This window comes from Sphingobium sp. CR2-8 (assembly GCF_035818615.1).
GTDB lineage: Bacteria > Pseudomonadota > Alphaproteobacteria > Sphingomonadales > Sphingomonadaceae > Sphingobium.
In genome coordinates this window covers 1,081,100-1,193,980 of the sequence record NZ_JAYKZY010000002.1, presented here as the reverse complement: position 1 = coordinate 1,193,980, position 112,881 = coordinate 1,081,100, and the positions used below count along the sequence as shown (strand labels likewise).

Sequence of the window (112,881 nt, the reverse complement as noted above, 5' to 3'; positions counted from 1 at the left end):
TAGGATAATGAGCCAAACGATCGCCTTCATCGGCCTTGGTAATATGGGTGGGGGCATGGCCGCCAACCTGCTGAAGAACGGCTATGCCGTCCGCGCCTTCGACTTGGCCGAAGAGGCGCTGGCGAAGGCGCAGGGCCATGGCGCCATCCGCGCCACCAGCGCCGCCGACGCCGCCTCTGGCGCCGATGCCGTCGTAACGATGCTGCCTGCGGGCAAGCATGTCGAAAGCGTCTATAGCGACCAGATATTCGGCGCGGCCACGCCCGGCGCGCTGTTTCTCGACTGCTCCACCATCGATGTCGCCACTGCCCGCCGCGTGAGCGATGCCGCGACGGCGCAAGGATTTGAGATGGTCGACGCGCCCGTTTCCGGCGGCATCGCGGCGGCCAATGGCGGCACCCTCACCTTCATGGTCGGCGGCGCGGACGCGGCTTTCGCGAAGGCCAGGCCGATCCTGTCCGCCATGGGCAAGGCGGTGATCCATGCCGGGGGCGCGGGCAATGGGCAGGCGGCCAAGATCTGCAACAATATGCTGCTGGGCGCTACGATGGTCGCGACCTGCGAAAGCTTCGCCATGGCCCGCAAACTCGGCCTCGATCCCCAGACCTTCTACGATATCAGCAGCGTATCGTCGGGCCAGAGCTGGTCGACGACCAGCTATTGCCCCGTGCCCGGCGTCGGCCCGCAATCGCCGTCCGACAATGGCTATCAGGGTGGTTTCGCCGTCGGCCTGATGCTCAAGGATTTGAAGCTGGCGACCGAAGCCGCCGCGCTGGTCGGCGCATCGGTGCCCATGGGCAATACCGCCGAAGCGCTCTACCAGATGCTCGCCAACCAGGGAGAAGCCGGGCGCGACTTCTCCCTGATGATCGAGATGCTGGAGGGGAAGTAGCGCCTGTACCATGTGGTTCCCCGGCTCAGGCCGGGGTCCAGTTCAGGCCCTGAAACTGGCCCCCGGCCTGCGCCGGGGAACAGCCCCTCTCACTTCCCCTTCGCCGCCTCATTGGCCGCCAGCACGCGCAGCAGGTTGCCGGACCAGATTTTCTGGATATCGGTTTCGCTATAGCCTGCCTTCAACAGCGCGGCGGTGATCTTGGGCAGGTCGACCACATCCTCCAGGCCGACCACCCCACCGCCACCGTCCCAGTCCGCGCCGATACCGACATGGTCCGGTCCCACGACCTTCAACGCATGCAGCATATGCGCCAGGAAATCGTCGAAGGTCGGCCGGTCGGTGTCGGGATAGAGCTTGTCGATCTCCTGCCGCTTGGCCAGCAGTTCGGCGCGCTTCTCTGCCGACATCTTGGCGTCCTCGCGCATCTGCCCGTACAGCGCCATCAATGCCTTCTGCCGCTCCGGATTGGGCTTGGACGCACGCAGATAGGTGCCATAGGCGTTCATCTGGATCACCCCACCCTTGGCCGCCAAGGCCTTGAGATGATCGTCGTCGATATTGCGCGGATGATCGTAGACCGCCTTGCAGCCCGAATGGGTCAGCAGGATCGGCGTGGTCGACAGCGCCAGCAGATCGTCCAGCACCTGATCGCTGCTGTGCGACGCATCCGGCACGATGCCCAGCCGGTTCATCTCCTTGAGCAGTTCCTTGCCCAGCGGGCTGAGGCCCCCATAGCGCGGCTTCTTCGACGGATCGGTGGAACTGTCGGCAAACTGGTTATGCGCGAAATGGGCAAAGCCCGACACCCGCACGCCCATGTCGTAGAAGGTCTTGATGAGCGACACGTCCTCGCCCAGCGGATAGGCGTTTTCGATCGACATATAGACGACCCGCTTGCCCGCCGCCGCGATCGGTGCGGCGTCCTTGGCTTCCAGCGCCAGCGCGAAATTGGCCGGGTCCGCCGCCACCATCGACCGGATCGACATGCCGCGCAGCAGGGCGAAGTCGCGCGCCTTGCGGAACCCCTCGATCGTAAGCGGCCCCTGACCCGTATAGATGGCCCAGAACCCGCCATCCAGGCCGCCCTTCTTCATGCGGGGCAGGTCGACCTGGGTATAGTCGCTATGGACGCCATGTTCCTCATCGATCGACCAGCCGGGCAGGTCGAGCGACGCGGGCGTATCGAGATGGCTGTCCAGCGTCAGCAGACGCTGGTGCAGTTGATAATCCTTCTTGGACACCACCGGCGCTTCCGCCTGCGCCGCCAGCGGCAGCAGTGCGGCCAGCGCCGCACCCATCATCCATGCCGCCCGCATCAGATTTCACCCGAGATGGTGAACTGGAAGGTGCGTGGGCTGAGCGGACGGAAATTGCCGTCACCCGTTACCGTCGGCGAGATGAAAGACAGCGTGTCCTTGTCGAAGATATTATCGACGTTGAACCGCGCCTTCACGCCCTTGACCGGGCCCAGGGTGATGCCGTCGCCGATATCGACATAGGCGCTGAACACGGTGAAGCCCGGCACGCTGGAACCAGCAGCGTTGGTGAAGGTTGACCAGCGCTTACTAGTATATCTTCCGGAGATATTGGCGACCAGCCATGTCGCCGGTTCGACGGTCACGCCGCCGCTGACGATCCACTTCGCGCTGTCGGGAATAAACTTGTCGGCGATCAGGATCGGCGTCGACGCAGCTATGTTATCCTTGAACTTGGCGTTGTTGTAAGTGACATTCAAATTACCATAGCCCAGCCCGTTCAGGAACGACGGTTTGTATGTGCCGGCAAATTCCACGCCATAGGATCGCACCCGACCCACATTCTGGAAGAAGGTTTCGGTCGATGCGCCGCCGCCTGGGACGAAGCTGGTGATTGACTGGATACGATTCTGGAATTTGGTGTAGAATGCCGCCAGCGAAGCATAGACCTGTCCCTGATTGGTGCGGATGCCCAGTTCCATATTCTTCGATCGTTCGGGCGCAGGCTGCGGCACCAGCCTGCCGCCCGGGCGGATGACAGAGAAGATGTCATCCATCCCCTTGGGCAACGCCATATTTTCGGCGTAGGATGCGAACATCTGGGTCCTGCCATCAAACTTGTAGAGCAGCCCCGCCATCGGCAGGAACATATCCCGGTAATGGGCGGTGTTTGACTGCGGACCATAGCCTGCAATCCCTGTCGTGGCGGTCCCGGTGCCGGTCGTGCGATAATAGTCGTCGAAATCGCGATAGCCACGATAGGCGTAATCCATCAGGAGCCCCTTGAACCCAAGGTCGAGCACCAGCCGATCTTCAGCCAGCTTGAGCGTGTCTTTCAGGAATACCTGAAGCGTATCACGCTTCGACCGATAGTCGCGGCGCAGATAGACCAGTTCGTCCAGATTTGGTGCGCCATCGGGCGCGCCATCCAGCGTGTTATAGCGAGCCTGGGTACGATGATATTTATCTACTTCGGCCCACACGCCGGTTTCGACCGTGTTAAAGCCCATTTCCCAATGCAGTTTGGTGGTGATGCCATAGCGATCGCCGCCCACCTCTGACAGGCCATATTGCACGCCCTTCGGCGCGAAAACCGGAAGGCCTGCGTCAGCCTGATAGCGGTAGCGTAAAAAGCTGTTGAGCAGCGGCCCGGTAGTCCCGCGCGTCGTGCTGCCATAAGCGTCGGGCGATACGCCGTAGCCATCCTTGTCTTCCCAATATAAGGTCGACTCTGCCCACACGCCATCGGCAATCCCGGCATGGAAAGTGGCGCCGTACAGCTTGTCCTTACGCACGTTGATGGCCAGATTATACACGGCGGTATATGCGCTGTTCGAATAATAGATGCCCGGCGCGGTCGGCCCAAATCCGGCGGTCGTATTAGGCACATTTTCGATATAGGCAAAATCACGACCGCACTGGCCCAGCGCGTTTCTGACCGTACAATTATATTGGCCCCGTGAGATAGTAGGCGAATCATAGTCGAAAAAGTCGTTAGACACGAATTTCAACCGTGCCCAACTGTCGCTGCCAAGGTCGACATGGACCTGACCTTCCCAATGTTCGCGATCTACCGTTCCGGGCCCGCGCCAAAGGTCAGAATTTAACTTGGTGCGGCTGACATAGGCGCGGAACGGGCCGACCTGGCCGGTGCTGGCGCGGATGAAGGTGCGCTTCATGTCGAAATCGCCGAAGCTCTGCGACACGAACAGGCCCATCTCTTCCTGCGGCTTGATGCTGTTATACTGCACCACCGGACCCAGCGTCGAATAGCTGGGCAGGCCGACATCGCCCGCGCCCACGGCCGCTTCGACCACGCCCAGATTTTCATTGTCGACGTAACGGAACACCGGGCTGCCGCCGAAAGCGTCGCTGCGCCCGGTCGGGATGCCGTCGACCACGAAGCCGATCTGGTCCAGGTTGAAGGCGCGGGTCTGGACGCTGTTGCCGAATTCATAGAGGCCCAGCGCGCCATCGGTCTGCACGTTGAAGCCGGGCAACTGCTCCAGCATCTTGAGGCCCGAAATGCCCGACGGCGCGGACAGCAGCGCTTCGCGCGTCACCGCGACGACATTGCTGACCTTATCCTCACCGATCGCCTCGGCCGACTGCGAAATACGACGGCCGGTGACGGTGATGCTACTGCTGTCATCACTCTCCGCCGCATCCTGCGCATGCGCCGCACTCAGCGCCCCGGCGGCGCACGCGATCAGCAGCGCCGCGCGAGAGGAAAGACGGATCGAGGTAACGGACATGCGGAACTCCCTGTTTCACGACGCGACGGCAAAGAGGTCGCGCAAAGCTGCGCGCCTCTCCGCCGTCGTTTCTGCGTTTTCTTGTGAAACGAAAGTGCCGGGGAACTCCGCCACGAACCAATGAGAATTTATCAGCCCGCCGCGAGATTATCAAACCGTCGTGACAGGCTTAACGCCCCTTCCACACACCGGGCCGCTTTTCCACGAAGGCGGTCATGCCTTCCTTTTTGTCTTCCGTCGCGGTCAGGATCTGGAACAGCCGACGTTCGGTCAAAAGGCCCTGCGCCAGCCCGGTTTCGAAGGCGATGTTGACCATTTCCTTGTTCACCATCGCGGCCATCGGCGGCTGCGCCGCAATCGTCGCGGCGGTCTTGAGCGCGTCGTCCAGCAGGTCGGCGGCAGGCACGACGCGGCTTACCAGACCCGACCGCTCGGCTTCGGCCGCGTCCATCATCCGGCCGGTCAGGCACAATTCCATCGCCTTCGCCTTCCCCACCGCGCGGGTCAAGCGCTGCGACCCGCCCATGCCCGGCGCGACGCCCAGCTTGATTTCGGGCTGCCCGAATTTCGCCGTATCGCCCGCAATGATGAAGTCCGCCATCATCGCCAATTCGCATCCGCCGCCCAGCGCGAAGCCCTGCACCGCCGCGATCCACGGTTTGCGGGTCGCGACGACCCCGGTCTGCCAGCCGGAAAAGAAATCCTGCAAGAAGAAATCGGCGGCGTCCTTCTCCACCATCTCCTTGATGTCGGCGCCCGCTGCGAACGCCTTTTCACCGCTGCCGGTCAGCACCGCGCAGCGCTGTGTCGGGTCTGCGTCATAGGCACCGAAGGCGGCGCTCAGATCCTTCAGGACATGGCTGTTAAGCGCGTTCAAGGCCTGCGGCCGATTGAGCGTGATCAGCGTCACCGCATCGCGCTGTTCGACAAGGATCGTTTCATAGGTCATCGCCATCTCCTTATGTATTTGGGACCGCTTTATGGGCATGGGCGGCCCTGCGCCAGCCCCCAGGCGCCCGCATTTGCGCCGATCCTATCGGCACAGATGCATGAAATCCCGGTCATAGCTTTTGAGGTGCGCGCCGCCATCGACATAGAGCGTCTGCCCGGTCACCGCGCTCGCCTCCACCAGATAGAGGACCGCCTGCGCGATCTGCTCCGCCTGCGGCAGGCGGGCGAGCGGCATCAGCTCGGCCAGCCGCTCCATCTGCGCTTCGTCATAATCCGGCGTCGCGATGGTCAGCCCCGGCGCGACGGCATTGACCCGCACCTTGGGCGCCAGGCTGGCGGCGCTGGTGCGCGTCAGTCCGGCCAGCGCCAGCTTCGACAGGGTATAGGCCAGCTGGTCGCCATGGGGATGATCGATGCGCTGATCCAGGATGTTGACGATGCACCGATCCCCCACGCCTGCAGGTATGGTGGCGAACGCTTTCGTCAACAGGGTCGGCGCGGCGCAATTGACGGCATAGTGGCGCATGAGGTCTTCGGCCGTGACCGTGTCGAGCCGATCCTGGCCGAACATCGCCGCGCTGTTGATCAATATGTCGGGCGGGCGGCCGAAGCGCTCCGCCACCCGCGCCACCAGTTCCTCCGCCCCTTCGGGATCGGCGAAATCGACGACGAAGCCGTCCCATTCCGTGCCCTCCTCCTCGAAGGTCAGCGCCAGATGGGAATCGAGCCGCGTGTCGTGGCTGCCATGGATGGCGAGCGAATGGCCCGCCTTTGCCAGCGCGGAGGCGATGATGCCGCCCAGCCGCCGATGCCCGCCCGTAACGAGCGCCAGCCGCTTGGCCGCCATCGGCGCGCCGACCGGTTCGGCCTCTCCGCGCGCCTTGCCCAGCGGGCGATAGGCAGGTTCCGTCTCTTCACTCATGAAGCGATGAGCTTCAACACTTCCTCCCGCGACTTTTCACTGTCGCGGAATACGCCCAGCATGCGGCTGGTCTTCATGATGACATTGGGGGTCCGCACACCGCGCCCGGTCATGCAGCCATGGGTCGCTTCGATCACGACGGCCACGCCCTGGGGTTTCAGATGCTCCCAGATGCAGTTGGCGACTTCGGACGTCAGCCGCTCCTGCACCTGCAACCGGTTGGCATAGGCGTGCAGCACGCGGGCAAGCTTCGATATGCCCACGACATAGTCGCCGGGCAGATAGGCGATATGCGCCTTCCCCACGATGGGCGCCATATGATGTTCGCAATGCGACTGGAACGGAATATCCTTCAACAGGACGACATCGTCATAGCCGCCCACTTCATGGAAGATGCGCGAAAGATGATAGGCCGGATCGTCGGCATAGCCGCGGCAATATTCGCGCCAGGCGCGCGCCACCCGTTCGGGCGTTTCCATGAGGCCTTCGCGTTCGGGCTGATCGCCCGACCAGCGGATCAGGGTGCGGATCGCATCGCTGACTTCGGCCGGAACCGGCGCCTTGCCTTCGCCGACAGTCTCCGCTTCGAGTTCACAGGCCATGAACGGGCATCTCCTTATGCTGTTGGGCCTGCATATGGCGGCTAGGGTGCGCGATAGCCAGTCCCTTTCGGATCGCTGGACACAAGATCGCCATGGTGGCAAATCGGGGCATAATCGGGATCGCCACGACATCATGCCTTTGTTCTTGAACTTCCATGCGTACTGAAAGAATTGCCGCCGTCCTGCTGGCGGCCGGAACCTCCTCCCGCTTCGGCGAGGCCGACAAGCTGATGGCCAATCTGCGCGGAAAGCCGGTGGCGGCGCATGTGCTGGAGACGGTGGCGTCGATGGCCTTTGCCGAGTTGATCGCGGTCGTGCGCCCGATCGCCTATGCGCCGGTCATCCATCGCAAGCTCGACCGGCGCGGCTATACGATCATCGTCAACGACCGGCCCGAAGACGGGATGGCGGGCAGCATCGTGCGCGCGGTCGAGCATGTCATGCCCAACAACCGCATCCGCGGCATATTGATCTGCCTGGCCGACATGCCGGACGTGCCGCAGACCCATTATAACCGCATCTGCCTGGCCGCAGAGGATATACGATCGGTCGTCGCGTCGACCGACGGCTTCTCCTCCTCTCCCCCGCCTTCATCGGGCGCAAGCATTTCCCCGAATTGCTGGAGTTGAAAGGCGATCAGGGCGCCCGCGCGCTGCTGAGCCATGGTATCCAGATCGAGACGATGGGGAATATCCTGCACGACATCGACACGCCCGAAGACCTGCCCGACCTGCGTCCGGTCGCGCCGCGATAATCAGCTCGACCGGGTGGGATCGGTCATCGGATCGCTGATCTCGCGCGCGTCGGGCGCACGGCTGATCGGCAGCGATCCGGTCTGCCGTTCCAGCATGCGGTGGACCACCGGGAGGTCAGGCCCGGCATGCAGCGCGCGGATCGCTTCGCTATTGTCGACATCGGCCACGGTGCGCCGCTGATTGTGGCGGACATAGTCGAGCCAGGTCGAGACATGATAGCGCTCCACCCAGAGTTCCGGATCGCCCAGGTCGCGCATCAGCGACCAGCCATGCGCCCCGTCGCGCCGCCGGATGCGCCGCCGCTCGCTCATCGCGGTCAGGAACGGGACGACCGATCCTGCAGGAATGCGATATTCGATGGTGACGACCACGGGACCGCTGCGCGGCTCCACCGGCACGGCGGTGTCGGGTTCGCGCCAGCTATTCTGCAGGTCCAGATTATCCTCGCCGATCTGGGGCAAGGGGCGCAGCAGGCCCAGCAGCGCAGCGACGACCTGGACAGCGGCCGAGGCGTACAGCGCCTCGACCACGCCATGATGTTCGGCCAGCCAGCCGAACAGCCAGGCCCCGATCGCCATGCCGCCGAACGCCATCATCTGATAGAGCGACACCGCCCGCGCCACGACCCAGCGCGGCGCGGACATCTGAACCGACACGTTGAAGGTGGACAGCGCCGTCACCCAGCCCATGCCCGCCAGCAGATAGCCCAGCAACGCCAGCGCCAGCCAGTGGGCGACCCCGGTGATCGCCGTACCCAGCGCCAGGATCAGCGCCGCCGATCGCACCATCGTTTCGACCGAGAAGCGCGCGCGCAGGCGGCGGGTCGACAGGGCGGCCAGCACCGCGCCGATGCCGAACGCGCCGCTCGTCATGCCGAAGGTCAGCGCGCCGCCGCCCAGCAGGTCGCGGGCGACCAAGGGCATCAGCGCGGACACCGCACTGGCGCCCACACCAAAGACCGCGGCGCGCAGCAGCACCAGCCGGATATTGGGCGACATGGCGACATAGTTCAGCCCGGCCTGCATCGCGACGCCCAGCCGCTCACGCGGCAACAGCTTGGGCGGCAGATTGGGCCGCCAGCGGAACAGCACCGTCAGCAGCGCGATATAGCTGAGCGCGTTGGTCAGGAACGCCGCCGCCGCGCCCGCGACCGCGACGATCACGCCGCCCAGCGCCGGGCCGACGCTGCGCGCCAGGTTGAAGCCCATGCTGTTCATCGCGACCGCGCTGGGCAGGATGGCGCGCGGCACCATGTCGCCGACCGACGCCTGCCAGGCGGGGCCATTGATCGCGGTCGCGCATCCGATCAGGAAAGTGAAGCCCAGCAACAGCCAGGGCGTCAAAAGCCCGGCCCAAGCGCTGGCCGCCAGCAGGGTCGACACCAGCAGCATCGACGCCTGGCAGGCGATCATCACCTTGCGCCGCTCCAGATTGTCGGCGACCGCGCCCGCCCAGAGCGACAGGAGCATGATCGGCAGCGTGGTTGCCGCCGGGACCAGCGCGATCAGGAGGGGGACGCCGACAGCGACGTCATCATCCAGGCCGCGCCGACCGACTGGATCAGCCCGCCGAAGTTGGACGCGAGGCTGGCGGTCCAGATCGCGCGGAAGATGGGGATGGAGAGCGGCGACGGGAGCGGTTGAGTTGGGTCTGGCGGCGCACTGTCCATGCGAGGGGATATAGGCAACTATGTCAGGTGCGCAACGCTGGATGCGGTGGCATGACCGCAGCACGGTCGCCCGGCAGTCGGCCGACACGCGCAAAGGCGACGGGAGGTGGCCGTGACCCAGGATACACAGCGGACGACCATGTCGATGCGACACGGCATCCGGGACGGACGACAATTCCGTGCTTCGCCGCAGCCTATGCCGATGCGCATCACCATGAAATGGCTTGGGGATTCGCGCGATACGCACGGAAAATGCGACAGCGAGTTGGACAGTTGAATCGAAAATTTCAAACTGCCCCTACGGCATGCTGGCGGCACCGCGAACAGGATAATAGACACTTGCACTTTACGTAAACGTAAATACATTCGGGGCCAGATCCGAAGCGCCGGAACGGCCCCCACGGAGAGGGAATGAACATGGAAGCCTATATCTACGATGCCGTCAGGACGCCCCGTGGCCGGGGCAAGGCCGACGGGTCGCTGCACGACATCCCCCCATACAGCTGGCGACGCAGGTGCTGGAAGCCGTGCGCGACCGCAACCGGATCGACACGGCGGACGTGGACGACGTCATCCTGGGCTGCGTCAGCCCGGTCGGCGAACAGGGCGCGGACATCGCCCGCGTCGCGGTGCTGAACGCCGATTATGCGCAGACCGTGCCGGGCGTGCAGATCAACCGTTTCTGCGCTTCTGGCCTCGAAGCCGTCAACATGGCGGCGGCCAAGGTCTATTCGGGCGAGGCGATGTTCGCGATCGGCGGTGGCGTCGAATCGATGAGCCGCGTGCCGATGGCGTCGGACGGCGGCGCATGGGCGATGGACCCGGCGGTCGCCTACAAGACCTATTTTGCGCCGCAGGGCATCGGCGCGGACGTCATCGCCACCAAGTTCGGCATCAGCCGCGACGATGCGGACGCCTATGCCGTGGAAAGCCAGAAGCGCGCCAAGCAGGCCTGGGACGAGGGGCGCTTCGCCAAGTCGATCGTGCCGGTGAAGGACGTGATCGGCCAGGTGGTGCTGGACCATGACGAACATATGCGCCCCGATGCCACGATGCAGTCGCTGGGCGCGTTGAAGCCCAGCTTCACGGCGCTGGGCGAAGACATGCCGGGCTTCGACACGGTGGCGCTGCTGCGCTATCCCGAACTGGAGAAGGTCAACCATGTCCACCATGCCGGCAACAGCAGCGGCATCGTCGATGGCGCGGCGGCCGTGCTGGTCGGCAACAAGAATATGGGCGACAAATATGGGCTGAAGCCCCGCGCCCGCATCCGCGCCATGGCCTCGATCGGGTCGGAGCCTCTGATTATGCTGACCGGGCCGGAGTTCGTCGCGGGCAAGCTGCTGTCGCGGGCCGGTATGACCACCGCTGACATCGACCTGTGGGAACTCAACGAAGCCTTCGCGTCGGTCGTGCTGCGCTACATGCAGGCGATGGACCTCGACCATAGCAAGATCAACGTCAATGGCGGCGCGATCGCCATGGGCCACCCGCTGGGCGCGACCGGGGCGATGGTGCTGGGCACCGCGCTGGACGAACTGGAACGATCGGGCAAGGGCACGGCGCTCATCAACCTGTGCGTGGGCGCGGGCATGGGCACCGGCATCATCATCGAGCGTATCTGATCCCCCCATTTCCCGTTCGGGCTGAGCCTGTCGAAGCCCCTTCCTTCTGCAAAGAAAGAGAAGCCCTTCGACAGGCTCAGGGCGAACGGAGAGTAAAGGCAAAGCCATGAAAACCATCAACTTCGATATCGACGCCGACGGCATCGCCACCCTGACGATCGACGTGCCGGACCAGTCGATGAACGTCATCGGCCCGGATTTCCTGGCGAACCTGGACGCCGCGATCACGCGCATCGCGTCGGAGGACGCCATCAAAGGCGCGGTCATCGCGTCGGGCAAGGCCAGCGGCTTCATGGCGGGCATGGACCTCAAATATTTCGGGTCTATGCTGGCAACGGGCGACGGAGAGCGCCCCGCCCCCGCCGCGATCTTCGACAAGCTGTTCGTGCTGAACGCGCTGTTCCGTCGCCTGGAAACCAGCGGCAAGCCGGTCGCCTGTGCGATCGAGGGCACTTGCGTGGGGGGCGGGTTCGAACTGGCGCTGGCCTGCCATCGCCGCTTCGTGGGCGACAGCCCCAAGACGCAGCTGGGCCTGCCGGAAATTCTGGTCGGCCTGTTCCCCGGCGGTGGCGGGTCGCAGCGCCTGCCGCGCATCATGGGCGTGCAGGCGTCGCTGATGTATATGCTCCAGGGCAAGCTGTTCCGCCCGGCGGAAGCCGCGATGCTGAAGGTTGTGGATGCAGTCGTGCCGCAGGGTACGGCGGTCGAAGCCGCGCGCGAATGGGTGAAGGCCAACCCGAACGCCAATACCCAACCCTGGGACGTGAAGGGCTTCAAGGTGCCCGGCGGCGCTGGCGGCTTCAACCCCGGCTTCGTCCAGACCATGGCGGGCGCGCTGCCGATGACGCTGAAACAGACGCAGCGGAACATGAATGCGCCGATCGCCTTGCTGTCGGCCGTCTATGAAGGCATCACCCTGCCGATGGACCGGGCAATCCGGATCGAGAGCAAATATTTCGCCAAGGTCGCCGCCGACCCGCAGGCGTCCAACATGATCCGCACCCTGTTCGTCAACAAGCAAGCCGCCGAACGCGGCGCGCGCCGACCCAAGGACCAGCCCAAGGCACCGACCAAGAAGCTCGCCATGCTCGGCGCGGGCATGATGGGTGCGGGCATCGCCACCGTCGCAGCGCAGGCGGGGATCGAGGTCATGCTGTTCGACCGCGACCTGGCCTATGCGCAAAAGGGCAAGGCGCATGTCGAGGCGGTGCTGACCAAGCGATTGGGCAAGGGCATGACGCCCGAGAAGCTGGCCGAAACGCTGGCTCGCGTGACGCCCACGACCGACTATGCCGACCTGGCCGGGGCCGACTTCGTGATCGAGGCGGTGTTCGAGGATGTGAGCATCAAGGCGGAAGTCACGAAAAAGGTTGAGGAAGTGCTGGGCGCGGACACCATATTCGGGTCCAATACCTCCACCCTGCCGATCACCACGCTGGCGCAGGCCTGGACGAAGCCCGAAAATTTCATCGGCGTCCATTTCTTCTCACCCGTCGAAAAAATGCCGCTGGTGGAAATCATCCTGGGCGAAAAGACCGGACCGGCCGCCATCGCCAAGGCGCTGGATTTCGTCGCGCAGATCAAGAAGACGCCGATCGTCGTGCATGACAGCCGCGGCTTCTACACTTCGCGCAGCTTCGGCACCTATGTGCAGGAGGGCGCCGAACTGGTTGGCGAGGGCGTCAATCCCGCGCTGATCGAAAATGCCGGCAAGCAGTTGGGCATGCCGACCGGCCCGCTCGCCGTCAGCGACGAGGTGTCGATCGAACTGGGCGTCAAGATCATGACGGCGGCCAAGAAGGAACTGGGCGACGCCTATGTCCCGCAGGGTTCGGACGACATCATGGTGAAGATGGTCGAAGCGGGCCGCCTGGGCCGCAAGAACGGCAAGGGCTGGTACGACTATCCCGAGGGCGGGAAGAAGTATCTTGCGCCTGTCCTGGGCGACCTCTTCCCCGCGCCGAACGCCAGCCCGATGTGGATGCGGTGAAGGAGCGGCTGCTCTATCGCCAGTTGATCGAATGCGCGCGCTGTTTCGAGGAAGGCGTGCTGGAAACGCCCGAAGATGGCGATATCGGCGCGATCTTCGGCTGGGGCTTTGCGCCCTATACCGGTGGGCCGTTCAGCCATATGGACACGGTCGGCATCGCCCATGTCGTCGCCACGCTCGACCGTTTGGCGGCGGCGCACGGCCCACGCTTTACCCCGACGCAGCAATTGCGGGACATGGCGGCCAGCGGCGCGACCTTCTATCGGCCGGTCGCCGATCGCATAGCGGCATGAGCTGTGCCCCGGCGAAGGCCGGGGAACAGCCTCTATAAATCGCAACGACACTCGGCTAGGTCTTCCCGAACATTTCGGGGAGACCTTTTTCTTATGAGCAAGCCAACGGTATTGGTCACGGGCGGTGCGGGCTATATCGGCAGCCATGCCGTGCTGGCGCTGAAGGACGCCGGTTATGGCGTGGTGGTGATCGACAATCTGGTCACAGGCTTCGACTGGGCCGTGCCGCAGGACGTGCCGCTGGTGCGCGGCGACATCGCCGACCAGCCACTGGTGGAAGCGACCCTGCGCGACCATGGCGTGAAGGCTATCATGCATTTCGCAGGCTCGGTCGTCGTCCCCGAGTCAGTCGATAACCCCTTGAAATATTATCACAACAATAGCGCCAAGACCCGCGACCTGATCGAAAGCGCGGTGCGCGTCGGCGTGCCGCATTTCATCTTTTCCTCGACCGCCGCGACCTATGGCATACCCGATGAAAGCCCGGTCCGGGAAACGACGGCGCAGCGGCCGATCAATCCCTATGGCATGTCGAAGCTGATGACCGAATATATGCTGCGCGACGTGGCGGCGGCGCATCCGATGAATTTCTGCGCGCTGCGCTACTTCAACGTCGCGGGCGCGGACCCGCAGGGCCGCACCGGCCAGTCGACGGCAGGCGCGACCCACCTGATCAAGGTCGCGGTGGAAGCGGCGCTGGGCAAGCGGGAGAGCGTCGGCGTGTTCGGCACCGATTTCGATACGCCCGACGGCACCGGCGTACGCGATTATATCCATGTCAGCGATCTGGCCGCCGCGCATGTCCTGGCGCTGGAAGGGCTGATGGCGAAGCCGGAGCAGAATTATCTGCTCAATTGCGGCTATGGCCGGGGCTTTTCCGTGCTGGAGGTGCTGGACGCCGTCGATCGGGTGACGAACAGGACGATCGATCGCCGCCTGCAAGGCCGCCGCGCGGGCGACCCGGATTCGCTGATTTCCGACAATCGCGCGATCATGGCCGAATTTCCGTGGCAGCCGCGCTATGCCGATCTGGAGCAGATCGTCACCCATGCGCTGGCCTGGGAACGCAAGCTGAGCGAGATACAGGGCGAAATCCCCGCCGCATGAGCGAGGCCAGCGTCCGCGCTTTCCTGGCCGAACATGCGCCCGATCTGGCGATCATCGACCAAGGCGTCAGCACCGCGACGGTGATCGAGGCCGCCGTCGCACTGGGCGTGGAACCGGCGCGGATCGCCAAGACATTGTCGTTGCGCATCGGCGACACGGTCGTGCTGGTCTGCGCACGCGGCGACGCGCGCCTCAACAATGGCAAGGCGAAGGCCGCGCTGGGCGGCAAACCGCGCATGCTGGCTAGCCATGAGGTGGAGGCGATCACCGGCCATCCGGTGGGTGGCGTCTGCCCATTTGGCTTGGCCGCGCCCCTACCCGTCTATTGCGACATGTCGTTGCGCGCATTCACGACCGTCTTTCCGGCGGCGGGATCGCGCACGACATCGGTCGAACTGACGCCCGATCGGCTGGCGGACTTGACCGGCGCGCAATGGATCGACATCTGCACGTTAGCTGATAGCGGGGGCTGATAGCGGGGATTGATCCATGCCGACCGAACATCTTTTCGCCACCGGGGCGCAGGCCGCCGCCGACATCGCCGCGCGCATCGCCGCCATCCTGTCGGACGCGATTCGCGCGCGCGGGGTTGCGACCATCGCGCTATCGGGCGGACGGTCGCCCCGGCCGGTGCTGGAGACGCTGGCTGAGGTCGATCTCGACTGGAGCAAGGTCGTCGTCACGCTGGTGGACGAACGCTGGGTCGATCCCGCAAGCGCCGACAGCAACGAACGGCTGGTGCGCGAGAGTTTGTTGCAGGGCGCGGCGGCGCAGGCGCGCTTCGTGCCGATGAAGAATGATGCAGCCGATGCCTATGCGGGCCAGGCGGCGGCCGAGGCGATCTTCGCCGACCTGCCCTGGCCGCTGGACATCATATTGCTGGGCATGGGCGACGATGGGCATACGGCCTCGCTGTTCCCGGAAGGCGCGGAACTGGCTGAGGGGCTGGCGACCAAAGCACTGACCATCGCGGCGACCCCGCCCGTCGCGCCGCATCAGCGCCTGTCGCTGACCGCGCATGCGATCCTGCAGAGCCGCCACATCTTTTTGCAGATCGGCGGCGCCGCCAAGAAGGCGGTCTATGACCGGGCATTGGCAGGCGGCGCGGTGGAGGACCTGCCGATCCGATTGGCGCTGTTGCAGCAGGACGTGCCGGTCGAGATATGGATCGCGGAGGCGTGAGCCTTTGCACCACGCGTCAGTCCTTCACCTCATGCTTGGAGATCAGGTAGCGCCACACGCCGACCGCATTAATCAGCAGCAGCGCGATATTCTGCCAGCCAATCCCCTCGCTATCCTTTTCCAAAAAGCCCCAGCCGATCAGCGCGATAGATGAGGTCACGAACAGGACGAATGCCCATCCGGTTATGCGACGGCCCAGGTTGAGGGATACGACCAGGGCGGCGATCGTCGCTGCGCCCGCACCATAATATTGCAAAGCGGTAAGCAGCGTCATGTCCATGTGAAGCGAACGCCGGGGCCATCGACATGGTTGCCCCCGCATCGAATCATACCAGAATGGGATGATGCTGATCCATGAGGGAGTTCCCGGCGCAGGCCGGCGTCCAGTTCTGAGCGCGGGACTGGACCCCGGGCCTACGCCGGGGAACAACGGGCTATAGGTTCCTATCAATGCAACTTGATATCAGTTGCTCAAACTGCACCGGATAGTCCGCCCCCTGTTTTGGACTTTCACGACGCCCGAGGCATCCGATGATTTCATCTGACAGGAAATCGCTCTAGGCACGGCGCATGATCGCCGACATATCCCCCTTCCACGCCATCGCCATCAGCCGCGAAGCCCATGCCCTCGAAGCGCAGGGGCGATCGATCCTGCATATGGAGTTCGGCCAGCCATCCACGGGCGCGCCCGCAAACGCCATCGCGGTGGCGCATCAGGTGCTGGACACCGAAGCGATGGGCTATTGGGAAAGCACGCCGCTGAAAGAGCGGATCGCGCGCCATTATCACGCACGGCATGGGGTGGATGTCGATCCCGAGCAGATCCTGCTGACATGCGGCGCGTCGCCCGGCCTGGTGCTGGCGCTGACCAGCCTGTTCGCGCCGGGCGCGCGGGTGGCGACGGCGCGGCCGGGCTATGTCGCCTATCGCAACACCCTCAAGGCGCTCTATCTGGAACCGGTCGAGGTCGCCTGCGGCCCGGCCGAACGCTACCAGATCAGCGCAGACGCGCTGGCCGCGATCGATCCCGCGCCCGACGGCCTGATCCTCGCCAGCCCGGCCAATCCCACGGGCACGATCATCCCGGGGCAAGAACTGGCCCGTATCGCGCAGATATGCGCCGACCGGGGCATCCGCATCATCTCCGACGAAATCTACCATGGGCTGAGTTTTGGCGAACCGGCCCGATCGATGCTGGAATATGCGCCCGACGCGGTGATCGTGAACAGCTTTTCCAAATATTATTCCATGGCCGGATGGCGACTGGGCTGGATCGTGGTGCCGCCCGCGCTGATCGACGCGGCGCGGGCGCGGATGGGCAATCTGTTCCTGACCCCGCCGGTCCTGGCGCAGCGCGCAGGGCTGACCGCCTTCGACTGCACCGACGAACTGGAGGGGCATGTCGATAGCTATCGGCGCAACCGGCAGTTGCTGCTCGATGCCCTGCCCGCGCTGGGCCTCGCCAGCATCGCGCCGCCCGATGGCGCCTTCTATATCTATGCCGACATCAGCCACCTGACCAACGACAGTCTGCGCTTTTGCCAGAAGCTGCTGCGCGAAACCGGCGTCGCCACGGCGCCGGGCATCGATTTCGATCCGGTCGACGGCCATCGCTTCATCCGGTTCAGCTTCGCGGTATCGACCGACCGGGTCGAAGACGCGATCGCGCGGATGGTGCCGTGGTTCCAGGCGCAAGGCGGGCGGTGACGGATACGGTGATGGCCTGAACGGGAACGACAGGTACAGAGTGCAACTCTGGCCGGGCGCGATGATGGCGATATCGGTGAATCGCTCTCTTCAGGCCGTAAAACCGAAAGCCAAACCATGGTGCGGGCGGTCGGAATCGAACCGACACTCCTTGCGGAACCGGATTTTGAGTCCGGCGCGTCTACCAGTTTCACCACGCCCGCACGGCTGGTCGGGCCAGATGACAAAATCCGGCGCGGGCGTCCAGCCGAAAATTCATGGATGCGTCGAAAGTGCGTGCGCGATCCTTGACAGTCCGCCCACTCAAGCCCAAATCGCGACCAGTATGTTATGTTATAACATTGAACGGAATAGATCATGACTTCGTGTGAGGGCGCTCGGCAGGCGCAGCAAATGGTAGACAGCCGCAGCAAATGGCTGGACGGCTTCGCGCTGTGCGCATCGTCGCTGTGCATGTTGCATTGCCTGGGTTTGCCTCTGTTGTTCGCGCTGCTGCCCGCCATCGCCGGTCGCGTCGATCCGGGCGAGTCTTTTCATCTGATCATGCTGGCGCTGGCCGTGCCGACCAGCCTGTTCGCGCTTGTGCAAGGCTGGCGGCACCATCATGCCGCCAGCCTGCTTGTCATGGGCGTAGCAGGACTCGCCCTGATGACGATCGGCGCGCTGGCTACCAACAGCGCGGCCTGGGAAACGCTATGGACGCTCGCGGGCAGCCTGATGCTGGCGGGCGCGCATATTGCCAACTGGAAGCGGCGCATTCGCCTGCCCGCCTGATCGCGGACAGGCGCGCCGCCAAAGCTTAACCGCCCAAAAAGTCGATCAGGTCGGCGTTCAGCCGCTTCGGCGCGGTGGCGAACAGGCCATGGGGTTCGCCATCATATTCGATGAAGGTCGCGTGCGGGATGCCCGCTGCTGCGGCCCGTCCGGTCGGATCGATCGGCACGGTCTTGTCCGAGGTGCCATGGATGATAAGCGTAGGCACAGTGAAGGCGGCGAGGTCACCCCGAAAATCGGTTTGCCCAAACGCATCGACGCAATCGATCGTCGCCTTGGGACTGGCCATCACGCCCAGGATGAAGCTCCAGTCAAGCACGCCTTGGCTGACCGGTCTGCTGACCCAGCCGACCCCGTAGAATGTCTTGGCGAAGGTCTGGAGGAAGTCGAACCGGTCCTTGCGCACCTGGTCCTTCATGTCCTGCAACACGCCGATGTCGACGCCGTCGGGGTTAGTGTCGTCCTTCAGCACATAGGGCACGACCGAGGAGATCAGCGCCACGCGCGCGATCCGGGCCGCACCATGGCGGGAAAGGTAACGGGCGATTTCGCCGCCGCCCATGGAGAAGCCGACCAGCGACGCCTGTTGCAGGTCAAGCTCGTTCAGCACGTCGGCCAGGTCGTCGGCGAAAACGTCATAATCATAGCCGGTAGCGGGATGGCTGCTATGGCCGAAGCCGCGGCGGTCATAGGTGATGACGCGATAGCCCGCCTCCAACAGGGCCAGCGTCTGATATTCCCACATATCGCCGGTCAGCGGCCATCCATGGATGAGCACGACCGGCGGGCCGCTGCCCATATCCTTGACGTGCAGCGACGCGCCATCGCGGGTTGCGACGTGAGCCATCAGACATTCTCCTGATTTTTATGACTAGAAAATTCGTGCAGGGATGCGTCTCGCCGGGCGATCGCCCGTACGATGTATCCAAGGGTCCAACCGCATGACGCAGCGGGAAGTTCCCGCCGTTTTTCGCCGCTTGCACCTCATCCTGTTGCGACATGCGGGCTTTGGCGATAGCCTTCTTGCGTAACGATCCTCGCCCGCTATAAGGCGGCCTCGTGCAGACATAGACAATCTTCCAACGGAGAAGGACCATCCTTTGACCGAGCCGTCTGCTACGTTCCTGTTATTCGGCGCCACCGGTGATCTGGCGCGCAGGATGATCTTTCCTTCGCTCTACAACCTTCTGTCGGACGGGCTGCTGCCCGACGATTTCCTGATCGTCGCGTCCGGCCGATCGGAACTGGACGACGACGCGTTCCGCAAGGATGTGGACGCCGCGCTGCGCCAGTTTCTGGCCGCCGATCGTTATGATGCGGACGTCGCGGCGCGTTTCGTGGCGATGATCGGCTATCAGCCGGTCGATGCGGGCAATGCCGATCAGTTCGCGAAGCTAGCCGAGCGTATCGACGGGCGATTGGAACGGGGCCTGTCGGTCTATCTGTCCACCCCGCCGTCGCTGTTCGCGCCGACCGCGCAAGGGCTGGCCGATGCCGGGTTGATCGCGCCCAACACGCGGATCGCGATGGAAAAGCCGATCGGCAAGGATCTGGCGTCCTCCAAAACCGTCAATGACGGCATCGGCGCGCTGTTCGCCGAAGAACAGATTTTCCGCGTCGACCATTATCTAGGCAAGGAAACGGTCCAGAATCTGCTGGCGCTGCGCTTCGGCAACGTCATGTTCGAGCCGTTGTGGAACGCCACGGCGATCGACCATGTCCAGATCACTGTCGGCGAAACCGTAGGGCTGGAAGGCCGCGTATCCTATTATGACGGAGTCGGCGCGCTGCGCGACATGGTGCAGAACCATATGCTCCAGATCCTGTCGATCATCGCCATGGAGCCGCCTGCGCGCATGGACCCGACCGCCGTGCGCGACGAGAAGGTCAAGGCGTTGCGATCCTTGCGGCCGATGACCGCCGAAACCGTCAAGACCCACAGCGTGCGCGGCCAATATACGCCGGGCGCAGTCGGCGGCCATATCGTGACCGGCTATGCCGACGAACTGGGCCAGTCGTCCGACACCGAAACCTTTGTCGCATTGAAGGCGCATGTCGACAATTGGCGCTGGCAGGGCGTGCCCTTCTACCTGCGCACCGGCAAGCGGATGCCGACCCGCCAGTCGGAAATCAAGATCCGCTTCAAGCCGGTCCGCCATTCGATCTTCGGCCGCGACGGGCAGGCGTCGGGCGGAGGTTCGGGGCTGGAAGCCAATACGCTGGTCATCCGCCTGCAACCCGAAGAATATATCCGGCTGACGATCATGAGCAAAAGGCCGGGGCTGGAGCGGCAGGTGAAGCTGGACGAGGTGACGCTGGACGTGTCGCTGACCGCCGCCTTCGCCGGTCAGCGCCGCCGGATCGCCTATGAACGGCTGATCCTGGACCTGCTGGCGGGCGACCAGACCCTGTTCGTGCGCCGCGACGAGGTGGAAGCGCAATGGAGCTGGATCAATTCGATCATCGACGGATGGAAGGAGGCGAACATGAAGGTGTCGCCCTATTCATCCGGGAACTGGGGGCCGTCTTCGGCCATTGCCCTTATCGAACGAGACGGAGCCAGCTGGCATGACTGACCTGAATCCGGTGATCGCCAAGGTCACCGCCCGCATCGTGGAGCGCAGCGCGCTCACGCGCCTGAAATATCTCGACCTGATAGAACGGGGCCGCGATGCGGGCACCAACCGCGATCAGCTGTCTTGCGGCAACCTCGCCCATGGCTTTGCCGCGAGCGGCGAAGACAAGCCTGTCATCCGCACCGGGCGAGCGATGAATATCGGCATCATCACGTCTTATAACGACATGTTGTCGGCGCATCAGCCCTATGGTCGCTATCCCGAACAGATCAAGATCGCCGCGCGGGAAATCGGCGTGACGGCGCAGGTAGCGGGCGGTGTGCCCGCCATGTGCGACGGCGTGACGCAGGGGCAGTCGGGCATGGACCTGTCGCTCTTTTCCCGCGACACCATTGCGCTCTCGACCGCCGTGTCGCTCAGCCATGCGATGTTCGAGGGCGCGCTGCTGCTGGGCATTTGCGACAAGATCGTGCCCGGCCTGCTGATCGGCGCGCTGCGCTTCGGGCATCTGCCGACCATCCTGATCCCGGCCGGGCCGATGCCGTCGGGCCTGGCGAACAAGGAAAAGGTGCGCATCCGCCAGCTCTATGCGGAAGGGAAAGTGGGCCGCGACGAGCTGCTGGAATCCGAAAGCGCCAGCTATCATGGCGCGGGCACCTGCACCTTCTATGGCACCGCCAACTCCAACCAGATGATGATGGAGATGATGGGCCTGCACATGCCGGGTGCCGCCTTCGTCAATCCAGGCACGAAGCTGCGCAGCGAACTGACGCGCGCTGCGACGCATCGCATCGCCGACATCGGATGGGACGGCGACGACTATCGGCCTTTGGGCCATTGCGTCGATGAAAAGGCGATCGTCAACGCGATCATCGGGCTGATGGCGACCGGCGGGTCCACCAACCACGCCATCCACCTGCCCGCCATCGCGCGGGCGGCGGGCATCCATATCGACTGGACCGACTTTGCTGAGATTTCCGACGTGGTGCCATTGCTGGCGCGGGTTTATCCCAACGGGTCGGGCGACGTGAACCATTTCCACGCGGCGGGCGGCATGGCGGTCATCATCCGCGAACTGCTGGACGCAGGCCTGCTCCATCGCGACATCCTGACCGTCGCGCGAAAGGATCTGACCGATTATGGCACGGAGCCGATGCTGGAGAATGAGGCGCTGACATGGAAGGCCGTGCCCGCATCGCGCGACGAAACGATGCTGCGGCCCGCGTCCAACCCGTTCAGCGCCGATGGCGGCATGAAGCTGCTCCAGGGCAATCTGGGCCGGTGCGTCATGAAGGTGAGCGCGGTGGACCCCGAACGCTGGACGATCGAGGCCCCCGCCGCTGTCTTCCATACCCAGGACGATGTGCTGCGCGCGTTCAAGGCGGGCGAACTGGAGCGCGACGTCGTGGTCGTGGTCCGCTTCCAGGGGCCAAAGGCCAACGGCATGCCCGAACTGCACAAGCTGACTCCGGCGCTGGGCGTATTGCAGGATCGCGGCTTCAAGGTGGCGCTGCTGACCGACGGGCGCATGTCCGGCGCGAGCGGCAAGGTGCCCGCCGCCATCCACCTGTCGCCCGAAGCGCTGGGCGGCGGCCCGATCGGCAAACTGCGCGACGGCGATCTGGTGCGCGTCTGTGCGGAAACCGGCACGGTCGAAGCGCTGGTCGATGCCGCGACATGGGACGCGCGGGACATTCCCGCCGCCCCGCCCCCGCCCTACGACACCGGCCGCGAGCTGTTCGCGCTGTTCCGCCATCATAGCGACCTGGCCGAACAGGGCGCGTCGCCGATCCTGGCGGCGATGGAAAGCGAGCTTTAACAGCGGATATATTTCCGTTCGGGCTGAGCCTGTCGAAGCCCTTCTCTTGTTTGAAGAGAAGGACGGCCCTTCGACAGGCTCAGGGCGAACGGACGGAGAGTGACATGACCGACATCATCGCCGCCGACATCGGCGGAACCAACGCCCGTTTCGCCCGCGCATCGCTCGACGATCGGGGCGTGCCGACGCTCGGCACCGTGCGCAAATATAAGGTCGCCGACTATCCCAGCCTCCAGGCCTGCTGGTCCGCCTTCGCCGAAGACGAAAAGAAGCAGGGCGACGGCCCCTTGCCCGACGCCGCCTCCATCGCCTTCGCCACCGCGATCGGGCGCGAGGTCATCAAGCTGACCAACAGCAATTGGGTGATCCGCGCCGACACGCTGGCGCAGGATCTGGGCATGCGCACGGTCCGCCTCGTCAATGATTTCGAAGCGGTCGGCCATGCCGTATCGCGCTTGCCGGCCGAAAACCTGCCCCTCTTGTTCGGTGAGGACCGGCCGTTTCCGACCGATGGCGGCGTCACCATCCTGGGGCCGGGCACGGGCCTGGGCGTGGCGATGATCGCCTATGACCAGGGTCATCCCCATGTGATCGCGACCGAGGGCGGCCATCTGGACTTCGCCCCGCTCGATCCGACCGAGGAAAAAATCCTGTCCTACCTGCGCGACAAGTTCCTGCGCGTATCGACCGAGCGAATTGTGTCGGGGCCGGGCCTCAACTATATCTACAAGGCGCTGGCGACGATCGGCCATGACCGCGTCATGCTGATGGAAGACCCCGAATTGTGGCAGGCCGCGCTCGACGGCACCGACGCTTTCGCGCGCCGCGCGCTCGACCGCTTCTGCCTGTGCTACGGATCGGTCGCGGGCGACCTGGCGCTGGCCCATGGCCCGCATAGCGTCGTGCTGGCGGGTGGCCTGACTCAGCGGATGCGCGAATTTCTGGTGCAGAGCGGTTTCCATACCCGTTTCAAGGCCAAGGGCCGGTTCGAAAGCCTGATGGCCAGCGTCCCGATCCGCTGCGCCATCCACGACGAAATCGGCCTGTTCGGGGCCGCCGCCGCATTCAGGGAGAGGTGATCCGCCGGATCATCCGTCCGTAGGTTTTGGGTTTGCGCGTTTTCCAGTCTTGGCAGATGCACATATCGGCTTTGGAAGACGCTTCGAGAGAGGAAGAAGAATGAGCAAATTGACCGTCGAACAGGTGATGGACCTGGCCCCCGTCATCCCGGTGCTGGTCGTCGATCGGGTCGAAGATGCCTTGACCATTGCCCGGGCGCTGGTGGCAGGCGGCCTGCCTGCGCTGGAAGTGACGCTGCGCACCCCCGCCGCGCTGGACGTGATCCGCGAAATGGCGACGGTCGAAGGCGCGGTCGTCGGCGCGGGCACCGTGCTGAACCCCGCCCAGCTCGACGCCGCGATGGAGGCGGGCGCGCGCTTCATCGTCAGCCCCGGCCTCACCAAGCCGCTGGGCAAGGCCGCGATCGCGGCGAAGATTCCCTTCCTGCCCGGCACCGCCACGGCGGGTGACATCATGCGCGGCATGGACATGGGCCTGACCCATTTCAAATTCTTCCCCGCCGAAACGTCCGGCGGCTTGCCCGCCCTGAAGGCACTGGCCGCGCCGCTGCACACCGCCCGCTTCTGCCCCACCGGCGGCATCACCCCGCAAAGCGCGCCCGAATGGCTGGCCCAGCCCTTCATCAAATGCGTCGGTGGCAGCTGGGTCGTGCCCAAGAGACCGGTCGACGCCGCGCAGATCGAGGCGCTGGCGCGCGAAGCGGCGGCGCTGCCGCGTTGAGGGTTGCGCGTTGAGGCGGTTGCGCCCCGCGCCCCCGCCCCCTAGATGCAGGACATGACTCCGCGCCGCCTCCTCACCGCCCTGGCCCTGATCCTGTCCGGCTGTGCGGGGCCGCCGCAAAACTATCCCTCGCTCGCCAAGCGGCCGGTCGAAAGCGCGCCGGTGGAAAAGCTCAGCCCGCCACCGGCACCGATCCCGGCCGATGCCGCGCTCAGCGCTGAAATCGCGCGCTATATGGGCCAGGCGGACAAGGGCGCGGCTGCCTTCGACGCCGCCTATGCGCGCGCCGACAAGGCCGCACGCGGCGCTGCGGGCGCGGCGGTGTCCAGCGACGCCTGGGTATCGGCCCAGGTGGCTATCAGCGCGCTGGAATCCGCGCGCAACGACAGCGTGTCGGCGCTCGCCAGCCTCGACACCCTCTATGTCCAGCGCAGCAACGCCGTGGCGGACGGCAAGGCCAGCGGCGGTGTGGAAGATATCGACGCCGCCCGCAGCGCCGCGCTGGCTCTGGTGGATCAGCAGAACGACCGGATCGACGCCATGAAGGCGCGCCTGCCGCAGCCTTAAGGGGGTACAGGAACTGCCGTCAGTGATAACGTCATCCCGGGCTTGACCCGCGATCCCGCTTTTCTTTCGATCCCGGCTTTGAGAAGGCAGCAAGACCCCGGGTCAAGCCCGGGGTGACGAGATTGCAACGTCAGCCTTTCCCCTATTCCCCCATCGCCCTGATCGCGCCCTTATGCGCCTTGGCATTATGGACATACTGATCCACGCCCTCGCGCATATCCAGGATCGCCTCGTCACTCAGGTCGCGCATATATTTGGCCGGGCGACCGGCCCATAGCTGACGATGCACTACGCGCTTGCCCGGTGAGAGCAACGCGCCCGCCGCCAGCATCGCGTCGCTTTCCACCACGCAGCCGCTCATGACGATCGCGCCCAGACCCACGAAGGCGCGATCCTCCAGCACACAGCCATGAATCATCGCCATATGGCCGATCAGCACGTCGTCGCCGATGATCGCGGGCCATCCCTCCACCGGACGGCCATCGGCGCGATCGCCGGGACTGTCGCAATGGATGATCGTGCCGTCCTGCACATTGGTCCGCGCGCCGATCCGCACCTTGTTCACGTCGCCGCGCAGGACGCAATTATACCAGATGCTGGCGTCTTCCCCGATCTCCACATCGCCGATGATTCGGCACCCCGGCGCGATGAAGGCGCTGGGGTGGATGACCGGCGTCTTGCCGTCGAACGGGATGATGCTGACATCGGGATGCGCGGCGCTGGACAAGAAACCTCTCCTCTTATGGTCTGATCTTCAGCACCGGTAGGATGCTGGCATGGTCGTCGGTCCAGACCCGGAAGTCGTCCCGCCCATGCAGCAGCTGCCAGTCGCCGGGCTTGCTGAACGCCGCCAGCCGATCGAGCCGCGCCGGATCATGCGACAGGGCGATCCAAAGCGATGCGGTGTAGAAGCGCGCGGCATCGCGCTTGAGCGGCTTGTAATGACGCAGCCGCGCCTGCCATCCGCTGTCCCGCGCCTGCGCCGCGATCGCCGGGCGCAGGTCCAGATAGCGGTTGGAGATATGGATCAGCAGCAGCCCGCCGGGCGCCAGTCTGCGCGCGTAGATGGCGAACGCCTCACGCGTCAGCAGATGGAGGGGGATGGAATCGGACGAGAATGCGTCGATCACCACGATGTCCGCGCCATGGGCCGGTTGCCGCGCCAGCATCATGCGCGCGTCGCCGATGACGATGTCCGCCCTGGGCTGGCAGCGCGACAGGAAGGTGAAGTCGGCGGGATTGCGCGCGATGGCGGCCATGGCCGGATCGATCTCGTAGAAACGCCATGTCTGGCCGGGCCGGGTGTAGCAGGCCAGCGTCCCCGCCCCCAGCCCCACCACATCGATCCGCGCGCGCGGCCCGAACAGGTCGGGCGCATGGCGCAGCGCCAGACCGACGCCGGATTGGGGCGCATAATAGCTGGTCGGGTCGGTTTCCAGGCCGGGCGTGCGGTTCTGAACGCCGTGCAGCGTCGTGCCGTGGAACAGGATGCGTTGCGTGTCACCCTTGTTCGCCACGCCATAGACGCCGAAATAGCTGCGCGTCAGCATGCCGCTCGCCGACTGGGACAGCTTCTCCCATCCGCTCAGGCATAGCATCAGATAGATGAGCATGCCCGCCGTCAGCCAGCGATGGCCCAGCGCCAGGATCGACAGCGCGATGATCGTGACGAAGCTGATCGTCTTGACCAGCGGCGGCGTGTCGCCCGCCGTCAGCAACCCGCCACCGGCCATCGACAGGATGAGGCCGAGGATGAGGAAGACGCAGGCAAGCCAGACCCGGCGATGGGGGTCTTCCCACAACAGGCGCGGCAAACGCAGCGTCGCTTCCCGCGCGGGCAGCAGCAAGGCCGCCGCCGCCAGCAGGATCGGATATTCATAGGTCCAGTCGAAGATCAGCGGCGCGATCAGGGCGCAGAACAGCCCGCCCAGCATCCCGCCGACTGACATCAGCAGGTAGAAGCGCGTCAGATGCACGGGCGCGGGTCGCAGGTCGTAGAGCCGGGCATGCAGCGCGGTCGCGACGACGAACAGGACCGTCAGGATGCCGATGGCGATGAACACGGGAAAATGGACGCCGCCGGTAAAGGCGATGCACGCGCCGATCAGCAGGATCAGCGGCGCGATCGTCAGGCACAGGTCCGCCGCGCCGCGCCGCACCGCGAAGGCGACCGAGAAGCTGAGCAGATAGAGGCCGAGCGGCAGCACCCAGAGCAGCGGCATGGCGACGATATCGGTGGTGAGATACAGGCTGGTCGCCAGCATCAGGCCCGATGGCACGGCGGCCAATATCAGCCAATGCGTCATCATGCCGCGACCCGGCGGTGGTTCGGGTGCGGCGTCCGTCACCGGTTCGCCCGGACTGTCGGGCGGCAATTGGCGGGCGCTGGCATAGACGAGGAAGAAGAGCGCGCCGTAGCAGAGCGACCAGAGGATGCTTTGCGCCTTCAGCGTCAGCAGCGGCTCGACCAGCAAGGGATAGGCGAGCAACCCGGCGAAGCTGCCCAGGTTGGACGCGGCATAGAGGGGATAGGGATCGCGCCCGTCCGCCAGCGCGAACCAGCGTTGCAACAGGGGCGCCTGCGCCGCGACCACGAAGAACAGCGGACCGATCGACGCGGCCAACAGCCACAGCACCCACAGCGCCGGCTCCATGTCCGCTGGTGGCTGCCAACCGGCCAGGCCGATCGGCAGGAATATGGCGGCGGCCAGAAAGAGCCCCAGATGGATCAGCGCCTGCCGCCGCGCGGGAAACCGCCCCAGCATATGGGCATAGGCATAGCCGCCCAGCAGCAGCGCCTGGTAAACCAGCATGGCCGAATTCCACACCGACGGCGCACCGCCCAGACGCGGCAGCGCCATCCGGGCGATCATCGGCTGGACCAGAAAGAGCAGAAACGAACCCGCGCAGATCGTCAGGACGAAGCGGGCGCGGGTGCCGATCTGCATCAGGCCGCCAGCAACCTGACTGCGTGGAGCGCATGATAGGTCAGCACGCCGCTGCACCCCGCCCGCTTGAACGCCATCAACGTCTCCAGGATCAGCGCGTCGCGGTCGCCGGCGCCAGCAGCGGCGGCATGTTCGATCATCGCATATTCGCCCGACACCTGATAGGCGAACACCGGCACAGCGAAGCGATCCCGCACCCGCGCGACGATGTCGAGATAGGGCAGGCCCGGCTTCACCATCACGCTGTCAGCGCCCTCTGCCAGGTCCAGCGCGACTTCGCGCAGCGCTTCCTCGCCATTAGCGGGGTCCATCTGGTAGTTTTTCTTGTCGCCCTTCAGCAAGCCGCGCGATCCCACGGCATCACGGAACGGGCCGTAGAAGGCGCTGGCATATTTGGCGGCATAGGCCATGATCTGGACATTGGCGTGGCCGCCCTGCTCCAGCGCGCCGCGGATCGCGCCGACCCGGCCATCCATCATGTCGCTGGGCGCGATGATGTCCGCGCCCGCCGCCGCCTGGTTGAGCGACTGGCCGATCAGCACGTCGATCGTCGCGTCGTTGAGGACATAGCCGCTATCGTCCAGCAACCCGTCCTGCCCATGGGCGGTATAGGGGTCGAGCGCCACATCGGTCAGGACGCCGATGTCGGGCACCGCATCCTTGATCGCGCGGATCGCCCGGCACATGAGGTTGTCGGGATTGAGCGCCTCGGCCCCGTCGTCGCTGCGGCGCCCGACCTGGGTATTGGGGAAGAGCGCGAGGCAGGGAATGCCCGCGTCGCGCGCATCCTTCGCCCGCGCCACGATCCGGTCCACCGACCAGCGCGACACGCCGGGCAGTGCGGCGATCGGTTCCTCGACCCCGTCGCCTTCGGTCACGAACAGCGGCCAGATGAAATCGCTGGGCGACAGGCGGTTTTCGGCGTGCATCGCCCGGCTCCAGGCCGAAGCACGGGTGCGGCGCAGGCGCAGCGCCGGATAGGGGGCATAAGTCATGGCGCGGGTGTAGGCGGCGCGCGCCGAGGGATCAAGCCGGGCGGGTTGCCTCACTCGCGTGGCGGGAAGCGACACATCAAACACCGTCATCCCGGGTCAAGCCGGGGATGACGAAGTTGGGAATGACGGAAATCCTTCGAAATCCCCATTCCCACCATCGCCCGAACCGCCTAAACCCGCCCGATGCGCGCCATCCACCACATCGCCCTCATCTGCTCCGACTATGCGCGCTCCCGCGCCTTCTATCGCGACATCCTGCAACTGCCTGTCATCCGCGAAGTGTGGCGCGCCGAACGGCTGTCGTGGAAATGCGATCTCGACGCGGGCAATGCGCAGATCGAGCTGTTTTCCTTCCCCGATCCCCCTGCCCGCCCCAGCCGCCCGGAGGCCTGCGGGCTGCGCCACCTCGCCTTCTTGGTCGACGATATCGACGCGGAGGTGGCGCGGCTGGGCGAAGCGGGGGTGGACTGCGAACCGATCCGCATCGACGAACATACCGGCCAGCGCTTCACCTTCTTCGCCGATCCAGACGGCCTGCCGCTGGAACTGTATGAAAGCCAGCCAGCCGCTTAGGCCCCTTATTTGACGAAGCGCTGGAAGAAGCTGTCCTTGTTCCACGCCGGACGCGCAGGCGCATTGGCGACGCGCAACGTCACCGCAGTCACATAGGCATTCAACTTCGCGCTTTCGGCGGGCATGACCGGCTGTTTCAGATCGTCGAAGGGCGAATGATAGATGTTCGCCCGCCACGCCTTTTCGGTTTCGGCTTCGGGCGTCCCCGCCTTGAACCCATATTTGAAGAACAGCGCCGGGATGCCTTCGCGGATGAAGGCATATTGATCGGACCGGATGAACACGTTGCGATCGGGGAAGGGATCGGGCGTGATCGGCAGGTCCATCTGCGCGCTCACCACCTCTGCATCCTTGCCGAGCGAACTCTGGTCATAGCCGATCGGCGTCACGCTGGTCAGCGGGAAGATCGGCAGCGCCATGTCGAAATTCAGGTCCGCGACGATGCTCTTCTGCGGCACGGTCGGCCGCCGCGCGAAATAGCGCGCACCCAGCAACCCCTTCTCCTCCGCCGTGACGATGGTGAAGAGGATGGACCGCTTGGGCTTCACCCCGCTGGCTTTCAGCGCCTTGGCGATCTCCAGCACGCTGGCGACGCCCGACGCATTGTCGAACGCGCCATTGTAGATCGCGTCGCCCTTGATCGGCGTACCCACGCCATAGCCGTCCAGATGCGCCGACAGAACCACATGCTCGGCCCGCAGCTTGGGGTCGCTGCCCGGCATCACCGCCACCAGATTGGGCGAGGACAGGTCGCGGCGCTTGGCGGCCACTTGCGCCTTGAACCGCAGCGCGAGCGGGAAGCTGGCGACCGGCGCGGACACATCGGCCGCTGCGGCGATCGTGGCGAAATCCTTGCCCGTCCCCGCAAAAAATTGCGCCGACTTGGCGGGATCGAGCTGCGCGTTCAGGAACGGGGCCTGCGTCTCGCGCATCGCGGAATCGGCGAAGTAGAGCGCCGGCGCACTGGCCAGCGCCACGCGGCGGACCCAGGGAATCTCGACCTGCTTGGGCGTCACCAGGGTGATGAGGCCCAGCGCGCCGCGCGCCGCCAGCCATTGCGCCCGTTCGGACCGGGCATGCGACTTGAGCGCGCCCGCAATATCCGCCGGGCCGCCCGACAGGACGACGACGATCTTGCCCTTCAGGTCCAGCCCGGCAAAATCATCATGTCCAGCTTCGGGCAGATGCAGGCCATAGCCCGCAAATACCATCGGCGCGTCGATCTTTTCAGGAACCGGCCCGCCGCCGCCCGAAAAGATGAGGTCGCCCGGCACGGCCAGCGCCGTTTCCCCCTGCGGTCCGACCAGCGCCGCATTGCTGCGATCCGACTGGATCGTCTGTTCGACAAAGGCCACCGGCTGCTTGTAGCCGTCCACGCCTGCAGGCTTCAAACCCAGCGCCTTGAACTGCGCGATCACATAATCGGCCGCGCGATCGTAGCCGGGCGTCCCGGTGCCGCGCCCTTCCATCCCGTCATCGGCCAGCGCCTGCACATGCGCCCACCAGCGCGCGCCTGCGTCCCCGCCATCCTGCGCATGGACCGGAACGGCCATCATGGAAAGCAAAGGCAGGGTAAGAAGGGACAAACGCATCGACGAAGACTCCATATTTTCAAGTGGCTATCATTGCCTGATCGAGTCTGACGAACAAGGGGGGGTGGAACCGCCACCCACCATGTGTATTATGATAGCAATACACAAACAGGAGTGTGCGATGTCCCGTCCCCTTCCCTTCGCCGCCTTGCTGTCGGGCGCGGCGCTGGCCGTCATGGCCCTGTCCACCGCCGCCTGCTCGCGCAACGACGAGTCGCCAGCCGCCGATGACGTCACCCGCAGCGCGCAGGACTGGTCGGCGCTCAAGGATTTCGACGCCATCGACGCGACCGGGCCGGACAATGTCGTCGTGACGGTCGGCAATGGCTTTGCGGTCAAGGCCGACGGCGACGCCAAGGCAGTCGCCGCCCTCGACATCCGCGTGCGGAACGGCAAGCTGGTGATCGGGCGCAAGTCCGCCTTAAGCTGGAACTGGGGCAGCGGCGACGGCGACAAGAGCGCCACCGTCCGCGTCACCATGCCGGCGATCAAGGCCGCAGACCTGACCGGCGCGGGCGATTTCGACCTGGACCGGGCGGACGGCGACAGCCTCACCCTGTCGCTGACCGGTGCGGGTGATTTCCGCATCGGCGCGGTAAAGCTCGCGTCCCTGACCAGCGACATCACCGGCGCGGGGTCGATGAAGATCGCGGGCACGGCGGACCGCGCCAAACTGTCGATCACCGGCGCAGGCGACATCGACGCCGAGGGGCTGAAGGTCGGCAGCGCCGAGGTATCAATCCTGGGCGCAGGCGACATCGACTTTGCCTCCGACGGGAAGGTCGCTATCAGCATCATGGGTCCGGGCGACGTGACGGTGAAGGGCAAGGCACAATGCACGACGAGCGGAACAGGACCGGGCGAGGCGCGCTGCGCACCCTGAGCGCCATGGCTTTGGCGGGCGCGGCCCTGCTGACGGCCATGCCCGCGATGGCGGCAACGCGCGGATTTACCATCACCAGCTTCGACGCGATCCGCGTGGACGCGCCCGTCACCGTTGTCCTGACGACGGGCGCGGGCGCATCGGCGCGGGCGGAGGGCGACCAGGCGGCGCTCGACCGGCTCAAGGTCGATGTCTCGGGTCGCCTGCTCATCGTCTCCATGGATCGGCCGCGCGCTGGGGAGAAAAGCGGCGGCGCGGCGACGCTGCGCCTGTCGACCGGCATGGTCGATCGGATCGTGCTGACCGGCGGCGGATCGGTGTCGATCGACCGGATGAAGGGATTGCAGGGGCAGATCGTGTCGGGCGGCAATGGCGACGTCACGGTCTCGAAAGTCGAACTGGACCGCATCGATGTCGCGCTGGCAGGTGGCGGCCGGGTGTCGCTGGCGGGCCGCACCGGCATCGCCAATGTCCGCGTCAACGGCCCCGGCACGCTCGCCGCCGAACCGCTGTTCGCGCGACAGGCCAGTGTCGGCAATGAAGGACCGGGCAGCATTGCCCTGACCGCCGACGTCACCGCCCGCATCACGGCTTCGGGGTCGGGCGACGTCACCATAACCGGCAAGGCCGCCTGCACCGTCGACAATCGCGGCACCGGCCGCGTGGCATGCGGCGGGGAACGGTTCTAGCGGAAGAGCGCGCCTTCGCAGCGATAGGTCCAAACCCTCTCCCGCCTTCGCGGGAGAGGGAGGGGCCCGCGCCGAAGGCGTGGGAGGGTGAGGGTCTTGCCCTTGCGTTAGCAAGGGCGCGGGCCTCCGGCCCGCTTACCCTCATCCAACTCCGCCTAGCCGCTTAGCGGCAAGGCTGCGTATCCTTCTCCCGCCTGCGGGAGAAGGACCACCCCTCACTTTCCTATTCGCGCTGTCTCTGATCTATCCTTCCGGATGAAACAGCATCCCACCCCCGCACCCGATGCGGTGCAAACCCCCGACCGCGCGCACTGGACGCCAGCCCGGCAGCGCCTCTTCCTCGCCGCGTTGCTCGACAGCGGCAACGTCTCCCGCGCCGCCCGCGCGGCTGGCATGTCGCGGTCCAGCGCCCATCGCCTGCGGCAACGGCTGGCGGGCACGGCGTTCGACCGGACATGGGATCAGGCGCTGGCGCTCCACGCCGCGCGCATGGCCGATCCTTTCGCGGACAGCCGCGTCCCCCGCCCCGCCCCGAAAAGGAACGGATAGCCGTCACCTGCCTGTCGCTTGCCTGTCGCGCCGCTGTGACCCCAGTGACGCGTCGGCGTGACCCATGTGTAGCGTGGGCGGCGCATGTCAGTCGCATCCCTGTCGCAATGGGGGCAATTTCGCTTGTCTATGCCTGACAACGGTGTGAACTTCGCCATGACGCGTCGCTGTGACCTTGCATATCCTTGTGCGCTACTTATCGAAAACTTTACCAGCATGGGGTTAGACCGCCCCCACTTCTGACAGCGGGATTCCCGACGATGCGCCTTTCTTCCGTCCTGCCTCTCCTCGCCGCGATCGCACTGCCACAACCTGCCTGGGCGCAGGTTGCCGTCGCGGACAGCGGCGATACCGGCTGGATGATCCTCTGCGCGCTGCTGGTGCTGCTGGCGGCCCTGCCCGGACTGATGCTGCGCCATGCGGGGCAGGTCAACGTACGCAACGCCCTGTCGGCGTCGGCGCAGGGCGCGGCGGTGGCCGCCATCGCCATGCTGACCTGGGCGATTGCCGGTTACAGCCTGGCCTATGCGCCGGGCAGCGCCTGGCTGGGCGGCGGGTCCAACCTGTTGCTCGCCAATCTCAGTGCATTGCGCGACGGGCTGACCGTGCCCGAATCCGCCTTCGTCTTGTTCCAGCTCAGCCTCGCCTTGCTTGCCGCCTGCCTGCTGGTCGGCGCAGTCACGGAACGGACGCGGATCGGCTGGTGGATCGCCTTTACCCCCTTGTGGATGCTGCTGGTCTATACCCCCATTGCCCATGCGGTCTGGGGCGGCGGCTGGCTGGCGGACCTGGGCGTCATGGATTTCGCCGGCGGGCTGGTCCTGCATGGCACGGCGGGCTTTTCCGCCCTCGCCCTCGCCCTCATCGTGGGCGCACGGCGCGAACCGACCAGTGCGGGGCACAGCCCGCTGCTGAGCATGGCGGGCGGCGCGCTGCTTTGGGTCGGCCTGTCGGGCGTGGTCGGCGGATGGGCGCTGGGCGCGACCGACGACGCCGCGACCGCGATCCTGAACCATCTCTTCGCCGCCTGCGCGGCGGCGCTGACCTGGGCGTTGCTCGATCGGTTGCTGAGCGCACAGAGCAGCGCGACTGGCATCCTGTCGGGCGGGCTGGCGGGGGTCGCCGCCATATCGGCGTCCGCCGCGCTGGTCGGCACCGGCGGCGCGATGCTGATCGGCGTCATCGCCGCCTTCGTCTCCCGCATCGGCGCAGGCGTCGTCGCACGCCGGGTGGATGATGGCGCGGGCGTCTTCGCTATCCATGGTCTGGGCGGCCTGACCGGCATCCTCCTGCTGCCGGTCTTCGTCCTGCCGCTGATGGGCGGGGTCGGTTTCGACGCGAACATCACCCTGACGGGCGCCCTGACGGCGCAGGCGATCGGTCTGGTCGTCGTCGCGCTCTGGGCCATGGTCGGCAGCGCGATCGCGGCGCTGATCGTGTCGGTCGTGATCCCGATGCGGGTCAGCGCACAGGCAGAATTGGATGGCCTGGACCCCAGCCAGCATGGCCAGCAGAGCTGGGATTTCCGTTAAGCGCCATGACGGTCGCCCCTTCTTCCGTCGCCGTCGCCATCTTCGCCCATCAGGAGGAACGGCGGATCGGCGCCTGCCTGGCGTCCCTGCCGCTCGACCGGCCGGGCACGATTTTCCATGTGCTGGTCAACGGCACCACCGACGCCACGGTAACACGCGCGCAGGCGGCAGCTGACGGACGGCCGAACGTCATCGTCCATGACATAGCGGCAGGGGGCAAATCGCGGACCTGGAACCATATGGTCCATGACCTGCTGACGGGGGAGGAAGACGCGGTCGTGTTCCTGGACGGCGACGCCCAGATCGTCACCGGATCGATCGATGCACTGGTCGCCAGCCTCGCAGCCCACCCCCATGCCCATGCCGCGTCGGGCATGCCGATGAACGGCCGCATGGCGTCCATCTATCGCGGCACGCTGCATAGCGAAGGCGGGCTGTTCGGCGACCTCTATGCGCTGTCCGGGCCTTTTCTGGCGGAGATCAGGACGCGCGGTCTACGCCTGCCCGACGACCTGGTCGGTGACGACGGACTGGTCGCCTCCTGGGCGCATACCGGGCTGCAAAAGGACAGCGCGTGGCAGCAAAAGCGCGTAGTGCCGTGCGACGGCGCGGGCTTCCTGTGCGAACAGGTCAGCCTGGCGCGGCCGCAGACCTGGCGCATGCATTATAAGCGGCTGATCAACTATTCGGTGCGTTTCTACCAGAACCGGATCGTGTCGGACATCATGACGCGCGAGGGGCCGGATGGCCTCCCCGCGCGTCTGTCGATCCTCTATGCCGACTGGCTGCCCCGCTTCCGTCCGCGCCCCGGCCTCACCGCCTGGTTCGACCGGAAAGCATTGAAGCGGATGCGAACTGCGTCTTAACGGTCGCGGCCAGCCAGTTCCTTGTTCACGAACAGGGCGATGCCGGTCACGATCGCACCCGACAGCAGATAGATGCCCGATGCCGCCAGGCCGAACTCGGCCGAAATGAACAGCGCCACCAGCGGCGCGAAACCCGCGCCCACCAGCCAGGCCAGATCCGACGTCAACGCCGATCCGGTATAGCGCGTCGCGGTGCGGAAGTTGGAAGCGACGATGCCCGAAGACTGACCGAAGCTCAGCCCCAGCAGGATGAAGCCCAACACCATGAACGCGACTTCGCCCAGATCACCGCCATTCAGCAACAGCGGCGCGGCAACCGCGAAAATCCCGATGCCCAAGGCCGACCAGCCCAGCAGCGTCCGGCGGCCCACCATGTCGGCGACGAAGCCCGACACGATGATCGCCAGTACGCCCACGAATGCGCCGATGACTTCAATCATCAGGAAGCGTTCGAGCGGCTGATCCGTGTAGAGCGCGATCCACGACAGCGGGAATACCGTGACCATGTGGAACAGCGCGAAACTGGCCAGGGGTGCAAAAGCGCCGATGATGATGTTGCGACCTTCGCTCCGCACGGTTTCCACGACCGGCGAGGGCTGCAATTCGCGGCTTTCGAACAGACGTTCGAACTCATGCGTCACGACGATCCGCAGGCGGGCGAACAGCGCCACCACGTTGATCGCGAAGGCGACGAAGAAGGGATAGCGCCAGCCCCAGTCGAGGAAGTCCGCATCCGAAAGGGTGGTGAGGAAGAAGGCGAACAGCCCGGCCGTCACCATCAGCGCCAGCGGCGCGCCCAACTGCGGCATCATGGCATACCAGCCGCGCTTATGTTCCGGCGCATTCAACGAAAGGAGCGAGGCCAGGCCGTCCCAGGTGCCGCCCAGCGCCACGCCCTGCCCGGCGCGGAACAGCGCCAGCAGGATAGCGGCCCAATGGCCGATCGTGGCGTATCCCGGCAGGAAGGCGATGGCCGCCGTCGATCCGCCGAGCAGGAACAAGGCGATAGTGAGCTTCACCCCACGACCATAAGCGCGGTCGACCGCCATGAAGATGAAGGAGCCGATCGGCCGCGTGACGAACGCGAGCGCGAAGATCGCAAAGGACCAGAGCGTGCCCGCCAGCGGCGACAGATAGGGGAAGATATGCGCCGGGAACACGATGCAGGACGCGATCGCATAGACGAAGAAGTCGAAAAACTCCGACGTGCGGCCGATGATGACGCCGATCGCGATTTCGCCGGGCGCGATCTTCTTATGACCATGCGCATGAAGCTGGCGCACGTCGCGCTCCGCCTGGGTGGAGTTGGGCGTGGTCGTCGCGGAAGTCATGGGGTAAAACGGACCTTCATGCTGCGGGAACGATCCGTGCCACACTTCGTTGCACGACGAATCATCCCGGGGGTTATTTAACCCATGCCCTATTTTGCACCTGCGCAGGGATAGGACAAAAGGTCCAATGTCACGCGATGGCCATCCTGATTATGCGGGCCGCATGATAGCCCGCCATTCCGCCACGAAGCGCGCGTTTCTGCGCCGAATTGCACCACTGCTGCTGCTGCCCCTGGGGGGATGCGACTGGGTGGTCATGTCGCCTGCCGGTGACGTTGCAATGCAGCAACGCAACCTCATCCTCATTTCGACCGCCCTGATGCTGCTCATCATCATCCCGGTGATGGCGATGACGATCTGGTTCGCGTGGAAATATCGCGAAAAGGCGAAGGCGGAGGATTATGATCCCGACTGGGATCATTCGACCAGCCTGGAACTGCTGATCTGGTCGGCGCCGCTGCTGATCATCATCGCGCTGGGCGCGGTGACGTGGAGCAGCACCCATCTGCTCGATCCCTATCGCCCGATCGAGCGCGTCGATCATGCGCGCAAGGTCGATCCGGCCGCCAAGCGGCTGCAGGTCGAAGTGGTGGCGATGGATTGGAAATGGGTGTTCATCTATCCCGAGCTGGGCATCGCGACGGTGAACGAACTGGCGGCCCCGGTCGACCAGCCGATCGAGTTCAAGATCACCTCCTCGACCATCATGAACAGTTTCTTCGTGCCCGCGCTGGCCGGCCAGATCTACGCCATGCCGGGCATGCAGACGGTGTTGCACGCGGTCGCCAACAAGCCGGGCAATTATGAGGGCTTTTCCGCCAACTATTCGGGCGCAGGCTTCTCCAACATGCGCTTCCGCTTCCACGCGATGGACCAGGCCGGCTTCGATCAGTGGGTCGCAAAGGTAAAGGCCAGCGGCGCGACGCTGGATCGCTCGGCCTACGTCAAGCTGGAGCAGCCGAGCGAGAAGGTGCCGCCGATGTATTTCAGCGGCGTCGAACCCAAGCTGTTCCACGACGCCCTCAACATGTGCGTCCAGCCCGGCAAGAAGTGCATGGACGCGGTCATGATGACCGACAGCATGGGCGGCGCGGGCAAGGAATTGGCGCATGACATGGAAGGGCTGCGCCATGACGGCACGATCGATGTCGGCGGCTATCATCCGGTCGAACCGGGCAAGAAGGGCGAGATCGCCCAGCCCGCGGGCATGACCCCGGCGGCGGATCGCACCCCGGCCGCGCAGGGCAAGCAAGCCCCCGGCCAGCAGGACGGTGATGGGCATGGCAACGGCCATGCCGGTCATGAGGGCATGTGATGCCCATGATCTCCTCCCGTTCTTTCTTTTCTCTCTCGCCTGAAGGCTAGACGCCATGTCCCCCTCCCCCGCCTCTGAAAATAGCGGCATCTGGAAGCTGATATTCGGTCGGCTCGACTGGAGTTCGCTGCCCCTGCACGAGCCGATCGTCGTCGGCACCTTCATCATGGTCATGCTCGGCGGCCTCGTCGTCGTCGCGGGCATCACCAAGTATAAATTGTGGGGCATGTTGTGGAACGACTGGTTCACCACCGTCGACCATAAGCGCATCGGCATCATGTATATGATCTTAGGGCTCATCATGTTCGTACGCGGCTTTGCCGACGCGGTCATGATGCGTCTGCAGCAGGCGATGGCGTTCAACGGGTCGGAGGGCTATCTGAACGCCCATCACTACGACCAGATTTTCACGGCGCATGGCGTCATCATGATCTTCTTCGTCGCGATGCCGATGATCACCGGGATCATGAACTATATCGTCCCGCTCCAGATCGGCGCGCGCGACGTGTCCTTCCCCTTCCTCAACAATTTCAGCTTCTGGATGACCACGGCGGGCGCCGTGATCGTCATGATGTCGCTGTTCGTGGGTGAGTTCGCGCGTACCGGCTGGCTGGCCTATCCACCGCTGTCGGGCATCGCCTATTCGCCGGGCGTGGGGGTCGATTATTATATCTGGGGTCTGCAGATCGCGGGCATCGGCACGCTGCTGTCGGGCGTCAACCTGATCGCGACCATCGTCAAGATGCGCGCGCCGGGCATGAACATGATGAAGCTGCCGGTCTTCACCTGGACCTCGCTGTGCGCCAACGTCCTGATCGTCGCGGCCTTCCCGGTGCTGACCACCGTGCTGGCGCTGCTCAGCCTCGACCGCTATGTCGGCACCGCCTTCTTCACCAACGACATGGGCGGCAACCCCATGATGTATGTGAACCTGATCTGGATTTGGGGTCACCCCGAAGTCTACATTCTTATCCTGCCGCTGTTCGGCGTGTTCAGCGAAGTCACGTCGACCTTCTCGAACAAGCGCCTCTTCGGCTACTCCTCGATGGTCTATGCGACGGTCGTCATCGCGATCCTGTCCTACCTCGTGTGGCTGCACCATTTCTTCACCATGGGGTCGGGCGCCAGCGTCAACAGCTTCTTCGGCATCACGACGATGGTCATTTCCATCCCGACGGGCGCTAAGCTCTTCAACTGGCTGTTCACCATGTATCGCGGGCGCATCCGGTTCGACCTGCCGATGATGTGGACGGTCGCCTTCATGCTGACCTTCACCGTCGGCGGCATGACCGGCGTGCTGCTCGCCGTGCCGCCTGCGGACTTCGTGCTGCACAATTCGCTGTTCCTGATCGCGCACTTCCACAACGTCATCATCGGCGGCGTGCTGTTCGGCCTGTTCGCGGCGATCAACTATTGGTGGCCCAAGGCGTTCGGCTTCACGCTGGACACCAAATGGGGCAAGCGCAGCTTCTGGCTGTGGGTCGTGGGCTTCTGGTTCGCCTTCATGCCGCTCTACATCCTGGGACTGATGGGCGTGACCCGCCGGATGCGCGTGTTCGACGATCCCAGCCTGCAAATCTGGTTCCAGATCGCCGCCTTCGGCGCGCTGATGATCGCGGCCGGCATCGCCTGCATGTTCGTGCAGTTCGCCGTCAGCATCATCAACCGCGATAAGCTGCGCGACACGACCGGTGATCCGTGGAACGGCCGCACGCTGGAATGGGCGACCAGTTCGCCCCCGCCAGACTATAACTTCGCCTTCACCCCCGTCATCCACGACAATGATGCCTGGGCCGACATGAAGAAGCGGGGTTATCAGCGGCCGCTGTCGGGCTACGAGCCGATCCACATGCCCAGCAACACGGGCACCGGCATCATCATCGCCGGGCTGTCCGTCGCCTTCTCGGTCGGCATGATCTGGTACATCTGGTGGCTCGCGGGCCTGAGCTTCGTCGGCATCCTTGCCGTCGCGATCGGCCACACCTTCAACTACAAGCGCGACTTCTACATCCCCAAGGATGTGGTGGAGCGCACCGAGGGCGAGCGCACCGCGCTGCTCGCAGCCAAGGGTTAAACCATCATGGCAAGCGCACCTACCATAGACCCCGCCTTCCTGGACAAGGACGGCAAACCGCTGTTCCACCTGGCCCATGAGCCGCATCATCCCGAAGGGTCCAGCACCATGCTGGGCTTCTGGATGTACCTGATGAGCGATTGCCTCATCTTCGCCTGCCTGTTCGCCACCTATGCGGTGCTGGGCGGCAATTATGCGGCGGGACCGGGGCCGAAAGACCTGTTCGACCTGCCGCTGGTGGCGGTGAACACGGCCATGCTGCTCTTCTCGTCCATTACCTATGGCTTCGCCATGCTGGCGATGGAGAAGAACAAGGTCGCCGCGACCCAGGGCTGGCTGGCGATCACCGGCCTGTTCGGCCTGGCGTTCCTCAGCATCGAAATGTACGAATTCGCGCATCTGATCCATGAGGGCGCGACGCCGATGCGGTCGGGCTTCCTGTCGGCCTTCTTCACGCTGGTCGGCACCCACGGGCTGCACGTCACCTTCGGCTGCATCTGGCTGGTGACGCTGATGGTGCAGGTCGCCAGGAAAGGCCTGATCCCCGCCAACCAGCGTCGCCTGATGTGCCTGTCCATGTTCTGGCACTTTCTCGACGTCATCTGGATCGGCGTCTTCACCTTTGTCTATCTGATGGGAATGCTGCGATGAGCGCGCACGATCACGCCCAAAACGATCATGGGCACGCCAATCATGGCCACGGCCATGACCATCATCATGATGCCGGCACGCACGGCACCCCAAGTCACGGAACGGGGGGCAGCTACATGATAGGGTTCGGCCTGTCGGTGATCCTGACCGCCATCCCCTTCTGGCTGGTCATGACCGGTTTCTTCGCCAATCCGCAGACCACCGCGATCATCATCATGGCTTTTGCGGTGGTGCAGATAGTGGTCCACATGATCTACTTCCTGCACATGAACACCCGTTCGGAAGGCGGCTGGTCGATGATGGCGCTGATCTTCACGCTGGTGCTGGTCGTCATCACCCTGTCGGGGTCGATGTGGGTCATGTATCACCTGAACCACAATATGATGCCGACCATGTCGCATGACATGAGCCAGATGCCGTGACACAGACCGCCCCCCGCCCTGCCCCCAGTGGTGCGCGGGCGGGGTTTCCGGTCGGCCTGACGCTGGCCGCGCTGGTCCTGTTCCTCGGCCTGTGTGCGCTCGGCATGTGGCAGGTGGAGCGGCTGGCATGGAAACGTGACCTGATAGCCCGCGTCGATGCCCGCATCCATGCCGCGCCGGTAGCGGCACCGGCCAGCGCGACGAAGGCAGACGAATATCGCCGCGTCATCGCGACCGGCACGTTCCTGCATGACAAGGCGGCGCTGGTACAGGCCGCAACTGTGCGCGGCGCGGGCTATTGGGTGATGACCCCGCTGCGCCAGGCGGATGGCGCAATCCTCCTCATCAATCGCGGCTTCGTGCCACCACAGGCGAAGACTCGCTACGACCGGCCGCACGGCGTGATCCGTGTCACTGGCCTGCTGCGCCTGACCGAACCGGGCGGCGGATTCCTGCGCAGCAACGATCCCACAGCCGACCGCTGGTATTCCCGCGACATCGCAGCGATCGCGGCTGCACGTCAATTACCACGGACAGCCAATTATTTCATCGATGCGCAGGCAGGCCCCTCCCCCGACATCCTGCCGGTCGGCGGCCTGACGGTGGTCAGCTTCCCCAACAGCCATCTCCAATATGCGATCACCTGGTTCGTGCTGGCGGCGATGGTCGCAGGGGCCTATATCGTCACGATGCGCCAGTCGGGAAAAGATCGCCGGGGATGACCGCAACGCCCGTGAGACGCGTGCGCTGGTTGCCTGGCCGCTGGCCCGCAGACGCCGCCGGGCGGCGCAACATGGCGCTGCTGGTGCAGTTGCGCTGGATCGCCATTGCAGGACAGGTCGCAACGATCCTGTTCGTGCATTTCGGCATGGACATCCGCCTGCCATTGGCATCGATGCTGGTGGTGCCCTGTATCGCGACGGCGATGAATGTGGGCAGCCTGATGGTGTTGCGGCGGCGCACCGACATCACCCATGCCGAACTGTTCCTCTCTCTGCTGTTCGACGTATTCGCGCTGACCACCCAACTCTATCTGAGCGGCGGCGCGACCAATCCGTTCATCTCGCTCTATCTGGTACAGGTTGCGTTGAGCGCGATGCTGCTGCACCGCTGGAGCGTATGGGGCATCGTCGCTGTATCGATGCTGTGCGCCGCGATGCTGGCCGTCATCTACCGTCCGCTCGATTTGAGCGAGACGCTGCAAGGCCATTTGTTCGACCTCCATATCGTCGGCACGTGGATCTGCATCTCCATGACCGCCGTGCTGCTGGTGCTGTTCATCACCCGCGTGACCCGCAACCTGCAACAGCGCGAATCCTATCTGGCGCAATTGCGGCAGCAGGCGGTGGAGGAAGAGCATATCGTGCGCATGGGCCTGCTCGCGTCGGGCGCCGCGCACGAGCTTGGCACCCCGCTTGCCCAGTTGGCGGTCGTCCTGGGCGACTGGCGGCATATGACAGAGATCAAGGCGCATCCCGCCCTGGTCGAGGAAGTGGGAGAGATGGAAGCGGCAGTCAAACGCTGCAAGACCATATTGACCGGCATCCTGATGTCCGCAGGTGAAGCGCGCGGCGAAGCGCCCGAAATCACCAACGTCCGCGATTTCATCGACATCATCGCGCGCGATTGGCGGATCGCCAATCCGGGGATGCCGCTGCGCTGCGACTTCGGGCCACATGATTATCCCCGCATCATCGCCGACCCCGTGATTCGGCAGGCCGTCACCAACCTGCTGGACAATGCCCGCGAAGCCGGGGCGACCTACATCAACATGATGGTCAGCCGCGACAGCCAATGGCTGCATGTCGCGGTCCGCGACAATGGCCCCGGCTTCGATCCGGCTATGTTGGCCGATGTCGGCAAACCCTATCGATCGAGCAAGGGCAAGCAGGGCGGCGGCCTGGGCCTGTTTCTGGTCGTCAATGTGGTCCGCAAGCTGGGCGGACGGGTCGACGCCAGCAATGGCGCGGACGGTGGGGCTATGATCCTGCTGCGCCTGCCGCTTGCCACCATGGCCTTGGAAGAGGAGACGGCCGATGACGCATGAACGGCAATTGCTGATCGTCGAAGATGACGAAAGCTTCGCCCGCACGCTCAAGCGATCGTTCGAACGGCGCGGCTATACGGTGCTGCTGGCCGACAGTCTGGAAACCGTCACGGCGCTGCTGGCGGACAACCGGCCGGGTTTTGCCGTCGTCGATCTGAAACTTGGGCCGCAATCGGGCCTGGCCAGTGTCAAGGCGCTCCATGCCCATGATCCCGCCATGTTGATCGTCGTGCTGACCGGATTCGCCAGCATCGCCACGGCGGTCGAAGCGATCAAGCTGGGGGCCACCAATTACCTGGCGAAACCGTCCAACACCGACGATATCGAGGCGGCTTTCGCCCGGTCCGGCGGCGATCCCACCGCGCCGCTCGCGCCGCGTCCGACATCCATCAAGACGTTGGAATGGGAGCATATTCACGAAGTGCTGAAAGACAGCGACTTCAACATCTCGGAAACCGCCCGGCGGCTGGGCATGCATCGACGCACCTTGGCTCGCAAACTGGCCAAGCGGCAGGTCGGATAGACCATCGGATTGTCGGGAATGGAGCGGGTGAAGGGAATCGAACCCTCGTCACTTGCTTGGGAAGCAAAAGCTCTACCATTGAGCTACACCCGCTTGCTGCCTGCCCCATGGCGCAAGCCATGGGGCGCTGTCAACGGGGATCAGTAGGGCGCTTGCGCATCCCGCGCCGGGATCGCGCCACGACGGCCGATATTCCATCCGGCCAGACGATGTCCCGCCAGCGCGGCGTCACGCGGGCTGACCCCAGCCAAGCGGGCGTGGATATAGCCGCCGTTGAAGGCGTCCCCCGCCCCGCTCGAATTGATCACGTCCAGCGTCTGCGGGATCGCCACGATCTCGCCCGCCACCAGACATCCGTCGCCGCCCAGCTTGACGACGACATCCCTGCCCTCGTCCGCGCCCCAGCGCGCTGCCGCGTCCTGCGCGTCGTCGGCCTCGCCCATCTCCACCTCGTCGGCGAGCGTGGGGAGGCCCATGTCGCTGACCGCGATCGCGCGGTCGCGCCAGTGACGCGCCGTCGCCGCATCGTCCCACAGGCGGGCGCGATAATTGCCGTCGAAGGCGATCCGGCCGCCATTGGCCCGTACCTGCGCGCACAAGTCCAGCAGCGCCTCTCGCCCGGCATCGGGCAGGATCGCCAGCGTGATGAGCGAGAAGTAGAGCAAGTCCGATTGCGCCGCCTGCGCCACCATCGCCGCACTTTCAGGCAAGTCGAACATGCGCCGCGCGGCCGCTTCGCTGCGCCAATAGTGAAAGCTGCGCTCGCCCGTGTCGTCGGTTTCGATCGCGTAGAGGCCGGGCAAACGGTCCTTCGCGGCGATCACCAGCGATGTGCCCACGCCTTCGGCTTCCCATTGGGCCAGAAGCTGCGCGCTCATCGGATCGGCGCCCAGCGCGCTGGCCAGACGAACCTGATCCCCGGCACGCGCCAAATGAATGGCGGTGTTGATGACGTCGCCGCCATAACGCAGGTTCCAGCTGTCGCCCTCGCCCCGGCTCAGTTCCAGCATCGCTTCCCCAATGACCGTGATCGTCGCCTTCGTCGCCATGCCTGTCCCGCTCCCGATTTGAAGGGGCGTGGTGCGCAGAGCAGCGTTTCAAGTCAAGAGGCCGAAGCGTTGCACGGCGGCATGATCCTATCGCTACCCGATTTTTAACCTTCCCCCTTCCCATCCCATTTCACGGCAATCCGATCGAAATAGTGGAAAAGCCGCACTTTTTCGTCGCTCTTGGCTTGCAACATCGGCGCGGTTCGCCAATGGGGTCTGTATCTGTACCCAGCCCGCAGGACCGCATGGACATCGCCTCAGCGCCGACCCCGACTTCGCATTTCTATACGTCCTTGCGGACCCGGCTTCATTATCTCGACTGGGGCAATCCTTCCGCGCCTACGTTGATCCTGGTGCATGGCGGCTTCGACCATGCGCGCAGCTGGGACTGGACGGCGCGCGCGCTGTCGCGGGATTATCATGTCATCGCGCCCGACCTACGCGGCCATGGCGACAGCGCCTGGTCGCCGGACGGGTCCTATATGATGGCCAATTACGCCTACGACCTGGCGCAGCTGGTCGAGCTGCTGGACCGCCCGCCCGTCACTATCGTCGGCCATTCGCTGGGCGGGGCGATCAGCCTGCGCTATGCGGGCCTGTTCCCCGACCGGCTCACGAGGCTGGTCGCGATCGAGGGCCTCGGCCTGTCTCCCGCGCGCCTGCAGCAAAAGGCCGAGCAGCCCGCGCCGGACGCCTGGCGCGAATGGATCGACAGTCGCCGCGCTCGCGCCCGGCGCATCCCCAGCCGCTATCCCACGATCGAGGCGGCGATCGGCCGGATGCGGGAACGCAACGAGCAACTGACCCTGGAACAGGCGCTGCATCTGACCAGCCATGGCGTCAACCGGAACGAGGATGGCAGCTATAGCTGGAAGTTCGATCCCTATTTGAAAGGTATGGCGCCCCAAGCAGGCACCGACGAGGAACTGCCCGCCTTCTGGCAGCGGATCACCTGCCCCACCCTGCTGTGCCTGGGCCAGGACAGCTGGGCGTCCAACCCGCAGAAGGACGGACGCATGGCGCATTTCAGCGACGCGCGGCTGGTCGAGTTCGCCCAAGCCGGTCATTGGCTGCACCACGACCAGTTCGACCGCTTCATCACCGAACTGCGCGGCTTCCTACAGGGTGAAGCCGGTGACGGCCGCACGGTAGTCCGCGGCTAACCCCGCGACGAAATCGGCGGTCGGCTGCACCTTGTCGACCGCTCCGATACCCTGCCCGCATCCCCAAACGTCGCGCCACGCCTTTTTGTCGCCGCCGGTCATCGCTGCGAAGTCCATGTCCTTCGCCTTGGGCAGGCTGTCCGGGTCCAGCCCAGACGCCACGATGCTGGGCCGCAGATAATTGCCGTGCACGCCGGTGAAGACGTCGGAATAGACGATGTCGTCGGCATGGCTGTCCACGATCATCTGCTTGTAGGCGGGGTCGGCATTGGCCTCCGTCGTGGCGATGAAGGGCGACCCCATATAGGCAAGGTCCGCGCCCATCATCCGTGCGGCGGCAATGGCGCGGCCGGTGGCGATGGAGCCGGACAGGGCGAGCGGCCCGTCGAACCAGGCCCGTATTTCCTGGATCAGGGCGAAGGGCGACAGCGTACCGGCATGGCCGCCCGCACCCGCCGCCACCGCGATCAGCCCGTCCGAGCCCTTGTCTATCGCCTTGTGGGCGAAGACATTGTTGATGACGTCGTGCAGGACAATGCCGCCATAGCTGTGGATCGCGCTATTCACATCCTCCCGCGCGCCGAGCGAGGTGATGACGATCGGCACCTTATATTTTACGCAGAGCGCCAGATCCTCCTCCAGCCGCATATTGGATCGGTGGACGATCAGGTTGACGGCGAAGGGCGCATCGGCGTCGGTCAATTCCGCCTGCAATTGCTGCAACCACGCCTCGAACAGGCCGGAGGGGCGCGCGTTGAGCGAGGGGAAAGACCCCACGATCCCGGCCCGGCATTGCGCCATGACCAAAGCGGGTTGCGAGATGATGAACATCGGCGACCCGATCAGCGGCAGCGACAGGCGGCCTTCAAGCAATGTCGGCAGGGTCATGAACGGATGCTCCTCTCTTATCTATGTCGCCTGCGCTAACACCGGTCGGGCCGATCAAAAAGGCGAAAAGCGGCGGTCGGGGCAGGACGCCATCGTCATGGCGGGATCCGCGTTCCGGGACTTTGTGCAGCGTGATGCGGGCCGTTCGGGCATGCCGTAGCGGCGGCATCGGCTACGATCGCCTTGTCGATGGATCGGGCAAGGAGCGGATTTTCCCTCGCCAGGGTCACATGCACGCGCCTTCCGGGTCATGACTGCGAAGTTCACACCGTCGTGGCTGCGATACTTCGGGTCGATTCGCGCCTATTGCGCCCGTGACGCGCCTGCAAGGCCACAGCCACGCGCCTGCGACGCACCACTTGGGTCATTGCGACGCTACACGTGCGCGTCATGGACGCGCCGCCTGGGTCATGATGGCGCGCCTGTTGGAGGATGGAAGACAGGTGGGTATGCGAGCGAAAGCGGGACCGGTTCATGTAACGCAATAAATCAGGTGCCGACCGTGTAGGAAAGATAGCGGGATGCCGGGTCAAGCCCGGCATGACGATGATGGGAAAGCTTGCGCTTCAATCCTCGACGATGCGCAGCAATTTGCGTTCGACCGGGGCCAATACGCCTTGTAGATCAAAGCCGCGCTTCAATATCTGGCCGCCTTCGCCGACCAGCGCCCACATGCCCTGGCGGTGCCGCAGCGCGGGGCGTTTTTCGATGCGATATTCGGGCCGCTCTGCGGCGCGGCGGAAGGCGCTGAAGATCGCGGCCTCCTGCCCCATGTCCATCGCATAGTCGCGCCAGTGGCCCGCCGACACCATGCGCCCGTAGAGATCCATGATCCGTTGCAATTCGAGCCGGTCGAACCCGACCTGCACGCCCTTTGGCAGATGTCCGGCATTGGGGCCGATTTGGGGAAACGGCGTCACATTGTTCATCAGGCCCGGCCATGCTCCTTGAACAGCCGTATGTCGCTCGTCCCGCCATCGCGCTCGGCCAGCAATTCGGCCAGACGCTTGTGCAATTGTTCGACTTCGCACTGGAGCATTTCAAGCTTCTGCTTTTCCGGGTCGAAACAATCCGAACAGGGTGTGCCATAGGGCATGAAGTCGCGTTGGTAGGCGGTCACGTCGATCATCATCGGGCGCGCCGGAATGCCGACCATGGTCGCCCCTTCCGCCACGTCCTTCGTGACCACCGCGTTGGCGCCGACCCGCGCCCGCGCGCCGACGGTGACCGGGCCGAGCACCTGTGCGCCCGATCCCACGATGACGCCGTCATGGAGCGTGGGATGCCGCTTGCCCGCTATGCCATTGGCCGGGTCGGTCCCGCCCAGCGTGACATTCTGATACAGGGTGACGTCGTCGCCGATCTGTGCCGTCTCCCCGATCACGGTGAAGCCATGATCGATGAAGAAGCGCTTTCCGATCCGGGCGCCGGGATGAATGTCGTTGCCCGTCAGGAAGCGGGAGAAATGATTGACGGCCCGGGCCAGGAAGAACAGCCGGGCGCGGTAGAGACGATGGGCGATCCGGTGGAAGGCCAGCGACCAGACGCCGGGATAGAGCAGGATTTCCGCACGGGACCGGGGCGCGGGGTCGCGGCTCTTGACCGAATCCAGATAGGCAATGAGGCTGCGGACCATGCGGACGTCCCTGATCGTTGCAATCGTTGTTATGAGCAACGCATATAAGGGAAAGGCCAGCCCATTTCCAGATGGCGAGCACATCCGCCCTTTGGCGCAACAAATAGAAACTTGCTTGGCCGTTCAGGATATTCCAATCATGGGAGTAGACAAAGCGCATGAAGGGTAGCGGATGATCGATATGTTGGTCGCCAATTTCGGCGACATCTGGCCTTTCATCCTGGTGGGGTTCGGCGCGCAAGTGATCGATGGCGCGCTGGGCATGGCCTATGGCGTGATTTCCAGCACCCTGTTGCTGACGATGGGCGTGCCGCCCAGTCGCGCGTCGGCCAGCGTGCATGTCGCCGAAACCTTTACCACCGGCGTGTCGGCGATCAGCCATATCCTGCACCGCAACGTCGACTGGAAGCTGTTTTCCCGGCTCATCATTCCCGGCGTCATCGGCGGCGTGACCGGCGCCTATCTGCTGTCCAACATCGACAGCGCCGTCATCAAGCCCTTCATCCAGGTCTATCTCGCCTCCATCGGCTTCTACCTGATCTGGCGCGGCATGCATCTGCCCCCTAAGCCGCGCGATCCCAAATGGGTTGCGCCGCTGGGCCTGGTCGGCGGGTTCATGGACGCGACCGGCGGCGGCGGATGGGGACCGGTGGTGACATCCAACCTGCTGATCCAGGGGTCCAGCCCGCGCCACACCATCGGCACGGTCAACACGGTCGAGTTCATCCTGACCCTGTCGATCAGCCTGACCTTCCTCATCCATCTGGGTTGGGAAGCCTTTACCACCTATACGCTGGGCCTGTTGATCGGCGGCGTGGTGGCCGCGCCGTTCGGCGCGATGCTGGCGCGCCATGTCGCGCCGCGCATCCTGTTTTCCGCGGTCGGCGTGATCCTGACGCTGACATCGCTGTTCGGCGTGGTCAAATGGCTTGGATATATCGGCTGAGCCTCTTATATTCGGCTGTCTGATCGATGGAGCCGATGAATGTCCAGCTATCTGCCGACGTTGAAACAGCTGCAATATCTGGTTGCGCTGAAGGAGCAGGGGCATTTCGGCAAGGCGGCCGACAGTTGTTTCGTGACCCAGTCGACCCTGTCGGCGGGGCTGCGTGAGCTGGAATCGCTGATCGGCGTCACGCTGGTGGAGCGGACGCGGCGCGTGGTGCGATTCACGGCGCTTGGCGACCGCATCGTGGAAAAGGCGCATCGGGTGCTGCGCGAGGCGGAGGAATTGTCCGCGATCGCGCAGGCGTCCGGCAAGCCGCTGAGCGGCGAATTGCGGATGAGCGTGATCCCCACCATCGCGCCTTTCCTGCTGCCGCGCCTGCTGCCCCGGCTGCGCGCCGAGCGCCCGGAACTCAAACTCTATCTGCGCGAGGAGACCAGCCAGGCGGCGATCGAATCGCTGCGCCATGGCAATGTCGATTGCGTGCTGCTCGCCCTGCCCTTCGCCATGGGCGACATGGACAGCGAAATCCTGTTCCAGGACCGGCTCTATGTCGCCTTCCCGCAGGACGAGCCGACCAATCCGCCCGACTGGATCGAGCCGGGCATGATCGACGAGAGCAAGCTGCTGCTGCTGGAGGACGGCCATTGCCTGAAGGACCATGCGCTGGCCGCGTGCAACCGCCCCGACCTGCGCGCCAGCACGACGATGATGGGCACGTCGCTGCATACGCTGATCCAGATGGTGGATAATGGGCTGGGCGTGACGATGATCCCGGAAATGGCGATCGCCAGCGGCATATTGGAGCATACGAAGATCACCGCCCGGCCGATCGAATCGGACCGGTCCTCGCGCGACATCGCGCTGGTGTGGCGGCGCAACAGCCCGCGCGAGAAGGAATTCCACCTGCTGTCGGGGATATTGCGCGATGCGGCGGCCTTGAATTGTCGGCTGCCCGAAGCGGCCTAGCGACCCCACCCCTTCGCCTTCGCCTCATCCTCCGCGCGGGCGGCGACCCACTGGGTCGCGCCGTCGCCGAAATGCGCCTTCTTCCAGAAGGGGGCGTCGGACTTCATCCAGTCGATCAGGAAGGCGCAGCTTTCCAGCGCCGCGGCGCGATGGCGCGACGCCGTGCCCACAAAGACGATCCGTGCGCCCGGTTCCAGCCGGCCGAAGCGATGGATGACGCTGACGCCCAGCAGCGGCCAGCGGGCGACCGCTTCGTCCACGATCCGGTCGACCTGCGCCTGCGTCATGGCGGGATAATGTTCCAGTTCCAGCGCGATCAGGCCGTCCTCGCCGCGCACCACGCCGGTGAAGCTGGCGATGCCGCCGCCCCCCAGCGCCTCCAGCGCGGCCAGTTCGGCGCCGACATCGAAATCCTCCGCCTGGATCGCGACCCGTTTCATCCGCCGGTGACCGGGGGAAGATGGCGATTTCGCGCGCGTCGCCGATCGGGCTGTCGAGCGGGGCGAAACGCTGGTCGATGGCGGCGCGCAACCGGGTCGGATCGCCGAGCGCCTGCGCATAGCCGCCGCCCCGCGCCGCCAGCGTGGCGATCATATCGACCAGGGTCGCGTCGGGCGCGGGCCGCTTCACCTGCTCCTCGTCCCGGCCCACGGCTTCGCGGACCCAGGCGAAATAGACGATCGTAAGCAACGCCACGATCAGTCCATATGCTTCAGGCCGACGCGCAGATAATCCCAGCCCGTCACCAGCGTCAGGATCGCGGCGGCCCATAGGGTGAAGATGCCCACCGCCTGGACGAAGGGGAATTGCGGCACCGCCCCGGCCAGGATCAGCGCGCCCAGCGCGATGATCTGAAACGTCGTCTTCCACTTGGCGAGGCGCGACACCGGCACCGATACCTGAACCCCGGCCAGAAATTCCCGCAGGCCCGACACCGCGATTTCGCGCAGCAGGATGATCATCGCGGCGGCGATATGGATGCCCGCTATGTCGCGGGTGGCGGCCAGCATCAGGATGACCGCGCCGACCATGATCTTGTCGGCAATGGGGTCCAGGAACACGCCCAGTTTCGACACGGTGCCCTGCGCTCGGGCCAGATAGCCGTCGAAATAATCGGTGACGCCCATCAGGCAATAGAGCGCGAAGGCTAGCGTGTAGCCGGTGGTCCAGCGTGCGCCAAGCTCCGCAGGCCACAACAGCGCCACGAGCAGCGGAACGGTGACAATACGCGAAAGCGTCAGCAAATTGGGCAGCGTCAGCATGGCCGCGAACTGCCACAGTCCGCGCCGCCATACAAGCAAAGCTGTGCCATCGCGTCCAACCCATTGGACATGGACGGCGCCACCGGCTAGACCCCGCCCCGGTCGCTCACGGAAAAGAAGACGCCCCTATCCATGCAAGCCTCTCTCAGGCTCTTGAACAAGCGCCGTTTTCTGCCGCTTTTCATCACTCAGCTGCTCGGTGCGTTTAACGACAATCTGTTCAAGAACGCGATGGTGCTGTTCGTCGTCTACCAGGTGTATAACGACGAAAAATCCGAAACCTGGTTCAGCGCGCTGGCGACGGGGCTGTTCATCCTGCCCTTTTTCCTGCTGTCCGCCGTGTCGGGCCAGTTGGCCGACCAGCGCGACAAGGCGACCATCATCCGCTGGGTGAAGGCGGCCGAAATCGTCATCATGAGCGTGGGCGCGGTGGGCCTGGGCCTGATCTGGAGCGGCATTGCGGTCCACACGCTGGCGATCCCCCTGCTGCTGGTCGCGCTGTTTGCGATGGGCATCCATTCGACCTTCTTCGGCCCGATCAAATATGCGATCCTGCCCCAGCATCTGCACGACGATGAAGTGCTGGGCGGCACCGGCCTGGTGGAAGCGGGCACCTATATCGCGATCCTGGCAGGCACGATCCTGGCCGGCATCATCCCGGTGGAGGCCGCCGCGGTCGGCATCGTCATCACCGCGCTGATCGGCTATGTCGCCGGGCGCAAGGTGCCGCCTGCCCCTTCCCTGCTTGCCGAGCAGGCGATCGACTTCCACATCATCCGCTCGTCGATCGCGCTGGTGCGCGGCACCATGCATATCCGCCAACTCTTTCTGGCGATCATGTCGATCAGCCTGTTCTGGGCGGTCGGCTCCATCCTGTTCATCCAGTTCCCACCGCTGGTGAAAAATGTGCTGACGGCCGACAAGCCGGTCGCCAGCCTGTTCCTGGCGATCTTCTCGATCGGCATCGCCATTGGTTCGATCGCCATCAACCGGCTGTTGCAGGGCCATGTGTCGGCCAAATATGCCCCCGCATCGGTGATCGGAATGGGGCTGTGCATCGTCGCTTTCCACATCGTTTGCGACCTGTGGACGCCCGCGCCTGAGGGGCAGATGCTCTCGCTGGCGGGCTTCCTCGCCCATCCGCTCGCCATTCCCCTGTCGCTCTGCCTGCTGGGCGTCGCGACGTTCGGCGGCATGTTCGTCGTGCCGCTCTATGCCTTCCTGACCACGACGGTCGAAAAGTGCGAGGCGGCGCGGACGGTGGCGGCCAATAATATCGTCAATTCAGGCGCGATGGTGATCGGGTCGCTCTGCGCCATCGGCCTCAGCCTCGCGGGCGTCACTGTGGTGATGCAGTTGCTGCTGGTTGCCTTCCTGTCGCTACCCTGCGCAGCGATGGCCTGGAAACTGCACAAGGCGTGCGACGGCCCGATTTGCCACTGACCCGCGTCCACCCCCGCAGGGGCGAAGCGTCAGAATATGAAGCTGTAGAAAGCGGTGAAGAAGGCCGCGAAACTGAGGCCGAACAGCTTCCAGTCGCTGTCGTCGTCGCTCAGGCGCTTCCGACGCCCGGGCGCGTCTTCCACGACGCGCAGCACATGGGCGGGCAGCCGCTGGCGGAAGGGATGGCGGGCCGATTCGGAGGTAAGGACGAGGGGTCGGTTTCGCATGGCGACTGGTTAACGCAAAATTTACCATATGGACCAGTCCATATTACGGCTAATTCCCGCCTGTCCCGCCACGGGACAGGCTTGACTGTATGACTTGAACAACACAGTATGACGCAAGAGATGCCCGATTCCGCTCCTATCGACCCCAAAGGCGTCGACCCCGCCGCGCCCCCGCGCGCATTCGGCGCGGGTCCGCCCAGCGCCTTTGCGCCGCCCACGCCTTGGCGTCGCCGGTTGCAGGTCGGCGGCTGGGTGATCGCGGCGGGCCTTGCGATCCTGATGATCCTGGTCGCCTGGCTGGCGGTCACGGCGCCGCTCTCCCGATCGCTCAAGCCGATCGCGCCGCCCAGCATCAGCCTGACGTCGGCGGACGGCCATCTGATCGCACGGCGCGGCGCGGTGATCGACAAGCCGGTGACGATGGCGGAACTGCCCGCCCATGTGCCCCAGGCCTTCATGGCGATCGAGGATCGGCGATTCCAGAGCCATTGGGGCGTGGACCCGCGCGGGGTCGCGCGCGCCATGTGGCATAATCTCTGGTCCGACGGATCGTCGCAGGGCGGCAGCACGATCACGCAGCAGCTGGCGAAAGGCGTGTTCCTGTCGAGCGACCGCACTTTCGGTCGCAAGGCGCGCGAGGCGCTGATCGCGCTCTGGCTGGAAGCGTGGCTGACCAAGGACCAGATCATGGAACGCTATCTGTCCAACGTCTATTTCGGCGACAATGTGTACGGCCTGCGCGCGGCGGCGCTGCATTATTTCAACCGGTCGCCCGAGCGGCTGACGATCCCGCAGGCCGCAATGCTGGCGGGGCTTTTGAAGGCCCCCTCTCGCCTGGCCCCCACCAGCAACCTGAAAGGCGCGCGCACCCGCGCCGCATTGGTGACGCAGGCGATGGTCGATGCAGGCTATATCAGTCAGGCGGAACGCAACGCCCTGCCCCCGCCCGCCTGAACGTGCATGACACGCCCGACGCCACCACCGGCACCTATTTCGCCGACTGGGTGCTGCCGCTGGCGCGCGACCGGGCCGGGGCGGTCTATGGCGAGCAGAAGATCGCCACCACGCTCGACTGGCGTATCCAGCGGCTGGCCGAAGCCGCCATCCGGCGCGCCCCGCTGGGGGCAGCGCAGGCCGCTCTGGTAGCGATGAAGCCCGATGGCAGCGTCGTCGCGATGGTGGGCGGCAAGGATTACGGCAAGAGCAGCTTCAACCGGGCGGTGCAGGCCAGGCGCCAGCCCGGATCGACGTTCAAGCTGTTCGTCTATCTCGCCGCCTTCCGCGAAGGCATGACGCCAGACGATATGGTGGACGATACCCCGATCACCACCGGCAGCTATCGCCCGGCCAATCATAGCGGCAAATATCGCGGCCGCATCACCCTGCGCCAGGCCTTTGCCGCGTCGAGCAATGTCGCGGCCATCCGCCTGACCCAGAAGGTCGGCGTCGACAATGTCATCAAGGTCGCCCGCGACCTGGGCATCACCGCGCCGCTGACCGAGGATCTGAGCCTGGCGCTCGGCACGTCGGAAATTCCGCTGGTCGAACTGGCCGAAGCCTATGCGGCGGTTGCGGCCGGGGCCTATCCGGTCGTCGCCCATGGCCTGCCGCCCGAAGAACAAGGCTGGTTCGAGAAGCTGATGCAGCGTCAGCGCCATTTCAGCGACGCCCAGTTGGAAATGATCCGCGACCTGCTGTCCTCCGCCGCCAATCGCGGCACCGGCAGCGCGGCGGCTTTGCGGACCAGCACCTTCGGCAAGACGGGGACGACGCAGGACAGCCGCGACGCGATTTTCGTGGGCTATGCAGGGGGGCTGGTAACGGCGGTGTGGATCGGCAATGACGACAATAGCCCCCTGCCCGGCGGCGCGGCGGGCGGCGGCGTGCCCGCGCGCATCTGGCGCAATTTCATGAGCGGCGCGATCAACGAACCTGTCGAGGATGCGCCCGAAGAGACGCAGGACGCCGACCTGGTCAACGCCATCGCCAATATTACGGTGGAAACCGGCATCGGCAATGTCGGGCTGGGCGTGGATGAAGGCGGGATGACGGTGAATATCGGTGGCGGGCAGATACGCTTGCCGGTGGATCAGCCTGCGGCGCCGTCCGACGCGCCACCGCCCAGGATCGCGCCGACGCGGTCGGATGAGGGTGAGGATGGCGGGCCGCCATAAAGTGCCCGCGACGGCATGCTCTCCTTGTCTTTTGTTTTCCGCATAGCCCCTTAGAGTCAGGTGATGCCATCTGCTTTGAAAATGCTCCGGCTGCGCTTGCGAACCTTGCTACCGTCCTGAATATTCCATATCTTGTGGACGGAAAGGTAACATCATGTCCAAGCTCATGACCTTGAACGTGCGCGTCAGCGGCGCACTGAGTGATTTTGTAGCCGCTAATGTCGGCGATGATGGCGCCTATGAAAATGTCAGCGAATATATTCGCGACCTCATTCGCCGGGACAAGGCGCAGGTGGAAAGTCAGCGCCTTGCGCATCTCAAGGCGGAACTCACCCAGGCATTTGCCGCCCCGGAGAGTAGCTATCAATCGCTCGACGCCAGTATGATCATCGCCCGCAACGCCCGCAGTTAAGCCTATGGCTACCTATCGCGTGCAGCAGGCTGCGGGACGGCGGATCGACGCCATTTTTCGGTATACGCGCGAACGCTGGGGTCAGGATCAGGCCGAACAATATGTTCGCGGCCTTTTCACGCAGTTTGAGGATATCGCTGCTCGACGTTGCGTCTGGCGAGACATCCCTGCGGAATTGGGCGTCGATGGCTTCTATTGCCGGTATGAACGCCATTACATCTATTGGCGTATCTTGTCGGACGGTGCCGTCGGGATCGTGACGATCCTGCATGACCGGATGCATCAGATCGACCGGTTCCGGCAGGACTGGGTTTAACACTATAATGCGATGATGCTGATCCATAAGGCAGTTCCCCGGCGCAGGCCGGGGTCCAGGTCTGAGCGCGGGACTGGACCCGGACTACGCCGGGGAACAACTGATTATAGATTCCTATCCATGCAACTTGGTATAAGAGGCTTCGACAGGCTCAGCCGAACGGATGCTGAGTGTTCGCTTCGATGGCTACCGGCGATCAAGCACTCACCCCAGGGAAAAAAGGCCCCCGCACTGCGGAGGCCCCTTTCCTAAATTCGCGATGCGCGAACCGATTACATATGGATCGGCTTGCCCTGCACGGCCATCGCCGCTTCCTTGATCGCTTCGCTGTGCGTGGGGTGCGCGTGGCAGGTGTAGGCGATGTCTTCGCTCGACGCGCCGAACTCCATGGCCTGCGCGGCCTGCGCGATCATCGTGCCAGCGGGCGTTGCGATGATCCACACGCCCAGCACCTTGTCGGTGTCGGCATCGGCGATGATCTTCACGAAGCCTTCCGGCTCGTGATTGGTCTTGGCGCGACTGTTGGCCATCATCGGGAACTTGCCGACCTTGATCGCCCCCTTTTCCTTGGCGGCTTCCTCGGTCAGACCCACGCCCGCGATCTCCGGCTTGGTGTAGACCACCGAGGGGATGACGGCATGGTTCACGATGCCGGTCAGGCCCGCGATATTTTCCGCGACGGCAATGCCTTCGTCCTCGGCCTTGTGCGCCAGCATCGGGCCGGGGATGACGTCGCCGATCGCCCAGACGCCGGGCACCTTGGTCGCGAAGTCATGATCGGTTTCGATCTGGCCGCGCGGGTTGAGTTCCAGGCCGATCTTGTCGAGGCCGAGGCCTTCGGTGTTGGGACGGCGGCCGATCGATACGAGGACCACGTCCGCCTCGATCTTTTCCGCGTCGCCACCGGCGGCCGGTTCGACGGTCAGGGTCACGCCCTTCTTGCCCGCTTCCGCGCCCGTCACCTTGGTGCCCAGGCGATATTCGAAGCCCTGCTTCTTGAAGATCTTGTTGGCTTCCTTGCGGACTTCGCCGTCCATGCCGGGCAGGATCTGGTCGAGATATTCGACCACCGTGACCTTGGCGCCCAGGCGCTTCCAGACCGAACCCAGTTCCAGGCCGATCACGCCGCCGCCGACGACGACCAGATGACCCGGCAACTTGTCCAGTTCCAGCGCGCCGGTGGAGTCCACGATCTTGCCACCGGCATTGTCGACCGCGACGCCGGGCAGTGGCGTGACCGACGAACCAGTCGCGATGACGATGTTCTTCGCCGTCACCTTCTCGCCGTTGATCTCGACGGTGTTGGCGCCGGTGAAGGTCGCGAGGCCCTTGAGCCAGGTCACCTTGTTCTTCTTGAACAGAAATTCGATGCCGCCGGTCAGGCCCTTGACCGCGTCGACGCGCTGGCCCTGCATGGTGGGCAGGTCCAGGCTCATCTTGTCGATCTTCACGCCCAGCTTGGCGAGCGTGCCATTGGCGGCTTCGTCGAACAGTTCGGACGCGTGCAACAGCGCCTTGGACGGGATGCAGCCGACGTTGAGGCAGGTGCCGCCCAGCGTCTCGCGGCTTTCGGCGCAGGCGGTCTTGAGACCCAGCTGCGCGGCACGGATCGCGGCGACATAGCCACCGGGACCGGAACCGATCACCAGAACGTCGTAGTCGAAATCAGCCATGATAATCTCCGTTCGCCCTGAGCCTGTCGAAGGGCATTACTTCTTCTTTTGTCCATTCAGAACCAGAAAGGACGGGGCTTAGACAGGCTCAGCCCGAACGGGGACGGATCTTACAGGTCAATCAGCAGACGGGTAGGATCTTCGATCGCATTCTTCACCGCGACGAGGAAGGTCACCGCTTCGCGACCGTCGACCATGCGATGGTCGTAGCTCAACGCCAGATACATCATCGGGCGGGCCACGATCTGGCCGTTGCGGACGACCGGGCGTTCCTCGATGCGGTGGAGGCCCAGAACCGCCGACTGGGGCGGGTTGATGATCGGGCTGGACAGCAGCGAACCGAACACGCCGCCGTTGGAGATGGTGAAGGTGCCGCCCTTCATATCTTCCATCGTCAGCTTGCCTTCCTTGGCCTTCTTGCCGAAGCCGCCGATGGTCTTTTCGATGTCCGCGACGCTTAAGGATTCCGCGTTGCGGATGACCGGCACGACCAGCCCCGTGGGCGCCGACACGGCGACGGAGATATCGCAGAAGTCGTTATAGACGATCTCGTCGCCTTCGATCTGTGCGTTCACGCCCGGAATGTCGCGCAGCGCCATGCAGACGGCCTTGGTGAAGAAGCCCATGAAGCCCAGACGGACGCCATGCTTCTTCTCGAACAGATCCTTATATTTCGCACGCGCCTCGATGATGTTGGTCATGTCGACGTCGTTATAGGTCGTCAGCAGCGCGGCGGTGTTCTGCGCTTCCTTCAGACGCTTGGCGACGGTCTGGCGCAGGCGGGTCATCTTGACGCGTTCCTGCTTGCGGCTGGGGCCGGAAGCGACCGGGGCGTCGGCAGCAGGCGCGGCGGCTGCGGCACCGGCGGCAGCCTTGGCCGTGCCGGCAGCGGCGGCGGCGGTGACGTCGTCCTTGGTCAGGCGACCGTCCTTGCCGGTGCCCTTGATCTTGCTGGGGTCCAGGCCATGTTCCAGCACCAGACGGCGAACCGCGGGTGACAGGGTGAGGTTGCCGCCCTCTTCGTCATCCGAAGCGGCAGGCGCCGGTGCGGACGCGGCGGGCGCAGGCGCGGCGGACTCCGCCTTGGCAGCGGGCGCCGCAGCAGCGGCGGGCGCGGGCGACGCGGCGGCGGAACCGCCTTCGTTCACATAGGCCAGCAGCGCGCCGACCTCGACCGTGTCGCCTTCCTTGGCGATGATGTCGCCCATGACACCGGCGACGGTCGAGGGCACGTCGACCGCGACCTTGTCGGTTTCCAGCGACACGATGGGTTCATCGACCTTGACGGCCTCACCCGGCTTCTTGAGCCACTGGCCCACGGTTGCTTCGGTAACGGATTCGCCCAGCGTTGGGACTTTGACTTCGGTAGCCATGAGCTTGATCAGCCTTTCTTCTGGCGACGGATTTCTTCACGGACGCTGTGACCCAGCGCATCGGCGACAAGAGCGCCCTGTTCGGACACATGGCGCGACGCCAGACCCGTAGCGGGCGAGGCGGACGCCTTGCGACCGGCGTAGCGGGCGCGCATCGGCGCCTTGCCAGCCTTTGCCAGGGCTTCTTCGATATAGGGTTCAACAAAGAACCACGCGCCATTGTTGCGCGGTTCTTCCTGACACCAGACGACATCGTCCAGGCTGGTCATGCGCGTGATGCGATCGGCCAGGGCGTCGGTCGCAAACGGATAGATCTGTTCCATGCGGACGATCTGCACGTCGGTGTCGCCAGCGGCATCGCGGGCGTCCATCAGGTCGTAGAACACCTTGCCCGAACACAGGATCAGGCGCTTGGTGTCCTTGTCGACGGCCCCGTTGGGGTCCGACAGGATGCGCTTGAACTGGGTTTCGCCCAGGAAATCCTCGGCCTTGCTGACCGCACCCTTGTGCCGCAGCAGCGACTTGGGCGCCATGATGATGAGCGGCTTGCGGAAGGGCCGCAGCATCTGGCGACGCAGCGCGTGGAAGTAATTGGCCGGGGTCGTGATGTTCGCGACCTGGATATTGCCTTCCGCGCACAGTTGCAGGAAGCGTTCGAGACGCGCCGAACTATGTTCCGGACCCTGCCCTTCATAGCCGTGCGGCAACAGGCAGACCAGGCCGTTGGAGCGCAGCCACTTGGTTTCCGACGATGCGATATACTGGTCGAAGATGATCTGCGCGCCGTTGGCGAAGTCGCCGAACTGCGCTTCCCAGATGACCAGGCTCTTGGGGTCCGCCAGGGCATAGCCATATTCGAAGCCCAGCACGCCATATTCGGACAGCGGGCTGTCGAGCACCTCGAACCGGCCATGCGGCACGGTTGAGAGCGGGACATATTTGTTTTCGCTGTCCTGATCGGTCCAGACGGCGTGACGCTGGCTGAACGTGCCGCGCCCGGAGTCCTGACCCGAGAGACGGACGCCATAGCCTTCCGACAGCAGCGATCCGAACGCCAGCGCTTCGCCGGTCGCCCAGTCGAAGTTCGCGCCGCTCTTGAACATCTCCGCCTTGGCGTCGATCACGCGCTTCAGCGTCTTATGGACGTTGAGGCCTTCGGGAACGGTGGTCAGCGTCTTGCCCAGGCTGTCGAACAGCTTGTTGCTGATCGCGGACTCCACGCTCTGGCGCGCCGTCTCGTAATCGGCGGGCTTGTGCAGGCCGGACCAGCGACCGGCGAACCAATCGGCCTTGTTCGATTTGTAGCTCTTCGACGCCTCGAACTCGTCTTCCAGATGGGCGACGAAGCCGTCGGTCGATTCGGCGATGAACGCGTCGTCCACCACGCCTTCGGCCTTGAGGCGCGCCGCATAGACGTCGCTGACCGGCGGATGCTGGCGGATTTCCTTGTACATCAGCGGCTGGGTGAAGCCCGGCTCGTCGCCTTCGTTATGACCGAAGCGGCGATAGCACCACATGTCGATCACGATATCGCGATGGAAGGTCTGGCGATATTCCATCGCCAGCTTGCACACGAAGGTCACGGCTTCGGGATCGTCGCCATTAACGTGCAGGATCGGCGCCTGGACGCCCTTCGCCACGTCGGACGGATAGGGCGAGCCGCGCGAAAATTGCGGGCTGGTGGTGAAGCCGATCTGGTTGTTGATGATGAAGTGGACGCAGCCGCCGGTATTATAGCCATGCACACCCGAAAAGCCGAGGCATTCCCAGACGATACCCTGGCCCGCGAAGGCCGCGTCGCCGTGGATCAGCACGGGCAGAACCTGCTCATGCTTGCCCAGGTCGTCACGGAAGGTCTGCTGCGCGCGGACCTTGCCCAGCACCACCGGATCGACGGTTTCGAGATGCGAGGGGTTGGGGACCAGCGACATATGGACCTTGACGCCGTCGAACTCGCGATCGGTCGATGTGCCCAGATGATATTTGACGTCGCCCGAACCGCCGACATCTTCGGGATTGGCGGTGCCGCCCGAAAATTCGTGGAAGATGACGCGGAAGCCCTTGGCCATCACATTGGCCAACACGTTCAGGCGGCCGCGATGGGCCATGCCGAACACGATTTCGCGCACGCCGGCCGAACCGCCATATTTGATGACGGCTTCAAGCGCCGGGATCATCGATTCGCCACCGTCCAGGCCGAAGCGCTTGGTGCCGACATATTTGCGGCCCAGGAACTTCTCATATTGCTCGCCCTGGATGACCTTGGCCAGGATCGCCTTCTTGCCCTCGGGCGTGAAGATGATTTCCTTGTCCTTGCCTTCCAGTCTCTCCTGGAGGAAGCGGCGCTCCTCGACATCGGCGATGTGCATATATTCCAGGCCCACATGGCCGCAATAATTGGCGCGCAGGATCGCAACGATCTCCGCCACTGTCGCATATTGCAGGCCCAGCGTGCCGCCCAGATAGATCTTCTTCGCCGGGTCGGTCAGGCCATGATATTCCGGGGTGAGGTCGGCCGGCAGGTCACGCTTGGCCAGGCCCAGCGGATCGAGGTCGGCGGCCAGATGCCCGCGCACCCGATAGGTGCGGATCAGCAGTTGTGCGCGAATGGCGTCGTCTGCCGCGGCGACGGCGTCGCTGTCCGACACGGGCTTGCCCGCCGACTTGGCGGCGGCCTTCACGGCCACCTGCATCTGCGTGGGGTCAAGCGCCCCGGTCAGATCGTCGGTGTCGTTCAGCGGCCAGTTGTCGCGCTGCCAGCTTGGCCCGCGCTCGACTTCGAATTCCTGGTTCTCGTAACCCATTTCTCGTCCCATCCCAGCCGCGTGCAGTCGCGGAGCGGGAAAATAGCGGCCGGGGTGCAGCCCGGCCGCCCGTATATAGGGGCTGATTAGCCCTTCAGCACCTCGACCAGCGTCGAGCCAAGCTCGGACGGGCTGGCGGCGACCTTGATGCCGGCCGCCTCCATCGCCGCGATCTTGCTTTCCGCGTCGCCCTTGCCGCCCGACACGATCGCGCCGGCATGGCCCATGCGACGGCCCGGAGGCGCCGTGCGGCCCGCGATGAAGCCGGCCATCGGCTTCTTGCGGCCACGCTTGGCTTCGTCGATCAGGAACTGGGCCGCCTGTTCTTCCGCGTCGCCGCCGATTTCACCGATCATGATGATCAATTCGGTCGCGTCGTCGGCCAGGAACAGTTCCAGCACGTCGATGAAGTTGGTGCCGTTGACCGGATCGCCGCCGATGCCGACAGCCGTCGTCTGGCCCAGGCCCGCATTGGTGGTCTGGAACACGGCTTCATAGGTCAGCGTGCCCGAACGCGACACGACGCCGACGCTGCCCTTGGAGAAGATGGAGCCGGGCATGATGCCGATCTTGCACTCGCCGGGCGTCAGGACGCCGGGGCAGTTCGGGCCGATCAGGCGCGACTTGCTGCCCGACAGGGCGCGCTTCACGCGGACCATGTCCAGGACGGGGATGCCTTCGGTGATGGCGACGATCAGCGGGATTTCCGCGTCGATCGCTTCCAGGATCGAATCGGCCGCGAATGGCGGCGGCACGTAGATGACCGAAGCGTCGGCGCCGGTCTTCGACTTGGCTTCCGCGACCGTGTCGAACATGGGCAGGCCGATATGGGTCTGGCCGCCCTTGCCCGGCGTCACGCCGCCGACCATCTGGCTGCCATAGGCCAGCGCCTGTTCGGTGTGGAAGGTGCCGGTGGCACCGGTCATGCCCTGGGTGATGACCTTGGTATTTTTGTTAATGAGGATGCTCATTGACCGCCTCTATCCTTCATGTTCCACCCCAGCGAAGGCCGGGGCCCAGTTTCCAAAGCGATCATGGTTGCGCAGTCCGATCGTAAAGGTCCGTCCATTCCGGGTTGGGGCCTTCAATCTCGCGCAGCTTCCACGCTCGCTTTCATTCTTTCATCTGCCGCTCACGAAGGCGGGCGGCTTCCAGGCTGTCATGTTTTTCGTACCAGACGAGAAGATGACAACCATATCGCTTCGTGAACCCGGGGACGACGCTGTTGCGATGTTCCCAAACCCTTTTTGGGAGATCGACGGTAGACCCGATATAGATCGTGCCGTTCCGTCGATTGCCATGATGTAGACGAAAGCCTGGCTTTCCATCATCGGCGTCACCCCGACTGGGCCCCGGCTTTCGCCGGGGTGGCTCCTTATTCGTCAATCATGCCAGCGAGGGATCGATGCCCTTGCACGCTTCCAGCAGCTCCTTCACCGCGTCGACCGACACCTGAAGGTTCGCCTTGGCTTCGTCGTTCAGCGCGATCTCGACGATCTGCTCGACGCCGTCCTTGCCGATGATGACAGGCACGCCGACATAGAGATTGTCGACGCCATATTGGCCGGTCAGGTTGGCGGCGCAGGGCAGCAGACGCTTCTTGTCGCCCAGATAGGCTTCGGCCATGGCGATCGCGCTGGTGGCGGGCGCATAGAAGGCCGAACCGGTCTTGAGCAGCGCGACGATCTCGCCCCCGCCCGAACGGGTGCGTGCGACGATGGCGTCGATGCGCTCCTGCGTCGAACGGCCCTGCTTGATGAGGTCGGGAACGGGGATGCCCGCGACGGTCGAATATTCGATGACCGGGACCATCGTGTCGCCATGGCCGCCCAGCACGAAGCTGGTGACGTCCTTGGCCGACACGTTGAATTCTTCCGCCAGGAAATGGTTGAAGCGCGAGCTGTCCAGCACGCCGGCCATGCCGACGACCTTGTTGTGCGGCAGGCCCGAAAATTCGCGCAGCGCCCACACCATCGCGTCGAGCGGGTTGGTGATGCAAATGACGAAGGCGTCAGGCGCGTTGGCGGCGATGCCCTCGCCCACGGCCTTCATGACTTTCAGGTTGATGCCGAGCAGGTCGTCGCGGCTCATGCCCGGCTTGCGGGCGACGCCGGCGGTGACGATGATGACGTCCGCGCCCGCGATGTCGGCATAATCATTGCTGCCCGTGATCTTGGCGTCGAAGCCTTCGACCGAAGCGCATTGCGACAGGTCGAGCGCCTTGCCCTGAGGCACGCCTTCCGCCACGTCGAACAGGACGATGTCGCCCAGTCCCTTGAGCGCAGCCAGATGCGCCAGCGTGCCGCCGATATTACCAGCGCCGATAAGCGCGATCTTGTTACGGGCCATATGCAATCATCCTCCAAGTCATGACTACTGGAATTGCTGGTTCGCCTACGCCCTTCGAACCGGGGTTTCAACCGCCCAAACCTCGGAAAGGCAAATTATCTTTGCAATTCATTCGCAATTGCATTAGAAGGGATTCACACCCTGTCGCTCCGGGCTTCTACCCTGGTCCGCGAGCCTTCCCTGCAGAGGTATCCTGTCGGGTGTCGTCGATCACGACGGCACCCGACCTGTTTCCCACCACAAGATTGCGTCCTGATGAACGGCGCACAGGCATCGGATGGGCAGACCCCGCCCGGCGATGAATGGACACAAAACAGGCGGATTTAGGGGGCGGGGCGACGCGCAAGGCTATTTGGGGGCCAGGCCGCGCCGGGCTATTTCGGCCCGTGGCCTAGGGCGAGATAGTCGTCCGACTGCATTTCCATCAACCGCGACACGGTACGTTCGAACTCGAACGCTCCGTCGCCCTGGGGATAGAGATTGGCGGGTTGGGCATCGGCTGACGCCAACAGCTTCACCTTATATTCGTAGAGGGAGTCGATCAGCGTCACGAAACGGGCGGCCTCGTTCCGCTTCTCCGGCCCCAGCACGGGGATGCCCACGATGATGACGGTGTGATATTTGCGCGCGATCGCCAGATAGTCCGGCGCGCCCCGCGCCTCGGCGCACAGACGCTTGAACGAGAAGACCGCGACGCCTTTCAGGCTCTTGGGGACGTGCAGCGTGCGCCCGCCCTGCACGACGATGTCCTCCGACGGCACGCGCGTCCGATCCTCGACCGAAAAATCGGTCAGGCGGAAAAAGGCGTCGGACAGCGCTTTGGTCGCCTCCGGACCGTTGGGACAATGCCACAGCGTCGCGTCGCCCAGACGGTCGCGCCGATAGTCGGTCGGACCGTTCAAGGTCATCACGTCCAGCTTCACCTTTATCAGGTCGATGAAGGGCAGGAAAAGCTGGCGGTTGAGGCCGTTCTTGTAGAGCTCGTCGGGTTCGCGGTTGGACGTGGTGACGATCGTCACCCGCTTTTCCAGCAGGCCGGTGAACAGCCGCGACATGATCGCCGCGTCCGCCATATTGTTGACCACCATCTCGTCGAAGCAGAGCAGCCGCGCCTCGTCGGCCAGCGAGTCCACCACCGGCGGGATGGGATCGCCCTTTTCCGATTTGCGCGCTTCCGCCAACCGGGCGTGGACGTCCAACATGAACTCGTGGAAATGGGCGCGCTTCTTGCGGGTGACATGAACCGTGTCGAAAAACAGGTCCATCAGCATCGATTTGCCGCGCCCGACCCCGCCCCACATATAGAGGCCGCGCGGCGGCTCGGGCGCCTTGCGCAGCAGCTTCCACAGCGTCGATCCGCGCGCGGGCACCGCTTCCAGTTCCTGTTGCAGCCGGTCGAGTCGCTCCGCCGCCGCCCGCTGGTCCGGGTCGGGCCGCAATTCGCCGGCCTGCACCAGCGCGTCGTAGCGGGCGATGACGCTGGTCACTGGGCGCTTGGCGCCTTGCGCAGCGTGGCGGTGGAAGCGGCGATCGGCTCGCCATCCTGGGTGACGAGCATGCGCAGGAAGAACAGCCGCCCGGTTTCGCGCAGCACCTCGACCTCGGCGATCAGGTCCGGCCCGACCTTGCCCGCACCCAGATATTGCATCGACAGGTCGATGGTGACGCCGTTAATCTGTTCCTCGTGCCCCATGGCCCAGAGCGCGCCGAAATAGGCATGGTCGGCAAAGGCGGCGAGGAAACCGCCGTGCAGCGTATCGAGCCGGTTGCGATGGCTCGATCGCGTCTCCAGCCCGACCCGCGCCCTGGTCGGCGTGTCGCTGCGCATATAGCCGCGACCGATCGCCTGGAGAAAGGTATCGGGATGTGGGTCCGACCATGCGGCCCAGCCCGCCCACTTCCCTTCGGTCAGCGTGACGCCGCCGGCGATGCCGTCGCTGGTCAACCTACAGCTGCCGTTCGACCATCATCTTCTTGGTTTCGGCGATCGCCTTGGCCGGGCTCAGGCCCTTGGGGCAGACATTCGCGCAGTTCATGATGGTGTGGCAGCGATAGAGGCGGAACGGATCTTCCAACTCGTCCAGACGCTCGCCGGTGTATTCGTCGCGGCTGTCCGCCAGCCAGCGATAGGCCTGGAGCAGGATCGCTGGACCCAGGAACTTGTCGCTGTTCCACCAGTAGGACGGGCAGCTGGTCGAGCAGCAGGCGCACAGGATGCACTCGTACAGGCCATCGAGCTTCTCGCGGTCGGCGGGCGACTGGAGCCGCTCCTTGCCCGACGGCGGCGGGGACACGGTCTTCAGCCAGGGCTGGATCGAATTATACTGGGCGTAGAAATGGGTGAAGTCGGGCACCAGATCCTTGATGACGTCCATGTGCGGCAGCGGGGTGATGCGCACATCCTTGCCGCTGCACTCGTCGATCGCGGTGGTGCAGGCCAGGCCATTCTTGCCGTTCATGTTCATCGAACAGCTACCGCAGATGCCCTCGCGGCACGAGCGGCGGAAGGTCAGCGTGGGATCATATTCATTCTTGATCTTGAGCAGCGCGTCCAGGACCATCGGCCCGCAAGAGTTGAGGTCGATCTCGAACGTGTCGTAGCGGGGATTCTGGCCGGAGTCGGGATCGTAGCGATAGACCTTGAAGCTACGGACATTGGTCGCGCCGTCGGGTGCGGGATGGGTTACGCCCTTGCCGCTGATCTTGCTGTTCTTGGGCAACGCAAATTCGGCCATCGCTCGTCGAGCCTCTTCGAAAGATGTCTGTTGTTGGGGGTCCGCATAACGAAAAATCCGCAAAGGTCCAGCACTGTGACCCATGTTTCTGCCCATAAGCCCTTGTTGCAAATGGCTTGCAAATAGTCGGCCAGCGTCTTTGCTTCGTTGGCCGACCGCGCTAGGGCGATGATGGGTGCGTATTCCGTTGCGTTCGGGATAATGTTCCTCGGCGAAGGCCAGGGAACGTGCATCGCCATCAGGAACCGCCGCCCTTGCCGACCGACATCGCCTTCCTCGCCATCGCCGAAGCGCAGCAACTCTTTCATTGGCTGCCCGCCGCTCTGGAACTGGCGCGTCGGCCCGATGTGCGGGTCAGCATCCTGTCGCCGTCGGACCAGATATTGGCGCTGGTCGCCAGCTATGACCCCGAAGCCACCCTCCACATGATTCGCCTGCGTCGCCCGCCCTCTCGCCCCAACTCGCTCTTTCGCCAGCCTTCGCGCCTGGCGACCCTGCTGCTCAACTATCGCATCATCGCCCGCTTCCCCACGCTGGTGACGACGGAAATCAGCAGCGCCTGGCTGCGCCGCGTGCCGGGCTTTACGTCCCGCCTCATCCTCATCAAACATGGCGCGGGTGACCGGGAGGGCGGCTACAAGAAACGCCATGCCGATTTCGACCTGACGCTGGTCGCGGGCGAAAAGGATCGCCGCCGCATGATCGATCGCGGGCTGTGCACGGCGGACACGGTGGCGGTCGGTGGCTATGCCAAGTTCGAATTGAAGGCGGAGCGGCAGCGCCTCTTCCCCGACGACAAGCCGGTGCTGCTCTACAACCCGCATTTCGACGCGGACCTGTCCTCCTGGGTCCGGCATGGCCCGGCGGTGCTGGCCGCGCTGGAGTCGCTGACCGGCTGGAACGTCGTCATCGCCCCGCATACCAAGCTGGCCGCCAAGACGCCGCCGATCGTCAGCGCCGCGCCGCACATCCATGTCGACATGGGCAGCCGCCGGTCGATCGACATGGGTTACACGATGAGCGCCGACGTCTATCTGGGCGACGTGTCGAGCCAGGTTTACGAATTTCTGATCCAGCCGCGACCCTGCATCTTCCTCAACCTCGACCATCGCGACGCGGCGGGCGACGCCTTCGCCCACTGGCGGCTGGGCCAGGTGATCGAGCGCGCGGACGCCCTGCCCGCCGCGCTGGCCCACGCGAACGACTTGCAACCCGGCTTCGTTGCTGCTCAGGAAGCGGCGATGCAGCAATCGATAGACCTGTCGCCCTTCCCCGCTTCGCAGCGTCAGGCCGACATCATCCTGAACTTCGCAAAGAGCCACGCATGAGCCAGACAATCACCACCGCCCTTGGCCCCGTCCGCCTGATGGGCGACAATGCGACGCCGATCTGGGGCATGTCCAATGCCGAGCGCAATCGCCGCATGGCGCAGAGCGCGGCGAAAAATGGCAGCACGCTGGCGGCGGGACATGAGCTGCTGTTCAACCTGACCTACGCCTTCGACCCGCTCTTGCTGCGCCTTGTTCTGGAAACGCCGGGCACCCTGTTCGCCTGGGCGGGCACGCCGATCGTGGGCCAGGTGGCGCAAGGCGTCGATCCGCTGACCGCGCCGCATGTCATCGACCTGGCGGACGGGCGCAAGCTCTACAACCGGCAGCTGCGCAAACTGGAGCAGCCGATGGTGTGCGAACTGACCCCATCGACCCGGCGCGCGATCGAGCGGCGCAGCTATTTCGGCGCGTATAAGGGCGTGACCGATGTCCTGACCAAATATCTGTGGCCCGAACTGGCGCTGGTGCTGACGCGGATCGCCGCGCAATTGCGGATGACACCCAATATGGTGTCGGTGATCGGCGTTACCCTGTGCCTGCTCGCCACCTATCTGTTCGCGCAGGGCATGTTCTGGACCGGCTTCCTGTCGGGCTTCATCTTCATGGTGCTGGATACGGTCGATGGCAAGCTGGCGCGCTGCACCATCACTTCGTCCAAATGGGGCAATGTAATCGACCATGGCGTCGACCTGGTCCACCCGCCCTTCTGGTGGTATTTCTGGGGCACCGGGCTGGTCTATTGGGGGCTTGGCCTGTCGGGCGGCACCTTCACCTTTATCATGACCGCAGTGATCGCGGGCTATATCCTGCAACGGCTGATCGAGGGGATGTTCCTCAAGGACTTCAAGATGGACATCCATGTCTGGCGGCCGTTCGACAGCCAGTTCCGGCTCATCACCGCGCGGCGCAATCCCAATATGGTGATCCTGTTCGTGTCGCTGTTGTTCGGTCGCCCCGACATCGGCCTCATCGCGTTGGCCTGGTGGACGATCCTCTCGCTCGTCGTCCATGCCGTGCGGCTGGCCCAGGCCTATGGCGTGCGGCGGTCGGGCAAGCCGATCGTCAGCTGGATGGACGAAGCAGAGGCAGCCCTATGAACGCGACGATCGAGAAGTTCGGCTGGCCCGCGACGCTGATCGCCGCGTTCGACCATTGGGTCGTGCTGTTGCGTCCCGCGCAGCCGACGCTGGGGTCGCTGGTGCTGGCGGCCAAGAGCGACGCGACCGCGTTCGGCGACCTGCCGGGGCAGGCGCATGCCGAACTCAAGACCGTCACCGCCGCGATCGAGGCGGCGCTGACCAAAGCGGTGGATTATGGCAGGATCAACTATCTGATGCTGATGATGGTCGACCCCCATGTCCATTTCCACGTCATTCCCCGCTACGAAGGGACACGCAGCGCCTGCGGCCTGACCATTGCGGATGCTGGCTGGCCGGGGCAGCCGGACTTGGGCTCGGCGGTCAAACTGGACAGCGAGTTGGACAGTTTGCGCGACTGGTTGAAGGGGCATTTCAACGGGATCAAAGGCTGAGGTTTTCTAAGTTCGCCATCGCGCCACCCACCTTCGTTCGATGATGGAATATAGATCAGCCGGGCTATCCTACGTCCCACCTCGCCTGCTAACATCGTTCGGCCAGCACCGTTGGGCAGCGTAACGATAAATCCGAAATAGGATATTTAATGTCGAAACCAGCAGGAAATGTGCGAAGTTAAGCCCGCCTTCTCCTATTTCGCGTAGCGTCCTTCCGCCACCCATTTGTCCGTCAGCGTCTGGGCCGCCTCGACATCCTGGGGGAAATCGACCTCCTGCCAGTCCAGTCCGTCGATCGACACGGTGCCCACGCGATTGCCCTTGGCGATGATGTCGATGGCGCGCAGATACCAGCGTTCCACGCCTTCGGGCGTGCGCATCATCTGCTCCACCTGGTTGCGGAAGATTGCCGGGCCTTCGCCGGTGAAGGCCAGCATGCCGATCAATTCGGCATTGGTGTCGGGCGGCAGCAGCCGCTTGCCGATATGGTGCAGGCGACCGCTCTCGTCGCGGTTCACCTTCATGTCGTCATCGTCATAATCGCCGTCGGCCTTCACATCCACGGTGACGGTGATGGCGTCCTGCGCGCCATCGACCAGCTTCGCCACGATCGCGTCCGACACGATGGTGTCGCCGTTCAGGATGATGAAATCGCGGTCCATCTCCTCCCGCACGATCCAGCATGTGCCAAGGTTGTCGGCGACCTGGAAGAAGGGATTGAAGACGGTGCGGATGCGCGCGCCGGTTTCGCGATAGAGTTGCAGCGCATGATCCTCGACCCGTTCGGTGCGGAAGCCGGTGACGACGACGATGTCGGTCACGCCATTGGCGACCAGCGCCGCGACCTGCCAGCTGATGAGGGTGCGGCCGTTGAAGTCGATCATGCATTTGGGCACGTCGCGGGTCAGCGGCAGGAGCCGCGAGCCTTGGCCGGCGGACAGGATGATGGCTTTGGTGATCGTCATGGGCGCGGCTTTAGATGGCAATTTGGCCGAAAAAAAGGCGGCATTTGCACTCGTCCCGACGCTCGCCTAAAGCGCGGCGTGCCCAACCTACCCGTTGGCCCTATGGAGTGACGATGTTCAAGCGCGGATCGGGCGCGGCGGGGGACGGTTTCGCCCGCATCCTGGCCAATACCGGCTGGCTGCTGGGGGGCAAGGGCGTGGGCGCGGTGCTCAGCCTGGCCTATCTCGCTATCGTAACCCGCACCCTGGGGGTCGCCGATTTCGGGCGTTTCGCGCTGGTGCTGAGCGCCGCCAACGTCATCAAGACGCTGGTGAGTTTCGACAGCTGGCAGATCGTCGTGCGCTACGGCCAGCCGCATCTGGCGAGCGGGAACGGCGACGCGCTGAACCGGGTGCTGCGCTTCTGCATCCTGATCGACCTGGCCTCGGCGCTCGCGGGCGGCGTGATCGCGGCGGCGATCATCCTGCTGCTGGGCGACCTGCTGGGGATCGGGCCGGACATGGGATGGCAGGTCTGGGCCTTCTGCATGGTGATGATGGTCACGATCCGGTCCAGCCCGACCGGCGTGCTGCGCCTGTTCGACCGGTTCGATTCGGCCTCCTTCGCCGAAACCATGATCCCGGTCGGGCGGATGATCGGCGCGGGCGTCGCGCTGGCCGTGATGCCCGACATCAGCGGTTTCCTGATCGCCTGGGCCTTTGCCGAGCTGCTCTGCGCGCTCAGCTACTGGTATCTGGCGCTGAAGGTCGGGCGGGGCCGGATCGGCCACTGGCGCGCGGGCAAGGCGCTGGACGCGCGGACGGAAAATCCCGGCATCGTCGGCTTTCTGACGGCGACCAACCTGCAAACCAGCCTGTCGTCCATCGGCCAACAGGTCGCGGTGCTGATCGTCGGCGCTTTCGTCGGCCCGGCGGGCGCAGGCCTCTATCGCCTCGCCAATCAGCTCGCCAATTCGCTGACCAAGATCAGCAGCCTGCTGTCGCGCAGTATCTTCGTCGAACTGTCGCGCACCAGCACGCAGGGCAAGGAGGCATTGAGCGCGCTGTTCCGGCGTACCAACCGGCTGGCGCTGGCGGCGGGCGCGGTGATCATCGGCCTGATCCTCACCATCGGCCATCCGCTGCTGGGGCTGATCGCAGGCAAGGATTTCCTGCCCGCCTATCCGCTGCTGCTGATGCTGGGCGTGGCCGCCTGCATCGAACTGATCGGGGTCAGCTATCGCCCGCTGCTGATGGCAACCGACCGGGCGGGCCTGTCGCTGCGGATCACCGTCATCTCGACCCTGCTGCTGCTGGGACTGCAATCGGCGCTACTGCCGCTCTACGGCACGAAGGGTGCGGCGATGGCGAATATCGTCGCGTCGCTCGCCGGTTTCGCGATGATGGGGCTGGCCAGTCGCCGTGCGATGCGGACGTAGCTTAGCGAAACCGGGGCTTAGCGAAACCGGGCGGGAGAATAGGGACGCGGATCGAGGTTGGCGATCTGCGCCGATGGGGCTTCATCCCGGATCAGCGCACTGGCCAGCAGGGCGGCGGCGGGCGCGGTCTGGATGCCGAAGCCGCCCTGCCCCGCGAACCAGAAGAAGCCCGGAACATCCGGATCGAACCCATAGACGGGCGCACGGTCGGGCGCGAAGCTGCGCAGCCCGGCCCATTTGCGTTCGACGGCCGCGATCGGCCAGTCGACCGCTTCCTCGAACCGGGCGATCGCCTGCGCCACCGCCAGTTCCTCCGGCGCGGCGTCGCAGGGGAGCGACGGCGCTTCATCATGCGGAGTGAGCCATAGCCGCCCCGCCCCCTCCGGCTTGAAATAGAAGCCGCCCGACAGGTCCATCACCAGCGGCAGATCGGAAGACGGCATGGCGGGCACGCGCAACTGCGCGACGGTGCGCCGCAACGGGCGGATACCCACGGGCGCGACGCCACTGGCCGCCGCGACGATATCGGCCCAGGCCCCCGCCGCGTTGACCAGCAGGCCGCAGTGGATGGCGCCTTCGCGCGTGTCGATGCGCCAGCCGCCCGGCTCGGCATGGGCTGCGGTCAACGCGCTGGCCAGGCGCACCTCGCCGCCCAGGCGCTGGAAACGGCGCAGATAGGCCTGATGCAACGCCCCGACGTCGATGTCCCGGCAACTCGGCTCCAGCACGCCCAGCGTCCAGTCGGGCCGCAGCCCCGGCACCAGCGTGGCGGGATCGACGCATTGCAGATCGACCCGGCCCGCGAACTGCGCCAGCAGCGCATCGCGCCGATCCGCGTCCCGCGCGCGGCCGATGTGCAATGTGCGGCGCGGCGAGAGGAAGCTGCGGTCGTGAAAGGCGGGGTCGGGATCGGTCAGCATCGGCCCCGACGCGGTGGTCAGCGGCTGGACGATCGGCCCGCCATAGGTCTCTTCCCAGAAAGCCACCGACCGGCCCGTGGCGTGATAGCCTGGCTGTTCCTCCATCTCCAGGATCAGCACATGGGCATGCGCCGCCAGTTCCGCGCCCAGGCTGGCGCCGGCCATGCCGCCGCCGATGATGACGATGTCGGGATGGGTCAACGGCCGATCTCGCTGGGAGCCTTCTCGTCCAGAAAAGCATCGATCCGCGACAGCGCGTCCAGCCGCACCGGGTCCAGTTCGCGCAATATCTCGTGCGCCGCTTCCCGCCCATAGACATGCAGCCGCGCGCCCGCGATGCGCCCTGTCACCTCGCGGATGGCGGGTGTCGATACAAGCTGGTCGGCATCCGTCGCCAGGATCAGCATGGGCGTGTCGATCCGGGCGATCGCCGGTCCTTCCGCCAATGTTCGGGTCAATTCGAGCGCCTGTAGCACCCAGTTCCAGCTCGGCGGACCCAGCGCGATATCGCGACTATGATCGCGCCACCAGATTTCGTCGGCATAGCGATCCGGATCGTGGGTCAGCCTTTTCTGCCGCATCCGCCGCTGCCGGTCGGATTGCTCCTTCTGCGTCCAGGCGGGACGCTCCCCCCGCCCGATGCCCACCATGAAGCGCGCGATCGCCACCGCCAGCCAGCGCGGCAGCGGCGCGCTATGGACGCCCAGCATCGGCGCGACCACGGCAGCGGCGCCGGGCGCGGGCATGCCTTCGGCCAGCGCGCGCAGCAACATATGGCCGCCCATGCTGTGCGCCACCATGGCGGTGGGGCCATGCCCTTCCGCCCGCCAGTCCGCCGCCAGCGCATTGAGGTCCGCGATCCACGCGGCAAAGTCGCCGATATGCCCACAAAGCGGGTCGTCGGTCAGGCGGCCCGATCCGCCCTGTCCGCGCCAGTCGAAGCTGGTTACGGCCCAGCCGCGCGTCGCCCAATGGTGGATGACCTCCAGATATTTTTCAATCATGTCGCCGCGACCGCCCAGCACCAGCATGCGGCCACGTTCGCCCGATCCCAGCTGATACCGGCGGATCGGCCAGCCATCGGGCGCGGTCCAATAGTCCAGCCGCCCGCCCATCGGCCAGGCGCGCCGGTTGATCGGCGCGTCGGGGGCCGCCGTCGGGAAATCGGGTGAATCCATCTGTGCCGTGGTTACCCTTTGGTAAGCCATATGGTCTAGGGCCTAACCCCCATGACCGGGGAATATTTCCGACTGGCGCTGATAGCGCTATTGGGCGCGCTGCTGATTGTGGCGGCGATCACGGATTTACGGTCGCGCATCATATCCAATCGGCTGAACCTGGCCATCGCCTTGCTCGCGCCCCTGTGGTGGCTGGCGAGCGGGCTGGAGCCGTGGCCCGGCATGGCGGTGCAACTGCTGGTCGGCGTCATCGTGTTCGTCCTGTTCGCTGCGCTGTTCGCCGCAGGCATGATGGGCGGAGGGGATGTCAAGCTGCTCGGCGCGCTGGCGCTGTGGTTTCCCTGGCAGGCGGTGCTGTCGATGATCGTCCTGATGGCGATGCTGGGCGGGTTGGTCACGATCGTCACGGTCATCCACCACCGGATGACAAAGAGGCTGGGACAGCCGGAAATTCCCTATGGCGTTGCCATATCCGTCGCGGCCCTTTGGCTGCTTGGCGAACGATATCTTAACCATTTTGCGTAATGAGTGGGGCACTGGGGGCAGTGCACCCATTTGAGGGAGGCGAATTTCGTCATGGATGCCAAGAAGATCGTGCTGCTGGTGGGGGCGCTAATCATAGCAGTCACTACAGCCTTGCTTGCACGCAACATGTTGAGTTCGTCGAGTACGCCGCAGGTCAATGCCGCGAACATGCCGGTCGAAGCCGATCAGCCCCATGTGCTGGTCGCGACCAAGGCGCTGCCCGTGGGCACGATATTGGACGCGGAAAGCTTCCGCTTTCAGCCCTGGCCCAAGGATCTGATCGAGCAGGCCTATTTCCTGCGTGGTGAGGCCGATCCCGCCAAGCTGGCAGGCAGCGTCGTGCGCACCGCTATCACAGCAGGGCAGCCGATGACCCAGGGGTCCATCGTGCAGCCGGGCGATCGTGGTTTCCTGGCGGCGGCGCTGGGCCCCGGCATGCGGGCGGTCACGGTTCCGGTGTCCGCGCAAAGCTCCGTCGCGGGCTTCGTATTTCCGGGCGATCGGATCGACCTGGTCCTGACACAAAGCGTGGCAGGCGGTGGCGACGGCGATCCGCTGCGCGTGTCCGAAACCATCCTGCGCAACCTGCGCGTGCTCGCTACCGACCAGCGCATGGATGCGATGGGCGCGGACGGCAAGCCCGAAGTGCGCACCTATTCCAACGTCACGATCGAAGTGACGCCCAAGATCGCCGAAAAGATCGCGGTGTCGCAGACCATCGGGTCGCTGTCCATGTCGCTCCGGTCGATGGCGGACACCACGTCCGACCTGGATGCCGCGATTGCGGGCACCGATGTCGACCTGCCCGGCGGCGCGAATCCCAATGCGGAAAAGGCGATCATCGCCAAGCTGGCCGCCAGCCCGGTCGATCGCGGTTCCACCTATTCGACGGGCGCCGACGTATCGCGCTACCAGCGCAGCTCGGTCCCGGCCAAGGCGGAAGCGCCGATACCGCCGATGATGGCCGCCAACGGCGCGCCGGTCGGCACCGTGGCCTTCAAGGGGCCGGTGATCCGCGTGGCTCGCGGCACCCAAGTGACCGAAGTTCCGGTCGGGGGAAGTAAGATGAAGAGCTTGCACAATCGCGCGCCGCGCCTGACCGCTCCGGCCATTGCCCTGGGCCTGGCCGTCGCCACCATCGCGGCCCCCACCACGGCGCTTAACGCCGCGCCCTCCAGCATGCAGGACGGTGCGATCCTGATGTCGATCGGCGGCAGCCGGGTGGTCAACCTGTCGGCCAAGATGTCCGATGTCGTGATCGCCGATCCGTCCGTCGTCGACGTCCATGTCCGGTCGCAGAACCAGCTTTACCTGATCGCGAAGAAGGCGGGCGAAACCACCGTCTTCGCCACCGCGACCAACGGCAAGGTGCTGTTTTCGGGCACGGTGCGGGTCGGCAACAACCTGACCAGCATCGACGACATGCTGCGCCTGGCGATGCCGGACGCCGCCATCGCGGTCAACAAGATGAATGGCATGGTCCTGCTGACCGGCACGATCAAGGCGCCCGAGGACGCGGCGGAGGCCGAACGGCTGACGCAGGCCTTCGTGGGCAAGGAAACGACCGTGGTCAGCCGCCTGCGCATGGCGACGCCGTTGCAGGTCATGTTGCAGGTGAAGATCGCGGAAGTCAGCAAGGATGTTGGTCACAAGATCGGCATGAACATATCTGGGCTCGGTGGCGTGAAGGGTTCTTTCAGCGGCTATGTCGGCCGCAATTCGCGCAACTTCGTCACCCGCAATGTCACTAAGCCTACGATCGTGCCGGGCGTCCTAAATCCGGATGGTTCGTTCACGCCCCCCTACACTTCGGTGCCCGGTTCCACGGAATATAACTTCACCCAACCCGCAGATGGGTCCACCACGCTCGGTTTTGTTGCGCGGCTGTTCGGCATGGACGTGGCTGGTGCTTTGGACCTTGCCGAATCAAGCGGTCTGGCGACCACCCTTGCCCAGCCGAACCTGACGGCATTGTCCGGTGAAACCGCCAGTTTCCTGGCTGGTGGCGAATATCCCTATACGGTCAGCAACGGCACGCAGGGCAACAGCATCGAATTCAAGCAATATGGCGTGCAACTCGCGTTCACGCCGACGGTTTTGTCGGACGGGCGCATTTCGCTGCGCGTTCGGCCCACCGTGTCGAGCCTGGACTTCACGATCAATGCCAACGTCCCCGCGCTCAAAAGCCGTACCGCTGAAACGACAGTGGAACTGGGATCAGGCCAGGCCTTCATGATCGCGGGCCTGCTGAATGCGGAAACCGGCAACACGGTCGACAAAGTGCCCGGGCTGGGAGACATCCCGATCCTGGGCAGCCTGTTCAAATCTCGATCCTTCCAGCGGTCGGAAACCGAACTCGTCATCGTCGTCACCCCCTATCTCGCCAAGCCGATGAACGCCGGGGACGTACGCCTGCCGACCGATGGCTTCCGCAACGCGACCGTGGCGCAGGGCCTGTTGCTGCAACAGGGCAATGACGGCGTCAGTGGTGCGCGTGGCCGGGGACCGACACGTGCGCCCGGTTCTCCGGCGCCCGTCAGCCCTCAGGCCTATGCGCCGCCGCGCGGCGACGGCAAGTCGACCAAGCCCGCCGCCGCACCCGGCTTCAGTTTCTGACGGAAGGACAAAGACATGACCTCTCCCCTCCCTCCCCGTCTGCCTCTTAAAGCGCTCGCCGCGATCGCGATCATGGCGCTTCCGATGACCACCCATGCCCGCCCGCCCCGCGCCAACCGCAGCGTCGATTCGGTGCATCAGCCGGTCGTGAGCCACAGCGCCTATACGTTCGATGTGCAGGCTGGTTCGGGCGGTGGCCTTACCCCCACCGAAGCGATCCGGCTGAACGATTGGTTCGTGTCCATCGGCCTGGGCTATGGCGACTCTATCGCGATCGTCACTGAGGGCGGCTATTACAGCCCTGCCCTGCGCGACGATATCGGCGACGTCGTGGCGCGCCATGGCCTGCTGATCGCGGAAGACAGTTCGGCCGAGGCCGGACAGGCCGCTGCGGGCAATGTCCGCCTGATCGTCCGCCGTGCCACGGCCAGCGTGCCCGGCTGCCCGGACTGGCACCAGAAGCAGGAAACCGACATAAATCTGGGTGCGTCGTCCAATTTCGGCTGCGGCGTCAACGGCAATTGGGCCGCGATGGTCGCCAACCCGGAAGACCTGGTCCGTGGTCAGGGCACCGACAGCGACCTGCGCACCGCGACGTCGAACCGCGCCATTTCCACCTATCGCGACAAGCCGCTGACAGGGGCTGGCGACCTCAAGCAGATGACGGCGGGGGGGCAATAAGATGAACGCACCGTGGAAACCCGGCATCGGCGGCCATCGCGACCCGTTCCATGCCTATGTCTGCGACGATCACAGCTTCGACATGCTGCGCGCAGTCGCTGCCGAACTGGGCTGGGCGCCGGAAAAGGTGAACAAGGGCGGCATGCGCAACGCGGTGCAGAGCCTGTCGATCACCGCGTCGCCACAGATATTGTTCGTCGACATGTCCGAAAGCGGCGATCCGCTGAACGACATCAACAGCCTGGCCGAAGTATGCGAACCCGGCACGGTCGTGATCGCGTCGGGCCAGGTCAATGACGTGCGCCTCTATCGCGATCTGGTCGCCAGCGGCATTCAGGACTATCTGCTCAAGCCCTTCGGCGCGGACCAGTTGCGCGATGCTCTGGCACAGGCGCAGGCCGTATTCATGGCCCCGCGCGATGTTACGCCCGAGCGTCCGCATTGCACCATGGCGGTCATCGGCACACGCGGCGGCGTGGGCGCGTCCAGCATCGCGACGTCGCTTGCCTGGATGCTGTCCGAAAAGAAGAAGCGCCCGACCGCGCTGCTCGACCTGGACGTGCATTTCGGCACCAATGCGCTGGCGTTGGACCTGGAGCCGGGTCGCGGCCTGACCGACGCGATCGAAAATCCCAGCCGCATCGACGGACTGTTCATCGAACGCGCGATGGTGCGGGCGAGCGATACGCTGGCGATCCTGTCGGCCGAAGCGCCGATCAGCCAGCCGATGATGACCGACGGGGGCGCTTTCTACCAGTTGCTGGAAGAATTTCGCCTGGCATTCGAATGCAGCGTCATCGACCTGCCGCGCAACATGCTGATCCAGCATCCGCACTTGGCGTCCGACATCAACGTGACGCTGGTCGTGACCGAACTGACGCTGGCCGCGGCGCGCGACACCATTCGCATCCTGTCCTGGCTCAAGAGCAATGCGCCGCAGGCGCGCGTGGTGGTGGTCGCCAATCGCGTCCATCCCGGTGCGCCGGAGATCAGCCGCAAGGATTTCGAACAGTCGATCGAGCGCAAGGTGGATGTCATCGTGCCGTTCGACCTGCGGATCGCATCGCAGGCGGCGAAGCTGGGCAAGACGCTGGCGGAAACGGCCAAGGGCAGCAAGGTCGGCGCGGCCTGCGCCAGCCTGCTGGACGAGGTGCTGGGCGCCGCCGATGCCGTCGATCCAACTGCTGCACCCAAGGGTGCGCGCAAGAAGGGCGATTCCCTGCTGGGCAAGATCGGCGATTTCCGGTCGATGATGCCGTCACGTCGCAAGGACAAGGCGGCGTTGGACAATTGATCGCATGTGCCGCCCGGCAGTGGGCGGCGCGGCATCCTGAAGGACAGGCGACGAGATGGACGGCAATTTCATCCTGATATTGGTGCTGGTCGCGACCATGCTGGGGCTGGCCGTGGTCGCGTTTGCCGGTCCGTCGCCGGACAAGGCGCGCAAGCGGCGCGTCGCGATGATCCGTGGCCGCCACAGCGAATTGGCCGAAGCGCTGTTGGAGGCGCGGATGCGCCGGGTGATTTCCAATCGCGCGACCGGCGTCGAAGCCAAGATGCTGGTGTCGCTGATCCCCAATCCGGATAATCTGACCAAGCGCCTGAAGATGACCGGCAAGAAATGGACGCTCAGCCAGTATATGACGGCCAGCGCCTGCATTTTTCTGCTGCTGTCGGCATTTTTGATGCTGCGCGGATTCCCCTTTCTGTTTGCGGTCATGGTCGGCCTGGCCGCCGGTCTTGGCCTGCCCCACTGGTGGGTCGGACGCCTGATCAAGGGGCGCGTCAATAAGTTCACCGTCAAATTCCCCGACGCGCTGGAATTGCTGACGCGCGGCCTGCGGTCGGGCCTGCCGATCGCAGAGACGCTGGGCATCGTGTCGAGCGAAATTCCGGGGCCCGTGGGCGAAGAGTTCAAGCTGATCACCGAGCGCATCAAGATCGGCCGTACGATGGAACAGGCTTTGCAGGAAACCGCCGATCGGCTGGGCACGGCCGAATTTCAGTTCTTCGTCATCACCTTGTCGATCCAGCGGGAAACCGGCGGCAACCTGGCCGAAACGCTGTCGAACCTGGCCACCGTATTGCGCCAACGTGCGCAGATGAAATTGAAAATCCGGGCCATGTCCTCGGAATCCAAGGCGTCGGCCTATATTATCGGCGCGCTGCCGCCGTTGGTGTTCGGCATGATCTGCTACATCAATTTCAATTATATGAGTCCGTTCTTCACACCTGATCCGGCTGGCATTTTCGGGCTGAGCACCATGCAGGTGATCGGCATCGGCGGCATGTGCTGGATGGGCATCGGCGCTTTCATCATGGCCCAGATGGTCAATTTCGAAATCTGACGGGCAAGGACAAAATATATGGACGCCCCTACCCCCGCCGGTACGCTTTTCGGCCTGACCGCCACCGATTTCGGCACGCTGCTCGCCGCCCTGGCGACGCTGGCCATCCTGTTTGCGCTCTATGCGGTGATGACCGTGCGCGATCCGATGGCCAAGCGGGTCAAGGCGCTCAACGACCGGCGCGAACAGTTGAAGGCGGGCATCACCGCGTCGACCGCCAAGCGCCGCGCCAAGCTGGTCACGCGCAACCAGACGACCGACCATATGCGGTCCTTCCTGTCGAGCCTGAAGGTGCTGCAGGACGACCAGCTGAAAGATGCGCAGATCCGCCTGGCGCAGGCGGGCATCCGGTCGAAGGATTGGGCCGTCGCCATCATCTTCGGCCGCATGATCATGCCGATCATCATCGGCGGCGCGGCCGCGATCCTGCTCTATGGGGTGGGGATCGAGCCGGAATGGGGCCCGATGAAGCGCTTCTTCGCTTTTGCGGTGGCCCTGTTGCTCGCCTACAAGGCGCCCGACATCTTCATCGACAACAAGGTGCAGAAACGGTCCGCCGCGATCCGCAAGGGGTTGCCTGACGCACTCGACCTGCTGGTGATCTGCGCCGAGGCGGGCCTGACCGTCGACGCCGCCTTCAACCGGGTGGCGCGTGAACTGGGCAAGGCCTATCCCGAACTGGGTGACGAGTTCCAGCTGACCGCGATCGAGCTGAGCTTCCTGACCGAGCGTCGCATGGCGTTCGAAAATCTCGCCACACGCGTCAAGCTGGATGCGATCAGGGGCGTGGTCACGACCATGATACAGACGGAGAAATATGGCACCCCGCTCGCTTCGGCACTACGTGTCCTTTCAGCCGAGTTCCGTCACGAACGCATGATGCGCGCAGAGGAAAAGGCCGCGCGCCTGCCCGCGATCATGACGGTGCCGCTGATATTGTTCATCCTGCCGACCCTGTTCGTCGTCATCCTGGGTCCGGCCGCCTGTTCGATCAGCACCGCCTTCTAAAAAAGTTGGAGAGCGGGATGCACGCTGCCGTAGCGTCGCCCGGAAAGGTCGCCCGCCCCGCCGAAAAAGGCGGTGGCGGGCGGGCTTTTCCTGACTATCTTTCGTCAAACAATGGAGTGGATCGCATGAAGCAGGCCGTTTTCGCCATCGCAACCCTGGGTGCCGCCCTTGCCGCCATGCCCGCGCAGGCCGCCCAGCCCGTCACCGGGCGCTGGGCCACGGTGGACGGCAAGGCGATCGTCCAAATCGCGCCATGCGGCAAACATCTGTGCGGGAAGATCGAGAAGATCGTGAAGCCCACGCCCGGCCGTGCGCAGACCGATGTCAAAAATCCCGATCCGGCGTTGCAGTCCAAACCCCTTGTCGGCCTGGCGCTGCTGACCGGCTTCGAAGATGGCGGTGAACATTGGAAGGGGACGATCTACGACCCTGAAAGCGGCAAGAGCTATACCTCAAAGCTCAGCCGCAACGGGAATGGCACGTTGAAGGTGCAGGGCTGTATCGCCTTCTTCTGCAAGACCCAGACCTGGACGCCGGTGCGGTAGGCGACGACCACCCTGCGGTTCGCTGGGCTTCGGTATTCCGGGCTATCCAGTTATTACAGCAGTATCAATTGCGCCACCGGGGCGAAGCTGCGGCGGTGGAGCGGGGTCGGGCCATGTTCGCGCAGGGCGGCCAGATGCCGGGCGCTGCCATAGCCCTTGTTCGTGTCCCAGCCATAATGGGGGTGGTCGGCCGCCGCCGCGATCATCATGCGGTCGCGTTCCTCCTTGGCGAGGATGGAGGCCGCCGCGATCGACAGGCATTTGGCGTCGCCCTCCACCACGGCGGTGGAGGCCCAACGCCATGTGGGGCAGCGATTGCCGTCCACCAGGACATGGGCGCAATCGTGGTTCAGCGCTTCGACCGCGCGGGTCATCGCCAGCATCGTTGCCCACAGGATATTGATGGCGTCGATTTCCTCCACGCTGGCGATGCCGACGCCCCAGCAGAGGGCGCGCGCCTTGATCTCGACCTCCAGCGCGGCGCGCTTCTTCGCCGTCAGTTGCTTGGAGTCGTTGAGGCCATCAGGGCAATCATCGCTACGCAGGATGACGGCGGCGGCGACCACCGGCCCGGCCAGCGGTCCCCTGCCCGCTTCATCCACACCGGCGACGAGGCCGGGATGATGGCGCAGTTCGTGGACGAAGTCAGGCATAAGCGTGGAAACCGAAGGGCGCGCCCATTGGGCCATGACCGCCGCCGAGCCCCGGCGCGAGGCTGAGGGCTTCGCGCACATATTTGCGGCCGCGCTCGATCGCTTCGACCAGGTCCAGCCCCTGGCCCAGGCCGGTCGCGATAGCGCTCGCCAGCGTGCAGCCGGTGCCGTGGCTATGGGGCGTGTCGATGCGGGCGTTGCTCCAGGCATTGAGGACGCCGCGCGGCGCGATCAGCCGATCGGTCAGCATAGGGCCTTCGCCATGGCCGCCCTTGGCCAGGACATGAGTGTCGAAACGGACGGCGACCGCGTCCCCACCCAGCGCGGTCAGTTCGGGGATGTTGGGGGTGACGAGGGTCGCGATGGCCATCAGCTTTTCGAACGCTGCAATGGTGGCGTCGTCGGCCAGCAGCGATCCGCTGGTGGCGACCATGACGGGATCGAAGACGATCGGGACATGATCCAGCCTGGCCAGTCGGTCGGCCACGGCTGCGGCAGTTTGCGCCGATCCGATCATGCCGATCTTTACCGCGTCGACGCCGATGTCGCTGATGCAGCTTTCCATCTGCGCCAGTACCATGTCGGTGGGGATCGGGTGGACGCCCTGGACGCCCAGCGTGTTCTGCGCGGTGATCGCGGTGATGGCGGTCATGCCGAAGCCGCCCAGCAGGGTCACGGTCTTGAGGTCCGCCTGGATGCCCGCGCCGCCCCCGCTGTCGGAACCGGCGATGATGAGGATGCGGGCGGGCGTCATGGCGTGTAGTGGCGCTCCGTCGAGGCCGGGTTGGCGGCGAGCGCCTTGCCGACGCGGGTCGGGCGGTCCATCAGTTCGCCGCCGCAATTGGGGCAGCGATCGTCCAGCGCTTCGGCGCACGGTGCGCACCAGGTGCATTCGAACGAGCAGATGAACGCGCCGGGCTGGTCGGCGGGCAGATCCGTGCCGCAGCGTTCGCAGTCGGGGCGCATGTCAAGCATGGTCGCACCCTCCCCGTTCGGTTCGCGCTTGTCGAGAACGTACCGCGAAGTTCTCGACAAGCTCGAACCGAACGGATGTGGGGATGAGAGCCATCACGCTGCGGCTTTTTCCACTGCGGCGCAGATGCGCTCGACCACATCCCTTACCTGCTCTTCCCGGTCGCCCTCCGCCATCACGCGGATAACGGGTTCGGTGCCGGACGGGCGGATGACGAGGCGGCCCGCGCCGTTCAATTCCGTTTCCGCCTGCGCGATGACGCGCTTGACGTCCGCATGCTCCAGCGGCTTTCCGCCGGAGAAGCGGACATTTTTGAGCAATTGGGGAACAGGGTCGAACTGGTGCAGCGTTTCGCTGGCGGGCTTGCCGGAACGGACCAGCGCGGCCAGCACCTGGAGCGCGGCGACCGTGCCGTCGCCGGTGGTGGCATAGTCGGACAGGATCATATGCCCCGACTGTTCGCCGCCGATGTTGAACCCGCCTTCGCGCATCCGTTCCAGCACGTAGCGGTCGCCGACCTTGGTCCGCTCCAGGCCGATGCCCTTTCCCGACAGAAAGCGTTCGAGGCCCAGGTTCGACATGATCGTTGCAACCAGCCCGCCGCCGCGCAGCCGGCCTTCGGCCATGAAATTGGCGGCGATCAGCGCCATGATCTGGTCGCCGTCTACGATCTGGCCCTTTTCATCGACCACGATCAGCCGGTCGGCGTCGCCGTCCAGCGCGATGCCGACATCCGCGCCGGAGGACACCACGGTTTCCTGGAGCAGCAACGGTGCGGTGGAGCCACAACCGTCATTGATGTTGATGCCGTTGGGTGTCACGCCGATGGCGACGACGGTCGCGCCCAGTTCCCACAGCGCGGATGGCGCGACCTGATAGGCGGCGCCGTTGGCGCAATCGACCACGATCTTGAGGCCATCGAGGCGCAGGTCGGCGGGGAAGCTGGACTTGACCGCGTGGATGTAGCGACCGCGCGCATCCTCGACCCGGCGGGCGCGGCCAATATCCTTGGACGGGGCGAGCGCGATGTCCTGCCCCAGCAGCGCTTCGATCTTCAACTCGTCCTCGTCCGACAGCTTGTAGCCGTCCGGGCCGAACAATTTTATGCCATTGTCGAAATAGGGATTGTGGCTGGCGGAGATCATAACGCCCAGGTCCGCGCGCATCGAATGGGCGAGCAGCGCGACGGCGGGCGTCGGGATCGGGCCAAATTGCACCACGTCCATGCCCACGGCGGTGAAGCCCGCGACCAGCGCGTTTTCGACCATATAGCCCGACAGGCGCGTATCCTTGCCGATCACCACGCGATGGCGATGGCTGCCGCGCAGGAAGTGGGTGCCAGCGGCCATGCCGACCTTCATCGCCAGCTCCGCCGTCATGGGCCATTGATTGGTACGGCCGCGAATGCCGTCGGTGCCGAAATATTGCCTGCTCATGCCCCTCTCCATGCACCGGGGAGCCGCCCGGTATCAACCCACAACCGCTGTCATGGGAAAGATGAACGAGACGAGGCGGGCGCTTAACTTCGCACTTTTCCCGCTGATCCTGACATTTTATTGCTCGGGTGTGATCCTATTCGGTCGTGCCCTGGCGGTAGAGAGTTCAGTTCGACAAACGACACTGGACCCCGGCCTTCGCCGAGGAACGGATTTCATAAGCCGCTGCGTGCCGATAGGACAGAAACGGGAAAGGCCCCGTTCCTTTCGGAACGAGGCCTTCGATTGTCCGGACTATCGGATCAGATCTTGTCGCCGAGCGCGCCCTTAACCGAACCGGCCACATCCTGAGCCGTGCCCTTAGCCTTCTGCGCCTTGCCTTCGGCTTCGAGGCGCTCATTGTCGGTCGCCTTGCCGATGCCTTCCTTGACGGCACCAGCCGCCTTGTTGCCAGCGGCCTTCAGCTTGTCGGTGGTCTCGCCCATGGTCGTTACTCCTTGCGTGGTGATGGATGTATAAACGACGCATCGGTCGAACGGTTTCCACCAATACGAAGGCGAAACAAAATCTTAGAGGGGCTTTTCGTAGATCTGGTAGATTTTGTTCACTTCGCTGTTGATGGCTTCGGCAATGGCGTTCATGCCCTGATTGTCGTCCAGCACCCAGCCGATCTCCCCACGCGTGGAATCATATTCGGACACCGCGCGCAGGCGGATCGCCTCGATCATCATGAAGGCCAGCTGGCTCGCCATGCGGGAGGATTGCAGGCGCTGGACCACGCCCATCAGCGGCACGCGCATGGTGCGCACCTTAGGCTTGCGCAGCCACCAGAGCAGCTTTGCCCAGCCGAACGGGAAGAGTGAGCCGTTAAGCGGCGTCAGCGCTTCGTTGAGGTCGGGCAGCGTCATCATGAAGGCGACCGGTTCCCCGTCCAGTTCGGCGATCATGATGAGATCTTCGAACACGATGGGTTTCAGCTTCTTGCCGGTGTGGGCGACCTCTTCGTCCGTGATCGGCACGAAGCCCCAATTATTGCCCAGGCGTCGTTGAGGATCGCCAGGATGATCGCGGCTTCCTTGTCGAACTGCGCCTTGTCGACGCGGCGGATATGGATGCGCGGGTTCTTCTCACCCGACTGAATGATGCGCTGTATCAGCGGCGGGAAGCTTTGGGTGATGTCCAGCTCATAGGTTTTGAGCTGCTTGGCGGGGGCATAGCCCGCCCCCTCTATGATCGCCTGATAGGCGGGGCTGTTATGCCCCATCATGACCGTTGGCGGATGATCATGGCCTGAAATCAGCAGGCCCGGCTCTTCCCAGATGGACAGGGAAATCGGCCCCAGCACCCGGGTCATGCCCTTGCCGCGCAGCCAGTCTTCGGCCGTGGCGATCAGGGCGCGGCCGGTTTCGGCATCTTCCGCCTCGAACAGGCCGAAATTGCCGGTACCCGGTCCCATCCCCTGTTCGACCGGCTGTTGAAGCGCCAGATGATCGATATGGGCCGCAATGCGGCCGACCACCTTGCCGCCGCGACGGGCGAGGAAATATTGCGCCTCGGCATGGCCGAAAAAGGGGTTCCTCCCCGGCGTCATCAATTCCTTCACCTCCGCCTTCAACGGCGGCACCCAATGGGGATCGTTGGCGTAGATGCGCCAGGGCAGGTCGATGAAAGCCTTCAGGTCGGACTTGCCGGAAACGGGTGTGATGACCAGATCAGATTGCGCCACTTGTGCCGCCTTCAAGGAAATTATGGAATGGGATGCAGTTCGCGCCTCGTCGCCGGAATGTCAATCAGGCGCGCCCGGCGGGGCGATATCATGGTGAATATGTCATGGTGTTGCCACGATATCAGCGCATTTCGCGGTTAGGAGCGCCCTTATGACTGTGCATGATCCCCTATTGGCCGCCGCCCAGCGGGCGCGCGCCGCGATCCCCGACGACACCGTGATGTTGCGGGCCGCCGCCGAACTGACGCGCGATTATTCACTCGCCAATCCGCGCATCTATTGGCCCGACATGCTGGCGTCCGCGCTGGTCGGATGGGGCGCGATGGCCGGTGCGATCCTGGTGGAGAATAAGGCGGTCGCGGTGGCATGCGCCTTCGTCGCGATGATGGCGCTGTATCGCGCAGCGAGTTTCATCCATGAGCTGACCCATATCCGCAAGGGCGCCCTGCCCGGCTTTCGCCTGGGGTGGAATTTGATCGTCGGCATTCCGCTGATGATCCCGTCCTTCCTGTATGAAGGCGTCCACACCCAGCATCATGCGCGCACCCGTTATGGTACGGCGGATGACCCGGAATATCTGCCGCTGGCGCTGATGAAGCCCTGGTCTTTGCCGCTGTTCATCCTCGTCGCCTCGCTGGCGCCGGTCGGCCTTATCTTGCGTTTTGGCGTGCTGACGCCGCTGTCGCTGCTGATCCCGCCGTTGCGGCGCAAGGTGGTGGCCGAACTGTCGGCGCTGTCGATCAACCCATCCTATCGCCGCCGCGCGCCCGAAGGCGATTTCGCGCGGATGTGGCAATGGCAGGAGGCAGGCGCCAGCCTGTTTGCGCTGGCGCTGGTCGGCAGCGTGTTCGCCTTCGGATGGAAGCCGCTGCTCGTCTATATGGCGATCCATTCGGCCATGACCGTCATCAACCAGTTGCGCACCCTGGTGGCGCATCTGTGGGAGAATGAGGGCGAGGCGATGACGGTGACGGCGCAATATCTGGATTCGGTCAATGTGCCGCCGCCCGGCACGCTGCCCGCGCTGTGGGCGCCGGTGGGGTTGCGCTATCATGCGCTGCATCATCTGCTGCCCAGCGTACCCTATCATGCGCTGGGCAAGGCGCATGCCCGGCTTATGGCCACGCTGGACGCGCAATCGCCCTATCATCGCGGCAATTACAAGGGGATGATGCCGCTGGTGGGCAAGATCGCGCGCAGCACGATGGCGGCGCGCTGACGCGCCGATCGCATGGCGCGGCGGGAGGATTTACTGGCGGCCGAAAAAATATAGGTTGCCCGTTGAAACCCTATTTTCGACGCCTATATCCGAACTGTTCCGGTCTCTTTCCCCTCCCCCTATGAGGATCGGAACGCTCCCTAGGAAGGCCCCGTGCGACATCCCTTGTTCGCCGGGGCCTTTTTCTTTGGGGCGCAACATCGACGGCGGCCCCAAGTCGTTTCTTTGTTTTCCGTGATGTCCCAAGTCGTGCGATGGTCCATCGTACGCGAAATCACTCTTCCGTGCGGAACAGCACGGTTTCGCCGACGAGCAGGAACAGGAAGAAGGGCGCCCAGGCCGCCAGAACCGGGGGATAGGCGCCCAGGCTACCCATCGCGAGCGAGAAATTGTCGGCGACGAAATAGGCGAAGCCCAGCGCCATGCCCAGCACCGCGCGCATGAACAACTGGCCCGATCGCGCCAGGCCGAAGGCGGCGACCGACCCCAGGATCGGCATCAGCAGGGCCGAAAGCGGCCCCGATATCTTGTGCCACAGACTGCCTTCCAGTTCGGCGGTCGGGCGGCCCGCGTCGCGCAGGTCGGAAATGGCGGCTTCCAGCTCGCTGAAGGTCAGCGCGTCGGGATCGACCTTTGCCAGGGTGAACTGGTCGGGGCGGATGTCGCGGCCGAAGCGGACGGTGCCGACATTGCGCACGGTGCCGCGCGCCACATCGAACTGGCGCGCGCCTTCCAGCAGCCAGCTTTTGGTGGCGGCGTCATAATGGCCCTTGGGCGCCTGGATGATGGTGGTCAGGCTGTTGTTGACGCGGTTGTATATCTGCACCTTGCGCAACTGGACCTGCGTACCGCGCCCGGCCACGATCGCGGCGTTGACCAGGTTGTTGCCGTCGCGCACCCAGGGGTTGCTCTTGACCCCGCTGTCGGGCGGGATCGGGCCGTAGTCCACGGCCTGCCAGGCGCTCAAGGCCGCCGTGGCGCGGGCGACGATACGTTCGTTGAACACGAAGCTGATGACCGCCACGCCCAGCGCGGTGGCGATGAGCGGCGCCAATATCTGGTGGGCGGAAAGCCCCGCGCCCTTCATCGAGATGATTTCGCTATTCTGATTAAGCGTCGCCAGCATCACCAGCGTGCCCAGCAGCACCGAAAAGGGCAGGAAGCGGGCGATGATCTGCGGCGCGCGCAGGCCGACATAATGCCATAGCTGCGGATCGCCATTGCCCGGATAGGCCAGCACGTCGCCCGAATTGCCCAGCAGGTCGAGCGTCTGGAGCACGACCACCAACAGCGCCAACACCGCGAAGGTGCGCGTCAGGAACAGCCGCGCCATGTACCAGCTGATCTGACGCGAGGGGAAGAAGTTCAATTGCATGTCAGGCCGCTCCTTCCGCGACGTCGGACGCGGGCGGGCGACGGCGGCCGAAGCGCAGAAGCCGGACGATCTGCTTACCCAGTTTGGAGAAGGCGACTTCGAGCGCGCCGATCGGCTGGCCGCCGGGTCGGTTGGCGATCACATGATACATCCACAGCACCAGGCCGGAGGCGAGCAGGAACGGTCCCCACAGGGCGATGATCGGATCGACCTTCCCCAATGCGCCGATGCCTTCGCCATATTGGTTGACCTTATGATAGGTGACGATGAACACGATCGAGAGGAAGACGCCGAGCGCGGAGGTGGATCGTTTGGGCGGGATGGCGAAGGCCAGCGCGGCGAGCGGCAGCAGGAACATGAACACCACCTCCACCATGCGGAAGTGGAAATTGGCGCGCACTTCGTCCTTCAGCTTTTGCGGCGTCGCGGGATTCTTGCCAATCACCATGAGTTCGGGAATGGTCTTTTCCCGGTCGACGTCGCGGCCCCGGAAATTCTCGATCTGCGGCAGGTCGATCGGCAGATCGTGGCTGGAGAAGGAGAGGATGCGCGGCGTCTTATATTTGGGCGCGTCGTTCACCAGCACGCCGTTGCGCAGGCGGAAGATGATGACGTCGGGATCGTCGGTGGCGAGGAAAGTACCCTGCGCCGCCGTGACCGCGACCGACTGGCCGTCGCGGCTGACCGCGCGCACGAAGATGCCTTGCAGATTGCGGCCTTCGTCCAGGCTGCGTTCGATCCGCAGCGTCATGCGCTTGCCCAGATTGGTGAACTCTCCGACCTTGATCGACGCGCCGAGCGCACCCGAGCGCAGTTCGAATCGCAGCGCCTCATAGGCGTGGCGCGAGAGCGGCTGGACGAAGCCGACGATGCCGAAATTGAGCAGCGCCAGCGCGATCGCATACATATAGGGCACGCGGAGCAGCCGACCGTAGGACAGACCGACCGCGCGCATCACGTCCAGTTCGGACGACAAAGCCAGCTTGCGGAAGGCGAGCAGGATGCCAAGCATCAGGCCGATCGGAATGCCGAGCGAGAGATATTCGGGCAGCATATTGGCCAGCATGCGCCACACGACGCTGACCGGCCCCCCTTCCGCCGCGACGAAATCGAACAGGCTGAGCATCTTGTCAAGGACAAGCAGCATCGCGGCGATCACCAGCGTACCCAGCATGGGCACCGCGATCAGGCGGGCGAGATAACGATCGGTGGCGGTCAGCATTCTCTAAGTCGTCGTCCCATCACCATGTTTTGGCCGCAAACCCCGCCCATATGCGAGTCAGTATAAAAGCGGGGCGAACAGGGGCCTGCCGTCCGGTTCATATCGGCGGCTATAGCTTCCAGGAGTTTGATGGTCATGGTAAAAGTTGCAATGGGTTTGATGTCGGTGGCAGCGATGATCGCTGCGGTCCCGGCGATGGCCCATGGCGAGGAAATCGCGAACGATCTGGGGCGGTGCGAGAGCAGTGCCAAGGGACCGGCCGTGCTGGTCGATGTGCGCGGTTTCGCCGCCGCCACCGGCAAGGTGCGCGTTCAGTCCTATCCCGCGACGAAAAGCGCCTGGCTGACCAAGGGTGAGTGGCTCAACCGCATCGATACGGTGGTGAAGCCGGCGAATGGCGCGATGCGCTTTTGCGTGCCGGTGCCACGCACGGGTGAATATGGCATCGCCGTGCGGCATGATCGCGACGGCAATGGCAAGACCGATATTGCGCGGGACGGCGGCGGATTTTCCAACAATCCGTCGATCAGCATCTTCAACCTGGGCAAGCCGGGCGTGGAGAAGGCGGCCTTTCATGCCGGGCCGGGCGTGACGAAAATTACGATCAACCTCAAATATATGTGATCCAAAGCCATGGTCCGCGTCGCGCTTCTGTCCAATCCGAAATCCACCGGCAACCGGCAGACCCTTCCGCGCGTGCGCAGCTATTGCGCCAGCAACCCCGACATCTTCCATTATGAAGTGGAGCATGTCGACCAGATCGGCCGGGCATTCCAGACGATCGCCCGCGTCGATCCGGCGGTCATCGTCATCAACGGCGGGGATGGCACGGTGCAGGCGTCGTTGACCGAACTCTATCAGGGCGAGCATTTCAAGGGCCGGGTGCCGCCGATCGCGGTGCTACCCAATGGCAAGACCAACCTGATCGCGCTGGACCTGGGCATCCATGGCGACCCGATCAAGGCGCTGGAACGGATCGTGGCGATCGCCAAGGCGGGCGTGGACGATCATGTCGTCGCGCGCGAACTGATCGCTCTGTCGGACGGCGCGGTGGGCAGCCGTCCGGTGCTTGGCATGTTTCTGGGGGGCGCGGGCCTCGCCGATTACATGCTCTATTGCCGCAACCAGATCTATCCGCTGGGCCTATCCAATGGCCTGAGCCATGTGATTACCGCAGTCGCGGTCGTGTTTTCGCTGCTGTTCGGCATCCGCGCCAAATTCCTGCCACCATCGGGCAATCCGGTGCGTATATCGCTGATCCGTGATGGGCAACTGGTCGGCCGCTTTGCGGTGCTGATCGTGACGACGCTGGAACGGCTGCTGCTGGGCGTCGATCCGGGCGACAGCCGACGCGGCAATATGAAGCTGATGGCGGTAGACCAGAATCTGCCGTCCCTGCTGCGGCTGGTATGGGCCAGCCTGTTCAAGCGCGTGGGCAAGCGGCAGATGCAGGGCATCCACCTGGAGCAGGGCGACACGATCCGGATCGAAGGCGATCGCAGCAGCGTCATCCTGGACGGCGAATTGTTCGAGGCGTCGGAAGGCAAGCCGATCGTGCTGCGATCGACACAGCCGGTGCCGTTCCTGCGGCTGGCGGCCTAGCTTTTCACTTACCGCTGACCCGTTCGTCCTGAGCGTTTGCATGACAGGTCGTCGAAGGGGGCGACTTTCGTCGTGAAGAAAAGGGCTTCGACAGGCTCAGCCCGAACGGTTTGAGAGGTCTTACATAAGGGCCGGAGCCGCGAGCGCGCGGGCGTGGTCGCGGATGCCCGAGGGCCAGTCCTGAGACAGCGAATTGAACAGTTTTGCGTCCTTCGCGAACAGGGCGCGGATCGCCGCTTCATAGCCGGGGCGGTCGCCCGCCATCGCGGTCATGAAATGATAGGCCGCGTCCATCGCGGCGCGCGGATCGAGGGTTTCGGCGCTGGACTTGCGCGCGGTTTCCACGAGGCGGCGCAGGGTCGCCGACGCGCCGCCGGGCTGGGTGGCGAGCCAATCCCAGTGGCGCGGCAAGAGGGTCACTTCGCGCGGTTGGACGCCGAGTTTGGGGCGGCCCCTGCCCCGCGGTGCCTCCACAGCGGCGCCGCGCAGATCGATATCGACCTGACGGCCGGTGGCGTCTTCGAACAACAGAATATTTTGCGCGTCGTCGCCCATGGCGTGCAGGGCGTCGCGGATTTCGGCCTCGTCGCCGGTCGCAATCCACAGGTCGCCCGCAAAGGCCGTCAATGTGCGTTCCATGCCGAATCTCCTTCGACACGGTTATTATTACCCGGACTTTATTGTGTCAATATAATCCGGGTAATATTTATTCGGCGCGCAGTTCCACCCATGTCGGGGCGTGGTCACTGGCCTTTTCCCGGCCGCGAAAATCCTTGTCGACCTGCGCGTCGATCAGGCGGTCGGCGGCGGCGGGGCTGAGCAGCAGATGATCGATGCGGAAGCCCGCATCGCGCGGCCAGCTGTTCGCCTGATAATCCCAGAAGGTCCATACGCCCCCGGCCGGATGGCGGCTGAGGATCGCATCGGTCCAACCATCATTCAGCAGACGGCGATAGGCGGCGCGGCTTTCGGGCTGCATCAGCGCGTCGTCCTGCATCGCCTTCACCGAAAATGTGTCCACGTCGCGGGGTATGACGTTGTAATCGCCCGCCAAAATCGCTGGCACTTCCTCCGCCCAGATGTGTGCGGCCCGCTCGCGCAGGCGCTGCATCCAGCGCAGCTTGTAATCGAATTTCGGGCCGGGCTGCGGATTGCCGTTGGGCAGGTAGATGCTGGCGACGCGCACCCCCTTCACATCGGCTTCGAGATAGCGGCTATGGTCGTCCTCCGGCTCGCCCTCCAGGCCCCGGCGCACTTCGACCGGGGTTTCCCCGCGCGCGAGGATGGCGACGCCGTTGAATCCCTTTTGCCCGTGCCAGATGACGCCATAACCGGCATCCTCGATATCCTTGACCGGGAAGGTTTCGTCGCTGGTCTTGATTTCCTGGAGGCAGGCGATGTCGGGGCGCGTCTCGTCCAGCCATTCCAGCAGCCGCGGCAGGCGCGCCTTGATGCCGTTGATGTTGAAGGTGGCGATGCGCATGAGTTTATATCCGTTCGTGCTGAGTAGGGGCTGAGCGAAGTCGAAGACCCGTATCGAAGCACCACTATCCTTCGATACGCCATTTCGACAAGCTCAATGGCTACTCAGAACGAACGGATTAAAGATGATTACACCGAGAAGCTGGTGCCGCAGCCGCAACCGGCGGTGGCGTTGGGGTTCGTCACCTTGAACGCCGCGCCGCCCAGGTCCGAGACGAAATCGACGGCGGAGCCCCGCACGAGGTCTAGGCTGACATCGTCCACCACCAGCGTTACGCCGTCCCGCTCGACCGACAGATCGTCCGCCTCGATCGCTTCGGCCAGGCCGAAGCGATATTGAAAACCGGAACAGCCGCCCCCCTCCACGGCCAGGCGCAGGATCGCGGGCTTGCCCTGCTTGGCGGCGATCGCGGCAACGCGGGCGGCGGCGGATGGGGTGAGATCGATGTCGGACATGCTGTTTCCTAAAGCAACTCGCCTTAAATCGCTATCGTTTCCGTATCCGTTCGCCCCGAGCCCGTCGAAGGGCCTGGCTCCCCAAAGAAAAGAACAGGGCTTCGACAAGCGCAGCCCGAACGGCTTTAAGGCTTCATGCCTAGATAGGATCAAGCAAAAGGCCCGGCAACCCATAGGGGACCGGGCCTTTTACGAGAGCCTGTAATTTGCGATTAGTCGGCGGCTTTTTCGTCCGCCTTGGTCGGGCCGCCCATGGCGAGCGGCGGCTTGGTGTTCATCGCGACCAGATAGTCGGGACCGGCGACGAAGGGCAGCGGGTTGATCGCCGCGCCGTCCACACGGACTTCATAATGGAGGTGGCTGCCGGTGGAGCGGCCGGTCGACCCCATCAGGCCGATGATCTGGCCGCGCTTCACATAGCTGTTTTCGGCGACCAGCAGCTTCGACATATGGCCGTAGCGCGTTTCCATGCCGCTGCCGTGCGAGATCTGGACGAGGTTGCCATAGCCGCTGGCCCATCCGGCGCGGCTGATGATGCCGTCGGCCGTGGCGTGGATCGGGGTGCCGATGGGGCCGGGAATGTCGATGCCTTTGTGCATGCGGGCGGCGCGGTTGAAGGGGTCGGAGCGGACACCGAAATTCGAGGTCAGGCTTAGCTTTTCGACCGGGCGGCCCGACGGGATATAGGCGGCGGTCTTGGCGTTGCCGTCCAGGCGCTGGAGGCTGGAAAAGAGGTTGGAGAAACCGACGTCGGATGGCCCGAGCGGGCTGGTGTTGATTTCCGATGCCTCCCCATAGGGATCGTCGGTTTCGGTGGCGTGGGCCGGGGCGGTTGCGCAGAGCGCGCCGATCATCCCGATACTGGCTACCAGCCTTTTAACCTTGATGCGGGTCTGGAACAAACGCGACCCGCGAGCATTAACCGAATGACGAACCGACATGCAGACCCCGACTATGTCACCGGAGGCTTTATGCCCTCGGCGCTTCCCGTGTTTCACTTATTGGCGACCTGGATCGCCCCCGCCGGATGCAGACTGCAAATCGCGCATCATGTTGCAAGCGCGACGTAGAATTCTTCCGTCAAACCGGCCTGCCGACGCGCCGAGCCGTTGAACGGCGGCTTAACGCTGCCCCTAAAGTGGCGTTTCACAAGCATTTGGTAATGATTGGCGGCGTCCAGCCCCGATCGGTTCGTCGCTGCGATGAACCATTTGGTGCCAGCCGAAACGTGCCGAATCTCGTCCGCCATGATGCGTCGCAACATGCGTCCGGACAGCCGGTCCCCTGCCCCTTCGAACCGGTCGATCGTGGCGGGCGTGATATCCAGCGCGCGCGCTTCCAACACCATGGGGACGATGGCGAGCCGCGCTAGAACGTCGCCTGCCGTCTCGCTGGCCGCCTGCCACAAGCCATCATGCGCGGGCAGCGCGCCATAATGGCTGCCCATCTGGCGCAGGCGGCGGTCGAGCAGCGCGAAATGCATCGCCTCTTCAGCGCCCACCTGCATCCAGTCGTTGGTGAAGGCGACAGGGAATTGCGCGCCGAAACGGCCGATCAGGTCGAACGCCAGATCGATCGCGACACATTCGATATGGGCGATCGCGTGGAGCATCGCGATGCGCGCCCGATCCGAACCGATCTTGCCGCGCCGGGGCATCTGCGCGGGCGGCAGGAGTTCGGGCTTTGCGGGGCGCGCGGGCGTATCGGGCATCGCGACGTCGAAGCGATGCGCCAGTCGTCCCATCCGCCAGGCCCGCGCCACGGCGCGCGCCGCCATCAGCTTGTCCCGCGGATCGGGGGTCAGCAATATATGAGCGCAGGCCGCCCCCACGCTGGTGACGGCATCGGGCAGGATCAAAGCGCCTTCACCGCCTCCAGCACCTCCTGCGCATGGCCCTTCACCTTTACCTTGGGCCAGACCCGCAGGATCGCGCCGTCCGCGCCGATCAGGAAGGTGGCGCGTTCGATGCCCATATATTTGCGACCATAGAGTGATTTTTCGACCCAGGTGCCGAACGCCTCACAGGCCGCACCCGATTCGTCGGAGGCCAGGATGACGCGCAGGCCATATTTGTCGGCGAACTTCTTGAGCTTGCCCGGCTTGTCCTTGGAAACGCCGATGACCGGCACGCTGACCTCCGCAAAATCATCGGCCAGCGCGGTGAAGTCCTTCGCCTCGTTGGTGCAGCCGGGCGTGTCCGCCTTGGGATAGAAATAGACGACCAGCGGCTTGTCGCGATAGGCGTCCAGCGTGAATTCCACGCCTTGCGCATCGACCAACGTAACGGCGGGGACGGACATACCCTGTTCCAGCATCATGCTTCCTCCTGATAGGGCGCGGCGAGCGCGGCCCAGGCTTCGCCCACGCATTGCCGCGCCTTGGCATAGCTTGCAAGCAGCCCGTCCCAATCCGCCGCGCCGCAGGCGCGCGCGACCAGCGGCCGGGTGGCCTCCGCCGGCTGCGTCGATTTGGGCGACACAAGGCGGGAGACGACCAGATAGCGGGTGACGAGATCGTGCGCAGCGATGAGGCCGGCGGGCAGATGCCCGGCGGCGACGAGTTCGGCCAGCGCCTTGCTCAGGTCCGGATCGAAGGCCATGCGATAATGGAACTGGTTGACGTGGATCAGAAACTCCAGGTCAATGAGGCCACCCGGCACCAGTTTGACGTCGAGATCGCTGGCGGGCGGCTTATGCTTCGCAATGTCGCCGCGCATCTTCACCGCTTGGCGTGCCAGATCGTCGAAGTCGCGGGGGCGCTGGAGCGTTTCAACGAGGATCGCGTCGAGCGCGGCACGCGCCTGTGGCGATCCGAAGACCGGGCGGGCGCGGGTCAGCGCCAGATGCTCCCAGGTCCAAGCCTCTTCCCTCTGATATTTGGCGAAGCTGTCGAGGCTGACCGCCAGCAACCCCTGCGCGCCCGACGGGCGCAGGCGGGTATCGACTTCGTAGAGCGGGCCGGACGCGGTGGAAACGGACAGGGCGTTGGTGATCCGCTGGGCCAGGCGATTGAAATATTGGGTCGCGCCCAAGGGCCTGGGCCCATCCAATTCGGTCGAGAAGGCGCCGGTGAAGAGATAGACGAGGTCGAGGTCGGACGCATGGGTCAGCACGCCCCCGCCCATGCGGCCGAGCGCCAGGATCAGCAGTTCGCCGCCCGGCACTTTGCCATGGGCGGTTTCGAATTCCGCGATGGTGCCCGCCGCCAGTGCCTCTATCGCGGCTTGCGCGACGCGGCCATAGCCCCTGCCCGCCTCCAGCGGATCGCCGCCACGAATGATCTGCGCGCCCAGCGCGAAGCGGCGATCGCCGACGCGCTGGCGCACCCGGTCGAGCAGCGCCTGATAATCCTCGCCCGGTTCCAGCATGCCAAGCTGCGCCGCCAGTTCCGGCACGGGCGGCGGCGGATCGAAGGCGGTGGCGTCGATCAGCCCGTCGATCAGTTCGGCGCGGCGGCCCAGCGCATCGGCCAGCGTGGGCGCGTGGCTGAGCAGTTCGGCCAGCAGTTCCACCAGCGCCGGGCGGGCGGCGAGCAGCTTGAAGAAGTTGATGGCGCTGGGCAGGCGGGCGATCATGTCGTCCAGCCGATTGAGCGCGCGGCTGGGATCGGGCGCCTGCGCCAGCGTGCGCATCAGGCCGGGCAGCAGCGCTTCCAGCGCGTCGCGCGACGGGGCGCTGCGCAGCGCGCGGATGGTGCCGCCGCGCCAGCGGGCGATGCGGGCGAGCGGGGTTTCGGGATCGGCAAAGCCAAGGTCGGTCAGTTGCTGTTTCAGGCGATCGTCATCATGGGAGAGCGCCGCGTCGTCCTTTTCGGGACTGAGCCGGTCGTAGTTGCGCCCGACCCATTCGACATGCGGGCGCAGCAGGTCGAGCAGCGCTTCGCCGTCGGCCAGTCCGTGGAGGCGCGCGACATTGTCGAGGCTGTCTGATGATTTGGGCAGTTCGTGGGTCTGTCGGTCCTCCACCATCTGGAGCCGATGCTCGATGGTACGGAAAAGAGTATAGGCCTCGTCCAGCCGGGCGGCGACCTCCGGCTCGATTATGTTGGCCGCCGCCAGCGCACGCAGTGCCTCGCGCGTATTGCCGGACCGCAGCGCGGTATTGCGGCCGCCGTGGATAAGCTGATGGACCTGCGCGAAAAACTCGACCTCGCGGATGCCGCCGCGCCCGCGCTTGAGGTCATAGCCGGGACCGAAGGCCTGGCCCTGCGCATAATGGTCGCGGATGCGCCGCGATATGTCGACGATGGCGTCGATCGCACCGAAATCCAGGCTCCGTCGCCAGACGAAGGGGCGGATCTGGCGCAGGAAATAGTCGCCAAGCGCTATGTCCCCCGCTGCCGGGCGCGCGCGGATGAAGGCGGCCTGTTCCCACCCCATCGCGGTCGATTCATAATAGCCGATCGCAGCCTCCACCGGCAGGGCGATGGGCGTGGCTTCGGGCGAGGGCCGCAGGCGCAGGTCGACGCGAAAGACATAGCCATCGCCGTCGCGCGCGGTCAGCAATTCGCTCATCCGCCGACCGATGCGCACGGCGGCGTCGGCGACATCCTCCCGCTCGCCATGTGGCAGGGTGGCGGGATCGTAGAGCAGGATCGGGTCGATATCCGACGAGTAATTGAGTTCGCGGCTGCCATGCTTGCCGAGCGCCAGGACGACGAAGCCCTTATGCTCCGCATCAGGATAACGTTCGCGCATCGCGGCGGCGAGCGCTTCCTCCAGCGCCTGGTCGGCGAAGTCGGACAGGGTGCGGGTGACGCGGTCCATGTCCCATGCGCCCGCCAGATCGGCGGCGGCGACCGCCAGCGCGATGGCACCGCGACGGCGCCGCAATGAACGGGCAATGCTGGCGTCCGGCGCGTGTTCGGGGCCGCCCGCCGCCTGCGCAACGACCAGCGCGCCGTCATGGTCGCCCGCCGCCAGTCGCTCCACCACGGCCGGGAACCGGTCCAATGCGCGCGACAGGAAGGGCGAATGGCCCCTGATCCGGGCTTGCGTTTCCAGCCAGTCGGTCACGTCGTCTCTCCCTTATGCCCGCGCTATCGCTTGGCCTTGCGACGAATGCCAGAAACTTTTGGGCCACAAAGCCGTTCAGCTTTCATGGACATCCAGCGCAAAGCTTTCGGCCGATCGGCAACAGGGCGGGAGGGCGGCAGCGGCCCCATCGTCACCGTCGCCGTGCCGGAGCCATATGAAGGGGTCGGCAACGCCCTTCGCGCCACCTACGCGCCAGGGCGCGATGTCATACCCGACGACATGATGGCATTACTCGCGAAGCTCGACCGGCACTGAACATTTTGCCCGTTTCCGGGCTTTGCCGACCCACTGCCAACTCGGAGCAGTTTCAACCTCAAATCATGACGGCAGGCGCGCAATGGCTACGCGCCTGCCGTCATGCGACAGCCGTCAGATTGCGCCCTTGAACGTGTCGCATTGAGCGGGGTCACCCGTCGACAGCCCCTTTTGCAGCCATTCCATGCGTTGTGCGCTGGTTCCGTGGGTGAAGCTTTCGGGGACGGGGCGGCGGCCTGCGGCCTTTTGCAGCGTGTCGTCGCCGATCGCTTCGGCCGCGCGCATGCCTTCCTCCAGATCGCCCGCTTCCATGAGGTTGGTGTCGCGCGCTGCCCAGACCCCGGCGTAGCAGTCGGCCTGCAATTCCATCTGCACTTGCAGCGCATTGCCTTGCGCTTCCGATGCGCTTTGCTGCGCCTTGCGGATCTTGTCCGCTTCGCCGGTGATGGTCTGGATATGGTGGCCGACCTCATGCGCGATGATGTAGCCGATCGGGAAATCGCCCGGCGCGTTGAAGCGCGTTTGCATCTCGTTGAAGAAATCGGTGTCGAGATAGATGCGCTGGTCAGCCGGGCAATAGAAAGGCCCCATCGCCGATTGCGCCGCGCCGCAGCCGGACTGGCCGTTCTGGCTGTAGAAGACCAGCTTCGGGGGCGGATATTGCTGTCCCTCCGCCTTGAAAATGTCGGTCCAGCGTCGTTCGGTCGAACCCAGCACTTTGAGCGAGGTGCGCTGGACGTCGGTCAACTGGCCGGTCGCCGGGCGTTCCGTCTGCACCTGCTGCCCACCACCGCCACCGCCGATCAGGCTGAGCGGATTGATGCCCATGACGACCATGATGATGAGCACGACCGCGATGCCGCCGCAGCCGAAGCGGCTACCTATCAGCGGCAGGAGCATGCCCAGGCCACCGCCCAGTCCGCCGCCACCGCCGCCGCCGCGCTGTATTTCGTAATTGCTGCTTTCCTGTTCGTCGTCGAGCCGCATGGCGCCCTCCCCTTTTCGTCAATCCCTGCCTACGCGATCCGGCACATCCGGGGAACCGCCCGATGCCGCGAAGGTTGCGGGGAGGCCATGAAATGTTACGAGACATTAAGTTGGAATCGCCTTGGCAAAGCCTATATTGCACTGCGACATGGCTGACATCGATCCCCCGCGTGCAGACGCGAAACCACCCCGCCGCCACCGCACGCCGCTGCCCCTGCCCCGGGAAGTCGCGCTGCTGTTGCAGGGCGGCGGCGCGCTCGGCTCGTACCAGGCGGGCGTCTATGAACGGCTGGACGATCTGGGCATCGACGTCAGCTGGGTCGCGGGGATTTCGATCGGTGCGATCAACGCGGCGATCATCGCCGGCAATCCGCCGCATCGCCGCATCAGTCGGCTGAAGAAATTCTGGTACACGCTGTCGGGCGGCATGCCCAACATGATCCTGCCGGAAATCGACCATATCCGCGAAGCGGCGCATCTGGGCGCGGCTGCGGTGGTCGCCACCTTCGGCGTGCCGGGCATGTTCCGTCCGCGCCTCTGGCCAGCGACGATGATGCCCGAAGGCACGACGGGCGCGATCAGCTTCTACGACAGCGCACCACTGAAAGACACGCTGGATGCCTGCGTCGACTGGGATCTGCTGAACGACGGGCCCGTCAGGATGTCGGTTGGCGCGGTCGATGTGGAGACGGGCAATTTCGCCTATTGGGACACGCGTGGCCCGGGCGGCAACACGCGGATCGATGCGCGCCACATCATGGCGTCGGGCGCGCTGCCCCCTGGCCTGCCTCCGGTCGAAATCGACGGGCGCTGGTATTGGGACGGGGGCCTGGTGTCCAACACGCCGCTGTCCCATGTGCTCAATCACCAGACCGAGGACATGCTGGTGTTTCAGGTCGACCTCTTCCCCGCCGAAGGGCCGATGCCGCGACAGATGACCGACGTCTATTCGCGGATGAAAGACGTGCAATATAGCAGCCGCACCCGCCAGGTGACGGACCAGTATCTGCGTCTGCGCCGCGAACATGGCGCGATCGAAGCGCTGCTGAACAAGCTGCCGCCCGAATTGCAGGACAGCACCGAGGCGAAGGCCCTGCGCCAGTGCCTGGACCGGGGGTCGGTGAACATCGTCCATCTGATCTATCGCTCGCGCAACTGGGAAAGCGGCGCGAAGGATTTCGAATTTTCGCGATCGACCATGCTGGATCATTGGAGCCAGGGCCGCGATGCGGTGGAGGAAGTGATGCACAAGGGCGACCTGATCGCGCGCAACATCGTCGACGGCAAGAGCGCGACCTTCGACCTGGACGAACCCGATCATCTCAAGGAGAAAATGGCATGAGCACGTCTTTAGCAGGCAAGACCGCGCTGATCACCGGATCGACGTCGGGCATCGGGCTGGCCTATGCCAAGCTGCTGGCCGGCGAAGGCGCCAACATCGTCATCAATGGTTTCGGCGATGCGGATGCGATCGAGACGGAACGGCTGGCGCTGGAGGCGACGAGCGGGGCGAAGGCGCTTTATTCGGGCCACGACCTGACCAAGGCCGAAGAGATCGAGGCGATGATGGCCCAGGCGGCAGACGCCTTCGGCGGGGTCGACATCCTCATCAACAATGCAGGCACGCAGCATGTCGCGCCGGTCGATGAATTTCCAATCGACAAGTGGAACCTTATCATCGCACTGAACCTGAGCAGCGCGTTCCACACCAGTCGGCTCGCCATTCCCTATATGAAGTCGAAGAAGTGGGGGCGCATCATCCAGACGGCGTCGGCCCATTCGCTGGTCGCATCGCCGTTCAAGAGCGCCTATGTCACGGCCAAACATGGCCTTGCCGGCCTGACCAAGACGATCGCGCTGGAAGTCGCGACTGACGGCATCACCGCCAACTGTATCTCGCCCGGCTATGTGTGGACGCCGCTGGTCGAAAACCAGATTCCCGACACGATGAAAGCGCGGAACATGACGCGCGATCAGGTGATGAACGACGTGCTGCTGGCGGGACAGCCGACCAAGCAATTCGTGACCGTCGAACAGGTTGCGGGCGTCGCCCTGTTCCTGTGCAGCGATGCGGCCGCCAATATCACCGGCGCGAACATCAGCGTCGATGGCGGCTGGACAGCGCAATGATGCGACCATCCATGGGCCGTCGAACGGCCCATGGATATGATCCGGCCTAGGACCAATCGACATTCAGATGATGACGAGCCGAGCCAAAGGCCACCGAAGGTAAAATGGTTGTTTTTTGTGACCCGGAGCGCAGCGTACTAAAAGTACGTGAGCACCGGAAGCCCGGAAAATAGCCATTTGCAGGCCGCCAGGGCTGAATGTCGATTGGTCCTAGCCGGTCGGCGGGGTCAACAGGCGCAGGACCGATTGCAATCCATCCTCGCTGTTGGTCGCCAGCGCCAGCGGACGATCGGCCAGCCCGTCATGTTCGCTATTGAGGAACAGGATCGCATCGGACGCGCCCAGTTGGGCGATCGCCAGCCGCGTGATCCGCCCCTGCCGCTCGGCGGCGTCGGGCGCCAGGCGCACCGCGTTGCGCGGCGTGAAGCGGCGACCGGACATGGAACGGCCCCCATTTGCGGGGGCCTGGCTCGGCTTTTCGTCGGTCGCCATGCTCAGCTTTTCAACGTCACGATGCCGACCACGCCCGGCTTGGTCGACGGGTTGGACGCATTGGCCTTGGCGGGCTTTTCCGCCTTGGGCTTGCGGATTTCGCGGCTCGATTTCTTCTGGCTCTTGGCCATGGTCAGTCCCTTTCCAAAAAAGTCGGTGTCAGCGTGCGTCTTGCAGGACCGCCTCTTCGGCGCGGAACTCGGCATTGATCATCTCGTCTTCGGGCAGTACCGAGCGCGTCGCGCGACGGCGTTCGGCGCCGATCGCCAGTTCAGCCTCCCGGCCCCAGGCATTGGCCGCCCGCTGGGCCACATTACGCGCATTGGGCAGCGTTTCGGACAGGGCGCGCGCCTGATGCAGCGACTGTTGCGTGAGGCAGAATGCGGATGTCTGGGCCATGGGGAGGCTCCTTTTTTAGGGTCGGGGATATAAGGATCGGCGCACATCGAGAGCGCCCGACGCGGTCCTGCCGCATTATGCTGGACGATCATACGGGCGCCAGACGCGCCGGATCGTTCCTTTCTCTTCCGAAATGGTGCGTGCGCACGCATTTTACAAGGGGAATGTTTTTTGAGGCTATGCTGCGGCGGGATCCAAACATCCTCTTTTACGCCTCCGAAATCCCCTTATGCTCGCACCCAACAAGGGAGATCATCACCATGCGCCATGCGCTTACGGCCATTCTGGCAGCCGCCAGCCTTTCATCCATCGCATTTGCCCAAACCACGCCCGCCCCGTCGCCACCTGCCGTGGCTGCGGCCGCCCCCGCACAGAGCGAAATCGGCGCGGCGGTGGCCAAGGATATGGACGGGCTGATGACGCTGTATCGCGACCTCCACGCCAATCCCGAACTGTCGTTGCAGGAAGTGAACACGGCGGCGAAACTTGCCAAACGACTGAAGGCGTTGAAATTCGACGTCACCGAAAAGGTCGGCGGCACCGGCGTGGTCGCGGTGATGAAGAACGGGTCCGGCCCGACGCTGCTGATCCGCGCCGACATGGACGGGCTGCCGGTCGTGGAACAGACAGGGCTGGAATTCGCGTCCAAGGTGCGGACCAAGACGCCCGAGGGCGTCGAGACGGGCGTCATGCATGCCTGCGGCCACGACACGCACATGACCGCCTTTATCGAGACCGCCAAGCTGCTGGCCGCGCGCAAGGCGGAGTGGAAAGGCACGTTGGTGATGATCCTCCAGCCCGCCGAGGAAGTGGGCAAGGGCGCGCGCGACATGCTGGAAGACGGGCTATATACGCGCTTCCCCAAGCCCACCCACGCCATCGCCTTCCACGACGCGGCCAATATCGCGGCGGGGCAGATCGGCTATACGCCCGGCTATGCGCTGGCCAATGTCGACAGCGTCGATGTCCTGGTGAAGGGGGTGGGCGGCCATGGCGCCTATCCGCAGACGACGCGCGATCCGATCGTGCTGGGCGCGCGCATCGTCACCTCGCTCCAGACGCTGGTCAGCCGCGAGCAGGATCCGCAAGACCCCGCCGTCGTCACCGTCGGCAGCTTCCAGGCCGGGGCGAAGCATAATATCATTCCGGATGAAGCGAAATTGTTGCTGACCATCCGCAGCTATTCCGACGAGACGCGCGCCAAGCTGATCGAGGGGGTCAGGCGAATCAGCCGGGGCGAGGCGATCGCCGCGGGCATGCCGGAGGACAAGATGCCGGTTGTGACGGTGAAGGACGAATTCACCCCCTCCACCTTCAACCCGCCAGAATTTGCTGAGCAGATGGCTGGCGTGCTCAAGGGGCATTTCCCCGAAGGCCGCGTGATCAAGACGCCGGCGGTGATGGGGGGCGAGGATTTCGGCCGTTTCTATCGCGCCGACAAGAGCATCAACAGCTTCATCTTCTGGGTAGGCGGCGTGCCCGCCGACAAGATGGCGGCGGCGCAAGCCGGTCAGGGCAGCCTGCCTTCACTGCACAGCCCCTTCTGGGCGCCCGAAGCGGACAAGGTGATCGCGACGGCGAGCGAGGCGATGACCGTGCTGGCGCTCGATATTCTTAAAAAGGAATAGGCGAACGCGCTATTGCGGCCGGTGTCCCTTGCGCCATTTGGTGAACAGATGGCGCGCCAGCATCAACGGCGGCATGCGCAACCAGTGCGAGCGGACGAAGAAGGCGAAGACCAGCGCCTTGTGGGTTTCCCGGCCCCAACCGTCGCGCGCCAGCAGCCGCGCCCGCACCAGTCGGTCCCATGGGGTCAGGTGCGCGCCATGCCCGAAGATCGCTGCCGCCAGACGCTGCGCCTGCCGGACATGGCGACGCAGGCCGTGATGGGCCGCCCGCGCATCCAGCGCCGCTGGATCGGCGTCCGGGAGCAGGCAATATATGTCCCACAGATTGCGCAACCCGCCCTGCATGTCGCCATCGGCCAGCATATGGGCGACGGAATGGACGACGCGATCTTCAGGCGGCAAAATATATAACCCGTTGCTTATGGATATCGCATCGGCCAGCATCGCCGCCGCGTCCGGCGTCTGGCGCGCGGTCAGCGGCAAGATGGTGTGGTGGACGTCGATCATCCGGTCGCGCTCGACATGGATCATCGGGGGCAGTTCGTGCATCCAATCCCGATAATAGGCGTCGTCATAGGGGTCTTCCTTGACCCACTCCCACCCCGCCGCGATCAGCGCCGCTTCCACGGCGGGCATGGCGTCGCGGGACACGAGGATGTCGAGATCGCCGATGAAGCGCCCCTGCCCGGCCTGCAAGTCCGCCGCGACATAGGCCGTGCCCTTGAGCAGCACCAGTTTGACGGCGAGGCCCCGGCACGCCTCGACCGCGCGATCGGCCTCCCATAGCGCCTGTTGGCCTTCGCGTGCCGTGTCGCCCCGCGCGTCGTGCAGGACTGGGCGCACCGCCTGCGGCACGACGACGCCCTCCAGTCGGTAAGCCAGCGTGCCGATCAGCCGTTCGGCCCGCGCCGCCGCGAGCAGGCCGTTCCAGCCCTCGGCGTCGAGCGCGGCGACCCAGGCCGGATCGCGCAGCGCCCGCACCAGCAGCGCCGCGCTCATGCCAGTTCCTCCCACAGCCGATCGACCATCGCAATGGCTTCGTCGCCGGATGGGAAGTCGATCGCGCGCGCGGGGACGTCGGTCACGAACCGGGTCAGCGCAGTAAAGGCCGGTTCGCCCAGCGCGACATAATTGGTCGATGCCTGCGTCAACCGCATGAAGATTTCGCCCTGCCCCAATGGACGCACATCGGCGGCATGGCCGAAGCGGGGGAAGAGCAGCAAGGCCGGCTTGCCCCCGTCACCCATGCGCCCCACCGCGTCGGCACGCGGCACCATGTGTCGGATGTCGCCCTTCGCGGTGGCGGCGAGCAGTGGCCCCATGCGCGCTTCGCCCACGGTATCGGCCACGACATCGATCGCCCGGTTCTTGAGGCTGATGAGGCGGGGGAAAGGCAGGATCGCGCCCGTATCGCAATCGAGCAGCGCGAATTCGTCGCCCATGAAGCGCCAGCCCCGTTCGCCCAGCAACGCCGACAGGGTCGATTTGCCCGATCCCGACTTACCGGTCATGACGAGCACGCGCCCGTCCTTTTCCACGCTGGACGCATGGAGCAGCAGATGCCGCCGCCAGCCCAGCGCCATTTGCAGGTTCATCCCCATTTCCGCCGCCAGCAGGCCGTGCGCCAGGCTCATCGGTGCGGCGTCGGCCAGGCCATGGTCGCCGGTGATGAAGATGGATGGCCGCACCCACCGCCGCATGACGCTGGTCGGCTGGAGCCGCACGGTAAAATCGGCGACCGCCCCCCGCATATCGGGATAGCCAGCATAGAGGCGGGCGAGCTGGGCGATGGGCTGCGGCCAGGCTGAGCCGATGCGGAAGGTCGCGGGACCGATGCGCAGGGTGATGTGATGCTTCATTGCGCCTGCACCAGCCCCAGCGCGACCAGCGCGTCGAGATGCGCGCCGATTTCGGCGATCGCGTCGTCCACCGGTCCCAGATCATAGTCGCGCGACAGCCGGTCGTGCATCGCCTGCGCCGTGACCGGGGCGCCATCGGCCATATGGTCCCAGATTTCGGGCACGGGGCTGATGACCATATGGGTCTGGCCCGATCTGCGGTGGTAGAAAAGGGTAAGATCGTCGAGGACGCAGGCGGCTACCGTGTCTTCCACATCCCGGCGATAGACCTGTATCCCGCTCACATGCCGTGCCTTTGCTACTGTCCATGTCGCTGTAGCGCGAAAGACGTAGACAAAGACCTAACAGATTAGGGACCTAACGCATCAGGCCGGGGCTGGCGACGGAATGGATAGGGGCGCAGGCGCGCCTGCCAGTCGTTCGAAGGCGCGCAGATAACGGTCGAGCGCGCGGTCGACGCCATGGTCGCGGGTTGCGGCCGCCAACAGATCGCGGGGAGCAGGACGCATCATGGTGCGTTCGATCGCGCGGGCGAACGCCGCCGCATCGCCGACCGGCGTTACCGGGTGCTGCCCGCCGGACGCCAGCACGGGGCGGATATTGGGGGTGCTGTCGGTCGCGACCACATCCATGCCGCAGGCCATCGCCTCGATCAAAGTGGCGCACAGCCCCTCCCAGCGCGACGGCTGGAGCAGCAGGTCGGATTGCGCCATCAGCGCGGCGAGCCGCTCGGGATCGCCGACATAGCCGGTGAAATCGACGCGGTCGGCGATTCCCAGCGCGACGCATCCGCGTTCCAGCTCGGCGCGCAACGGCCCCTGCCCCGCGATGGTCAGCCGCCAGTCGCGATGCGACAGACGCGCCAGTGCGGCGAGCGCCGTGGCGTGATCCTTCTGCTCGGTCAGCCGCCCGACCATCAGCAGTCGCCAGGGATCGCCAGGTCGGCGATCGGTGCGGGTCGCGCAGGCCCGCTCCATCAGGCGCGTCACGGTCGGCCGGGGCAACAAGCGGATATCGCCGCTTTGCGCCAGCAGCGCGCGGTCATGCTCGCCCATGACGATCGTCAGGTCGCAGGCCCGCGCGATGGCGCGGAAACGCGTCAGCCGCGCCCAGGCGCCCGGTCCCTGCTGACCGGGCCGCACGATCGGATTGGATATGCGGCCAACCGCTTTGCTATCGGTGCCCAGCGTCGCGAGCGCCACCAGCATGTTGCTCTGGTTGCCGGCCGAATAGAGAATGTCGGGGCGGTAGCGTCGCACCATCGCGGACAAGGCCGGAAATTGCGCGATCATCGACAGGCGGCGCGCGAGGCGCGGGGTCGGCACCTGCCTGATGGTCAGCGCGGGATCGATGAGATGCGCCGCCGCACCGTCCATCCGCGACATCCAGAGTTCGACCGGGACGCCGCGTCGCAGCAAATGGTTGGCTAGCAGGATGGCGACACGGTCCAAGCCGCCGTCGCCCGGCTGGTAGAGATAGATCGCCACCGAAAAATTGCGCGCCGCAAAGCGGCGGGTCTGAAACATCGATATGCCCTCGTCGGAAATCGAACCGTCGCAGGTTCGACGTCGTCAACGCGGACAAACCGTATCCGTTCACATCATGGCAACGGCGATGGGATCAACGGGGCATTTGGAGGGACGCATAGCAGGTAAAGCCGCTCGTTCCGCGCTGAAGCCGGCGGATATAATTGAGATAGGCCTGATTCTGCTGATAGCCGGTGCCGGGCAAGGGACGACCACGTAGCGCCTGCTTCACCTGTTCGCCGGTGAATGGACGCCCTGCGCCGGGATAGGCGCCCGGCGTCCCTGCAGGCACCAGCTGGCCGTTGGGCGCGATATAATTGGCGGCGCGTCCCTGATCGGGCACCGGGATGGTGCAGTTGAGCACCGACGCTGCGGTATTGGCCAGCGCGGGGCGGATCGACACGATCGCCGACGCCGCCGCTGCGCCGCCCATCAGCAACTGACGGCGCGAAGGGACCGCAAGCGACGGCGCATCTTCCGACACGTCGTCGTTGATCTGGGGACTGTCCTGGCCGGGCTTCGGGTCGTTCATATCGTTCTGATCCGCTCGTCACGCTTGCCAAAGCGTAAAGATTGCACGCTATTGAGGATAGCCATCGCAGCAATTGCGCGACAAATCCAGCGCGGTAACCATGAATTGACTGACCATATCCCAGATTACCGCCTCCCTGGCCATGCTGTTGCTTGGCACCGGGGGCGCACTATTGCTGGGCGCTTCGCCCATCGCCATCGCCCTGCCAATCCTGGCGGGGCTGATCGTCCTGTTGATTTGCGCGCAGGGGATCGCCCTTCGTCCGGCGTCGCAGGACGTTGCCCTCGATGCACCGGACCTGGCCGGTCACCGCGATTTCACCAGCCTGCTGGAGGGTATATCGGACCCGCTGATGCTGGTGGAACGGGGCCGTATCGCCCATGCGAATCGCGCTGCCCAGCGTTTGTTGGGGACGCATATAGAGGGCGAGGATGCCCGCATCGCCATACGCCACCCCGCCGCCGCGGAACGGCTGGCGAGCAGCGCGCCGATGGCCGAACCGGTGATGGTCGAACTGGTGGGCCTTGGCAGCCGCGACCAGCGGTGGCAGATGCGTATCGCGCCGATCGGCCAGGTCGCCGATATGCGCAAGCTGGTGCATCTGGTTGACCATAGCGGCACCCATGCAGCCGAACGGATGCGCGTCGATTTCGTCGCCAATGCCAGCCATGAACTGCGCACGCCGCTGGCAGGCATATTGGGCTTCATCGAAACGCTGGCCGACCCGGAACTGGGCCAGGACACCGAAACCCGCCAGCGATTCCTGAAGATCATGGATGGCGAGGCGCGGCGGATGCAACGGCTGATCGACGACCTGATTTCGTTGAGCCGGATCGAGGCGGAGAAATATCGCGCGCCCGACACGCTGGTCGACCTGTCGGAACTGGCGGCCGAGGTGGTCGGCGTCTTCCGATCCAGCCATGGCGAGCGTGGACGCGAAGTGGAGATGTCCATCGCGCCGCAATTGCCCAGCGTTCAGGGCGACCGGGCGCAGTTGTCGCAACTGCTGCACAATCTGATCGGCAATTCGATCAAATATGGCCGCCCCGGCACGCCGATCCGCGTCACGCTGAACGAAGGGCCGAGTAGCATGACCCGCCTGACCGTTGCCGACGAAGGCGAAGGCATCGGTCCCGATCACCTGCCCCGCCTGACCGAGCGTTTCTATCGCGTCGATTCGGGTCGCAGCCGGGCGATGGGGGGCACGGGCCTGGGCCTGGCCATCGTCAAACATATCGTGGAGCGGCATCGCGGGCGGTTCGACATCGCCAGCACATTGGGCAAGGGCACGACGATTACCGTCCTGTTGCCCCCACCCATGGAAGAAGCGCCAAATAAAAGTGATGAGAAACGGCGTCCTTCGGCGCTTTCAGGTGCGGTGTCATGAAAATGCAACCTGACTGTCACAAAGGCGCGATGGTCCGCGACTAGGGCGCTTCCCAAGGGGGCGGCGACAAGCGAATCGCGGCTCTGTTGTTTGGAGGTTTCCGTGAAGACATTCGCCCTGCTCGCCGCCACGACCGTGAGCGTTCTCAGCCTTTCCGCCTGCGGCGACCAGTCCGGCGGCGCGGGCCAGACGCGCGACCAGATCCGCGCGGTCGGTTCGTCCACCGTCTATCCCTTCGCCACGGCGGTTGCCGAGCTGTTCGTGCAGGGCAATGCCGGCATGAAGTCGCCGATCATCGAATCGACCGGCACCGGCGGCGGCATGAAGCTGTTCTGCGCAGGCGTCGGCGCGCAATATCCCGACATTGAGAACGCATCGCGCCGGATCAAGAAGTCCGAATATGAGCAGTGCCAGGCCAATGGCGTCAAGGACATCATCGAAGTCCAGGTCGGGGTCGACGGCCTCGCCTTCGCCGAATCGAAAAAGGGTCCGGGCCTGAAGCTGACCCCCAAGATCGTCTATGAGGCGCTGGCGGCCAATCCTTATGGCAAGGGGCCGAACAAGGCCCAGACGTGGAAAGACGTCGACGCCAGCCTGCCTGCGATCCCCATCTCCGTCTTCGGGCCGCCATCCACCAGCGGCACCCGCGATTCGCTCGCCGAACTGATCCTGGAAAAGGGCTGCCAGAGCGATCCGGCGATGAAGGCGCTCAAGGACAAGAGCGAGGACGAATATAAGGCGACCTGCACCCGCGTGCGCGAAGACGGCAAATATGTCGACTCCGGCGAGAACGACAATCTGATCGTGCAGAAGCTGAACGCCAATCCCAATGCGGTCGGCGTGTTCGGCTACAGCTTCCTGGAGGAAAACAAGGACACGCTGAACGACGTGCCGATCGACGGAATCGAGGCGACCTACGAAACCGTGTCGACCGGCCAATATCCCGGCGCGCGCCCGCTCTACATCTATGTGAAGAAGGCGCATATGACGGCCATTCCCGGCCTCCAGGGCTTCCTGAACGCCTTCGCCGCCAACTGGAACCCCGACGGCGCGCTGACCAAGCGCGGCATGGTCGCGGCGCCGGAAGATGTGCGCAAGAAGAGCGCCGACATCGTCAAGGCGCTGACCGTCCTTGACGGTTCGCAGTTGAAGTAAGGGCATCATGACCGGACCAGCCATCCTCCTGCTGCTGGCGGGCCTGGGCGCGATCGCCTGGGTCAGCGCCCGCGCCCGCGCGCTACGGCTACAGACCGTGGCGCGGGCGACCGGGCGGCGCGACGCCGTCCATTCCCTCCCCGGCTATCATGGCTGGTATGTGGCGCTGTGGACCCTGGTCCCGGCGATCCTGTTCCTGGCCGTCTGGTCCAATGTCGCGCCCGGCCTGGTTACGCAGAGCGTGCTGGCGGACCCGGCGGCACAGAGCCTGCCGGTCGACGCCTTCTCCCGCTCCGCCATATTGGGCGAAGCGCGCGCGATCGCGAGCGGCAGTCAGGCGGGCGCGTTCAACCCGCTGTCGCAGGGACTGGTCGAACCCTATCGCGCGGCGCTAGACAAATATGGCATCGCAGGCACGGTTCTGGCGCTGGTGCTGGCCTTCGCCGGGGGGGCCTACGCCTTCACCCGCGTCCGCCCCGATTTCCGGGCGCGGACGCGGGTCGAGCGGCTGGTCATGGCGTCGTTGCTGATCGCATCGCTGATCGCGATCATCACGACGGTTGGCATCGTGGCGTCGCTGCTGTGGGAAAGCTTCCGCTTCTTTTCGATGGTCAATCCCATCGACTTCCTGTTCGGCACCAAATGGTCGCCGCAATCGGCCGCCATGGGCTATGGCAATGAAGACGCGTTCGGCGCGGTGCCCTTGTTCTGGGGCACCATCTTCATCGGCGCGATCATCGCCATGATCGTCGCCATCCCGCTGGGCCTGATGAGCGCCATCTACCTCACCCAATATGCAAGCCCTACGGTGCGCAAGTGGATGAAGCCGACACTGGAGATGCTCGCGGGCGTGCCGACGGTCGTCTATGGCTATTTCGCCGCGCTGACGATTGCGCCCGCGCTGCGCGACTT

The 112,881-nt window shown here is 64.6% G+C and carries 105 protein-coding genes, 2 tRNA genes and 8 pseudogenes (1 of these 115 running past the window's edge); 56 read left to right on the top strand and 59 right to left on the bottom strand.

Annotated features, from left to right (window positions below):
• The first annotated feature begins 7 nt into the window (after positions 1-7).
• A complete protein-coding gene (gene mmsB, locus U5A82_RS09735; RefSeq protein ID WP_326290466.1) occupies positions 8-892 on the top strand; it encodes a 3-hydroxyisobutyrate dehydrogenase in 885 nt (294 codons plus the stop codon).
• An 89-nt stretch (positions 893-981) separates the two neighbouring features.
• On the opposite strand, the gene U5A82_RS09730 is transcribed toward mmsB, so the two are convergent.
• From U5A82_RS09730 to folE, 5 genes are all read right to left on the bottom strand, one after another.
• Complete coding sequence (locus U5A82_RS09730) at positions 982-2,211, bottom strand: dipeptidase (protein ID WP_326290465.1); 1,230 nt, start codon at positions 2,209-2,211, stop codon at positions 982-984.
• Positions 2,211-4,625 carry a TonB-dependent receptor gene (locus U5A82_RS09725; protein WP_326290463.1) on the bottom strand — a complete coding sequence of 805 codons (2,415 nt, stop codon included), beginning with the start codon at positions 4,623-4,625 and terminating at the stop codon, positions 2,211-2,213. Before U5A82_RS09725 ends, U5A82_RS09730 begins: the two co-directional genes overlap by 1 nt.
• A gap of 169 nt (positions 4,626-4,794) precedes the next feature.
• A complete protein-coding gene (locus U5A82_RS09720; RefSeq protein WP_326290462.1) occupies positions 4,795-5,574 on the bottom strand; it encodes an enoyl-CoA hydratase-related protein in 780 nt (259 codons plus the stop codon).
• Positions 5,575-5,658: 84 nt separating this feature from the next.
• Complete coding sequence (locus tag U5A82_RS09715) at positions 5,659-6,498, bottom strand: SDR family oxidoreductase (RefSeq protein WP_326290461.1); 840 nt, start codon at positions 6,496-6,498, stop codon at positions 5,659-5,661.
• Entirely contained in the window at positions 6,495-7,100 is a 606-nt protein-coding gene (folE, locus tag U5A82_RS09710) for a GTP cyclohydrolase I FolE (RefSeq protein ID WP_326290459.1), read from the bottom strand. The genes U5A82_RS09715 and folE overlap by 4 nt, the downstream gene beginning before the upstream one ends.
• Positions 7,101-7,255: 155 nt before the next feature.
• Here folE and U5A82_RS09705 point away from each other — a divergent pair.
• Positions 7,256-7,854: pseudogene (locus tag U5A82_RS09705) on the top strand (nucleotidyltransferase family protein).
• On the opposite strand, the pseudogene U5A82_RS09700 reads toward U5A82_RS09705, so the two are convergent.
• Positions 7,855-9,524, bottom strand: a pseudogene (locus U5A82_RS09700) (MFS transporter).
• A 417-nt stretch (positions 9,525-9,941) separates the two neighbouring features.
• Between U5A82_RS09700 and U5A82_RS09695 the strand changes: the two are divergent.
• The 5 genes and pseudogenes from U5A82_RS09695 (at position 9,942) to pgl (ending at position 15,721) form a co-directional block, all read left to right on the top strand.
• Positions 9,942-11,149: pseudogene (locus U5A82_RS09695) on the top strand (acetyl-CoA C-acetyltransferase).
• A gap of 106 nt (positions 11,150-11,255) precedes the next feature.
• A pseudogene (locus U5A82_RS09690) lies at positions 11,256-13,432 on the top strand (3-hydroxyacyl-CoA dehydrogenase NAD-binding domain-containing protein).
• A gap of 93 nt (positions 13,433-13,525) precedes the next feature.
• On the top strand, positions 13,526-14,539 hold the full coding sequence (gene galE / locus U5A82_RS09685) for a UDP-glucose 4-epimerase GalE (RefSeq protein ID WP_326290457.1): 1,014 nt from the start codon (positions 13,526-13,528) through the stop codon (positions 14,537-14,539).
• Positions 14,536-15,012, top strand: a complete 477-nt coding sequence (locus tag U5A82_RS09680) for a YbaK/EbsC family protein (protein WP_326290455.1) — start codon at positions 14,536-14,538, stop codon at positions 15,010-15,012. The genes galE and U5A82_RS09680 overlap by 4 nt, the downstream gene beginning before the upstream one ends.
• A 16-nt stretch (positions 15,013-15,028) precedes the next feature.
• The gene (gene pgl / locus U5A82_RS09675) at positions 15,029-15,721 is read left to right on the top strand and encodes a 6-phosphogluconolactonase (protein WP_326290453.1); all 693 of its coding nucleotides are present in this window, start codon (positions 15,029-15,031) and stop codon (positions 15,719-15,721) included.
• Between the two features lie 16 nt (positions 15,722-15,737).
• Here the strand turns inward: pgl and U5A82_RS09670 are convergent, their stop codons facing one another.
• Positions 15,738-16,001, bottom strand: coding sequence for a hypothetical protein (locus tag U5A82_RS09670; protein ID WP_326290451.1), 264 nt, complete (start codon positions 15,999-16,001; stop codon positions 15,738-15,740).
• A gap of 290 nt (positions 16,002-16,291) precedes the next feature.
• Between U5A82_RS09670 and U5A82_RS09665 the strand changes: the two genes are divergently transcribed.
• Complete coding sequence (locus U5A82_RS09665; RefSeq protein WP_326290449.1) at positions 16,292-17,428, top strand: pyridoxal phosphate-dependent aminotransferase; 1,137 nt, start codon at positions 16,292-16,294, stop codon at positions 17,426-17,428.
• Positions 17,429-17,546: 118 nt separating this feature from the next.
• Here the strand turns inward: U5A82_RS09665 and U5A82_RS09660 are convergent.
• Positions 17,547-17,631: transfer RNA gene (locus U5A82_RS09660), tRNA-Leu, on the bottom strand.
• A 190-nt stretch (positions 17,632-17,821) separates the two neighbouring features.
• On the opposite strand from U5A82_RS09660, the gene U5A82_RS09655 reads away from it, so the two are divergent.
• Positions 17,822-18,202, top strand: coding sequence for a MerC domain-containing protein (locus tag U5A82_RS09655; RefSeq protein WP_326290447.1), 381 nt, complete (start codon positions 17,822-17,824; stop codon positions 18,200-18,202).
• A gap of 25 nt (positions 18,203-18,227) precedes the next feature.
• Here the strand turns inward: U5A82_RS09655 and U5A82_RS09650 are convergent, their stop codons facing one another.
• Positions 18,228-19,049: an alpha/beta fold hydrolase gene (locus U5A82_RS09650; RefSeq protein WP_326290445.1), complete on the bottom strand. Its 822-nt coding sequence runs from the start codon at positions 19,047-19,049 to the stop codon at positions 18,228-18,230.
• Positions 19,050-19,302: 253 nt separating this feature from the next.
• Between U5A82_RS09650 and zwf the strand changes: the two genes are divergently transcribed.
• The 5 genes from zwf (at position 19,303) to U5A82_RS09625 (ending at position 24,964) form a co-directional block, all read left to right on the top strand.
• The gene (gene zwf / locus U5A82_RS09645; RefSeq protein WP_326290443.1) at positions 19,303-20,778 is read left to right on the top strand and encodes a glucose-6-phosphate dehydrogenase; all 1,476 of its coding nucleotides are present in this window, start codon (positions 19,303-19,305) and stop codon (positions 20,776-20,778) included.
• Positions 20,771-22,597 carry a phosphogluconate dehydratase gene (gene edd, locus U5A82_RS09640; protein WP_326290441.1) on the top strand — a complete coding sequence of 609 codons (1,827 nt, stop codon included), beginning with the start codon at positions 20,771-20,773 and terminating at the stop codon, positions 22,595-22,597. Before zwf ends, edd begins: the two co-directional genes overlap by 8 nt.
• A 104-nt stretch (positions 22,598-22,701) precedes the next feature.
• Positions 22,702-23,676: a glucokinase gene (gene glk / locus U5A82_RS09635; RefSeq protein ID WP_326290440.1), complete on the top strand. Its 975-nt coding sequence runs from the start codon at positions 22,702-22,704 to the stop codon at positions 23,674-23,676.
• A gap of 100 nt (positions 23,677-23,776) precedes the next feature.
• Complete coding sequence (gene eda / locus U5A82_RS09630) at positions 23,777-24,397, top strand: bifunctional 4-hydroxy-2-oxoglutarate aldolase/2-dehydro-3-deoxy-phosphogluconate aldolase (protein WP_326290438.1); 621 nt, start codon at positions 23,777-23,779, stop codon at positions 24,395-24,397.
• 54 nt (positions 24,398-24,451) lie between these two features.
• A complete protein-coding gene (locus U5A82_RS09625; RefSeq protein ID WP_326290436.1) occupies positions 24,452-24,964 on the top strand; it encodes a hypothetical protein in 513 nt (170 codons plus the stop codon).
• A gap of 142 nt (positions 24,965-25,106) precedes the next feature.
• Here the strand turns inward: U5A82_RS09625 and U5A82_RS09620 are convergent, their stop codons facing one another.
• The 3 genes from U5A82_RS09620 to hemB are packed head-to-tail and all read right to left on the bottom strand — an operon-like array spanning position 25,107 to position 28,907.
• Entirely contained in the window at positions 25,107-25,691 is a 585-nt protein-coding gene (locus U5A82_RS09620; protein ID WP_326290435.1) for a gamma carbonic anhydrase family protein, read from the bottom strand.
• A gap of 13 nt (positions 25,692-25,704) precedes the next feature.
• On the bottom strand, positions 25,705-27,912 hold the full coding sequence (locus U5A82_RS09615) for a fused MFS/spermidine synthase (RefSeq protein ID WP_326290433.1): 2,208 nt from the start codon (positions 27,910-27,912) through the stop codon (positions 25,705-25,707).
• Positions 27,912-28,907 carry a porphobilinogen synthase gene (gene hemB / locus U5A82_RS09610; RefSeq protein ID WP_326292897.1) on the bottom strand — a complete coding sequence of 332 codons (996 nt, stop codon included), beginning with the start codon at positions 28,905-28,907 and terminating at the stop codon, positions 27,912-27,914. Before hemB ends, U5A82_RS09615 begins: the two co-directional genes overlap by 1 nt.
• Before the next feature lie 183 nt (positions 28,908-29,090).
• Between hemB and gloA2 the strand changes: the two genes are divergently transcribed.
• Positions 29,091-29,480: an SMU1112c/YaeR family gloxylase I-like metalloprotein gene (gloA2, locus tag U5A82_RS09605; RefSeq protein WP_326290432.1), complete on the top strand. Its 390-nt coding sequence runs from the start codon at positions 29,091-29,093 to the stop codon at positions 29,478-29,480.
• Between the two features lie 5 nt (positions 29,481-29,485).
• On the opposite strand, the gene U5A82_RS09600 is transcribed toward gloA2, so the two are convergent.
• A complete protein-coding gene (locus U5A82_RS09600) occupies positions 29,486-31,072 on the bottom strand; it encodes a M28 family metallopeptidase (RefSeq protein WP_442802163.1) in 1,587 nt (528 codons plus the stop codon).
• A gap of 121 nt (positions 31,073-31,193) precedes the next feature.
• On the opposite strand from U5A82_RS09600, the gene U5A82_RS09595 reads away from it, so the two are divergent.
• The 5 genes from U5A82_RS09595 to U5A82_RS09575 all read left to right on the top strand — a co-directional run bounded on the left by U5A82_RS09595 (position 31,194) and on the right by U5A82_RS09575 (position 35,591).
• Positions 31,194-31,955, top strand: a complete 762-nt coding sequence (locus U5A82_RS09595) for a head GIN domain-containing protein (protein ID WP_326290430.1) — start codon at positions 31,194-31,196, stop codon at positions 31,953-31,955.
• On the top strand, positions 31,907-32,644 hold the full coding sequence (locus tag U5A82_RS09590) for a GIN domain-containing protein (protein WP_326290428.1): 738 nt from the start codon (positions 31,907-31,909) through the stop codon (positions 32,642-32,644). The genes U5A82_RS09595 and U5A82_RS09590 overlap by 49 nt, the downstream gene beginning before the upstream one ends.
• A gap of 255 nt (positions 32,645-32,899) precedes the next feature.
• On the top strand, positions 32,900-33,193 hold the full coding sequence (locus U5A82_RS09585) for a terminase small subunit (RefSeq protein ID WP_326290426.1): 294 nt from the start codon (positions 32,900-32,902) through the stop codon (positions 33,191-33,193).
• 260 nt (positions 33,194-33,453) lie between these two features.
• Entirely contained in the window at positions 33,454-34,725 is a 1,272-nt protein-coding gene (locus U5A82_RS09580) for an ammonium transporter (RefSeq protein WP_326290425.1), read from the top strand.
• A 5-nt stretch (positions 34,726-34,730) separates the two neighbouring features.
• On the top strand, positions 34,731-35,591 hold the full coding sequence (locus tag U5A82_RS09575) for a glycosyltransferase family 2 protein (RefSeq protein ID WP_326290423.1): 861 nt from the start codon (positions 34,731-34,733) through the stop codon (positions 35,589-35,591).
• On the opposite strand, the gene U5A82_RS09570 is transcribed toward U5A82_RS09575, so the two are convergent.
• Entirely contained in the window at positions 35,588-36,922 is a 1,335-nt protein-coding gene (locus U5A82_RS09570) for an MFS transporter (RefSeq protein WP_326290421.1), read from the bottom strand. The genes U5A82_RS09575 and U5A82_RS09570 overlap by 4 nt on opposite strands.
• Positions 36,923-37,085: 163 nt before the next feature.
• On the opposite strand from U5A82_RS09570, the gene cyoA reads away from it, so the two are divergent.
• Genes cyoA through U5A82_RS09535 form a run of 7 tightly spaced genes read left to right on the top strand, consistent with a single transcriptional unit; the run spans position 37,086 to position 43,954 of the window.
• On the top strand, positions 37,086-38,237 hold the full coding sequence (gene cyoA / locus U5A82_RS09565; RefSeq protein ID WP_326290419.1) for a ubiquinol oxidase subunit II: 1,152 nt from the start codon (positions 37,086-37,088) through the stop codon (positions 38,235-38,237).
• A gap of 55 nt (positions 38,238-38,292) precedes the next feature.
• Positions 38,293-40,311: a cytochrome o ubiquinol oxidase subunit I gene (gene cyoB / locus U5A82_RS09560; protein WP_326290418.1), complete on the top strand. Its 2,019-nt coding sequence runs from the start codon at positions 38,293-38,295 to the stop codon at positions 40,309-40,311.
• Between the two features lie 6 nt (positions 40,312-40,317).
• On the top strand, positions 40,318-40,962 hold the full coding sequence (gene cyoC / locus U5A82_RS09555) for a cytochrome o ubiquinol oxidase subunit III (RefSeq protein ID WP_326290416.1): 645 nt from the start codon (positions 40,318-40,320) through the stop codon (positions 40,960-40,962).
• The gene (gene cyoD / locus U5A82_RS09550; protein ID WP_326290414.1) at positions 40,959-41,384 is read left to right on the top strand and encodes a cytochrome o ubiquinol oxidase subunit IV; all 426 of its coding nucleotides are present in this window, start codon (positions 40,959-40,961) and stop codon (positions 41,382-41,384) included. Before cyoC ends, cyoD begins: the two co-directional genes overlap by 4 nt.
• Entirely contained in the window at positions 41,381-42,106 is a 726-nt protein-coding gene (locus U5A82_RS09545) for an SURF1 family protein (RefSeq protein WP_326290412.1), read from the top strand. Before cyoD ends, U5A82_RS09545 begins: the two co-directional genes overlap by 4 nt.
• Positions 42,103-43,431 carry an ATP-binding protein gene (locus U5A82_RS09540; RefSeq protein WP_326290411.1) on the top strand — a complete coding sequence of 443 codons (1,329 nt, stop codon included), beginning with the start codon at positions 42,103-42,105 and terminating at the stop codon, positions 43,429-43,431. The genes U5A82_RS09545 and U5A82_RS09540 overlap by 4 nt, the downstream gene beginning before the upstream one ends.
• Entirely contained in the window at positions 43,421-43,954 is a 534-nt protein-coding gene (locus U5A82_RS09535) for a response regulator transcription factor (RefSeq protein WP_326290410.1), read from the top strand. The genes U5A82_RS09540 and U5A82_RS09535 overlap by 11 nt, the downstream gene beginning before the upstream one ends.
• A 19-nt stretch (positions 43,955-43,973) precedes the next feature.
• On the opposite strand, the gene U5A82_RS09530 is transcribed toward U5A82_RS09535, so the two are convergent.
• Both U5A82_RS09530 and U5A82_RS09525 read right to left on the bottom strand, forming a co-directional pair.
• Positions 43,974-44,047 (bottom strand) — tRNA-Gly (locus U5A82_RS09530).
• 47 nt (positions 44,048-44,094) lie between these two features.
• Positions 44,095-45,003, bottom strand: a complete 909-nt coding sequence (locus tag U5A82_RS09525) for a sugar kinase (RefSeq protein WP_326290408.1) — start codon at positions 45,001-45,003, stop codon at positions 44,095-44,097.
• Between the two features lie 245 nt (positions 45,004-45,248).
• Here U5A82_RS09525 and U5A82_RS09520 point away from each other — a divergent pair, with 245 nt between their 5' ends.
• Positions 45,249-46,166, top strand: coding sequence for an alpha/beta fold hydrolase (locus U5A82_RS09520; RefSeq protein WP_326290406.1), 918 nt, complete (start codon positions 45,249-45,251; stop codon positions 46,164-46,166).
• Here U5A82_RS09520 and U5A82_RS09515 read toward each other — a convergent pair.
• The 3 genes from U5A82_RS09515 to epsC all read right to left on the bottom strand — a co-directional run bounded on the left by U5A82_RS09515 (position 46,122) and on the right by epsC (position 48,690).
• Positions 46,122-47,054, bottom strand: a complete 933-nt coding sequence (locus U5A82_RS09515) for an NAD(P)H-dependent flavin oxidoreductase (RefSeq protein WP_326290405.1) — start codon at positions 47,052-47,054, stop codon at positions 46,122-46,124. The two genes, U5A82_RS09520 and U5A82_RS09515, sit on opposite strands and share 45 nt — an antisense overlap.
• A 566-nt stretch (positions 47,055-47,620) precedes the next feature.
• On the bottom strand, positions 47,621-47,983 hold the full coding sequence (locus tag U5A82_RS09510) for a DUF2794 domain-containing protein (protein WP_326290404.1): 363 nt from the start codon (positions 47,981-47,983) through the stop codon (positions 47,621-47,623).
• A complete protein-coding gene (gene epsC / locus U5A82_RS09505) occupies positions 47,983-48,690 on the bottom strand; it encodes a serine O-acetyltransferase EpsC (protein ID WP_326290402.1) in 708 nt (235 codons plus the stop codon). Before epsC ends, U5A82_RS09510 begins: the two co-directional genes overlap by 1 nt.
• 172 nt (positions 48,691-48,862) lie before the next feature.
• Between epsC and U5A82_RS09500 the strand changes: the two genes are divergently transcribed.
• Together U5A82_RS09500 and U5A82_RS09495 are read left to right on the top strand one after the other, a co-directional pair.
• On the top strand, positions 48,863-49,636 hold the full coding sequence (locus tag U5A82_RS09500) for a sulfite exporter TauE/SafE family protein (RefSeq protein ID WP_326290400.1): 774 nt from the start codon (positions 48,863-48,865) through the stop codon (positions 49,634-49,636).
• Between the two features lie 39 nt (positions 49,637-49,675).
• Entirely contained in the window at positions 49,676-50,605 is a 930-nt protein-coding gene (locus U5A82_RS09495; protein WP_326290398.1) for a hydrogen peroxide-inducible genes activator, read from the top strand.
• Here U5A82_RS09495 and U5A82_RS09490 read toward each other — a convergent pair.
• The 3 genes and pseudogenes from U5A82_RS09490 to pgsA form a co-directional block, all read right to left on the bottom strand.
• Positions 50,602-51,045 carry a molybdenum cofactor biosynthesis protein MoaE gene (locus U5A82_RS09490; protein WP_326290396.1) on the bottom strand — a complete coding sequence of 148 codons (444 nt, stop codon included), beginning with the start codon at positions 51,043-51,045 and terminating at the stop codon, positions 50,602-50,604. The two genes, U5A82_RS09495 and U5A82_RS09490, sit on opposite strands and share 4 nt — an antisense overlap.
• A pseudogene (locus U5A82_RS09485) lies at positions 51,042-51,295 on the bottom strand (MoaD/ThiS family protein). Before U5A82_RS09485 ends, U5A82_RS09490 begins: the two are co-directional and overlap by 4 nt.
• Before the next feature lie 8 nt (positions 51,296-51,303).
• Positions 51,304-51,867: a CDP-diacylglycerol--glycerol-3-phosphate 3-phosphatidyltransferase gene (pgsA, locus tag U5A82_RS09480; RefSeq protein WP_326290394.1), complete on the bottom strand. Its 564-nt coding sequence runs from the start codon at positions 51,865-51,867 to the stop codon at positions 51,304-51,306.
• Positions 51,868-51,999: 132 nt separating this feature from the next.
• On the opposite strand from pgsA, the gene U5A82_RS09475 reads away from it, so the two are divergent.
• Positions 52,000-53,310, top strand: a complete 1,311-nt coding sequence (locus U5A82_RS09475; protein ID WP_326290392.1) for an MFS transporter — start codon at positions 52,000-52,002, stop codon at positions 53,308-53,310.
• A gap of 29 nt (positions 53,311-53,339) precedes the next feature.
• On the opposite strand, the gene U5A82_RS09470 is transcribed toward U5A82_RS09475, so the two are convergent.
• On the bottom strand, positions 53,340-53,537 hold the full coding sequence (locus tag U5A82_RS09470; protein WP_326290391.1) for a hypothetical protein: 198 nt from the start codon (positions 53,535-53,537) through the stop codon (positions 53,340-53,342).
• A 120-nt stretch (positions 53,538-53,657) separates the two neighbouring features.
• Here U5A82_RS09470 and U5A82_RS09465 point away from each other — a divergent pair.
• From U5A82_RS09465 to U5A82_RS09455, 3 genes and pseudogenes are all read left to right on the top strand, one after another.
• Positions 53,658-55,711: pseudogene (locus tag U5A82_RS09465) on the top strand (transglycosylase domain-containing protein).
• 154 nt (positions 55,712-55,865) lie between these two features.
• A complete protein-coding gene (locus tag U5A82_RS09460; protein WP_326290389.1) occupies positions 55,866-56,123 on the top strand; it encodes a ribbon-helix-helix domain-containing protein in 258 nt (85 codons plus the stop codon).
• 4 nt (positions 56,124-56,127) lie between these two features.
• Positions 56,128-56,439, top strand: a complete 312-nt coding sequence (locus tag U5A82_RS09455) for a type II toxin-antitoxin system RelE/ParE family toxin (RefSeq protein WP_326290388.1) — start codon at positions 56,128-56,130, stop codon at positions 56,437-56,439.
• A gap of 272 nt (positions 56,440-56,711) precedes the next feature.
• On the opposite strand, the gene lpdA is transcribed toward U5A82_RS09455, so the two are convergent.
• The 9 genes from lpdA to U5A82_RS09410 all read right to left on the bottom strand — a co-directional run bounded on the left by lpdA (position 56,712) and on the right by U5A82_RS09410 (position 67,373).
• A complete protein-coding gene (lpdA, locus tag U5A82_RS09450) occupies positions 56,712-58,112 on the bottom strand; it encodes a dihydrolipoyl dehydrogenase (RefSeq protein WP_326290387.1) in 1,401 nt (466 codons plus the stop codon).
• Between the two features lie 110 nt (positions 58,113-58,222).
• A complete protein-coding gene (gene odhB / locus U5A82_RS09445; RefSeq protein ID WP_326290385.1) occupies positions 58,223-59,485 on the bottom strand; it encodes a 2-oxoglutarate dehydrogenase complex dihydrolipoyllysine-residue succinyltransferase in 1,263 nt (420 codons plus the stop codon).
• Between the two features lie 8 nt (positions 59,486-59,493).
• A complete protein-coding gene (locus U5A82_RS09440; RefSeq protein ID WP_326290383.1) occupies positions 59,494-62,289 on the bottom strand; it encodes a 2-oxoglutarate dehydrogenase E1 component in 2,796 nt (931 codons plus the stop codon).
• Between the two features lie 86 nt (positions 62,290-62,375).
• Positions 62,376-63,260: a succinate--CoA ligase subunit alpha gene (gene sucD / locus U5A82_RS09435; RefSeq protein ID WP_326290381.1), complete on the bottom strand. Its 885-nt coding sequence runs from the start codon at positions 63,258-63,260 to the stop codon at positions 62,376-62,378.
• A gap of 142 nt (positions 63,261-63,402) precedes the next feature.
• The gene (locus U5A82_RS09430; RefSeq protein WP_326290380.1) at positions 63,403-63,675 is read right to left on the bottom strand and encodes a GIY-YIG nuclease family protein; all 273 of its coding nucleotides are present in this window, start codon (positions 63,673-63,675) and stop codon (positions 63,403-63,405) included.
• Positions 63,676-64,638, bottom strand: coding sequence for a malate dehydrogenase (mdh, locus tag U5A82_RS09425; protein ID WP_326290378.1), 963 nt, complete (start codon positions 64,636-64,638; stop codon positions 63,676-63,678). It abuts the gene before it with no gap.
• Between the two features lie 374 nt (positions 64,639-65,012).
• Entirely contained in the window at positions 65,013-66,125 is a 1,113-nt protein-coding gene (zapE, locus tag U5A82_RS09420) for a cell division protein ZapE (protein WP_326290377.1), read from the bottom strand.
• On the bottom strand, positions 66,122-66,583 hold the full coding sequence (locus U5A82_RS09415) for a PaaI family thioesterase (RefSeq protein WP_326290375.1): 462 nt from the start codon (positions 66,581-66,583) through the stop codon (positions 66,122-66,124). Before U5A82_RS09415 ends, zapE begins: the two co-directional genes overlap by 4 nt.
• Position 66,584: 1 nt before the next feature.
• Positions 66,585-67,373: a succinate dehydrogenase iron-sulfur subunit gene (locus tag U5A82_RS09410; protein WP_326290373.1), complete on the bottom strand. Its 789-nt coding sequence runs from the start codon at positions 67,371-67,373 to the stop codon at positions 66,585-66,587.
• 254 nt (positions 67,374-67,627) lie between these two features.
• Between U5A82_RS09410 and U5A82_RS09405 the strand changes: the two genes are divergently transcribed.
• The 3 genes from U5A82_RS09405 to U5A82_RS09395 are packed head-to-tail and all read left to right on the top strand — an operon-like array spanning position 67,628 to position 70,235.
• A complete protein-coding gene (locus U5A82_RS09405; RefSeq protein ID WP_326292895.1) occupies positions 67,628-68,701 on the top strand; it encodes a glycosyl transferase in 1,074 nt (357 codons plus the stop codon).
• Entirely contained in the window at positions 68,698-69,801 is a 1,104-nt protein-coding gene (locus U5A82_RS09400; RefSeq protein WP_326290371.1) for a CDP-alcohol phosphatidyltransferase family protein, read from the top strand. Before U5A82_RS09405 ends, U5A82_RS09400 begins: the two co-directional genes overlap by 4 nt.
• Positions 69,798-70,235 carry an HIT family protein gene (locus U5A82_RS09395; RefSeq protein ID WP_326290369.1) on the top strand — a complete coding sequence of 146 codons (438 nt, stop codon included), beginning with the start codon at positions 69,798-69,800 and terminating at the stop codon, positions 70,233-70,235. The genes U5A82_RS09400 and U5A82_RS09395 overlap by 4 nt, the downstream gene beginning before the upstream one ends.
• A gap of 194 nt (positions 70,236-70,429) precedes the next feature.
• Here the strand turns inward: U5A82_RS09395 and U5A82_RS09390 are convergent, their stop codons facing one another.
• A complete protein-coding gene (locus U5A82_RS09390; RefSeq protein ID WP_326290368.1) occupies positions 70,430-71,200 on the bottom strand; it encodes a phosphocholine cytidylyltransferase family protein in 771 nt (256 codons plus the stop codon).
• 113 nt (positions 71,201-71,313) lie between these two features.
• On the opposite strand from U5A82_RS09390, the gene U5A82_RS09385 reads away from it, so the two are divergent.
• The gene (locus tag U5A82_RS09385; RefSeq protein WP_326290367.1) at positions 71,314-72,618 is read left to right on the top strand and encodes a lipopolysaccharide biosynthesis protein; all 1,305 of its coding nucleotides are present in this window, start codon (positions 71,314-71,316) and stop codon (positions 72,616-72,618) included.
• A gap of 17 nt (positions 72,619-72,635) precedes the next feature.
• Here the strand turns inward: U5A82_RS09385 and U5A82_RS09380 are convergent, their stop codons facing one another.
• Complete coding sequence (locus U5A82_RS09380) at positions 72,636-73,739, bottom strand: NAD(P)/FAD-dependent oxidoreductase (protein WP_326290365.1); 1,104 nt, start codon at positions 73,737-73,739, stop codon at positions 72,636-72,638.
• On the bottom strand, positions 73,736-74,716 hold the full coding sequence (locus tag U5A82_RS09375) for an alpha/beta hydrolase (protein WP_326290363.1): 981 nt from the start codon (positions 74,714-74,716) through the stop codon (positions 73,736-73,738). The genes U5A82_RS09380 and U5A82_RS09375 overlap by 4 nt, the downstream gene beginning before the upstream one ends.
• Before the next feature lie 51 nt (positions 74,717-74,767).
• On the opposite strand from U5A82_RS09375, the gene U5A82_RS09370 reads away from it, so the two are divergent.
• From U5A82_RS09370 to U5A82_RS09335, 8 genes and pseudogenes are all read left to right on the top strand, one after another.
• Positions 74,768-75,241 carry an A24 family peptidase gene (locus tag U5A82_RS09370; protein ID WP_326290361.1) on the top strand — a complete coding sequence of 158 codons (474 nt, stop codon included), beginning with the start codon at positions 74,768-74,770 and terminating at the stop codon, positions 75,239-75,241.
• A 51-nt stretch (positions 75,242-75,292) separates the two neighbouring features.
• Positions 75,293-76,300, top strand: a pseudogene (gene cpaB / locus U5A82_RS09365) (Flp pilus assembly protein CpaB); the annotation flags it as partial.
• Positions 76,301-76,306: 6 nt separating this feature from the next.
• Positions 76,307-77,857, top strand: coding sequence for a type II and III secretion system protein family protein (locus tag U5A82_RS09360; protein ID WP_326292894.1), 1,551 nt, complete (start codon positions 76,307-76,309; stop codon positions 77,855-77,857).
• A gap of 15 nt (positions 77,858-77,872) precedes the next feature.
• On the top strand, positions 77,873-78,538 hold the full coding sequence (locus tag U5A82_RS09355; RefSeq protein ID WP_326290359.1) for a CpaD family pilus assembly protein: 666 nt from the start codon (positions 77,873-77,875) through the stop codon (positions 78,536-78,538).
• A 1-nt stretch (position 78,539) separates the two neighbouring features.
• Positions 78,540-79,832 (top strand): pilus assembly protein CpaE, encoded by a 1,293-nt coding sequence (locus tag U5A82_RS09350; RefSeq protein WP_326290358.1) that lies wholly within the window; start codon positions 78,540-78,542, stop codon positions 79,830-79,832.
• A 55-nt stretch (positions 79,833-79,887) separates the two neighbouring features.
• Positions 79,888-80,886, top strand: coding sequence for a type II secretion system F family protein (locus U5A82_RS09345; protein ID WP_326290356.1), 999 nt, complete (start codon positions 79,888-79,890; stop codon positions 80,884-80,886).
• Positions 80,887-80,904: 18 nt separating this feature from the next.
• On the top strand, positions 80,905-81,894 hold the full coding sequence (locus tag U5A82_RS09340; RefSeq protein WP_326290355.1) for a type II secretion system F family protein: 990 nt from the start codon (positions 80,905-80,907) through the stop codon (positions 81,892-81,894).
• A 125-nt stretch (positions 81,895-82,019) separates the two neighbouring features.
• The gene (locus U5A82_RS09335; RefSeq protein ID WP_326290353.1) at positions 82,020-82,439 is read left to right on the top strand and encodes a DUF2147 domain-containing protein; all 420 of its coding nucleotides are present in this window, start codon (positions 82,020-82,022) and stop codon (positions 82,437-82,439) included.
• 53 nt (positions 82,440-82,492) lie between these two features.
• On the opposite strand, the gene U5A82_RS09330 is transcribed toward U5A82_RS09335, so the two are convergent.
• From U5A82_RS09330 to U5A82_RS09305, 6 genes and pseudogenes are all read right to left on the bottom strand, one after another.
• The gene (locus U5A82_RS09330) at positions 82,493-83,092 is read right to left on the bottom strand and encodes a ribonuclease HII (RefSeq protein WP_326290351.1); all 600 of its coding nucleotides are present in this window, start codon (positions 83,090-83,092) and stop codon (positions 82,493-82,495) included.
• Positions 83,085-83,846: a bifunctional hydroxymethylpyrimidine kinase/phosphomethylpyrimidine kinase gene (gene thiD, locus U5A82_RS09325; RefSeq protein ID WP_326290350.1), complete on the bottom strand. Its 762-nt coding sequence runs from the start codon at positions 83,844-83,846 to the stop codon at positions 83,085-83,087. Before thiD ends, U5A82_RS09330 begins: the two co-directional genes overlap by 8 nt.
• Positions 83,843-84,067: a DUF1272 domain-containing protein gene (locus tag U5A82_RS09320; protein ID WP_326290349.1), complete on the bottom strand. Its 225-nt coding sequence runs from the start codon at positions 84,065-84,067 to the stop codon at positions 83,843-83,845. The genes thiD and U5A82_RS09320 overlap by 4 nt, the downstream gene beginning before the upstream one ends.
• Positions 84,068-84,160: 93 nt before the next feature.
• Positions 84,161-85,501 (bottom strand): phosphoglucosamine mutase, encoded by a 1,341-nt coding sequence (gene glmM, locus U5A82_RS09315; RefSeq protein WP_326290347.1) that lies wholly within the window; start codon positions 85,499-85,501, stop codon positions 84,161-84,163.
• Positions 85,502-85,803: 302 nt separating this feature from the next.
• Entirely contained in the window at positions 85,804-85,986 is a 183-nt protein-coding gene (locus U5A82_RS09310; RefSeq protein WP_326290346.1) for a CsbD family protein, read from the bottom strand.
• 84 nt (positions 85,987-86,070) lie between these two features.
• A pseudogene (locus U5A82_RS09305) lies at positions 86,071-87,227 on the bottom strand (N-acetyltransferase).
• Between the two features lie 151 nt (positions 87,228-87,378).
• On the opposite strand from U5A82_RS09305, the gene U5A82_RS09300 reads away from it, so the two are divergent.
• Entirely contained in the window at positions 87,379-88,446 is a 1,068-nt protein-coding gene (locus tag U5A82_RS09300) for a fatty acid desaturase family protein (RefSeq protein ID WP_326290345.1), read from the top strand.
• Between the two features lie 274 nt (positions 88,447-88,720).
• Here the strand turns inward: U5A82_RS09300 and lptG are convergent, their stop codons facing one another.
• The gene (lptG, locus tag U5A82_RS09295; RefSeq protein ID WP_326290343.1) at positions 88,721-89,821 is read right to left on the bottom strand and encodes an LPS export ABC transporter permease LptG; all 1,101 of its coding nucleotides are present in this window, start codon (positions 89,819-89,821) and stop codon (positions 88,721-88,723) included.
• Position 89,822: 1 nt separating this feature from the next.
• Positions 89,823-91,043, bottom strand: coding sequence for an LPS export ABC transporter permease LptF (gene lptF, locus U5A82_RS09290; protein WP_326290342.1), 1,221 nt, complete (start codon positions 91,041-91,043; stop codon positions 89,823-89,825).
• 129 nt (positions 91,044-91,172) lie between these two features.
• On the opposite strand from lptF, the gene U5A82_RS09285 reads away from it, so the two are divergent.
• Together U5A82_RS09285 and U5A82_RS09280 are read left to right on the top strand one after the other, a co-directional pair.
• The gene (locus U5A82_RS09285) at positions 91,173-91,667 is read left to right on the top strand and encodes a DUF2141 domain-containing protein (protein WP_326290340.1); all 495 of its coding nucleotides are present in this window, start codon (positions 91,173-91,175) and stop codon (positions 91,665-91,667) included.
• Between the two features lie 9 nt (positions 91,668-91,676).
• Entirely contained in the window at positions 91,677-92,645 is a 969-nt protein-coding gene (locus U5A82_RS09280) for a diacylglycerol/lipid kinase family protein (protein ID WP_326290338.1), read from the top strand.
• Between the two features lie 120 nt (positions 92,646-92,765).
• On the opposite strand, the gene U5A82_RS09275 is transcribed toward U5A82_RS09280, so the two are convergent.
• The 7 genes from U5A82_RS09275 to U5A82_RS09245 all read right to left on the bottom strand — a co-directional run bounded on the left by U5A82_RS09275 (position 92,766) and on the right by U5A82_RS09245 (position 99,598).
• Positions 92,766-93,284, bottom strand: coding sequence for a DUF2239 family protein (locus tag U5A82_RS09275; RefSeq protein WP_326290336.1), 519 nt, complete (start codon positions 93,282-93,284; stop codon positions 92,766-92,768).
• A 67-nt stretch (positions 93,285-93,351) separates the two neighbouring features.
• The gene (xth, locus tag U5A82_RS09270) at positions 93,352-94,128 is read right to left on the bottom strand and encodes an exodeoxyribonuclease III (protein WP_326290335.1); all 777 of its coding nucleotides are present in this window, start codon (positions 94,126-94,128) and stop codon (positions 93,352-93,354) included.
• Between the two features lie 128 nt (positions 94,129-94,256).
• Positions 94,257-94,583: an iron-sulfur cluster insertion protein ErpA gene (erpA, locus tag U5A82_RS09265; RefSeq protein WP_326290334.1), complete on the bottom strand. Its 327-nt coding sequence runs from the start codon at positions 94,581-94,583 to the stop codon at positions 94,257-94,259.
• A 212-nt stretch (positions 94,584-94,795) separates the two neighbouring features.
• Positions 94,796-95,524: a M23 family metallopeptidase gene (locus U5A82_RS09260; RefSeq protein WP_326290332.1), complete on the bottom strand. Its 729-nt coding sequence runs from the start codon at positions 95,522-95,524 to the stop codon at positions 94,796-94,798.
• A 107-nt stretch (positions 95,525-95,631) separates the two neighbouring features.
• Positions 95,632-96,441 (bottom strand): ferritin-like domain-containing protein, encoded by an 810-nt coding sequence (locus U5A82_RS09255; protein ID WP_326290331.1) that lies wholly within the window; start codon positions 96,439-96,441, stop codon positions 95,632-95,634.
• The gene (gene bcp / locus U5A82_RS09250; RefSeq protein WP_326292893.1) at positions 96,438-96,899 is read right to left on the bottom strand and encodes a thioredoxin-dependent thiol peroxidase; all 462 of its coding nucleotides are present in this window, start codon (positions 96,897-96,899) and stop codon (positions 96,438-96,440) included. The genes U5A82_RS09255 and bcp overlap by 4 nt, the downstream gene beginning before the upstream one ends.
• Entirely contained in the window at positions 96,899-99,598 is a 2,700-nt protein-coding gene (locus U5A82_RS09245; RefSeq protein ID WP_326290329.1) for a bifunctional [glutamine synthetase] adenylyltransferase/[glutamine synthetase]-adenylyl-L-tyrosine phosphorylase, read from the bottom strand. Before U5A82_RS09245 ends, bcp begins: the two co-directional genes overlap by 1 nt.
• Positions 99,599-99,682: 84 nt before the next feature.
• Between U5A82_RS09245 and U5A82_RS09240 the strand changes: the two genes are divergently transcribed.
• Positions 99,683-99,874: a hypothetical protein gene (locus tag U5A82_RS09240; protein ID WP_326290328.1), complete on the top strand. Its 192-nt coding sequence runs from the start codon at positions 99,683-99,685 to the stop codon at positions 99,872-99,874.
• Between the two features lie 114 nt (positions 99,875-99,988).
• On the opposite strand, the gene ypfJ is transcribed toward U5A82_RS09240, so the two are convergent.
• Complete coding sequence (ypfJ, locus tag U5A82_RS09235) at positions 99,989-100,861, bottom strand: KPN_02809 family neutral zinc metallopeptidase (protein ID WP_326290327.1); 873 nt, start codon at positions 100,859-100,861, stop codon at positions 99,989-99,991.
• Between the two features lie 148 nt (positions 100,862-101,009).
• Between ypfJ and U5A82_RS09230 the strand changes: the two genes are divergently transcribed.
• Entirely contained in the window at positions 101,010-102,203 is a 1,194-nt protein-coding gene (locus tag U5A82_RS09230) for a patatin-like phospholipase family protein (protein WP_326290326.1), read from the top strand.
• Positions 102,200-102,991: a 3-hydroxybutyrate dehydrogenase gene (locus U5A82_RS09225; RefSeq protein WP_326290325.1), complete on the top strand. Its 792-nt coding sequence runs from the start codon at positions 102,200-102,202 to the stop codon at positions 102,989-102,991. The genes U5A82_RS09230 and U5A82_RS09225 overlap by 4 nt, the downstream gene beginning before the upstream one ends.
• Before the next feature lie 210 nt (positions 102,992-103,201).
• On the opposite strand, the gene U5A82_RS09220 is transcribed toward U5A82_RS09225, so the two are convergent.
• From U5A82_RS09220 to U5A82_RS09210, 3 genes are read right to left on the bottom strand one after another with little or no spacing between them, the layout of a single operon-like run.
• Positions 103,202-103,432, bottom strand: a complete 231-nt coding sequence (locus tag U5A82_RS09220) for a hypothetical protein (RefSeq protein ID WP_326290324.1) — start codon at positions 103,430-103,432, stop codon at positions 103,202-103,204.
• Positions 103,433-103,485: 53 nt separating this feature from the next.
• Positions 103,486-103,614: a hypothetical protein gene (locus U5A82_RS09215; RefSeq protein WP_326290322.1), complete on the bottom strand. Its 129-nt coding sequence runs from the start codon at positions 103,612-103,614 to the stop codon at positions 103,486-103,488.
• Between the two features lie 28 nt (positions 103,615-103,642).
• A complete protein-coding gene (locus tag U5A82_RS09210) occupies positions 103,643-103,882 on the bottom strand; it encodes a hypothetical protein (RefSeq protein ID WP_326290320.1) in 240 nt (79 codons plus the stop codon).
• Positions 103,883-104,142: 260 nt separating this feature from the next.
• Here U5A82_RS09210 and U5A82_RS09205 point away from each other — a divergent pair, with 260 nt between their 5' ends.
• Positions 104,143-105,510 carry an amidohydrolase gene (locus U5A82_RS09205; RefSeq protein WP_326290318.1) on the top strand — a complete coding sequence of 456 codons (1,368 nt, stop codon included), beginning with the start codon at positions 104,143-104,145 and terminating at the stop codon, positions 105,508-105,510.
• Positions 105,511-105,519: 9 nt separating this feature from the next.
• Here U5A82_RS09205 and U5A82_RS09200 read toward each other — a convergent pair whose 3' ends face one another.
• From U5A82_RS09200 to U5A82_RS09180, 5 genes are all read right to left on the bottom strand, one after another.
• Complete coding sequence (locus U5A82_RS09200) at positions 105,520-106,509, bottom strand: nucleotidyltransferase domain-containing protein (RefSeq protein ID WP_326290316.1); 990 nt, start codon at positions 106,507-106,509, stop codon at positions 105,520-105,522.
• On the bottom strand, positions 106,506-107,369 hold the full coding sequence (locus tag U5A82_RS09195) for an HprK-related kinase A (RefSeq protein WP_326290314.1): 864 nt from the start codon (positions 107,367-107,369) through the stop codon (positions 106,506-106,508). The genes U5A82_RS09200 and U5A82_RS09195 overlap by 4 nt, the downstream gene beginning before the upstream one ends.
• Entirely contained in the window at positions 107,366-107,653 is a 288-nt protein-coding gene (locus U5A82_RS09190) for an HPr-rel-A system PqqD family peptide chaperone (protein WP_326290313.1), read from the bottom strand. Before U5A82_RS09190 ends, U5A82_RS09195 begins: the two co-directional genes overlap by 4 nt.
• 81 nt (positions 107,654-107,734) lie before the next feature.
• Positions 107,735-108,895 (bottom strand): glycosyltransferase, encoded by a 1,161-nt coding sequence (locus U5A82_RS09185; RefSeq protein WP_326290311.1) that lies wholly within the window; start codon positions 108,893-108,895, stop codon positions 107,735-107,737.
• A gap of 94 nt (positions 108,896-108,989) precedes the next feature.
• On the bottom strand, positions 108,990-109,427 hold the full coding sequence (locus U5A82_RS09180; RefSeq protein ID WP_326290310.1) for a hypothetical protein: 438 nt from the start codon (positions 109,425-109,427) through the stop codon (positions 108,990-108,992).
• Between the two features lie 142 nt (positions 109,428-109,569).
• On the opposite strand from U5A82_RS09180, the gene U5A82_RS09175 reads away from it, so the two are divergent.
• The 3 genes from U5A82_RS09175 to pstC all read left to right on the top strand — a co-directional run.
• On the top strand, positions 109,570-110,814 hold the full coding sequence (locus U5A82_RS09175; RefSeq protein ID WP_326290309.1) for an ATP-binding protein: 1,245 nt from the start codon (positions 109,570-109,572) through the stop codon (positions 110,812-110,814).
• Between the two features lie 102 nt (positions 110,815-110,916).
• Positions 110,917-111,969 (top strand): substrate-binding domain-containing protein, encoded by a 1,053-nt coding sequence (locus U5A82_RS09170; RefSeq protein ID WP_326290308.1) that lies wholly within the window; start codon positions 110,917-110,919, stop codon positions 111,967-111,969.
• A gap of 7 nt (positions 111,970-111,976) precedes the next feature.
• On the top strand, positions 111,977-112,881 hold the 5' portion of the coding sequence (gene pstC / locus U5A82_RS09165) for a phosphate ABC transporter permease subunit PstC (protein ID WP_326290306.1). 490 nt of this gene lie beyond the right edge of the window; 905 of the gene's 1,395 nt are visible here — the first part of the coding sequence; it begins with the start codon at positions 111,977-111,979; its stop codon lies off the right edge, out of view.

Bases quoted from the DNA above. Each gene is read 5' to 3' on its own strand.
- mmsB (WP_326290466.1), top strand. From the start codon at position 8: ATGAGCCAAACGATCGCCTTCATCGGCCTTGGTAATATGGGTGGGGGC.
- U5A82_RS09730 (WP_326290465.1), bottom strand. From the start codon at position 2,211: ATGCGGGCGGCATGGATGATGGGTGCGGCGCTGGCCGCACTGCTGCCG.
- U5A82_RS09725 (WP_326290463.1), bottom strand. From the start codon at position 4,625: ATGTCCGTTACCTCGATCCGTCTTTCCTCTCGCGCGGCGCTGCTGATC.
- U5A82_RS09720 (WP_326290462.1), bottom strand. From the start codon at position 5,574: ATGACCTATGAAACGATCCTTGTCGAACAGCGCGATGCGGTGACGCTG.
- U5A82_RS09715 (WP_326290461.1), bottom strand. From the start codon at position 6,498: ATGAGTGAAGAGACGGAACCTGCCTATCGCCCGCTGGGCAAGGCGCGC.
- folE (WP_326290459.1), bottom strand. From the start codon at position 7,100: ATGGCCTGTGAACTCGAAGCGGAGACTGTCGGCGAAGGCAAGGCGCCG.
- galE (WP_326290457.1), top strand. From the start codon at position 13,526: ATGAGCAAGCCAACGGTATTGGTCACGGGCGGTGCGGGCTATATCGGC.
- U5A82_RS09680 (WP_326290455.1), top strand. From the start codon at position 14,536: ATGAGCGAGGCCAGCGTCCGCGCTTTCCTGGCCGAACATGCGCCCGAT.
- pgl (WP_326290453.1), top strand. From the start codon at position 15,029: ATGCCGACCGAACATCTTTTCGCCACCGGGGCGCAGGCCGCCGCCGAC.
- U5A82_RS09670 (WP_326290451.1), bottom strand. From the start codon at position 16,001: ATGGACATGACGCTGCTTACCGCTTTGCAATATTATGGTGCGGGCGCA.
- U5A82_RS09665 (WP_326290449.1), top strand. From the start codon at position 16,292: ATGATCGCCGACATATCCCCCTTCCACGCCATCGCCATCAGCCGCGAA.
- U5A82_RS09655 (WP_326290447.1), top strand. From the start codon at position 17,822: ATGGTAGACAGCCGCAGCAAATGGCTGGACGGCTTCGCGCTGTGCGCA.
- U5A82_RS09650 (WP_326290445.1), bottom strand. From the start codon at position 19,049: ATGGCTCACGTCGCAACCCGCGATGGCGCGTCGCTGCACGTCAAGGAT.
- edd (WP_326290441.1), top strand. From the start codon at position 20,771: ATGACTGACCTGAATCCGGTGATCGCCAAGGTCACCGCCCGCATCGTG.
- glk (WP_326290440.1), top strand. From the start codon at position 22,702: ATGACCGACATCATCGCCGCCGACATCGGCGGAACCAACGCCCGTTTC.
- eda (WP_326290438.1), top strand. From the start codon at position 23,777: ATGAGCAAATTGACCGTCGAACAGGTGATGGACCTGGCCCCCGTCATC.
- U5A82_RS09625 (WP_326290436.1), top strand. From the start codon at position 24,452: ATGACTCCGCGCCGCCTCCTCACCGCCCTGGCCCTGATCCTGTCCGGC.
- U5A82_RS09615 (WP_326290433.1), bottom strand. From the start codon at position 27,912: ATGCAGATCGGCACCCGCGCCCGCTTCGTCCTGACGATCTGCGCGGGT.
- hemB (WP_326292897.1), bottom strand. From the start codon at position 28,907: ATGACTTATGCCCCCTATCCGGCGCTGCGCCTGCGCCGCACCCGTGCT.
- gloA2 (WP_326290432.1), top strand. From the start codon at position 29,091: ATGCGCGCCATCCACCACATCGCCCTCATCTGCTCCGACTATGCGCGC.
- U5A82_RS09600 (WP_442802163.1), bottom strand. From the start codon at position 31,072: ATGCGTTTGTCCCTTCTTACCCTGCCTTTGCTTTCCATGATGGCCGTT.
- U5A82_RS09595 (WP_326290430.1), top strand. From the start codon at position 31,194: ATGTCCCGTCCCCTTCCCTTCGCCGCCTTGCTGTCGGGCGCGGCGCTG.
- U5A82_RS09590 (WP_326290428.1), top strand. From the start codon at position 31,907: ATGCACGACGAGCGGAACAGGACCGGGCGAGGCGCGCTGCGCACCCTG.
- U5A82_RS09585 (WP_326290426.1), top strand. From the start codon at position 32,900: ATGAAACAGCATCCCACCCCCGCACCCGATGCGGTGCAAACCCCCGAC.
- U5A82_RS09580 (WP_326290425.1), top strand. From the start codon at position 33,454: ATGCGCCTTTCTTCCGTCCTGCCTCTCCTCGCCGCGATCGCACTGCCA.
- U5A82_RS09575 (WP_326290423.1), top strand. From the start codon at position 34,731: ATGACGGTCGCCCCTTCTTCCGTCGCCGTCGCCATCTTCGCCCATCAG.
- U5A82_RS09570 (WP_326290421.1), bottom strand. From the start codon at position 36,922: ATGACTTCCGCGACGACCACGCCCAACTCCACCCAGGCGGAGCGCGAC.
- cyoA (WP_326290419.1), top strand. From the start codon at position 37,086: ATGATAGCCCGCCATTCCGCCACGAAGCGCGCGTTTCTGCGCCGAATT.
- cyoB (WP_326290418.1), top strand. From the start codon at position 38,293: ATGTCCCCCTCCCCCGCCTCTGAAAATAGCGGCATCTGGAAGCTGATA.
- cyoC (WP_326290416.1), top strand. From the start codon at position 40,318: ATGGCAAGCGCACCTACCATAGACCCCGCCTTCCTGGACAAGGACGGC.
- cyoD (WP_326290414.1), top strand. From the start codon at position 40,959: ATGAGCGCGCACGATCACGCCCAAAACGATCATGGGCACGCCAATCAT.
- U5A82_RS09540 (WP_326290411.1), top strand. From the start codon at position 42,103: ATGACCGCAACGCCCGTGAGACGCGTGCGCTGGTTGCCTGGCCGCTGG.
- U5A82_RS09535 (WP_326290410.1), top strand. From the start codon at position 43,421: ATGACGCATGAACGGCAATTGCTGATCGTCGAAGATGACGAAAGCTTC.
- U5A82_RS09525 (WP_326290408.1), bottom strand. From the start codon at position 45,003: ATGGCGACGAAGGCGACGATCACGGTCATTGGGGAAGCGATGCTGGAA.
- U5A82_RS09520 (WP_326290406.1), top strand. From the start codon at position 45,249: ATGGACATCGCCTCAGCGCCGACCCCGACTTCGCATTTCTATACGTCC.
- U5A82_RS09515 (WP_326290405.1), bottom strand. From the start codon at position 47,054: ATGACCCTGCCGACATTGCTTGAAGGCCGCCTGTCGCTGCCGCTGATC.
- U5A82_RS09510 (WP_326290404.1), bottom strand. From the start codon at position 47,983: ATGAACAATGTGACGCCGTTTCCCCAAATCGGCCCCAATGCCGGACAT.
- epsC (WP_326290402.1), bottom strand. From the start codon at position 48,690: ATGGTCCGCAGCCTCATTGCCTATCTGGATTCGGTCAAGAGCCGCGAC.
- U5A82_RS09500 (WP_326290400.1), top strand. From the start codon at position 48,863: ATGATCGATATGTTGGTCGCCAATTTCGGCGACATCTGGCCTTTCATC.
- U5A82_RS09495 (WP_326290398.1), top strand. From the start codon at position 49,676: ATGTCCAGCTATCTGCCGACGTTGAAACAGCTGCAATATCTGGTTGCG.
- U5A82_RS09490 (WP_326290396.1), bottom strand. From the start codon at position 51,045: ATGAAACGGGTCGCGATCCAGGCGGAGGATTTCGATGTCGGCGCCGAA.
- pgsA (WP_326290394.1), bottom strand. From the start codon at position 51,867: ATGCTGACGCTGCCCAATTTGCTGACGCTTTCGCGTATTGTCACCGTT.
- U5A82_RS09475 (WP_326290392.1), top strand. From the start codon at position 52,000: ATGCAAGCCTCTCTCAGGCTCTTGAACAAGCGCCGTTTTCTGCCGCTT.
- U5A82_RS09470 (WP_326290391.1), bottom strand. From the start codon at position 53,537: ATGCGAAACCGACCCCTCGTCCTTACCTCCGAATCGGCCCGCCATCCC.
- U5A82_RS09460 (WP_326290389.1), top strand. From the start codon at position 55,866: ATGTCCAAGCTCATGACCTTGAACGTGCGCGTCAGCGGCGCACTGAGT.
- U5A82_RS09455 (WP_326290388.1), top strand. From the start codon at position 56,128: ATGGCTACCTATCGCGTGCAGCAGGCTGCGGGACGGCGGATCGACGCC.
- lpdA (WP_326290387.1), bottom strand. From the start codon at position 58,112: ATGGCTGATTTCGACTACGACGTTCTGGTGATCGGTTCCGGTCCCGGT.
- odhB (WP_326290385.1), bottom strand. From the start codon at position 59,485: ATGGCTACCGAAGTCAAAGTCCCAACGCTGGGCGAATCCGTTACCGAA.
- U5A82_RS09440 (WP_326290383.1), bottom strand. From the start codon at position 62,289: ATGGGTTACGAGAACCAGGAATTCGAAGTCGAGCGCGGGCCAAGCTGG.
- sucD (WP_326290381.1), bottom strand. From the start codon at position 63,260: ATGAGCATCCTCATTAACAAAAATACCAAGGTCATCACCCAGGGCATG.
- mdh (WP_326290378.1), bottom strand. From the start codon at position 64,638: ATGGCCCGTAACAAGATCGCGCTTATCGGCGCTGGTAATATCGGCGGC.
- U5A82_RS09410 (WP_326290373.1), bottom strand. From the start codon at position 67,373: ATGGCCGAATTTGCGTTGCCCAAGAACAGCAAGATCAGCGGCAAGGGC.
- U5A82_RS09400 (WP_326290371.1), top strand. From the start codon at position 68,698: ATGAGCCAGACAATCACCACCGCCCTTGGCCCCGTCCGCCTGATGGGC.
- U5A82_RS09395 (WP_326290369.1), top strand. From the start codon at position 69,798: ATGAACGCGACGATCGAGAAGTTCGGCTGGCCCGCGACGCTGATCGCC.
- U5A82_RS09390 (WP_326290368.1), bottom strand. From the start codon at position 71,200: ATGACGATCACCAAAGCCATCATCCTGTCCGCCGGCCAAGGCTCGCGG.
- U5A82_RS09385 (WP_326290367.1), top strand. From the start codon at position 71,314: ATGTTCAAGCGCGGATCGGGCGCGGCGGGGGACGGTTTCGCCCGCATC.
- U5A82_RS09375 (WP_326290363.1), bottom strand. From the start codon at position 74,716: ATGGATTCACCCGATTTCCCGACGGCGGCCCCCGACGCGCCGATCAAC.
- U5A82_RS09370 (WP_326290361.1), top strand. From the start codon at position 74,768: ATGACCGGGGAATATTTCCGACTGGCGCTGATAGCGCTATTGGGCGCG.
- U5A82_RS09360 (WP_326292894.1), top strand. From the start codon at position 76,307: ATGAAGAGCTTGCACAATCGCGCGCCGCGCCTGACCGCTCCGGCCATT.
- U5A82_RS09355 (WP_326290359.1), top strand. From the start codon at position 77,873: ATGACCTCTCCCCTCCCTCCCCGTCTGCCTCTTAAAGCGCTCGCCGCG.
- U5A82_RS09350 (WP_326290358.1), top strand. From the start codon at position 78,540: ATGAACGCACCGTGGAAACCCGGCATCGGCGGCCATCGCGACCCGTTC.
- U5A82_RS09345 (WP_326290356.1), top strand. From the start codon at position 79,888: ATGGACGGCAATTTCATCCTGATATTGGTGCTGGTCGCGACCATGCTG.
- U5A82_RS09340 (WP_326290355.1), top strand. From the start codon at position 80,905: ATGGACGCCCCTACCCCCGCCGGTACGCTTTTCGGCCTGACCGCCACC.
- U5A82_RS09335 (WP_326290353.1), top strand. From the start codon at position 82,020: ATGAAGCAGGCCGTTTTCGCCATCGCAACCCTGGGTGCCGCCCTTGCC.
- U5A82_RS09330 (WP_326290351.1), bottom strand. From the start codon at position 83,092: ATGCCTGACTTCGTCCACGAACTGCGCCATCATCCCGGCCTCGTCGCC.
- thiD (WP_326290350.1), bottom strand. From the start codon at position 83,846: ATGACGCCCGCCCGCATCCTCATCATCGCCGGTTCCGACAGCGGGGGC.
- U5A82_RS09320 (WP_326290349.1), bottom strand. From the start codon at position 84,067: ATGCTTGACATGCGCCCCGACTGCGAACGCTGCGGCACGGATCTGCCC.
- glmM (WP_326290347.1), bottom strand. From the start codon at position 85,501: ATGAGCAGGCAATATTTCGGCACCGACGGCATTCGCGGCCGTACCAAT.
- U5A82_RS09310 (WP_326290346.1), bottom strand. From the start codon at position 85,986: ATGGGCGAGACCACCGACAAGCTGAAGGCCGCTGGCAACAAGGCGGCT.
- U5A82_RS09300 (WP_326290345.1), top strand. From the start codon at position 87,379: ATGACTGTGCATGATCCCCTATTGGCCGCCGCCCAGCGGGCGCGCGCC.
- lptG (WP_326290343.1), bottom strand. From the start codon at position 89,821: ATGCAATTGAACTTCTTCCCCTCGCGTCAGATCAGCTGGTACATGGCG.
- lptF (WP_326290342.1), bottom strand. From the start codon at position 91,043: ATGCTGACCGCCACCGATCGTTATCTCGCCCGCCTGATCGCGGTGCCC.
- U5A82_RS09285 (WP_326290340.1), top strand. From the start codon at position 91,173: ATGGTCATGGTAAAAGTTGCAATGGGTTTGATGTCGGTGGCAGCGATG.
- U5A82_RS09280 (WP_326290338.1), top strand. From the start codon at position 91,677: ATGGTCCGCGTCGCGCTTCTGTCCAATCCGAAATCCACCGGCAACCGG.
- U5A82_RS09275 (WP_326290336.1), bottom strand. From the start codon at position 93,284: ATGGAACGCACATTGACGGCCTTTGCGGGCGACCTGTGGATTGCGACC.
- xth (WP_326290335.1), bottom strand. From the start codon at position 94,128: ATGCGCATCGCCACCTTCAACATCAACGGCATCAAGGCGCGCCTGCCG.
- erpA (WP_326290334.1), bottom strand. From the start codon at position 94,583: ATGTCCGACATCGATCTCACCCCATCCGCCGCCGCCCGCGTTGCCGCG.
- U5A82_RS09260 (WP_326290332.1), bottom strand. From the start codon at position 95,524: ATGTCGGTTCGTCATTCGGTTAATGCTCGCGGGTCGCGTTTGTTCCAG.
- bcp (WP_326292893.1), bottom strand. From the start codon at position 96,899: ATGCTGGAACAGGGTATGTCCGTCCCCGCCGTTACGTTGGTCGATGCG.
- U5A82_RS09240 (WP_326290328.1), top strand. From the start codon at position 99,683: ATGGACATCCAGCGCAAAGCTTTCGGCCGATCGGCAACAGGGCGGGAG.
- ypfJ (WP_326290327.1), bottom strand. From the start codon at position 100,861: ATGCGGCTCGACGACGAACAGGAAAGCAGCAATTACGAAATACAGCGC.
- U5A82_RS09230 (WP_326290326.1), top strand. From the start codon at position 101,010: ATGGCTGACATCGATCCCCCGCGTGCAGACGCGAAACCACCCCGCCGC.
- U5A82_RS09225 (WP_326290325.1), top strand. From the start codon at position 102,200: ATGAGCACGTCTTTAGCAGGCAAGACCGCGCTGATCACCGGATCGACG.
- U5A82_RS09220 (WP_326290324.1), bottom strand. From the start codon at position 103,432: ATGTCCGGTCGCCGCTTCACGCCGCGCAACGCGGTGCGCCTGGCGCCC.
- U5A82_RS09215 (WP_326290322.1), bottom strand. From the start codon at position 103,614: ATGGCCAAGAGCCAGAAGAAATCGAGCCGCGAAATCCGCAAGCCCAAG.
- U5A82_RS09210 (WP_326290320.1), bottom strand. From the start codon at position 103,882: ATGGCCCAGACATCCGCATTCTGCCTCACGCAACAGTCGCTGCATCAG.
- U5A82_RS09205 (WP_326290318.1), top strand. From the start codon at position 104,143: ATGCGCCATGCGCTTACGGCCATTCTGGCAGCCGCCAGCCTTTCATCC.
- U5A82_RS09200 (WP_326290316.1), bottom strand. From the start codon at position 106,509: ATGAGCGCGGCGCTGCTGGTGCGGGCGCTGCGCGATCCGGCCTGGGTC.
- U5A82_RS09195 (WP_326290314.1), bottom strand. From the start codon at position 107,369: ATGAAGCATCACATCACCCTGCGCATCGGTCCCGCGACCTTCCGCATC.
- U5A82_RS09185 (WP_326290311.1), bottom strand. From the start codon at position 108,895: ATGTTTCAGACCCGCCGCTTTGCGGCGCGCAATTTTTCGGTGGCGATC.
- U5A82_RS09180 (WP_326290310.1), bottom strand. From the start codon at position 109,427: ATGAACGACCCGAAGCCCGGCCAGGACAGTCCCCAGATCAACGACGAC.
- U5A82_RS09175 (WP_326290309.1), top strand. From the start codon at position 109,570: ATGCTGTTGCTTGGCACCGGGGGCGCACTATTGCTGGGCGCTTCGCCC.